General features: G+C 34.0%; 108 protein-coding genes and 1 tRNA gene (1 of these 109 cut by a window edge). 44 read left to right on the top strand and 65 right to left on the bottom strand.

Annotated elements, in window-relative coordinates:
• The 3 genes from NHF50_RS07380 to NHF50_RS07370 all read left to right on the top strand — a co-directional run.
• Positions 1-1,475, top strand: the 3' portion of a protein-coding gene (locus NHF50_RS07380; RefSeq protein WP_252775535.1) for a DEAD/DEAH box helicase family protein. 1,135 nt of this gene lie to the left of the window's left edge; the window shows 1,475 of its 2,610 coding nt (coding positions 1,136-2,610); the start codon falls outside the window, past its left edge; the stop codon is at positions 1,473-1,475.
• 69 nt (positions 1,476-1,544) lie between these two features.
• Positions 1,545-2,171, top strand: coding sequence for a hypothetical protein (locus NHF50_RS07375; protein ID WP_245896555.1), 627 nt, complete (start codon positions 1,545-1,547; stop codon positions 2,169-2,171).
• Between the two features lie 8 nt (positions 2,172-2,179).
• Entirely contained in the window at positions 2,180-4,039 is a 1,860-nt protein-coding gene (locus tag NHF50_RS07370; protein WP_252775534.1) for a DUF4836 family protein, read from the top strand.
• Positions 4,040-4,089: 50 nt separating this feature from the next.
• Here NHF50_RS07370 and hemF read toward each other — a convergent pair whose 3' ends face one another.
• From hemF to hemA, 8 genes are read right to left on the bottom strand one after another with little or no spacing between them, the layout of a single operon-like run.
• Positions 4,090-5,022, bottom strand: a complete 933-nt coding sequence (hemF, locus tag NHF50_RS07365) for an oxygen-dependent coproporphyrinogen oxidase (protein ID WP_252775533.1) — start codon at positions 5,020-5,022, stop codon at positions 4,090-4,092.
• Positions 5,023-5,057: 35 nt separating this feature from the next.
• The gene (locus NHF50_RS07360) at positions 5,058-5,417 is read right to left on the bottom strand and encodes a four helix bundle protein (protein WP_109569095.1); all 360 of its coding nucleotides are present in this window, start codon (positions 5,415-5,417) and stop codon (positions 5,058-5,060) included.
• 23 nt (positions 5,418-5,440) lie between these two features.
• Positions 5,441-6,466 carry a uroporphyrinogen decarboxylase gene (gene hemE, locus NHF50_RS07355; RefSeq protein WP_109569094.1) on the bottom strand — a complete coding sequence of 342 codons (1,026 nt, stop codon included), beginning with the start codon at positions 6,464-6,466 and terminating at the stop codon, positions 5,441-5,443.
• A 43-nt stretch (positions 6,467-6,509) separates the two neighbouring features.
• Entirely contained in the window at positions 6,510-7,169 is a 660-nt protein-coding gene (locus NHF50_RS07350) for a uroporphyrinogen-III synthase (protein WP_252775532.1), read from the bottom strand.
• A gap of 1 nt (position 7,170) precedes the next feature.
• Positions 7,171-7,878, bottom strand: coding sequence for a TrkA family potassium uptake protein (locus NHF50_RS07345; RefSeq protein ID WP_109569092.1), 708 nt, complete (start codon positions 7,876-7,878; stop codon positions 7,171-7,173).
• A 12-nt stretch (positions 7,879-7,890) separates the two neighbouring features.
• Positions 7,891-9,633, bottom strand: a complete 1,743-nt coding sequence (locus tag NHF50_RS07340; RefSeq protein ID WP_109569091.1) for a TrkH family potassium uptake protein — start codon at positions 9,631-9,633, stop codon at positions 7,891-7,893.
• Positions 9,634-9,644: 11 nt separating this feature from the next.
• Positions 9,645-10,568: a hydroxymethylbilane synthase gene (gene hemC, locus NHF50_RS07335; protein ID WP_252775531.1), complete on the bottom strand. Its 924-nt coding sequence runs from the start codon at positions 10,566-10,568 to the stop codon at positions 9,645-9,647.
• A 10-nt stretch (positions 10,569-10,578) separates the two neighbouring features.
• Positions 10,579-11,829 (bottom strand): glutamyl-tRNA reductase, encoded by a 1,251-nt coding sequence (gene hemA, locus NHF50_RS07330; protein WP_252775530.1) that lies wholly within the window; start codon positions 11,827-11,829, stop codon positions 10,579-10,581.
• Positions 11,830-12,059: 230 nt separating this feature from the next.
• Between hemA and NHF50_RS07325 the strand changes: the two genes are divergently transcribed.
• Positions 12,060-12,932 (top strand): helix-turn-helix transcriptional regulator, encoded by an 873-nt coding sequence (locus tag NHF50_RS07325; RefSeq protein WP_109569088.1) that lies wholly within the window; start codon positions 12,060-12,062, stop codon positions 12,930-12,932.
• Between the two features lie 50 nt (positions 12,933-12,982).
• Here NHF50_RS07325 and NHF50_RS07320 read toward each other — a convergent pair whose 3' ends face one another.
• From NHF50_RS07320 to NHF50_RS07310, 3 genes are read right to left on the bottom strand one after another with little or no spacing between them, the layout of a single operon-like run.
• Positions 12,983-13,807: a hypothetical protein gene (locus tag NHF50_RS07320; RefSeq protein ID WP_252775529.1), complete on the bottom strand. Its 825-nt coding sequence runs from the start codon at positions 13,805-13,807 to the stop codon at positions 12,983-12,985.
• Positions 13,808-13,818: 11 nt separating this feature from the next.
• Positions 13,819-14,607, bottom strand: a complete 789-nt coding sequence (locus tag NHF50_RS07315; RefSeq protein ID WP_109569086.1) for a hypothetical protein — start codon at positions 14,605-14,607, stop codon at positions 13,819-13,821.
• 21 nt (positions 14,608-14,628) lie between these two features.
• On the bottom strand, positions 14,629-15,360 hold the full coding sequence (locus tag NHF50_RS07310) for a hypothetical protein (protein WP_252775528.1): 732 nt from the start codon (positions 15,358-15,360) through the stop codon (positions 14,629-14,631).
• 244 nt (positions 15,361-15,604) lie between these two features.
• Between NHF50_RS07310 and hemH the strand changes: the two genes are divergently transcribed.
• The 5 genes from hemH to NHF50_RS07285 are packed head-to-tail and all read left to right on the top strand — an operon-like array spanning position 15,605 to position 20,794.
• On the top strand, positions 15,605-16,624 hold the full coding sequence (hemH, locus tag NHF50_RS07305; RefSeq protein ID WP_252775527.1) for a ferrochelatase: 1,020 nt from the start codon (positions 15,605-15,607) through the stop codon (positions 16,622-16,624).
• Positions 16,625-16,639: 15 nt separating this feature from the next.
• Positions 16,640-17,980 carry an MATE family efflux transporter gene (locus tag NHF50_RS07300; protein WP_109569083.1) on the top strand — a complete coding sequence of 447 codons (1,341 nt, stop codon included), beginning with the start codon at positions 16,640-16,642 and terminating at the stop codon, positions 17,978-17,980.
• A gap of 1 nt (position 17,981) precedes the next feature.
• Positions 17,982-18,542, top strand: coding sequence for a CopD family protein (locus NHF50_RS07295; RefSeq protein WP_109569082.1), 561 nt, complete (start codon positions 17,982-17,984; stop codon positions 18,540-18,542).
• Complete coding sequence (locus NHF50_RS07290) at positions 18,535-20,004, top strand: ATP-binding protein (protein ID WP_245896553.1); 1,470 nt, start codon at positions 18,535-18,537, stop codon at positions 20,002-20,004. Before NHF50_RS07295 ends, NHF50_RS07290 begins: the two co-directional genes overlap by 8 nt.
• A 13-nt stretch (positions 20,005-20,017) precedes the next feature.
• Entirely contained in the window at positions 20,018-20,794 is a 777-nt protein-coding gene (locus NHF50_RS07285) for an enoyl-CoA hydratase/isomerase family protein (protein WP_109569080.1), read from the top strand.
• Between the two features lie 71 nt (positions 20,795-20,865).
• On the opposite strand, the gene trpS is transcribed toward NHF50_RS07285, so the two are convergent.
• Positions 20,866-21,834, bottom strand: coding sequence for a tryptophan--tRNA ligase (gene trpS / locus NHF50_RS07280; protein ID WP_252775526.1), 969 nt, complete (start codon positions 21,832-21,834; stop codon positions 20,866-20,868).
• 192 nt (positions 21,835-22,026) lie between these two features.
• On the opposite strand from trpS, the gene NHF50_RS07275 reads away from it, so the two are divergent.
• Positions 22,027-22,761 carry a 1-acyl-sn-glycerol-3-phosphate acyltransferase gene (locus tag NHF50_RS07275; RefSeq protein WP_109569078.1) on the top strand — a complete coding sequence of 245 codons (735 nt, stop codon included), beginning with the start codon at positions 22,027-22,029 and terminating at the stop codon, positions 22,759-22,761.
• 96 nt (positions 22,762-22,857) lie between these two features.
• On the opposite strand, the gene NHF50_RS07270 is transcribed toward NHF50_RS07275, so the two are convergent.
• The 7 genes from NHF50_RS07270 to NHF50_RS07240 form a co-directional block, all read right to left on the bottom strand.
• Positions 22,858-24,774: an outer membrane protein transport protein gene (locus NHF50_RS07270; protein WP_252775525.1), complete on the bottom strand. Its 1,917-nt coding sequence runs from the start codon at positions 24,772-24,774 to the stop codon at positions 22,858-22,860.
• An 18-nt stretch (positions 24,775-24,792) separates the two neighbouring features.
• On the bottom strand, positions 24,793-25,335 hold the full coding sequence (locus NHF50_RS07265) for an RNA polymerase sigma factor (protein ID WP_109569076.1): 543 nt from the start codon (positions 25,333-25,335) through the stop codon (positions 24,793-24,795).
• 12 nt (positions 25,336-25,347) lie between these two features.
• Positions 25,348-25,758, bottom strand: coding sequence for a membrane lipoprotein lipid attachment site-containing protein (locus NHF50_RS07260; protein WP_252775524.1), 411 nt, complete (start codon positions 25,756-25,758; stop codon positions 25,348-25,350).
• A gap of 106 nt (positions 25,759-25,864) precedes the next feature.
• The gene (gene recA, locus NHF50_RS07255; protein WP_109569074.1) at positions 25,865-26,866 is read right to left on the bottom strand and encodes a recombinase RecA; all 1,002 of its coding nucleotides are present in this window, start codon (positions 26,864-26,866) and stop codon (positions 25,865-25,867) included.
• A 34-nt stretch (positions 26,867-26,900) separates the two neighbouring features.
• On the bottom strand, positions 26,901-28,175 hold the full coding sequence (locus NHF50_RS07250; protein ID WP_252775523.1) for a glycosyltransferase family 9 protein: 1,275 nt from the start codon (positions 28,173-28,175) through the stop codon (positions 26,901-26,903).
• 9 nt (positions 28,176-28,184) lie between these two features.
• Positions 28,185-28,952 carry a hypothetical protein gene (locus NHF50_RS07245; RefSeq protein WP_252775522.1) on the bottom strand — a complete coding sequence of 256 codons (768 nt, stop codon included), beginning with the start codon at positions 28,950-28,952 and terminating at the stop codon, positions 28,185-28,187.
• A 3-nt stretch (positions 28,953-28,955) separates the two neighbouring features.
• Positions 28,956-29,168: a hypothetical protein gene (locus NHF50_RS07240; protein ID WP_109569071.1), complete on the bottom strand. Its 213-nt coding sequence runs from the start codon at positions 29,166-29,168 to the stop codon at positions 28,956-28,958.
• A gap of 152 nt (positions 29,169-29,320) precedes the next feature.
• Between NHF50_RS07240 and NHF50_RS07235 the strand changes: the two genes are divergently transcribed.
• The 11 genes from NHF50_RS07235 to NHF50_RS07185 all read left to right on the top strand — a co-directional run bounded on the left by NHF50_RS07235 (position 29,321) and on the right by NHF50_RS07185 (position 40,113).
• The gene (locus NHF50_RS07235) at positions 29,321-30,688 is read left to right on the top strand and encodes a rhodanese-related sulfurtransferase (protein WP_109569070.1); all 1,368 of its coding nucleotides are present in this window, start codon (positions 29,321-29,323) and stop codon (positions 30,686-30,688) included.
• Entirely contained in the window at positions 30,688-31,929 is a 1,242-nt protein-coding gene (locus tag NHF50_RS07230) for a peptidase U32 family protein (RefSeq protein ID WP_252775521.1), read from the top strand. Before NHF50_RS07235 ends, NHF50_RS07230 begins: the two co-directional genes overlap by 1 nt.
• A complete protein-coding gene (locus NHF50_RS07225) occupies positions 31,929-32,159 on the top strand; it encodes a ferredoxin (RefSeq protein ID WP_109569069.1) in 231 nt (76 codons plus the stop codon). The genes NHF50_RS07230 and NHF50_RS07225 overlap by 1 nt, the downstream gene beginning before the upstream one ends.
• Positions 32,160-32,314: 155 nt before the next feature.
• On the top strand, positions 32,315-33,502 hold the full coding sequence (locus NHF50_RS07220; RefSeq protein ID WP_252775520.1) for a regulatory iron-sulfur-containing complex subunit RicT: 1,188 nt from the start codon (positions 32,315-32,317) through the stop codon (positions 33,500-33,502).
• Complete coding sequence (locus tag NHF50_RS07215; RefSeq protein ID WP_109569067.1) at positions 33,483-33,974, top strand: gliding motility lipoprotein GldH; 492 nt, start codon at positions 33,483-33,485, stop codon at positions 33,972-33,974. Before NHF50_RS07220 ends, NHF50_RS07215 begins: the two co-directional genes overlap by 20 nt.
• A 4-nt stretch (positions 33,975-33,978) precedes the next feature.
• Positions 33,979-36,255 (top strand): penicillin-binding protein 1A, encoded by a 2,277-nt coding sequence (locus NHF50_RS07210; protein ID WP_252775519.1) that lies wholly within the window; start codon positions 33,979-33,981, stop codon positions 36,253-36,255.
• A 38-nt stretch (positions 36,256-36,293) separates the two neighbouring features.
• Complete coding sequence (locus tag NHF50_RS07205) at positions 36,294-36,992, top strand: CoA transferase subunit A (protein WP_252775518.1); 699 nt, start codon at positions 36,294-36,296, stop codon at positions 36,990-36,992.
• A 33-nt stretch (positions 36,993-37,025) separates the two neighbouring features.
• Positions 37,026-37,379: a four helix bundle protein gene (locus tag NHF50_RS07200; protein ID WP_252775517.1), complete on the top strand. Its 354-nt coding sequence runs from the start codon at positions 37,026-37,028 to the stop codon at positions 37,377-37,379.
• Between the two features lie 37 nt (positions 37,380-37,416).
• Positions 37,417-38,076, top strand: coding sequence for a CoA transferase subunit B (locus tag NHF50_RS07195; protein WP_252775516.1), 660 nt, complete (start codon positions 37,417-37,419; stop codon positions 38,074-38,076).
• 135 nt (positions 38,077-38,211) lie between these two features.
• Positions 38,212-39,375, top strand: coding sequence for a class I SAM-dependent rRNA methyltransferase (locus tag NHF50_RS07190; RefSeq protein ID WP_109569064.1), 1,164 nt, complete (start codon positions 38,212-38,214; stop codon positions 39,373-39,375).
• 24 nt (positions 39,376-39,399) lie between these two features.
• Entirely contained in the window at positions 39,400-40,113 is a 714-nt protein-coding gene (locus NHF50_RS07185) for a hypothetical protein (protein WP_252775515.1), read from the top strand.
• 68 nt (positions 40,114-40,181) lie between these two features.
• Here NHF50_RS07185 and NHF50_RS07180 read toward each other — a convergent pair whose 3' ends face one another.
• The 7 genes from NHF50_RS07180 to NHF50_RS07150 all read right to left on the bottom strand — a co-directional run bounded on the left by NHF50_RS07180 (position 40,182) and on the right by NHF50_RS07150 (position 47,122).
• Complete coding sequence (locus NHF50_RS07180) at positions 40,182-41,786, bottom strand: fumarate hydratase (RefSeq protein ID WP_252775514.1); 1,605 nt, start codon at positions 41,784-41,786, stop codon at positions 40,182-40,184.
• 238 nt (positions 41,787-42,024) lie between these two features.
• On the bottom strand, positions 42,025-42,576 hold the full coding sequence (locus tag NHF50_RS07175; RefSeq protein WP_252775513.1) for a transposase: 552 nt from the start codon (positions 42,574-42,576) through the stop codon (positions 42,025-42,027).
• A 46-nt stretch (positions 42,577-42,622) separates the two neighbouring features.
• The gene (locus NHF50_RS07170; protein WP_252775512.1) at positions 42,623-44,062 is read right to left on the bottom strand and encodes a nucleoside recognition domain-containing protein; all 1,440 of its coding nucleotides are present in this window, start codon (positions 44,060-44,062) and stop codon (positions 42,623-42,625) included.
• Positions 44,063-44,129: 67 nt separating this feature from the next.
• A complete protein-coding gene (locus tag NHF50_RS07165) occupies positions 44,130-44,843 on the bottom strand; it encodes a 3'-5' exonuclease (protein ID WP_252775511.1) in 714 nt (237 codons plus the stop codon).
• A 25-nt stretch (positions 44,844-44,868) separates the two neighbouring features.
• On the bottom strand, positions 44,869-46,026 hold the full coding sequence (locus NHF50_RS07160; RefSeq protein ID WP_252775510.1) for a serine hydrolase: 1,158 nt from the start codon (positions 46,024-46,026) through the stop codon (positions 44,869-44,871).
• Positions 46,027-46,107: 81 nt separating this feature from the next.
• Positions 46,108-46,581 (bottom strand): methylated-DNA--[protein]-cysteine S-methyltransferase, encoded by a 474-nt coding sequence (locus tag NHF50_RS07155; protein ID WP_109569059.1) that lies wholly within the window; start codon positions 46,579-46,581, stop codon positions 46,108-46,110.
• A 64-nt stretch (positions 46,582-46,645) separates the two neighbouring features.
• A complete protein-coding gene (locus NHF50_RS07150) occupies positions 46,646-47,122 on the bottom strand; it encodes a DUF1573 domain-containing protein (protein WP_109569058.1) in 477 nt (158 codons plus the stop codon).
• Between the two features lie 113 nt (positions 47,123-47,235).
• Here NHF50_RS07150 and NHF50_RS07145 point away from each other — a divergent pair, with 113 nt between their 5' ends.
• Both NHF50_RS07145 and NHF50_RS07140 read left to right on the top strand, forming a co-directional pair.
• The gene (locus NHF50_RS07145) at positions 47,236-48,507 is read left to right on the top strand and encodes a sensor histidine kinase KdpD (RefSeq protein ID WP_252775509.1); all 1,272 of its coding nucleotides are present in this window, start codon (positions 47,236-47,238) and stop codon (positions 48,505-48,507) included.
• Complete coding sequence (locus tag NHF50_RS07140) at positions 48,500-49,189, top strand: response regulator transcription factor (RefSeq protein WP_252775508.1); 690 nt, start codon at positions 48,500-48,502, stop codon at positions 49,187-49,189. The genes NHF50_RS07145 and NHF50_RS07140 overlap by 8 nt, the downstream gene beginning before the upstream one ends.
• On the opposite strand, the gene NHF50_RS07135 is transcribed toward NHF50_RS07140, so the two are convergent.
• Positions 49,186-49,617 carry a c-type cytochrome gene (locus NHF50_RS07135; RefSeq protein ID WP_252775507.1) on the bottom strand — a complete coding sequence of 144 codons (432 nt, stop codon included), beginning with the start codon at positions 49,615-49,617 and terminating at the stop codon, positions 49,186-49,188. The two genes, NHF50_RS07140 and NHF50_RS07135, sit on opposite strands and share 4 nt — an antisense overlap.
• Positions 49,618-49,769: 152 nt before the next feature.
• Here NHF50_RS07135 and NHF50_RS07130 point away from each other — a divergent pair, with 152 nt between their 5' ends.
• Both NHF50_RS07130 and NHF50_RS07125 read left to right on the top strand, forming a co-directional pair.
• Positions 49,770-50,756, top strand: coding sequence for an SPOR domain-containing protein (locus tag NHF50_RS07130; RefSeq protein ID WP_252775506.1), 987 nt, complete (start codon positions 49,770-49,772; stop codon positions 50,754-50,756).
• Positions 50,757-50,857: 101 nt separating this feature from the next.
• Positions 50,858-51,367: an acyl-CoA thioesterase gene (locus tag NHF50_RS07125; RefSeq protein ID WP_109569053.1), complete on the top strand. Its 510-nt coding sequence runs from the start codon at positions 50,858-50,860 to the stop codon at positions 51,365-51,367.
• Positions 51,368-51,551: 184 nt separating this feature from the next.
• On the opposite strand, the gene NHF50_RS07120 is transcribed toward NHF50_RS07125, so the two are convergent.
• The 3 genes from NHF50_RS07120 to NHF50_RS07110 all read right to left on the bottom strand — a co-directional run bounded on the left by NHF50_RS07120 (position 51,552) and on the right by NHF50_RS07110 (position 52,791).
• Positions 51,552-51,704, bottom strand: coding sequence for a hypothetical protein (locus NHF50_RS07120; protein ID WP_252775505.1), 153 nt, complete (start codon positions 51,702-51,704; stop codon positions 51,552-51,554).
• Positions 51,705-51,818: 114 nt separating this feature from the next.
• The gene (locus NHF50_RS07115; RefSeq protein WP_252775504.1) at positions 51,819-52,454 is read right to left on the bottom strand and encodes a hypothetical protein; all 636 of its coding nucleotides are present in this window, start codon (positions 52,452-52,454) and stop codon (positions 51,819-51,821) included.
• Position 52,455: 1 nt separating this feature from the next.
• Positions 52,456-52,791, bottom strand: coding sequence for a PadR family transcriptional regulator (locus tag NHF50_RS07110; RefSeq protein ID WP_109569051.1), 336 nt, complete (start codon positions 52,789-52,791; stop codon positions 52,456-52,458).
• A gap of 186 nt (positions 52,792-52,977) precedes the next feature.
• Between NHF50_RS07110 and NHF50_RS07105 the strand changes: the two genes are divergently transcribed.
• Positions 52,978-54,030, top strand: a complete 1,053-nt coding sequence (locus NHF50_RS07105) for a ferredoxin--NADP reductase (RefSeq protein WP_252775503.1) — start codon at positions 52,978-52,980, stop codon at positions 54,028-54,030.
• Between the two features lie 29 nt (positions 54,031-54,059).
• Here the strand turns inward: NHF50_RS07105 and NHF50_RS07100 are convergent, their stop codons facing one another.
• From NHF50_RS07100 to NHF50_RS07090, 3 genes are all read right to left on the bottom strand, one after another.
• Positions 54,060-55,055: a glycosyltransferase family 9 protein gene (locus NHF50_RS07100; protein WP_252777314.1), complete on the bottom strand. Its 996-nt coding sequence runs from the start codon at positions 55,053-55,055 to the stop codon at positions 54,060-54,062.
• Positions 55,056-55,096: 41 nt separating this feature from the next.
• Positions 55,097-55,816, bottom strand: a complete 720-nt coding sequence (locus tag NHF50_RS07095; protein ID WP_252775502.1) for an NYN domain-containing protein — start codon at positions 55,814-55,816, stop codon at positions 55,097-55,099.
• Positions 55,817-55,965: 149 nt separating this feature from the next.
• The gene (locus NHF50_RS07090) at positions 55,966-56,571 is read right to left on the bottom strand and encodes a DUF4254 domain-containing protein (protein WP_109569048.1); all 606 of its coding nucleotides are present in this window, start codon (positions 56,569-56,571) and stop codon (positions 55,966-55,968) included.
• A 71-nt stretch (positions 56,572-56,642) separates the two neighbouring features.
• On the opposite strand from NHF50_RS07090, the gene upp reads away from it, so the two are divergent.
• On the top strand, positions 56,643-57,296 hold the full coding sequence (upp, locus tag NHF50_RS07085; protein ID WP_109569047.1) for a uracil phosphoribosyltransferase: 654 nt from the start codon (positions 56,643-56,645) through the stop codon (positions 57,294-57,296).
• Here upp and NHF50_RS07080 read toward each other — a convergent pair.
• On the bottom strand, positions 57,291-58,220 hold the full coding sequence (locus NHF50_RS07080; protein WP_109569046.1) for a hypothetical protein: 930 nt from the start codon (positions 58,218-58,220) through the stop codon (positions 57,291-57,293). The genes upp and NHF50_RS07080 overlap by 6 nt on opposite strands.
• 46 nt (positions 58,221-58,266) lie before the next feature.
• Here NHF50_RS07080 and NHF50_RS07075 point away from each other — a divergent pair, with 46 nt between their 5' ends.
• A complete protein-coding gene (locus NHF50_RS07075) occupies positions 58,267-58,497 on the top strand; it encodes a uracil phosphoribosyltransferase (RefSeq protein WP_109569045.1) in 231 nt (76 codons plus the stop codon).
• Between the two features lie 57 nt (positions 58,498-58,554).
• On the opposite strand, the gene purD is transcribed toward NHF50_RS07075, so the two are convergent.
• On the bottom strand, positions 58,555-59,826 hold the full coding sequence (gene purD / locus NHF50_RS07070) for a phosphoribosylamine--glycine ligase (RefSeq protein WP_252775501.1): 1,272 nt from the start codon (positions 59,824-59,826) through the stop codon (positions 58,555-58,557).
• Between the two features lie 133 nt (positions 59,827-59,959).
• On the opposite strand from purD, the gene NHF50_RS07065 reads away from it, so the two are divergent.
• A complete protein-coding gene (locus tag NHF50_RS07065) occupies positions 59,960-61,270 on the top strand; it encodes a phenylacetate--CoA ligase family protein (RefSeq protein WP_252775500.1) in 1,311 nt (436 codons plus the stop codon).
• Between the two features lie 5 nt (positions 61,271-61,275).
• On the opposite strand, the gene NHF50_RS07060 is transcribed toward NHF50_RS07065, so the two are convergent.
• The 12 genes from NHF50_RS07060 to NHF50_RS07005 form a co-directional block, all read right to left on the bottom strand.
• Positions 61,276-62,034: a glycosyltransferase family 2 protein gene (locus NHF50_RS07060; protein WP_252775499.1), complete on the bottom strand. Its 759-nt coding sequence runs from the start codon at positions 62,032-62,034 to the stop codon at positions 61,276-61,278.
• Positions 62,034-63,386, bottom strand: coding sequence for an undecaprenyl-phosphate glucose phosphotransferase (locus NHF50_RS07055; protein WP_252775498.1), 1,353 nt, complete (start codon positions 63,384-63,386; stop codon positions 62,034-62,036). Before NHF50_RS07055 ends, NHF50_RS07060 begins: the two co-directional genes overlap by 1 nt.
• Before the next feature lie 3 nt (positions 63,387-63,389).
• On the bottom strand, positions 63,390-64,373 hold the full coding sequence (locus NHF50_RS07050; protein ID WP_252775497.1) for a UDP-glucuronic acid decarboxylase family protein: 984 nt from the start codon (positions 64,371-64,373) through the stop codon (positions 63,390-63,392).
• A gap of 7 nt (positions 64,374-64,380) precedes the next feature.
• A complete protein-coding gene (locus NHF50_RS07045; protein WP_252775496.1) occupies positions 64,381-65,700 on the bottom strand; it encodes an O-antigen ligase family protein in 1,320 nt (439 codons plus the stop codon).
• Positions 65,633-66,748 (bottom strand): DUF1972 domain-containing protein, encoded by a 1,116-nt coding sequence (locus NHF50_RS07040; protein ID WP_252775495.1) that lies wholly within the window; start codon positions 66,746-66,748, stop codon positions 65,633-65,635. Before NHF50_RS07040 ends, NHF50_RS07045 begins: the two co-directional genes overlap by 68 nt.
• Positions 66,749-66,774: 26 nt before the next feature.
• Positions 66,775-67,890, bottom strand: a complete 1,116-nt coding sequence (locus NHF50_RS07035; protein WP_252775494.1) for a glycosyltransferase family 1 protein — start codon at positions 67,888-67,890, stop codon at positions 66,775-66,777.
• 271 nt (positions 67,891-68,161) lie between these two features.
• Positions 68,162-69,127: a hypothetical protein gene (locus NHF50_RS07030; protein WP_252775493.1), complete on the bottom strand. Its 966-nt coding sequence runs from the start codon at positions 69,125-69,127 to the stop codon at positions 68,162-68,164.
• On the bottom strand, positions 69,127-69,930 hold the full coding sequence (locus NHF50_RS07025; protein WP_252775492.1) for a glycosyltransferase family 2 protein: 804 nt from the start codon (positions 69,928-69,930) through the stop codon (positions 69,127-69,129). The genes NHF50_RS07030 and NHF50_RS07025 overlap by 1 nt, the downstream gene beginning before the upstream one ends.
• Before the next feature lies 1 nt (position 69,931).
• Positions 69,932-71,209, bottom strand: coding sequence for a flippase (locus tag NHF50_RS07020; RefSeq protein ID WP_252775491.1), 1,278 nt, complete (start codon positions 71,207-71,209; stop codon positions 69,932-69,934).
• The gene (locus tag NHF50_RS07015; protein ID WP_252775490.1) at positions 71,203-72,033 is read right to left on the bottom strand and encodes a hypothetical protein; all 831 of its coding nucleotides are present in this window, start codon (positions 72,031-72,033) and stop codon (positions 71,203-71,205) included. Before NHF50_RS07015 ends, NHF50_RS07020 begins: the two co-directional genes overlap by 7 nt.
• Before the next feature lie 22 nt (positions 72,034-72,055).
• Entirely contained in the window at positions 72,056-73,195 is a 1,140-nt protein-coding gene (locus tag NHF50_RS07010) for a glycosyltransferase family 4 protein (RefSeq protein ID WP_252775489.1), read from the bottom strand.
• 8 nt (positions 73,196-73,203) lie between these two features.
• A complete protein-coding gene (locus tag NHF50_RS07005) occupies positions 73,204-73,758 on the bottom strand; it encodes a hypothetical protein (protein ID WP_109569035.1) in 555 nt (184 codons plus the stop codon).
• Between the two features lie 119 nt (positions 73,759-73,877).
• Here NHF50_RS07005 and NHF50_RS07000 point away from each other — a divergent pair, with 119 nt between their 5' ends.
• The 3 genes from NHF50_RS07000 to NHF50_RS06990 are packed head-to-tail and all read left to right on the top strand — an operon-like array spanning position 73,878 to position 77,262.
• On the top strand, positions 73,878-75,374 hold the full coding sequence (locus tag NHF50_RS07000; protein WP_109569034.1) for a glucosyltransferase domain-containing protein: 1,497 nt from the start codon (positions 73,878-73,880) through the stop codon (positions 75,372-75,374).
• A 41-nt stretch (positions 75,375-75,415) separates the two neighbouring features.
• Positions 75,416-76,345, top strand: coding sequence for a glycosyltransferase family 2 protein (locus tag NHF50_RS06995; protein ID WP_109569033.1), 930 nt, complete (start codon positions 75,416-75,418; stop codon positions 76,343-76,345).
• Positions 76,342-77,262: an NAD-dependent epimerase/dehydratase family protein gene (locus NHF50_RS06990; RefSeq protein WP_109569032.1), complete on the top strand. Its 921-nt coding sequence runs from the start codon at positions 76,342-76,344 to the stop codon at positions 77,260-77,262. The genes NHF50_RS06995 and NHF50_RS06990 overlap by 4 nt, the downstream gene beginning before the upstream one ends.
• Positions 77,263-77,381: 119 nt before the next feature.
• Here the strand turns inward: NHF50_RS06990 and NHF50_RS06985 are convergent, their stop codons facing one another.
• A complete protein-coding gene (locus NHF50_RS06985) occupies positions 77,382-78,119 on the bottom strand; it encodes a head GIN domain-containing protein (RefSeq protein WP_252775488.1) in 738 nt (245 codons plus the stop codon).
• 147 nt (positions 78,120-78,266) lie between these two features.
• Between NHF50_RS06985 and gmd the strand changes: the two genes are divergently transcribed.
• Entirely contained in the window at positions 78,267-79,331 is a 1,065-nt protein-coding gene (gene gmd / locus NHF50_RS06980) for a GDP-mannose 4,6-dehydratase (protein ID WP_252775487.1), read from the top strand.
• Entirely contained in the window at positions 79,325-80,266 is a 942-nt protein-coding gene (locus NHF50_RS06975; RefSeq protein WP_252775486.1) for a GDP-L-fucose synthase, read from the top strand. Before gmd ends, NHF50_RS06975 begins: the two co-directional genes overlap by 7 nt.
• A gap of 2 nt (positions 80,267-80,268) precedes the next feature.
• Here NHF50_RS06975 and NHF50_RS06970 read toward each other — a convergent pair whose 3' ends face one another.
• The 10 genes from NHF50_RS06970 to NHF50_RS06925 all read right to left on the bottom strand — a co-directional run bounded on the left by NHF50_RS06970 (position 80,269) and on the right by NHF50_RS06925 (position 94,366).
• Complete coding sequence (locus NHF50_RS06970; protein ID WP_252775485.1) at positions 80,269-81,378, bottom strand: acyloxyacyl hydrolase; 1,110 nt, start codon at positions 81,376-81,378, stop codon at positions 80,269-80,271.
• Positions 81,375-82,295, bottom strand: a complete 921-nt coding sequence (gene rfbD / locus NHF50_RS06965) for a dTDP-4-dehydrorhamnose reductase (RefSeq protein WP_252775484.1) — start codon at positions 82,293-82,295, stop codon at positions 81,375-81,377. The genes NHF50_RS06970 and rfbD overlap by 4 nt, the downstream gene beginning before the upstream one ends.
• Positions 82,289-82,840 (bottom strand): dTDP-4-dehydrorhamnose 3,5-epimerase, encoded by a 552-nt coding sequence (gene rfbC, locus NHF50_RS06960; protein ID WP_109569026.1) that lies wholly within the window; start codon positions 82,838-82,840, stop codon positions 82,289-82,291. The genes rfbD and rfbC overlap by 7 nt, the downstream gene beginning before the upstream one ends.
• Before the next feature lie 69 nt (positions 82,841-82,909).
• Positions 82,910-83,767, bottom strand: coding sequence for a glucose-1-phosphate thymidylyltransferase RfbA (rfbA, locus tag NHF50_RS06955; protein WP_109569025.1), 858 nt, complete (start codon positions 83,765-83,767; stop codon positions 82,910-82,912).
• 43 nt (positions 83,768-83,810) lie between these two features.
• A complete protein-coding gene (gene rfbB, locus NHF50_RS06950; RefSeq protein WP_109569024.1) occupies positions 83,811-84,824 on the bottom strand; it encodes a dTDP-glucose 4,6-dehydratase in 1,014 nt (337 codons plus the stop codon).
• On the bottom strand, positions 84,825-85,796 hold the full coding sequence (locus NHF50_RS06945) for a hypothetical protein (protein ID WP_109569023.1): 972 nt from the start codon (positions 85,794-85,796) through the stop codon (positions 84,825-84,827).
• A 4-nt stretch (positions 85,797-85,800) separates the two neighbouring features.
• Positions 85,801-87,495, bottom strand: a complete 1,695-nt coding sequence (locus tag NHF50_RS06940; RefSeq protein ID WP_252775483.1) for a hypothetical protein — start codon at positions 87,493-87,495, stop codon at positions 85,801-85,803.
• A gap of 140 nt (positions 87,496-87,635) precedes the next feature.
• Positions 87,636-91,871 (bottom strand): choice-of-anchor J domain-containing protein, encoded by a 4,236-nt coding sequence (locus NHF50_RS06935; protein WP_252775482.1) that lies wholly within the window; start codon positions 91,869-91,871, stop codon positions 87,636-87,638.
• A gap of 137 nt (positions 91,872-92,008) precedes the next feature.
• Positions 92,009-93,496, bottom strand: coding sequence for a GH3 auxin-responsive promoter family protein (locus NHF50_RS06930; protein WP_109569020.1), 1,488 nt, complete (start codon positions 93,494-93,496; stop codon positions 92,009-92,011).
• Positions 93,497-93,499: 3 nt separating this feature from the next.
• Positions 93,500-94,366, bottom strand: coding sequence for a murein hydrolase activator EnvC (locus NHF50_RS06925; protein ID WP_109569019.1), 867 nt, complete (start codon positions 94,364-94,366; stop codon positions 93,500-93,502).
• A 130-nt stretch (positions 94,367-94,496) separates the two neighbouring features.
• Between NHF50_RS06925 and NHF50_RS06920 the strand changes: the two genes are divergently transcribed.
• Positions 94,497-94,700: a twin-arginine translocase TatA/TatE family subunit gene (locus NHF50_RS06920; protein WP_109569018.1), complete on the top strand. Its 204-nt coding sequence runs from the start codon at positions 94,497-94,499 to the stop codon at positions 94,698-94,700.
• 62 nt (positions 94,701-94,762) lie between these two features.
• Here NHF50_RS06920 and NHF50_RS06915 read toward each other — a convergent pair whose 3' ends face one another.
• The 3 genes from NHF50_RS06915 to rpiB all read right to left on the bottom strand — a co-directional run bounded on the left by NHF50_RS06915 (position 94,763) and on the right by rpiB (position 98,307).
• Positions 94,763-96,895: a Tex family protein gene (locus NHF50_RS06915; protein WP_252775481.1), complete on the bottom strand. Its 2,133-nt coding sequence runs from the start codon at positions 96,893-96,895 to the stop codon at positions 94,763-94,765.
• A 75-nt stretch (positions 96,896-96,970) separates the two neighbouring features.
• Positions 96,971-97,873: a cation diffusion facilitator family transporter gene (locus tag NHF50_RS06910; protein WP_109569016.1), complete on the bottom strand. Its 903-nt coding sequence runs from the start codon at positions 97,871-97,873 to the stop codon at positions 96,971-96,973.
• A 2-nt stretch (positions 97,874-97,875) separates the two neighbouring features.
• Positions 97,876-98,307: a ribose 5-phosphate isomerase B gene (gene rpiB / locus NHF50_RS06905; RefSeq protein ID WP_109569015.1), complete on the bottom strand. Its 432-nt coding sequence runs from the start codon at positions 98,305-98,307 to the stop codon at positions 97,876-97,878.
• Between the two features lie 84 nt (positions 98,308-98,391).
• Between rpiB and NHF50_RS06900 the strand changes: the two genes are divergently transcribed.
• The 4 genes from NHF50_RS06900 to NHF50_RS06885 all read left to right on the top strand — a co-directional run bounded on the left by NHF50_RS06900 (position 98,392) and on the right by NHF50_RS06885 (position 103,254).
• Positions 98,392-98,916, top strand: a complete 525-nt coding sequence (locus tag NHF50_RS06900) for a YdeI/OmpD-associated family protein (RefSeq protein WP_252775480.1) — start codon at positions 98,392-98,394, stop codon at positions 98,914-98,916.
• A gap of 625 nt (positions 98,917-99,541) precedes the next feature.
• Complete coding sequence (gene rnr / locus NHF50_RS06895) at positions 99,542-101,722, top strand: ribonuclease R (protein WP_109569012.1); 2,181 nt, start codon at positions 99,542-99,544, stop codon at positions 101,720-101,722.
• 42 nt (positions 101,723-101,764) lie between these two features.
• Positions 101,765-102,430 carry a head GIN domain-containing protein gene (locus NHF50_RS06890; protein ID WP_252775479.1) on the top strand — a complete coding sequence of 222 codons (666 nt, stop codon included), beginning with the start codon at positions 101,765-101,767 and terminating at the stop codon, positions 102,428-102,430.
• A 134-nt stretch (positions 102,431-102,564) separates the two neighbouring features.
• On the top strand, positions 102,565-103,254 hold the full coding sequence (locus NHF50_RS06885; protein ID WP_109569010.1) for a LysE family translocator: 690 nt from the start codon (positions 102,565-102,567) through the stop codon (positions 103,252-103,254).
• A gap of 137 nt (positions 103,255-103,391) precedes the next feature.
• Here NHF50_RS06885 and NHF50_RS06880 read toward each other — a convergent pair.
• Positions 103,392-103,462: transfer RNA gene (locus tag NHF50_RS06880), tRNA-Cys, on the bottom strand.
• Positions 103,463-103,881: 419 nt separating this feature from the next.
• On the opposite strand from NHF50_RS06880, the gene NHF50_RS06875 reads away from it, so the two are divergent.
• Positions 103,882-105,510: an LTA synthase family protein gene (locus tag NHF50_RS06875; RefSeq protein ID WP_252775478.1), complete on the top strand. Its 1,629-nt coding sequence runs from the start codon at positions 103,882-103,884 to the stop codon at positions 105,508-105,510.
• A gap of 78 nt (positions 105,511-105,588) precedes the next feature.
• Here the strand turns inward: NHF50_RS06875 and folB are convergent, their stop codons facing one another.
• Positions 105,589-105,948, bottom strand: coding sequence for a dihydroneopterin aldolase (gene folB, locus NHF50_RS06870; protein ID WP_109569008.1), 360 nt, complete (start codon positions 105,946-105,948; stop codon positions 105,589-105,591).
• 98 nt (positions 105,949-106,046) lie between these two features.
• Between folB and NHF50_RS06865 the strand changes: the two genes are divergently transcribed.
• Positions 106,047-107,726, top strand: a complete 1,680-nt coding sequence (locus NHF50_RS06865; protein WP_252775477.1) for a glutamine--tRNA ligase/YqeY domain fusion protein — start codon at positions 106,047-106,049, stop codon at positions 107,724-107,726.
• A 463-nt stretch (positions 107,727-108,189) separates the two neighbouring features.
• On the opposite strand, the gene NHF50_RS06860 is transcribed toward NHF50_RS06865, so the two are convergent.
• Complete coding sequence (locus tag NHF50_RS06860) at positions 108,190-109,119, bottom strand: SPFH domain-containing protein (RefSeq protein WP_109569006.1); 930 nt, start codon at positions 109,117-109,119, stop codon at positions 108,190-108,192.
• A 101-nt stretch (positions 109,120-109,220) separates the two neighbouring features.
• Here NHF50_RS06860 and NHF50_RS06855 point away from each other — a divergent pair, with 101 nt between their 5' ends.
• Positions 109,221-109,868 (top strand): hypothetical protein, encoded by a 648-nt coding sequence (locus NHF50_RS06855; protein ID WP_109569005.1) that lies wholly within the window; start codon positions 109,221-109,223, stop codon positions 109,866-109,868.
• A 36-nt stretch (positions 109,869-109,904) separates the two neighbouring features.
• On the opposite strand, the gene gltX is transcribed toward NHF50_RS06855, so the two are convergent.
• Complete coding sequence (gene gltX, locus NHF50_RS06850) at positions 109,905-111,410, bottom strand: glutamate--tRNA ligase (protein WP_252775476.1); 1,506 nt, start codon at positions 111,408-111,410, stop codon at positions 109,905-109,907.
• Positions 111,411-111,571: 161 nt separating this feature from the next.
• Here gltX and NHF50_RS06845 point away from each other — a divergent pair, with 161 nt between their 5' ends.
• Positions 111,572-114,907, top strand: a complete 3,336-nt coding sequence (locus NHF50_RS06845) for a hypothetical protein (protein WP_252775475.1) — start codon at positions 111,572-111,574, stop codon at positions 114,905-114,907.
• Positions 114,900-115,319, top strand: a complete 420-nt coding sequence (gene ybeY, locus NHF50_RS06840) for an rRNA maturation RNase YbeY (RefSeq protein WP_252775474.1) — start codon at positions 114,900-114,902, stop codon at positions 115,317-115,319. Before NHF50_RS06845 ends, ybeY begins: the two co-directional genes overlap by 8 nt.
• Positions 115,320-115,343 lie beyond the last annotated feature (24 nt).

The raw sequence follows: 115,343 nt of genomic DNA, 5'->3' as shown, positions 1-115,343 counted from the left end.
AATCTGATTTACGAGCTGTTGTATTAACGGATTATATCAAAAAAGAATTCCTTGATGTTCCTGAAGCTGAAATCCATAGCATTAACCGCTTAGGCGTTATTCCTATTTTTTATCGTTTAAAAGGTGAATTGCCCAAAAACAAAATTGCGGTACTTTCCGGAAGCATTGTTATCATTCATAAATCGTTACAAAATTCACTTAGCGAAAACATTAGTTTTTCTACTTTAAAAACGGATGAAGAGTACATTGTTCTCAATGCCGGAAATACCTCTGATAAGATTGTCCGAACAATTACGCAACTCTTCGAAGAAGGTAAGATTACCATACTGATCGGCACAAAATCACTTTTAGGAGAAGGTTGGGATGCCCCTTCTATAAATACTCTGATCTTAGCTTCCTTTGTGGGTTCTTTTGTTTCTTCCAATCAAATGAGAGGCAGGGCTATACGAACATCAAAAGACAATCCTGATAAAACCGGGAATATTTGGCATTTAGTATGTTTAGACCCTACTGATAGTAAAGGCGGAAAAGATATTGAAACCTTAAAACGTCGTTTTGATTCTTATGTAGGCATTTCAAACGATGAGAAAGTTTACATTGAAAGCGGAATAGATCGTTTAAACCTCCCTTTTGAATACAATGCTTTCAACCTAGAGGAATTTAATCGCAATACCTTATTACAATCCGGTCAGAGAGATCAAATGAAAGAGAGATGGAACAACGCTATTCGGCTAGGTTCTTCTTTATCGAGAGAAATAAAACAATATTATCCGGGAGATAAACCCTTTCAAAAGGAAAAAGAGCAAAAATTTAAAGATGTTGTCAAGTATTCGGTCGTAGAGCTAACAGTTTCTCTTTCTTTATTTTTGCCTCAATTCTTATTAAAGAACCTGAACATTTTACTCACCAAAGGTATTCTTACCTTTGTTTACTCTCTTTTAACAGCTCTTGGACTAACCTTTGGCATTAAATCGTATAAAGCCGTTAAAGCTTATATCCAATTTGGTTTTTTACACAAAGACATCCTGAAGATCAGTCAGGCTCTTTTAGCCTCCATGTGTGAAACTGGCTTTATCAATACTCCCGAAAAAACTATTGTTCTGAATTCGTCCGTTAATCCTAAAGGAGACGTTATTGTTTCTATTAAAGGGGTTTCTGATTTTGAAAGCGGTTTATTCATAAAAGCATTAGAGCAAATTTTAGAACCGATACAAAACCCGCGTTATTTAATTATAAAGACCAATTGGTTTCGAAAAAATTTTGAGATCGAGAATTATTATTCCGTACCGGACATTTTTGGCGACAAAAAGAAAAACTGTCAGCTTTTTGAAAAACACTGGCAAGAAAGAGTAGGTGAATCCCGATTTTATTTTACCCGTCACTTAAAAGGCAGACGATTATTACTCAAAGCCCGGATGTTTCATATTAGTAATACCTTTAAGGAGACCACCAAAAAAGCCGTGATCTGGAATTAGAAGCTTTATCTTTCCTTAAAAGTGTTAGAAATCTCTGAAAAATACTCTTATTTTTGCAGCATGAAAAAAATGATCACTCTTTGCTTGTGTTTGCTGTTAACGGGTTGTTTCCAAATCACGGAAAAGATCAAACACAATAGTGACCAAAGCGGTGAATATAGCTTAGTTGTTGATTTTTCTGATTCATGGTTGAGAACCAAATCGGCTATTTTTTTAAAAGAAGTGGATGGTGTAAGTATTCCCAGCGAAGAAGAGATCAAAGAAAAACTGACCCAATTCAGAGCAAAAGCTTCCAAAATAAAAGGAATCTCAAAAGTGACAACGTCTTATGACTTCAGCAATTACATTTTCAAGATCCGTTTTTCATACGCCTCTGTTGAATCGTTAAATGCTGTTTTAAATTCCATCAATCAAAATCATAAAGGATTCATTCATTTTAAAAATAAGCAAGGAATTTTTGAACGTATTGCTTCTTATCCTATTCCCGAAAACCTGATAGAAAAAGAAGATAAGAAAGAAGACCTGTTAAAAGCTAATATTGTAGCTGTTTATACATTCGATGAAAATGTTGCTTCTGTTCAAAATCCTGACTCTAAATTATCCAAAACCAAGAGAACTGTTTTTTTAAAACACAACATCTGGGATGTGTTAAAGAACAATGATCTAATGAACAATACTATTCGTTTTACACCTTAATTTTTTATATGAAAAAGTTATTTTATTTTTTAGTTGCCCTTCCTGTCGTCGCTTTTAGTCAGGTAAAAAAAGAAAACTACGATTATTTTGTACAATTCAACACGCCTCAATTGAACAAAAAAGTTGATCTTGATCAATTGTTCACTCACAAAGCTTTTAAAGAATTCAACAAAGAAAACGCTAATATTAAATTAAACGATTTTATTTCTTTTATAGATAAAGAAAGAGCGATCAGTATTCATGGTAATTTTACGGACAGTATTCCTTATTATCAGGTTACGATCCCTTTAGCTCAGGTTGAAAAGTTTGAACAGTTTTTGCAAAACAGAACACAAAAAAAAGGAGATTCTATCCAGAAACATGCAACTTATGCTATGGTTACATCTAGATCCGGTTTCACTATGGCTTGGGATTCAAAAAATCTGGTTGTTTTCGAGTTATTGAATATTCCGAATTATAACACTAATCCTTATTCATATCAGTATGATGATTATAATGACGATTACTATGAAGAGGAGGAAGAGGTTGTTGAAGTTGAGATAGAAGAATATGATGAGGATACACCCACAATCAGAGAAGGAGAAATATTACCGCCACCACCACCAACAGAAGAAGAGATTGGAAATTTAGCTGAAGTTGAGCCTTATGATGAAGACTGGGAATCGGAAGAAGTTGTTGTTGAAGATGATGAATATGATGATGATTTTTATCAAGATTACAGAAAAGAAAGAGAGCAAACTCAGGAAGAAAAAATAGCCAAACAAGAAGCCTTGGTTGCTCAAATGTTTGAGAAAAGCTTTGTTGCTCCTACTTCTGCTAAAGTCAATGCTAAAGCAGATATCTCTTCATGGATCGATTACCAATCGGTTTACAGTCAAGTGAGCAGTCTTTACTCCCTTTTCTCTACATTCACTCCTAAAGCTAATGTGCCTTCAGACTATGCTATTAAAGGAATGGGAGCCGATTTATACTTTGAAAACGGGAAAGCTAGAATGGAACAAACTGTTGAATACACAGAAGCTTTAGCTAAAATCATGTCAAAAATAGTGCGCAGAAAACCAAATAAAAAAGCTTTTAATCATTTTCCGAAAAACGAACCTTTAGCATATTTAAGCTACCATATCAATACTGCTGAGGCTTTGAAAAATTACCCAAAAATAGCAGAACAAATGTTATCAAGTTTACCAGTCGAAAAACAAGACGTTGATATCATGATGGACCTGATCACTACATTAATCGATGAGGAAGCAACGGCAACTTTATTTGACGGTGACTTTACTTTGTTTTTCCACGATATGGAACAATATGAATACAGCTACACCAGTATTGAATATGATGAGGATTACCAGGAAACAGAAGTAGAAAAAACAATCACTAAAAACAAACCTGTTTTTTCTATGATCATAACATCTTCTCATCCTACTATGAGCGAAAAACTTATCAATTTGGGGGTTCGCAAACACGCTTTAACTCCTGAAAACGGACACTATACTTTTACAGACGAAGAGTTAGGAGAAGTAGCCATACTCAGAGACGGTGCAGTGCTTGTTTTTACAAATGGACTTGAGTATCTAGGAGATAATGCTCCATCTGCTTTTGCTAAAAAGGTTAAAAAGAATGTATCTTCTAATTACTGTTTCGGAAATTTTGACATCAATCGTTTTGTAAAACGTTATTTAATGAATGAAGATTTCGGAAAAGACACTGCTACTATTTTAAAAATAAGTGATCAGGTTAAAAACTTTCAGGTTAGTGCTTCTAAAAAAATAAAGCACAACAAAATGAAATTGGAAGCTGAACTTAACTTTACTTCTCAAGATCAAAATATCATTATTCAGACTTTAGATTTAATAGACTATCTGAAATAAGAAAAAGAACTTTTAAAAACAAAAAGAGCAGTTTAAAAACTGCTCTTTTTTTATACCCAATCTATCGGACTGGCTAATACTTTTATTAACTTTTCTTCTTCGCTTCCGACCTCCGGATGATGGTTGTACACCCACTGAACATGTGGCGGTAAACTCATCAATATACTTTCAATCCTTCCGTTAGTTTTTAAACCGAATAGAGTTCCTTTGTCGTATACCAAGTTGAATTCTACATAGCGTCCGCGACGAATTTCCTGCCAGGTTTTGTTGGCTTCTGTATACGGCAACTCTTTTCTTCGTTCTACTATTGGCAGGTATGCGTCCAAGAAGCTATTTCCGACTTCGGTTACGAAATTGTACCAGTCTTCCATAGACATTTTTGTATCGGTTTGCTTCGCCAATTCGCTATTGCTCGTGTCTTTTAAATAGTCAAAGAATAATCCACCTATGCCGCGTGCTTCATTTCTATGCGCATTCCAGAAATATTCATCACACTTCTTTTTATACAAAGGGTAAAATTCAGGATTGTGTTTGTCACAGGCTGTTTTACACGTTTGATGAAAATGCTTCGCATCTTCTTCAAACAAATAATAAGGCGTTAAATCTTGTCCGCCACCGAACCATTGGTTGATGATCTCTCCTTCTTCATTGTACATCTCAAAGTAACGCCAATTCGCATGAACGGTTGGCACCATCGGGCTTTTAGGATGGATAACCAAACTCAATCCGCAAGCAAAAAAATCAGCTTCACCCACACCGAACATTTTTTGCATGGTATCGGGTAATTTTCCGTGAACGGCTGAGATGTTCACACCGCCTTTTTCAAAAACGTTTCCGTTTTCAATAACACGCGTTCTTCCGCCGCCGCCTTCCGGTCGTTCCCAAAGGTCTTCCTGAAATTTGGCTTTGCCATCACTATCTTCTAAACCTTTACAGATCTGATCTTGTAATTGTTGTATGTAGGCGTAAAATTGGTCTTTCATTTTTTAGTTTACAGTTTTAAGTTTACTGTTAACAGTCATAGTGTTGATGAAATTTTACTAATTAATGAAGCTAACATTCTTTTAATTTCATCTATATTTGAAAGTATTTTCTTTGAAATTTCAAGTTCTAAATAGTTCAATTCAGCAGAGAGAAATAGTAAATACTCTAATTCATGAGCTGAACCAGATGAAATATACAAAAATCGAATAAGCTCTTTTTGTGTTTCTCTCCCGCAACCCTCTGCAATATTAGTAGGTATGGAAACAACAGCACGATTGATTTGTGAAATCAGATTAAACTGTTCAGTTTTAGGAAAATTTGAAGTTATAGTGTAAACATCTAAAACCAATTGATGTGATTTTTGCCAAACAATATATTTCCTATAATCAATCATATCTGTAAACTTAAAACTGTTAACTATTTATTATACTCCTTCACCGCTTCAATAAATGCTTTCGCGTGATCCACAGGAATGTTTGGTAAAATACCATGACCTAAGTTTACGATGTAATTGTCTTTTCCGAATTCGTCAATCATTTCGTGAACCATTTTCTTGATCGTCGGAATTGGCGACAACAAACGACTTGGATCAAAATTACCTTGTAATGTAATGTTTCCACCTGTTAAATAACGGGCGTTTTTAGGCGAACACGTCCAGTCTACTCCTAAAGCAGATGCTTTTGATCTTGCCATTTCATTTAAGGCAAACCAACAACCTTTTCCGAAAACGATCACTTTGGTTTCCGAAGCTAAAGCTTCAACAATTTGGTTAATGTAATACCACGAAAATTCCTGATAATCAGTTGGCGACAACATTCCACCCCAAGAATCAAAGATCTGAACGGCATTAACCCCGTGTTTCACTTTTTCTTTTAAGTAAGCAATAGTGGTATCGGTAATTTTTTGCAATAATAGATGTGCTGCAACCGGCTCTGAAAAGCAAAATCCTTTTGCTTTATCATAACTTTTTGAGCCTTTTCCCTCAACTGCATAGCAAAAGATAGTCCATGGAGAACCTGCAAAACCGATCAATGGAACTTCGTTGTTCAACATTTCTTTTGTCATGTCAATAGCATCCATTACATAGCCCAAACTTTCATTGATATCCGGAATACGAACCTGTTCTACATCTTTCATCGAACGAATCGGATTCGGAATGATCGGTCCTATCCCGTCTTCTAATTCTACATCAATTCCCATAGCTTGCGGAACCACTAAAATATCAGAGAATAAAATAGCTGCATCGGGCTTTACAATACGAATTGGTTGCACCGTAATTTCTGACGCTAACTCAGGGGTTTTACAACGCGTAAAGAAATCATACTTTTCACGTAATGCTCTGAATTCGGGTAAATATCTTCCTGCCTGACGCATCATCCAAACCGGCGGGCGTTCTACGGATTCGTTATTTAAGGCTTTTAAGAATAAATCGTTTTTTATCATCTTTTAGGATATAAAGCTGTAGTGTATAGCATACAGCACGGTTTTAATTATAATATTTAATTACAGCCTCCATTACGTTTTCGACTGTAGGTTGATTAGCTATTTCAATATTTTGCGTTCGGTTTTCCAACGCTTTTGCTGTTGTTCTCCCGATACAGAAGCACATCTGGTCATCCAGTATATTTTCTTTTAAGAAGCTTTCAACTGCTGACGGACTGAAGAACAGAATAGCATCTGTTTTTATGTTTATTTTATAGGGTTTTAGTGCTGTTTCATAAACCTTAATTTCATTAAAGCTTATTCCGTTCTCCGTTAGTATTTCCGGTAATTCTTTTCGTCGTAAGGAACCACAAAAAAACGTAAAACTTTGATCGCTGTATTTTTTAAGAATTAACTTTCCGAGCTCTTTAGCATTTCCGGCTTGATCTGAAACTTTAAACCCTTTTTTCTTTAAAAATTTCTTTGTCTTCTTACCTACACACAAACATTCTTTCTCTAGTATAGCTGTACGTTCTTTTTTATTTTGCAATACGCTTTTTACGGCATTCTTACTGGTAAATAACATAATATTGTTACATGTTTCCAGTTGAAAACGAATGGGTTTTACTTTGATAAAATTCCTTTCAATAATCAGAAAACCTGAATTCTCAAGTACAATTTTATTCTTTTCAGAAAGTTTTTTTGTGGATAAAACGGTTTTCATTTTATTTTCTGATCTCGTGCTCTTCCTGTCCTAAACAATAATGTTCGATGTCTTTATTGTTTCCGTAAACTACCAGAATATCTCCGGGCTCTATTTTAGTGTCAGAATTAGGTCTGCCGATAGACTCTTTAATGATATTCTTTTTCCCGATTAAATTTCGTTTTTCTCTTTTACGTATAATGGTGATCAATGTCAAATGGTATTTGTCCACTGTATCCAGTTCTTCTACCGTTCTGTTGAAAAATTCCGGTTTTGCCAATACTTCTGAAATCGTAAAATTATCATCGAGCTGATAGTTTTCTAATGTTGACTTAAAATTGATCTGCTTTGTCAAGCGGTCGGCACTATCCTGTTCCGGATGAATGATATTCTGAATTCCCATTGCTTCCAAAACCGTATCGTGAATAGGCGATAATGCGCGGCTTATGATCTTTACATCGCTTAGCTTTTTAATGATTGCCGTTGTAATGATTGCTGCTCCTTCATTTTCTCCTATCGCAACGACAACTTTGTCCGAATCTTTCAAAGGAACTGCTTCGTAAGCCAATTCATTAGTAGAGTCCATACAAATAGCATGAGAAATTTTATCTTTAACAAGATTCACTTTTTCCATGTTTTTGTCAATCCCTATCACTTCATTTCCGGTTTCCGTCAAACTTAAAGACAAAGACATACCGAAATTTCCTAAACCAAAAACAATGATTTTCATATCTATTTCCTATTAGTTAATCAAAATATTTTCTTTCGGATACTGATAAAACTGATGGTTGATCTGACGTAAGATTCCTATCATTAAGTTCAGCATACCTATTCTACCTATAAACATGACCGCAATAATGACATATTTACTGGGTTCTGATAATGTAGGTGTAAAATTTAAACTCAATCCAACTGTGCTGTAAGCTGAGAAACATTCAAATGCTACTGTTAAAAGAGGTGTCCCTTGTGGCTCTAAAATCAGTAGTGCCATAATCGCTATTCCTATTACAATTAAGGAAATACATAAAATAGCAAATGCTCTGGAAGTGGATTCACTTGAAATCCTTCTACCGAAGATCTGAATGCGTTCTTTTCCTCTGGCTATGGCCAAAATATTTAAGGTAGCCAAGGCAAACGTACTGGTTTTTATACCCCCCCCGGTCGATGCCGGTGAGGCTCCGATCCACATCAGGAAGATCACAAACAACAAAGAAGGAACCGTCATCTGGCTAAAATCGATCACATTGAAACCTGCCGTTCTGGGTGTTACTGAGTTAAAAGCCGCTGTTGTTATTTTTCCGAAAAAGGTTCGGTGAGCTTCCATTGTATTGTTGTATTCAGAAAAGAATAAAAATATCCAACCGGAAACCAACAATACTGTTGTCGTATAAATTACAATTTTAGAATTCAGTGTAATGATCTTAACGTCTTTATGAACAATTTTTTTATCAAAAAATTCTGTGACGTAAGTTTTAATATATTGGTAAAAGTTGAATATGATATTGTGTCCTAATCCTCCGAAAACAATCAATATCATTATGATCCATTGGAAATAATAATTGAAACGGATGTGTTCGTCATAAAGTCCGGATGATAAAATGGAAAATCCGGCATTACAGAATGCTGAGACGGAATGGAATATAGAAAAATATAATTTATTCTCTATTGTTGCTGTTTTTAGTATGGATGTATAAATAAATATAGCTCCGATTATTTCAACTGATAAAGTAAAGATCACCACATTTAATGCCGCTCTGAATACATCTTTTAAACCCTCATGAGCAATAAAGTCACGTGTGTTCAAACCTTCTCTAAAAGAAGAACTACCTCTGAAGAAGAAAGCAAAGAATGAAGTGAATGTTAAGATTCCGATTCCTCCTAACTGAATAAGAACTAAAATGATAGACTGTCCTACAATAGTAAAATCATTAGCGGTATCTACTACAGCCAGACCCGTTACACAAACGGCACTGGTTGCTGTGAATAATGCATTGGTAAAAGTAATTCCGTTTGTTGTAGCACTGGGCAACATCATTAAAAAAGCTCCGCTTAATGCCAGAATCACAAAACTTCCTACAAATACAATCGCCGGGTTAAAATAAATATCGTAAATATGGCGCACAAAAACCATTAATCTTAGGAGGAAATAAAAGATCAGACCTCCTTCCAGGACCGGTTTTATTTTTTGTAAAACGTAATGGGTACTAAAATCGTTATTGACAACGGCTAAGACTCCGGAAATAATTAACAAAGAAGTTAAAAGTACAATATTCACTAAAGCTAATTTGATATTGCTTTTGTAATTATATTTGTAAAACTTAAAGACATTAAATCCCAGTAAACCGAAAGTCAGAATAATTAATCCTATGACATGGGGAGTGTTGAAGTTTTCTTCAAAGTCATAACCAAAATCAAACACTATGAAAAGGAGAACAATAAGATCAAAAAATCGATATATATAATTGAGTAAAGATTCTCTTTCCATTTTTTAGTGTTCTATTTTTGTTTGGTCTTTAATACTTCTCTTAATTGTTGCATTAACTGACCGCCTCCTTTGGTTAAAATTTCTTTTGCACAATTTTCGCCAAAAGTATTATAATTGTCAAAATTACAACTTTTTTCGATAAAATATTTTTCTTTACCATCCAATGAGAACAGAACACCTTCAAAAGAAATATGCTCATTTTCCACTTTAGCCAGAGCTCCTATCGGTGCGGTACAGCCTCCTTCTAAAGTTTTGAGAAATTGCCGCTCGATATACGTACAAATTTCAGTTTCCTTATCATTAAGTTTAGCTGTAGCTTCTATTACAAAGGGATCATTTTCTAATGCAACGACTAACATAGCTCCTTGTGCCGGTGCCGGAATCATCCAGTCCAAATCAATGACATTTTCCGGTTTTAAGTTAATACGTTCTAATCCGGCTGCTGCAAAAATAGCCCCATTCCATTCGTTGTCCTGTAATTTTTGCATGCGTGTATTGACATTCCCTCTCAAATCAACTACTGTATGTTCAGGATATCGATGCAACCATTGTGCTTTTCTCCTTAAACTCCCGGTTGCTATTGTGACATTATCACTTGATAAATCCAGATTGCCTTTATGAACCAATATATCAGAAACATTCGCTCTTTTTAAAACTGCTGTCTGTACAATTCCTTTCGGCAAGCTTGTCGGCACGTCTTTCATAGAGTGAACGGCAATATCAACCTGACCGGTTAGCATAGCAATATCCAGTGTTTTTGTGAAAATTCCGGTAATTCCTAATTCATAAAGTGGTTTGTCTAAAATAATATCTCCTTGTGACTTTACAGCTACAATCTCTGTTTTATACCCCAGATCGTTTAATTGTTTTTCTACTGTATGGGCTTGCCAAAGGGCTAATTCACTATCACGTGTTCCTATTCGAATTGTTTTCAAGGGAAGGGTTTTAATTGTTATTTAACCGAAAGACTTTCTCTATCCACTGAATGCTCTCATCAACCATTGTGTCTTCATCCTTAAGATGATTGGCAAAATGTGTGGTTATCTTTTGAATAATACGATTACTGATAATTTCTGCTTGTTCTTCGTTGAAGTTTTCGAACTTTTTTCTTTGGTAATTCAGTTCAGCCTTTTTGATATCGGCTAATTTTTCTTTCAATGAATGAATGGTTGGGGCAAATTTTCTGGCTTTGGTCCATCCTGCAAATTCATCGGCAACTTCTGTAATGATCTTTTCTGCTGCCGGAATATGCTGTTTTCGCTTTTCTAAGGTTTCATCTGTAATTTGAGAAAGGTGATCCATGTGTATCAAAGTCACTCCATCAATGTTTCGAACATCTTCATTTACATTTTTAGGAATAGACAGATCTAAAATCAGTAAAGGTTTCTTTAAATTCAGAATAGCAGCATCAACCGTAGGGTTTTGTGCCCCTGTTGCTACGACCAATACATCCGCATTCTGAATTTCAACCTGTAAGTCAGCATAATCTTTTACAATCAAATTGAACTTCCCGGCAATCTTTTCTGCTTTTTCTTTGGTTCGGTTGATTAAAACAATATGATCATTTTTGGTGTGCTTTACCAGATTCTCACATGTATTTCGTCCGATCTTACCGGTTCCGAAAAGTAAAATTTTCTTGTTTCCGATATCCGGAATATTGTTCATGATGTATTGTACGGCTGCAAATGAAACGGATGTGGCTCCGGAGCTGATCTCAGTTTCGTTTTTCACTCTTTTACTCGCCTGAATAACTGCATTGGTCAATCGTTCCAGATAAGCATTTGCCAAACTTTCCTTTTTACTGTCTACAAACCCTTGTTTGATCTGTGAAATGATCTCAAAATCACCTAAAATCTGACTATCTAAACCCGTTCCTACTCTAAAAATATGATCAATAGCCTCTCTATTTTTATACACATAAGCCACTCGCTGAAAGTCTTCAACAGATCCCTGGCTATTATCACAAAGTAGTTTTATTAATTGAAACGGATGTTGAGCGAAACCATAAATCTCTGTACGGTTACAAGTAGATATAGTTACTAAACTATCTATATGTTCAGTTTTTGCCTGCTGTAATAAATCATTTTTAGCTTTTTCGTCTAAGCTAAATTTCCCTCTCATTTCAGCATCTGCTTTTTTATAGCTTAGTCCTACAACATAAAAGCTCAAGGGCTTATTTGTATTACTGTTGTTCATAATTTTACTCTATACCTTAAAGTATAGCAAATGTATAACTATGATTTTTATAAAAATAACGCTAAAAGTACTTTTTGTTTCGTTATTGGTTTTTTTCGTAATAAAATAGTTTGCTAACAAACTTTATCTTAAATTTGTAGTAAAACCAATACTTTTGAAATTATTTATATAGAACGATTCTAAATAAACACCAAAAGAAACGACTTGTAAAGCTATTAAAAAATATCGCTATGAGTTCATTTGAAGAAATAAAAATAGAACCGGATTTAACCATGTTGCGTTTTCAGAATGATTCTGATTTTAAAGAACATTTTGAAAAACAGGTAAAAATAGGCTTCATACAATTTCACTTTAATGTGAAAGGCAAAGGGAAATTCATATTCAACCAAGGCACTTATGCCTTAGAACTAAAAGAGGAATCTTCGTTATTACTCTATAATCCGCAAAAAGAGCTTCCTCTGCACTTAGAACTTGCCCCGAAATCATGGGTCGTATCTGTTTTAATATCAATAAAACGTTTCCATACATTATTCTCTAACGATGCCGAAAAAATACCTTTTTTAAGTCCGGATAACTTAGAAAAAAAATACTATGGAGAGGAAGACATTAGCCCTTCAATGGCTATTGTTTTAAACCAGATCTTTAATTACAATCAAAACTCGTCCCTGAAAAACCTATATTTAAAAGGAAAATGTTATGAGTTGATGAGTTTGTATTTTAATAAAAATGAAGATCCATCGGCTGAAAATTGTCCGTTTCTCATTGATGAAGAAAATGTATTAAAAATTAAAAAAGCTAAAGAAATAGTCATCAATCGCTTAGCAGAGCCTCCCGGATTACAGGAACTGGCAGATGAAGTAGGATTATCTCTAAAAAAACTAAAAGTAGGCTTTAAACAAATTTACGGCGATAGCGTTTTCAATTTTTTATTTGATTATAAAATGGAAGTGGCTCGTAAGATGCTTGATTCCGGATCTTATAATGTTAACGAAGTGGGACTAAAAGTGGGCTATAGTACTTCCAGTCATTTTATTACAGCATTTAAGAAAAAGTTCGGGATAACCCCAAAAAAATATCTATTGAATCTAAATGTCAATTCATAAAAAAGAGCGCTTATAGCGCTCTTTTTTATTTTATATCTTCATCCTTTATTTTAGTTAAAGTAATAAGCAATAATCTGCAATTCATCAGCCCCTACTCCTACATACATCTTCACGGCTCCGGTTCCTGAAGTATCACGAACCGCTAACTGCGCCACAAACATAGGTGTATAGGTTCCCGGTCCCAAAATCACATAATCGGAAGCCGTATTTCTGAAATTTTTCCATTCTCCTTCTTTTAGGTAATTATTATTGTAAAACTGCCCGTTAATTGCAATAACACCAGCTTGTTCACTACAGGTTGACGTAATACAAAGAGGTATTCCGTTAATTGGGTTTCCATAATAATCAGTTATGACTGTTGGCCCTAAATAGTTACCTTGCCTGAAATATATTCCTGTTTGAATAATCCTTGCTCTATAGTCATCCAGTCTGGATCTGTCCGTAGCATTTTTTCCGATATTCCAACTCACAGAATAATTAACCTCAACAATTGCCGGCTGGGTCAATATAAAGGAAGTAGCTGTACCACCTATGGGTATACCAACTTCACTAAATCCTGATCCTTCTCCTGTTTGATTAATTAAAGAGGTTGGATTCTGAACATCTTCTAAATAATTTTCAGAATCAAAAATAACGTCAACATTGTCCTGTAATGTTCCAAGCACCAAGTCTCCATTTGCATCAGCATAAACTTTGGTCGTCAATCCGGTTCCTAAATTATTCGGATTGTAAAACTGCCCAAGACCTTCTATTCTAATATTAGAATCGGTTCCCGCGATATGCAATTCTTCCTCCGGTGTATAGGTTTTAATTCCCACTTGCGAATTAGCAGCAAAAGCACTTAAAGCAATATATATATATGTAATTTTTTTCATGATTGTAAAATTTAATTGTACACTCTAACTTTTAAATAATCACTCGCCCCGCCAAAACCTACATAAGTTTCAACATTCGGGTTATCCAGTACTACACCGAAAAAATATAATGAATGTGTTCCGGGTGGTAATGAAGCAAAACCTTGACTATTCATATAAGAATACCCCAATGCTCCTCCGGCATCACTCCCGTATGATTGTCCGTTAAAACCATATTTAACAGCATATTCTGCAGGTGATAAACCATCATTATTAATATCTATACAAAAAAATGTCTGAATAACTCTTGTTTTTAGGTCACTTATACTTTCCGGTGGATTTGTTGTTAAATCAAGAGAAGACATCAGAAACGTCAGTCCGTATTTAACCTCTATAGTACAATTCTGAGGAGCTGTAAAAGGAACACTATAAATAAATTGCTCTGCATAAGTAACTCCAGCCGGATTACTAACCACTCTCCCTAATTTATCATAAGGAGGAGCTAACATCAAAAGGTTATCCGGAACAAAATTAGGCACATCAATTAAAAAGTTTATCGGAAGCCCCATTCCGAGATTATAACTTGGCGGAGTCAAAGTTAAATTACCTCTATAATCCACATATACCGGAGCTAAGTCTACTCCATTATTCAGTGGATTATTTGCTGTACTAAAACTTTCCACTCTTATAGTATTAGGACCTGCAATATGCAACGTTTCCTCCGGAGTTTCAGTTCCTATACCTACATCTTGGGCATTCACTACACAATAGTTTAACAGTATGACTAACAGTAGTATTTTTTTAAAATAATTATGTTTCATAGTAAGTAGTTTATGAGGGGGTTAATGTAATCTGAACAATAATGAATCATTTCCTCTGGCAAATTTCACGCAGGTTTCCTTTCCTGTAAAAGATGTACTGGCTGTGATTCCGGATGAAACTTCACCAAAAAAGCGAATCGTATAACTACCAGCTGCCGGCAGAGTTATGTAGGTTGTAGAAGTATTATACATCAATCCGGTTTTACTATCACGCGATCCTCCGGTATAACATTTTGAAGCGTGTCCAAACTGTCTAGACAAACCATCAAGCATAAAATACGTATTGACTCTTCTTGCGGCCATATCTGTTAAAACATCTTCCGCTAAGTTTTGAAAAACCTCAAAACTAATACTGTACTTTACTTCCAATAAAGCTAAACTATTTGTATTGATCGTAAAGCTAAAGAGTTCTGCCACTTCAACGCCGTCTTCGTCTCCGCTGGGTAAATAAACTACAGATTCCGGCAAGGTAGCTGGATTTAAAGCATCAGAACCTTCACTATTATAAAGAGACCTGAACTCAAGAGTTAAGCTTCCTTGATCATCAACAAATAATGGGTATGTGTTTGTACTACCTCCGTTAAACTCATTATTGGTCTCATTTAATCCTTCAACCCGGATAGTACCTGTAGGAGATCCCAGATGCAACGCTTGTTCCGGTACCGTTTCGTTAATGCCTACACCACTCACTTGTGCATGTGCACAGGCAAGACCAGCGAGGCAAATCACTGATAGTAAGTAATTTTTCTTCATAAGAATGATTTTATGTATAGATTTGATTTTCAGCATTGAAGATATCAATTTTTTCTGAAACTGCTTAAACTTATTTTAACAATTTCCTAAAAAAATGTTGTAATTATGTTAATTGTTACGAAAATGTGTTAAATAAAAAATTGCGTTATATTAAAAACATTTTTTGATTTTTTTACAAAGCATTATTTTTTAAATCTGAAAAAATTCCATTCAAAAAAATTTAGCCTTACATTTGAAGAAAAAAATGAAAAAAGGAGTTTTATTAATTAATTTAGGATCTCCGGATAGTACATCTGTAAAAGACGTAAAAAAATATCTGGACGAATTTTTAATGGATGAAAGAGTCATTGATGTCCCTTATTTATTAAGAGCTTTTTTAGTCAAAGGAATTATATTAAACACCAGACCTAAAAAATCTGCTGAGGCATACAAAAAAATATGGTGGCCGGAAGGCTCACCGTTAATCGTTCTTTCAGAAAGATTACAAAATAAAGTTCAACAAAATGTGAGTGTTCCCGTTGAACTCGCCATGCGGTACGGAAGTCCGAGTATTGAAAAGGGACTTCAGGAATTAAACAATAAAGGAGTTGAAGAAGTATTGCTTATTCCTCTGTATCCGCAGTTTGCTATGGCAACTACTGAAACAATATTAGTTTTGGCTGAAAAAATCCGGAAAAAGAATTTTCCGAATATGGAATTTACCGTTTTACCTGCTTTTTACAACCAAAAGGACTATATAAGAGATTTATCTAACGCTATAAAAAGGTCTCTTGAAAGTTTTGATTCTGATTATTTATTGTTTTCCTATCACGGTGTACCGGAACGTCATATCAAAAAATCAGATGTTACCCAATCGCATTGTAAGATAGACGGAACTTGTTGCAACACTCCATCAAAAGCTCATGACTTTTGTTATCGTCATCAGTGTTATGAAACGACGAAGCAGGTTGCAGAATTCCTGGGCTTAGCCGAAGGTACATATAGCACTTCTTTCCAATCCCGTTTAGGAAAAGATCCTTGGCTACAACCTTATACAGATGCCACAATTGACGGACTGGCACAAAAAGGGATCAAAAATCTGGCTGTAGTTACTCCTGCGTTTATTTCAGATTGTTTGGAAACCTTAGAAGAAATAGGAATGGAAGCCGCTCATAGCTTTAAAGAAAACGGAGGCGAAAACTTTTTAGCTATTCCGTGTCTTAATGACAATGACGACTGGGTGAAAACCTTGAGTCGATGGATCGATCAATGGGCTTTAGCATAAATCAACTATTATTAAATGGCAATAACTTCTGACGAATTAGGTACATTAGATATTAAAAAACTTTTATTGAAGCAATCTATTCCGGCATCAATAGGGATTTTATTCATGTCATTGAATATCTTAATTGATACCATTTTTGTAGGACAATGGATAGGTTCATTAGCAATTGCAGCGGTTTCCGTTGTATTACCTTTTACCTTTTTGATCTCATCTTTAGGGATGGCTATCGGTGTAGGCGGAAGTTCTATTATTTCAAGAGCTTTAGGTGCTAAAGAACCGGAAAAAGCAAGAAACACCTTTGGCAACCAGCTAACCATGACTCTTGTTTTAGCTGTCGTTTCTGTAACGATCGGTTACTTATTTTCAGATAAGGTCCTTGTTCTGTTTGGTGCAAACGGGGCAATTCTTAAGCCTGCCCGGGAATTTTATTTTCCCGTTTTGTTCGGAGTTCCCTTTTTAGCGCTTTGCATGACAGGAAACACTGTGATCCGTGCTGAAGGAAAACCAAAATTTGCCATGTATGCCATGTTAATACCTGCTTTTGGAAATCTAATTCTTGACATTCTTTTTATTAAGGTTTTGAATTATGGTATTTTCGGTGCAGCCTTGGCTACTTCAATTTCTTATTTTTTATGTTTCATATTCATCTTATGGTTTTTCATTGCCAAATCAGAAATCAGAATTTCAACTTCGCATCTTATACTTAAAGGAAAAATAGTTCAGGAAATTTCATCATTAGGTTTCGTTACTTTTGCACGTCAAGGGGTTGTAAGTCTTCTGGCTATTATTGTTAACACTACTTTATTTGTGCACTCAGGAGAAGCAGGCGTTACTATTTATGGTATTATCAACCGAATGCTTATGTTTGCTTTATTTCCTATTTTAGGCATTACACAAGGCTTCTTGCCTGTTGCGGGTTATAATTTTGGCGCTCAACAATTTGCCAGAGTTAAACAATCCATTTATTATTCTGTAATTTCCGCTTCAGTTTTAGCCAGCATCATTTTCTTAGGGATTTTTGTTTTTTCTGAATCTATCATTCGGATATTTACGACTGATGAAACCATTATACACAGTTCTTCTGATGCTTTGCGATGGGTTTTTGCTGTTACCCCTATTATTGCTATCCAATTGATCGGCGCTGCATACTTTCAGGCTATCGGTAAAGCGATCCCCGCTTTATTATTGACATTGACCAAGCAAGGTTTCTTCTTAATACCGTTAGTTTTAATTTTACCGAAATATTTCGATACTTTTGGGGTATGGCTTGCTTTTCCGATATCTGATTTTCTGGCTACAATAGTCACCGGATATTTTTTGAGAAAAGAAATTATAGCTACACTTAACAAATCGTAAAATGGAATACAATTATATAAAAGCGCTACATCTTATTTTTGTCGTAACCTGGTTTGCCGGACTCTTCTATATTGTTAGGCTGTTTGTATATCATGCAGAAGCAAAAGATAAATCTCAACCGGAACAAGATATTTTAATGAAGCAATACCAATTAATGGAATACCGTTTGTGGTATATCATTACATGGCCCAGTGCTGTTCTGGCAAGTATTTTTGCTTTTTGGATGTTATTTTTTACAGAAGCGGGAAAAATCTGGTTACAAATGCCGTGGATGCATGTTAAACTCTTTTTTGTTTTTTTACTGTATCTATACCATTTGAAATGCCATCAAATCTTTTTGCAATTGCAAAAAAATGAGATAAAGCATTCTTCTTCATTCTTCAGACTATGGAATGAGGGAGCAACGATCATCTTATTTGCTGTTGTTTTTTTAGTGATTTTAAAAAGTGCCATTAACTGGATTTTTGGTGTTATCGGGATTATTTTATTTTCCGTTTTATTAATGATAGGATTTAAACTCTATAAAAAGATAAGAGAGCGTAACGAAAAAAACAATGACTGATTGGTTTAGCATAAAAAGGTTATCATTGCGTACGAGAATTTTTTTCTCCATGATCTTGTTGACTTTGATTGCTTCTGTTTTAATTGCCGGAGTTTCTATCTATCAATTTCGCAAAGAAGCCAAAGTTTACCATCAAGATCGGTTAGAGCGCAAAGAGAACTCTATTTTAGAACATATCAATTATGTTCTGCAAACCACAACTTACCCGCTGACGACTGAAAATATCCCCTATATTTTTAAAGAAAAGATCTTTGAGCTATCTGATATCCACAGTATGGAAATCAACTTTTATGATTTGGAAGGAAATCTTTTGGTTTCTTCGAAAGCCGTTTTTAAACTGGATAGTGTTCAACCTAAGATCAATAAAGCCACACTACAAATCTTACGAAATTCTTTAGAAAAACGCTATATTGAATTTACTACTCGCGACGGACAACAATTTCGATCGTCCTACTCTTATATCAAAGATACCAAATTTAAACCTCTGGCTATTTTAAACCTTCCTTATGAAGAGGATACTACTTTTTATGATAATGAGATCAAGAACTTTCTGATCCGGTTTGGCCAGGTTTATATCTTAATGTTTTTGATTGCTATCATTTTATCTTATTTCTTATCGAGTTATATCACCCAATCCTTAAAGATCATCAGTGATAAAATAAGAGAAACTAATTTTAATCAGTTGAATCAAAAGATTGAGCTGGAAGCCGGAAGCAAAGAGATCAATCTACTGATACAGTCCTACAACAACATGGTAGATCAATTGGAGGCCAGCGCTACAAAATTGGCTCAAAGCCAAAGAGAACAAGCCTGGCGTGAAATGGCAAAACAAGTTGCCCACGAGATTAAAAATCCGTTGACTCCAATGCGTTTAACAGTTCAGAGCTTTCAGCGTAAGTTTAATGAAAACGATCCTGACATTAAGCAAAAATTAGATGATTTTACTAAAACACTCATTCAGCAAATAGATACCATGAGTTCAGTAGCCAGTGCTTTTTCTAATTTTGCTTCTATGCCGGCGCAGCAAAATGAAACATTAGATATCGTTAAGGTAATCAAACTGACTCTGGAGATCTTCAATGAAGACTATATTGAATTTCAATCCTCAACAGAGAAGATCGTTACTAAATTAGACAGAACCCAACTTATCCGCATCATCACTAATTTAGTTAAAAACGGTATTCAGGCTATACCGGAAGAACAGGAAAATAAAAAAGTACTGATTGCCGTAACACAGGAGAGCGACTCTGTTTTGATTAAAGTACAGGACAACGGAAAGGGAATACCGGAAGAAAACAAGCCTTATGTTTTTGAACCTAAATTCACTACTAAATCAAGCGGAATGGGTTTAGGATTGGCTATCATTAAAAACATTATTGAAAATTATAACGGAACTATTACCTTTGAAAGTGAAGAAAACAAAGGAACAATATTTTATGTTCATTTACCTATAACTGAATAAATTTTAAAAACAAATGGAAAATATTTTAATTGACATTCAAGACCATGTCGCTGTTGTTACGATCAACCGCCCAACAAAACTTAATGCTCTTAATAAAAGTACTATTGAAGAATTACACCAAGCCTTTGCAAAACTTTCTACTGATGAAACTGTTAAATCCGTTATTGTAACCGGAAGTGGTGAAAAAGCTTTTGTGGCAGGAGCTGATATTTCGGAATTTGCTAATTTTAGTGTAGAAGAAGGCGGAAAACTTGCCGCCAAAGGTCAGGAATTACTTTTTGACTATGTACAAAATCTTAACAAACCGGTAATTGCTGCTGTCAATGGTTTTGCTTTAGGAGGTGGATTAGAGTTAGCCATGGCTTGTCATTTCCGTATCGCATCAGATAACGCAAAAATGGGCTTACCCGAAGTAACTTTAGGTGTTATCCCGGGTTATGGAGGAACGCAACGCCTGGCACAATTAGTTGGTAAAGGAAGAGCAATGGAAATGATCATGACAGCCGGAATGATCGATGCTAATACGGCGCTAAATTACGGACTCGTAAATCATGTAGTTACACAAGCCGAATTATTGGATTTTGCCAAAGGAATTGCTCAAAAGATAAATAAAAATTCAGGAGTGGCTATTGCTAAAGCTATTGAAGCTATAAACGCCAACTATCAGGATGGTGTAAACGGTTTTGAAATAGAAATCAACAACTTCGGAGCTTGTTTCGGTACTGAAGATTTTAAAGAAGGTACAACCGCTTTCTTAGAAAAACGCAAAGCTAATTTTCCGGGAAAATAAAAAAACAAAAAACTGTCATTTTCAATGTAGAGAATGACAGTTTTTTTATTGCTATATTATCGGTTAAAAATTTAGTATCCTAATTTTTCTCTAACACGTTTTAACACATTACCACCAATTGCGCTTGCTTTTTCAGCACCGGCCAATAACAATTTGTCAACCTCCTCTAGGTTGTTCATATAGTAATGGTACTTTTCTCTTTGTGTTGCAAATTTTTCAACGACCAATTCAAACAAAGCCTGTTTTGCATGTCCGTAACCATAACCACCGGCTAAATAGTTTTTACGCATTTCCGCTGTTTGTTCAGGAGTGGCTAATAACTTGTAAATAGCAAAGCAGTTACACGTATCCGGATTTTTAGGTTCTTCTAAAGGCGTACTATCTGTTTGAATACCCATAATCTGTTTGCGCAACTTTTTATCCTCTTCAAAAATATTGATAAAGTTATTGCGTGATTTACTCATTTTCTCTCCGTCAGTTCCCGGAATGATCATAATAGTTTCATCGATCTTTGCTTCCGGAAGCACAAACGTTTCTCCCATTTGATGATTGAATCGGGAAGCAACATCTCGGGTAATCTCTAAATGTTGTAATTGATCTTTCCCTACCGGAACAAATTCAGCATCATACAATAAAATGTCGGCTGCCATTAGCATCGGATAGGTAAACAATCCGGCATTTACATCGTCTAAACGGTCTGCTTTATCTTTAAAAGAATGTGCCAACGTTAAACGTTGGTACGGAAAAAAACAACTCAAATACCACGAAAGTTCTGTAACCTGCGGAACATCACTTTGACGATAGAATACTACTTTTTCAGTATCTAATCCGCATGCCAGCCATGTAGCCGCAACACTATAGGTATTAGCGCGTAATAACTCGCCATCTTTAATTTGTGTAATAGAATGCAAGTCTGCAATAAATAGGAACGATTCGTTCTCCGGCTTTTGGGTCATTTCAATGGCCGGAAGAATAGCTCCTAACAAATTTCCTAAGTGTGGCGTTCCTGTACTTTGAACTCCGGTAAGTATTTTTGCCATTTTATATAATTTTTTGCAAAATTAGGACATTTCAATGTAAGGAGAAAAGAAAACCGCCATACTTATGCTTTTATTCATAAAGAAACCGGGAACTTCTCGGTTTAATGTCAAATATTCTTATTTTTGACATCAGAAGTTTTGCCTACATAGAGGTAAAGTAATTAAATAAAAAACACCTACAGACAATTCTCAATGAAAATTCTACAATATATCTTTTGGTTTTTCTGGCGTATTTGGTTTTACATTCTGGTAATGATCCCGATTCTTGTTCTTTCACCGGTTTTATTAGTATTAGTAAGCTCAGAAAGTACTTATAAACTTTTTTTCAGAGTGGCTCGCTTTTGGGCCAAATTTGTCCTTTGGGGTATGGGGTTTTATCATAAAATCAAATGGGAAGCTCCTCTTGAAAAAGAAAAAAGTTATATGTTAGTTGCCAATCATACCTCAATGACCGATATTATGTTAATGCTGATCGTTGTTAAAAACAATCCTTTTGTATTTGTCGGCAAGAAAGAACTTTCTAAGTTTCCTATTTTCGGTTTTTTCTATAAAAGGGTTTGTATCATGGTCGACAGAAGTAGTAGCAAAAGCCGATATCAAGTTTTTGAGAGAGCACAGAAAAGATTACATCAAGGGTTAAGCATTTGTATTTTTCCGGAAGGCGGTGTACCGGACGATGAAAGTATTATTTTAGACGAGTTTAAAGACGGTGCTTTTCGTTTAGCCATTGAACACCAAATTCCTGTTGTTCCCATGAGTTTTATTGACAATAAAAGGCGATTTCCATTTCGTTTCTTTAGCGGAAAACCGGGGAGAATGCGTGTTACCGTTCACAAACCTATTGAAACTACAGGTATGACACTTGACCATAAATCCCATTTGAAGAAAGAAGTACGGGAAATTGTTTTAAAAGATTTAAAACATTAAAAAAAGTCCCGTATTCTGCGGGACTTTTTCAGTTCTATACTTTCACAAGCTACAGAACACTTAACTAAAAATTTAAGCCTAACCAACTAAAGTTTATTAAAAATGGTAGCTTATACCGGTATATAAACCTATGGCATACGGTTTAAAATTTCCGGCGTTTTCACTAAACGTATTGATCTGGTATTTAAACATTGGTTGTAAATTCGCTTGAAATGATTTAAAAAACACATATTTAAAACCCAAACCGACATTACTACTAAAATGTATATTGTTCAAATTATTGGCTTTACCAAAATCCATTTCCATTCCTTCGGAAAGTAATTTCACTTCGTTTTGTTGTAAAAATAAGGTACTCATACCACCTATAACTTCTATTCCGAATTTTTTATCTAAAAGCTTATACGTCAACTCAAACGGAACCTCAATATAGCCGATCTGTTGATTCAGGCTTCCTATTTCATCTTGTGTGAAATTCTCAACATCACCATAAACATTTGCGCTTTTATTATAAAGTACTACACTTTGAGCCGCTTGGGTTCTATCTACATGCAATGTACTTTCTGCTAACTGTTGTGTTCCGATACTTCGCTTCAATACAGAAGAATGATACACATTCTGCGTATCATAACTAAGTGCCAAATTGTTTATTCCGGCTCGAAGTGCTAATTTTGGCGTAACCTGATATTGTACTCCAACTCCGTAACTCAACGATGTTTGATAGCTTTTTGTATTAGATGCAAATTGCTCGTCCAAAGGAGATCCTTCTGTTAGAGAATTAAAATAAACGGGTGCCGCACTAGTACTGACAGCCCATTTATTTCTTTTCTCTTCTTTTTCTTTTTCATCAGCATTCTTTCCCTCTTCTTTTTCTTTGAGCAATTTTTCAAGCGCATTTTCTTCTTTTAATACTTCTGCAACTTGAGAACTATCTTGAACAATCTGTTTCTCTAAATCAGCCAGAACCTTATTATTAAATAAGGAACTGTCTATCACCTTGACGTTGTTGTCAAACTCTGCTATTCCATCAATTTCATTTTTGTTAAAATCAATTACACCTTCTGTAAGTTCCTTACCGGTATTGATCTGATTTAACAATTCCTCTACATTAGTTTTTTCTTTTCCGTTATTGTTATTCTGAACAATTGTATTATTTACTCCTTGTCCGTTTACAAGTCCGTCATTGTCTTCTTCAATAGCAATTTTTCCCTTTTGGTAATTCGTTTTATTGGTCTTTGCATCAGCAATATTTTGCTCTGCTTGCTGCTGTTTCAATTCATTTATCAGGTCATTTTGATAATCTCCTTCTTCTTGTAAAATCAAACCTTCCTGTTGTTTGTTTTTATGATCAGATATTCCTGAATTATTATTGGTCAAAGGTTCGGTTTCAACCCACTTTAAACTATTTCTATCCGAATTGTTTTGACCTGCTTTTTCGTTTTCTTCTCGGTTGTTATTAACTAAAGCTTCCCCTTTCTTTAAAATTGACGGCTTTACCAATTGGTTCTTTTCTGAACGATTTCCTCTTTCAGTCCGTTTATTTTGTTGTTTTTCTAAATCAACAAATTGATCTTCCCGGTAAGAAGATGATTCCCCTGCTTCATTTAAGGTTCTGCCATTATCAACACCCGTAACGATCTCCCCGGGTTGCACAAAAACCCCATTTGGATTATTCTGGTCGAAACCTGATTTTTCATTATCTTGTTGTTCTGTTTTTTCTGTATTCGATTTTCCGTTTACTAACCCCGGCACTTCATTTGTTAGTCCTCCGTCAGGTTTACTTCTATCTATAATACCCGGGAAAAAGGAATCTTTAGCAAAATAGAACAAGAAAAAGCCTAAAACTAAAGAAGCCGCTATTCCGGAAGCTTTAAACCAAAACGGAAGAACACGTCTTTTTTTCTTCTTTTCATTTAGTCTTTCTTCAATATTGCTCCAAGCGTCCTGAGGCGGTTGTACCTCAAAATCTTTGAATTTTTCCTGAAACAATCTTTCTATGTTTTTATTTTCTTTCATTACACTATTTGTAAAACATCACTTTACATTGGGCCAGATAGACTGATTATGTTTTTCAATACGTTCTTTTAATATTGCTTTGGCTCTTGCCAGATTAGATTTTGACGTCCCTATATTAATGTCCAGCATTTCGGCAATTTCTTTATGGGAATATCCGTCGATAACATACAAGTTAAAAACCAGTCGATAACGATCCGGTAATGCCTGAATGATCTGAGTCAGAAATTCTAATGAAATGTTCTCATCTTCTACTTCTACTTCTTCCTGTTCCGGAAGATTCTCACTTATAATCTCAAAAACTCCTTTTGTCCTATACTGCTGTAATACATAATTAATAACTACCCGCTTAGCCCAACCTTCGAAAGAACCTTTAAACTGATACTGATTTATTTTTTCAAAGAGCAATAAAAAACCTTCTTGTAAATTATCCTGAGCTTCCTCATAACTTCTTGAATACTTAAGACAGACTGCAAATATCTTAGGACTTAAAAGTCTGTATATTTGCTCCTGAGCTTTAGTATTTCCTTTCTTACAATCATGTATAAGTTGCTCTACTATCAAAATTCATTTTAGTTAATTCACAACCGGTACTTCTACTTCATAAAAAATATTTTCCAAATTTTCATCAACACCTTGCCAAAATTTAAACACATAAGAACCATTGTTCGTTACATAAAAGTCTAATGTCGCCGATTTCAGTTCATCTGTAACTGTTTGACATGTTTCTGAATCCAAAACGACACTTTGGATAGCAATTGTTCTTTCATTCAAATTCTTCTCATAATAAAAACCTCCGAAAGAATGGCAAGTAGAGGGCTTATAATACCATACCTTAATCTGATAGGTCTCACCCATTACAAATTCAGTAGGCAGCTCAACTTCTTCTATTGGCAACAGTTCATAATGAAAGTTCGGTTCATCATTGTTAACACTACAAGCCGAAACTATAAACAACAAACTTAATAACAGAACTATTTTTTTCATCATTCTTATTTTTTATATGGGGGCATTTATTTATATGATACACTTTTAATCAAAAGGTTGCGTTGAATTTAAAAAAAAATCCCGAAATATTTCGGGATTCTCTTTTTTAGTGTTGATTTTTAATAGTCTCTTTGATTTTTTCTTCCAGTTCTTCCATCAGTTCCGGATTGTCTTTTATAAGTGTCTTAACGGCATCTCTACCTTGTCCTAACTTTGTTTCTCCGTAACTGAACCACGAACCGCTTTTCTTTACAATTTCAAAGTCTACTGCCAGATCTAAAATTTCACCGACCTTAGAAACTCCTTCTCCATACATAATATCAAACTCAGCTGTTCTGAAAGGCGGTGCCACTTTATTCTTTACAATTTTCACTTTGGCACGATTTCCTATCACATTTTCTCCATCTTTGATTTGAGATGATTTACGAATATCCACACGAACCGAAGCATAGAATTTCAAGGCATTACCTCCTGTTGTTGTTTCCGGGTTTCCGAACATTACCCCGATTTTATCACGCAACTGGTTAATAAAGAAAACCGTGCAATTTGTTTTATGAATAGTACCGGTTAATTTACGCAACGCTTGTGACATTAAACGGGCATGTAATCCCATTTTACTGTCTCCCATATCTCCTTCAATTTCACTTTTTGGTGTTAAAGCAGCAACCGAGTCTATTACTACAATATCAACTGCTCCTGAACGAATCAAACTTTCTGCAATTTCCAATGCTTGTTCTCCGTTATCAGGTTGTGAAATAATTAAATTATCGATATCTACACCTAATTTTTCTGCATAGAAACGATCAAATGCATGTTCGGCATCTATAAAAGCGGCAATTCCTCCTGCTTTTTGAGCCTCTGCAATGGCATGTAATGTTAACGTTGTTTTACCAGACGATTCAGGTCCGTAGATCTCAATTATTCTTCCTCTCGGATATCCATTTACTCCTAAAGCTAGGTCAAGTCCTAACGATCCTGAAGATATTGATTCTACTTCTTCAACAGCAGAATCTCCCATTTTCATTACGGTTCCTTTACCATAAGCTTTATCTAGCTTATCTAACGTTAATTGAAGGGCTTTTAATTTGGCTTCTTTATCTGAACTCATACATCAATTTATTTTGTGTAAAAATACAATTTTTTTATTCTCGTAAAATCTTGGGTATTAAAAATAAAAGTTCATTTTCATAAAAAAAATGAAAAATATCATTATGTTCTAACTCTTCCATAGTATGGATCGGTTTTTTTAGCAACTCTGAAACATACTTTCTTATCTCTTCATTTTGGAATTCAAGTAAAACTTCATTTTCCCTCCATTTAACAAGACAATCTTTTTCGGTTAAATCATATACTGAAACAGGGTTTAAAAAAACATCAAAGTCTTCAGTATCATAAGTTTTCTGCAATAACTTAAACAATGCTTCCATAACTTTTACAGCAGAAATTGACGACAAACAAACTCTATCTTTACAGTTAATGATAACATCATAATTACACTTCAACGTACAATTTCCGGGTTTTCCCCATACAATTTCATTCTGCTCAGAAAAACTCCCCCAAGAACCCGGACCTGTCGGCCCGTAAATACCAACCGTTGGCACATTAAAAGCTCCTGCTACATGGGTAATACCTGCATCGTTTCCAATATGAAAGATTGCTGCTGCCATGGCTTCGCCAACTTCATGTAAATCTCCCGTAACCAAATCAATATGAGAATATTCTTTTGACAAAAATTGCTGCGGATTGGGGTCGTCTTTTCCTAAAATAATTTTACATCTTAGTTTTGGAAAAACTCTGTAAATCTCTTCTATAAGCTCTGCATAGTTTTCCGTAGGCCAAATTTTTAATAGAAATCCGGCTCCGGGATGTAGTGTGTAGTGAAGATTATCAAAATCCGTTTCACGATCAAAATACGGAAATCCTGTATACTTATTTGATAACTCTTTATGAAAACGACAAACCGCATCTATATAATGTTGAATTGAATGCTGTTTTACTTTTTTACTGGTAACATACTCTATTTGATCTACACTCCTATCAAAAATAGGATAGTTACCGAATTCAATTACCGTATCAAATTCAGCATGGTCTATTTGAGTAGCATCTACAACTTGAATTCCTTTCAAGTATTTTTGAAAGAAGCTTACCAAACGCGGACTCAATGCGTAGGTTACCGACTCAGAAACTTTCTTCAGTTTATAAACAGCAGGAAGTGTAAAAAAGATATCCCCTAAACCGGCATAACTTTTCAACAACAAAACCTTTCCTAACGATTTGGAAACAACATTTTGTTTTGAAATAGCTTTAATTTTATCCCAAAACTCCGGAATAGCAGACTGCATTTCTTCTTTTGCACGCTCTTTATCATCTGGATAAAAGTCAAAAGACCATGTTCCTACTCTATCATTGGTTATCAATTCACAACCTTATAGAAATGCTTCCGCAGCCAATCTTCCCGATGGTTCCGGCCAAACCGGTTTAATAACTATCTCTTTAGTTTTACCTAAAACTTTTAAAACTTCCGCATTATCAATCGGCTTTCTGAATTCTATATTTTCAGGAATATCTCTTCTAAGTTTATTACTTCCATAGACTACAAAACTCTTATTAGGATGTTCCAATGCGTAATCCACAAAAGCATCGCCACCTTTTAAGTAACTTAACTCACTAAAAAAAGGAATTGCATCTGTTTTCTCATCTGAAATAGAAATATTTTCCACATCCACTGTAGGTGGCATAACCAAATAATTATGGGAAACAGCTTCGCCATAGAATGCAACGTGAGCCTCAAAGTGTTTTGGCGATTGAAAAATATTAAGTTGAGAATTAGCAAAAAGGGTACGATACAAATGAAATTTATCGGTATCACAACAATTTCTGATATTTCTGTCTAACGTGCATAGAATATTCCTTCGAACACAGAAATTATAGTCAAACTCTATCTTACAAAACGGAATTTCGGAATCTAAAACAAAATTTAAAATATCACGTTCAAACTTACATCTTGATGTATTGCAAATGATAAGTAGATCTTGCGATAAAATATGTGTTTGGACTTCTTCAAGATTATCAAGTAAATCGACTTCAACAAGAAAGCCCAACTCATTTCCTTTTGAAACCAGTTGGGCAATCGTTAACTCTGCCCCTCTTTTTAAAGTAAGGGCTGTATCATGTAAAAAAAGAATTTTTTTCAAATCTTAACCCCCGTAATAACCATCGTCATAATAGCCATCATCGTAGTAACCATCATCATAATACCCGTCATCGTAATATCCGTCGTCATAATAACCATTACTAAAGTTATCACCGTCATCCGAGGAACAAGAAGCTATTAAATTACCTGTAATTACAATAGCTGAAGTAGCCAAAAGTACCTTTCCTGAATTTTTTAAGAAGTTACGTCTATTCATAGCCTTAAAATTTACATCGCAATATAAACTATTTTTCTGAAAAATTCTCTAAAAAAAGATTTACAGTTATTTTTAATCGATTATTGTTACCTTTGCCCCGAATTCTTCCATTTAGAATTCAAAAATTATATTTCTCACTTAAATGTTATAGCATGCAACTGTACAACACTTTAAGCGCAGAAGAACGTGCCCGTTTAATTGACGAAGCGGGAAAAGAAAGAATCACACTTTCGTTCTATGCGTATGCCAAAATTGAAAACCCGCAACAATTTCGCGACGATTTATTTTTAGCCTGGAATCCACTGGAAGCTCTAGGTCGTATTTATGTTGCTCATGAAGGAATTAATGCCCAAATGAGTGTTCCAGCCGATCAATTTCAAGCTTTCAAAACCACTTTAGACGAATATGATTTCATGCACGGCATTCGTTTAAATGTCGCTCGCGAACAAGACGATCATTCTTTTTTAAAGTTAACCATAAAAGTGCGTCACAAAATTGTTGCCGATGGATTAGACGATGCTACTTTTGATGTAACCAATAAAGGAATTCACTTAAAAGCGAATGAATTCAACCAATTATTAGACGACCCTAATACAATTGTAGTCGATTTTCGCAACCATTACGAAAGTGAAGTAGGACACTTTAAAGGCGCCATCACACCCGATGTAGATACATTCCGTGAAAGTTTGCCTATTATTAACGACCAACTAAAAGACTACAAAGAATCTAAAAACTTATTGATGTATTGCACCGGAGGAATTCGTTGCGAAAAAGCTTCGGCATACTTCAAACATCAAGGCTTTAAAAACGTATACCAATTAGAAGGTGGCGTTATTGAATATGCACGTCAGGTAAAAACTGAAAATTTAGAAAGCAAGTTCATTGGTAAAAATTTCGTTTTTGACAATCGTTTAGGCGAAAGAATTACCGATGATATCATTTCGCAATGTCACCAATGCGGAAAACCTTGTGATACCCATACCAATTGTGCAAATGACGGCTGTCACTTACTATTCATTCAATGTGACGAATGTGCTGCCAAAATGGATCATTGTTGTTCTACCGAATGTCAGGACATCATTCATTTGCCTTTAGTGGAACAAATTAACTTACGAAAAGGACAAAGCAACAGCAATAAAATTTTCAAAAAAGGAAAATCCGATGCTTTAAAATTCAAACATTCAGGGACATTGTCTGATGTTTCTTTGGCTAAAGCAAAACCAGAAAGCGATTTACCTATTCGTCAAAAAATTGCCACTAAAAAAGTTTTGGTAGGTAATGGCGAACATTATTATTCTAAATCGCAAGTCGCTTTGTTCAAGCTTACGAATAAAGAAATCAATACAGGCGATTTACTTTTAATTTCCGGTCCGACAACCGGTGAAGTTGAATTTACTTTGAAAAAAATGTTGGTTAACGGAGTTGAAAATACATTGGCAACAGCTGGCGATAAAATTACTATCGAATTGCCTTTTAAAATTAGAAAATCAGACAAACTATTTAAAATCACTAAGAAATAATGACTTCTACAGGAAAAATAGAATTAATGGCGCCTGCTGGTAATTTTGAATCCTTACAGGCAGCTTTAGACAACGGATGTGATTCGGTTTATTTTGGTGTAGAGCAGTTGAACATGCGTGCTCGTGCTTCCATCAATTTCGTCTTAGACGATTTACCGGAAATAGCACGTCGTTGCCAAGAAAAAAACGTTAGAACCTATCTCACTTTAAATACAATTGTTTACGATCACGATTTGTCGATTGTAAAAACACTTTTAAACAAAGCAAAAGAGGCCAACATTACAGCCGTTATTGCGTCTGATCAAGCGGTAATTATGACCGCTAGAAGCATTGGAATGGAAGTTCATATTTCTACTCAAGTAAATGTGACCAACATTGAAACAGTGAAGTTTTATGCCATGTTTGCCGATACTATTGTGCTTTCCCGCGAATTAAGTTTACGCCAAGTAAAGAAAATTACGGAACAAATAGAGAAAGAGCAAGTAAAAGGACCAAGCGGCAATTTAGTTGAAATTGAAATTTTCGGTCACGGTGCATTGTGTATGGCAGTTTCCGGAAAATGCTATTTGAGCCTGCATTCTCACAATTCTTCTGCAAACCGCGGGGCATGCAAACAAAATTGTCGTAAAAAATACACGGTTATCGACCAAGAAACTGGTTTTGAAATTGAAATCGATAACGAATACATGATGTCTCCAAAAGATTTATGTACGATTGATTTCTTAGACCAAGTAATCGACTCAGGTATCAAAGTACTAAAAATTGAAGGTCGCGGTCGTGCTCCGGAATATGTGGCTACAGTTATCAAAACCTATAGAGAAGCTATTGATTCGTATTATGACGGAACATTTTCTCAGGAAAAAGTGGCAGAATGGATGGAAGCTCTAAATACCGTTTACAACAGAGGTTTTTGGAGCGGTTATTATTTAGGTCAAAAATTAGGTGAATGGAGTAAAGAATCCGGAAGCAGTGCTACACAAAAGAAAGTATATATCGGTAAAGGGATGCACTATTTCCCTAAAGCCAGCATTGCTGAATTCAAAATTGAAGCCTACGATCTTAAAAAAGGAGATAAAGTTTTAATTACCGGTCCTACAACAGGCGTTCAGGAATTAGTTATTGAGAAGATGATGGTAAACGATGAGAATTCTGAAAAAGCCACTAAAGGAGATAGCTTAACGTTAAAACTCCCATTCAGAATCCGATTGTCTGACAAGTTGTATAAAATCGTAGAAGCATAATGGTCATTGTTACATTACAACGAGACAAATGTATTGGTTGCAATTATTGTGTTGAATTTGCGCCCAAGCAATTCCAGATGTCTAAAAAAGACGGAAAAACCGTTCTGATAAAATCAGTAAACAATAAAGGTTTTCACACGCTAAAATCGCACGATCATACCATAACAGAAGCCTGTGAACAAGCCGAAAAAGCTTGTCCGGTTCACATTATTTCGGTAAAAGAAACATAAAACCCCCATTGATAATACTTTTTTAAAGCCTGTTCTCGTTATATACGAAAGCAGGTTTTTCTTTTTTAAACCATTCATAAATTTGTATTATCTTTACACACAAAACACACTTTTGACAAGTAGTTCCATTTAAGGAACGATCAATATATAAAACTATGGCATGTAATAATTGTTCCACAGGAACTAAAGATGGTGTTCCTAAAGGATGTAATAATAACGGTTCATGCGGCACCGGAAGCTGCAACAAATTAACGGTATTCGACTGGTTATCTAACATGGGTTTACCTCAGGGACAAGAACCATTTGATGTAGTGGAAGTACGCTTTAAAAACGGAAGAAAAGATTTTTTCAGAAATCCTGAAAAATTATCGCTTTCCATGGGCGACATTGTAGCTACTGAAGCATCTCCCGGACATGATGTCGGCATTGTATCTCTTGCAGGTGAACTGGTAAAAGTTCAGATGAACAAAAAGAATACCGCTCTGAACGCAGAACTACCTAAGATCTATAGAAAAGCATCTCAAAAAGATATCGATATCTGGAGTGAAGCCAGAAACCGTGAAGAACCGGTGCGAATGCGTGCCCGTGAGTTAGCTATTGCCCTGAACTTGGAAATGAAGATTTCTGATGTGGAATTTCAGGGTGACGGTTCAAAAGCTACGTTCTACTATACAGCAAATGACCGTGTAGATTTTCGTCAGCTTATTAAAGATTTTGCAAGAGAGTTCAGTATTCGTATTGAAATGAAGCAAGTTGGGTTCCGTCAGGAAGCTTCTCGCTTAGGAGGTATCGGTTCTTGTGGTAGAGAACTTTGCTGTTCAACCTGGTTAACCGACTTCAGAAGTGTTAACACTTCTGCTGCTCGTTACCAACAATTGTCACTAAACCCTCAAAAGCTAGCCGGTCAATGCGGTAAGTTAAAATGCTGTCTGAATTATGAATTAGACACTTATTTAGATGCCCTTAAGAGTTTCCCGGATCTGGATACTAAACTATTTACGGAAAAAGGAAATGCTAATTGTCAGAAAGTTGACATTTTTAAAGAATTAATGTGGTTCTGTTATGAAAACAATCCTGCCCATTGGCACGTTCTAACTGTTGAGCAAGTAAAAGAGATCTTAGCTGTCAATGCTAAAAATCAGAAAGTTGCTGCTTTAGAAGATTTTGTAGTGGAAGACACCAAAACCATTGAAAAGAATTTCCAAAATGTTGTAGGACAAGATTCTCTTAATCGTTTTGACAAACCTAAGAAAAGACCTAACAAAAACAAAAAAAGAAGAAATAATAACAAACAACAACAGCAAAAACCTGCAAATAAAAAAAATGCGCCTAAGAAAAACTAAATACATCCTTTTATTAGGTTTTGTATCTTTTTTCTTGTCTTGTGACAAAAAAAGGGTGTTTGACCAATACGCTAAATTAAACGGCACTTGGAATCACAAGGATACCATCTCTTTTACATTTGAACAAAAAGACACGGTATCTCCCTATAATTTGTTTTTAAACATAAGGGACAATGCTGATTACCCGTTTAATAATTTATTCGTTATTGTTACCATGGAAAATCCGGATAACGAAATAAAAACAGATACTCTGGAATATGCTATGGCAAATCCGGACGGTTCTCTTTTAGGAGAAGGTTTTACTGATATCAAAGAAAACAAACTCTGGTATCAGGAAAATTTTGTATTTAAAAAAGCCGGAAACTACAAAGTTTCCGTCACTCATGCCCTTAGGGAAACCGGAAGCATTACCGGATTAGAAAATTTACCTGGCATCACAGATGTAGGATTCAGAATTGAAAAAACCAACTAAAAATATGGCAACAAAAAAGACAAATACAAATGAGTTTTCCGTTTACATAAAATGGTTCTGGAAAATTTTTATCCTGGGAATTGCTTTTGTTGTACTTCTATTCCTTTTTGCCTCATGGGGGCTTTTAGGAGAAATGCCTAGTTTTGAAAAACTTGAAAATCCAGATTCAAACATTGCAACAGAGATTATCTCTTCAGACGGAGAAGTAATCGGAAAATACTATGCCCAAAATCGTGTCCCTATAACATTTAATGATTTACCACCGCATTTAGTGAATGCTTTAATTGCAACAGAAGACGAACGTTTTTATGAACACTCCGGTATTGATGCTCGAGGTACACTTCGTGCAATTGTTAAACTCGGTCAAGACGGTGGAGCCAGTACTATCACCCAACAATTAGCAAAAAATCTTTTTCATGGGAGTGATGGCGCAAAAAATATTATACTTAGAATTATCCAAAAAATAAAAGAGTGGGTTATAGCTGTTCGTTTGGAACGTCAATACACCAAACAAGAAATCATTGCTATGTACTTAAATCAAGTAGATTTTGTTAGCAATGCCATTGGTATAAATTCTGCCGCAAAAACTTATTTTAACAAAGACCCAAAAGATCTAAGTATTGAAGAAAGCGCCGTAATTGTAGGGATGTTAACCAACCCTTCTCGCTTTAATCCTAACAAGTTTCAGGAAAGATCAACTAAAAGAAGAAATGTTGTTTTAGGTCAATTAGTTAGAAATAACTTTCTAACCGAAAAACAATTTGACTCAATTAAAAATATACCTATTGCATTAGATTATAAACCAGATAGTCATAACACTGGTTACGCTACTTATTTCAGAGAATATTTGCGTGACTATATGAAAAAATGGATAAAAGACCACCCAAAAGAAGATGGTACGGAATACGACCTTTACAGAGATGGCTTAAAAATCTATGTAACATTAGATTCTAAAATGCAAAAATATGCTGAAGAAGCTGTTGCAGAACATTTACCAAACCTTCAGGCGGAGTTTTTTAAATTAGCCAAAAACAATAAAAATGCACCTTTCTTAAACATTTCAAAAGAAGAAACAGAAAGAATTATGATGCGCGCAATGAAATCATCCGAAAGATGGCGTATTATGAAAGAAGAAGGAAAATCAGAAGACCAGATTTTAAAATCTTTTGACATCAAAGCAAAAATGAAAATCTTCTCTTGGAAAGGGGAAAAAGATACGATCATGACACCAAGAGATTCCATCCGTTATTATAAACATTTCCTTCAAACAGGAATGATGGCAATGGAACCTCAAACCGGATACATCAAAGCTTGGGTTGGCGGTATCAATTACAAATATTTTCAATACGACCATGTGGGGCAAGGAGCCCGTCAGGTAGGTTCTACCTTTAAGCCCTTTGTTTATGCCACAGCGATAGAACAATTAGGAATGTCTCCTTGTGATTCTATAATTGACGGACAATTTACCATGCATAAAGGCAGATGGGGAATTGAAAAAGATTGGTCTCCATCTAATTCTGATGGTAAATACAAAGGAATGATCACCTTAAAACAAGCCTTAGCTAATTCCATCAATACTGTTTCTGCTAAACTAATCGACAGAGTGGGACCACAAGCCGTAGCCGATATGGCTCATGATCTGGGAGTTACCTCTGATATTCCCGCCCAACCTGCTATCGCTTTGGGAGCGCCGGAAATAACCGTTAGAGAAATGGTAGGAGCTTTCAGTACGTATGCCAATCAAGGTGTTTATATAAAACCTACCTTCATTACAAGAATAGAAGACAAAAACGGTATTGTATTAGATCAGGTCATTCCGGAAAGCAAAGATGTCATGAACAAAGATGTGGCCTATGCTATCATCAAATTACTTGAAGGAGTAACAGAAGACGGTACCGGAAGAAGACTTCGTTGGGGCGGAGCCGGATTTAGAAATTATGATTATAAATTCAATAATCCTATCGCCGGAAAAACAGGTACTTCTCAAAATAATTCCGACGGTTGGTTTATGGGCGTTGTTCCCAATTTAGCTGCCGGTGTTTGGGTTGGAAATGAAGACCGGGCTGCCCATTTCAGTAGAACGTATTATGGTCAGGGAGCTACTATGGCATTACCTATCTGGGGATTATTCATGAAGAAATGTTATGAGGACAAAGACTTAAATATCTCTAAAGAGGATTTTGAACGACCAAAAGATTTATCTATAAAAGTAGATTGTTGGAAAAAAGAAGTTGACTCTACAGCTATTGATGAACCTGATATGGGGGAATTTAATTTCTGAAAAAGGAACCAAACTAAACCAAAAATAAATAAAACAACATGATTACTCGAAAAGTGAACAACGTTCAGGAAGCTTTACAAGGTCTTGAAAGCGGCATGACCATCATGCTTGGCGGTTTCGGACTTAGCGGTATTCCTGAAAACAGTATTGCCGAACTCGTGAAAATAGGTGTAACCAACCTTACTTGTATTTCCAACAATGCAGGGGTTGACGATTTCGGTTTGGGTTTGTTGTTGCAAAAACGACAAATCAAAAAAATGATTTCTTCTTATGTGGGTGAAAATGCCGAATTTGAACGTCAAATGCTATCCGGAGAATTAGAAGTAGAACTTACTCCACAAGGAACATTAGCCGAAAAATGTCGTGCCGCTCAAATGGGAATTCCCGCTTTCTTTACACCTGCCGGTTACGGAACAGAAGTTGCCGAAGGAAAAGAAACTCGTGAATTCAATGGAAAAATGTACATCATGGAACATGCTTTTCAAGCCGATTTTGCCATCGTTAAAGCCTGGAAAGGTGACGAAGCCGGAAATTTAATTTTTAAAGGGACAGCTCGTAATTTTAATGCGCCTATGGCCGGTGCCGGAAAAATCACCATTGCCGAAGTAGAAGAATTAGTTCCGGCAGGAACTTTGGACCCTAATCAAATTCACATCCCGGGAATTATGGTCAATCGTATTTTCCAAGGCGAGAAATTTGAAAAACGCATTGAACAACGTACAACCCGTAAACGTTAATTTTTAAAGATTTATTGATTTGAAAATTTGAAAATGAGAAACGATAAAGAAAATCTAATTGTAAAATTGACTTTTGAATTCGCTTTAGATATTATCGCTTACTCAGAATCTATAAGAAACAATAATCGTTTTGAAATGGCTTCTCAAATTTTCAGATGTGGAACTTCAATTGGAGCAAATATCAAAGAAGCTCAGAATGCTGAAAGCAAAGCTGATTTCATTCATAAATTTAAAATATCAGCAAAAGAAGCAGATGAATTGCAATATTGGTTAGAACTTTGTTTACATTCAGATTTTTATCCAAATCCAAGTGAAGAATTATTAAAAAAATTACAATCAATTCATTTGATTATTTCTAAAATTATTTCATCCTCTAAAAAGAAATGATTTTCAAATTGTCAAATTACCAAATCATCAAATTAAAATGGCTTTAGATAAAAATCAAATTGCAAAACGAATTGCTAAAGAAGTAAAAGACGGTTACTACGTAAATCTAGGAATTGGAATTCCAACTTTGGTAGCCAACTTTGTTCGTGAAGATATTGCCGTAGAATTTCAGTCGGAAAATGGTGTTTTAGGCATGGGACCTTTTCCTTATGAAGGCGAAGAAGATGCTGACATCATCAATGCCGGAAAACAAACCATTACTACATTACCGGGAGCTAGTTTCTTTGATTCTGCTTTCAGTTTCGGAATGATTCGTTCTCAAAAAGTAGATTTAACTATTTTAGGGGCTATGGAAGTAGCCGAAAACGGAGATATTGCCAACTGGAAAATTCCGGGTAAAATGGTAAAAGGAATGGGGGGCGCTATGGATTTAGTCGCTTCTGCCGAAAATATCATCGTTGCCATGATGCACGTGAATAAAGCCGGTGAATCGAAATTATTAAAACGTTGCTCTTTACCATTAACAGGTGTGGGTTGCGTGAAAAAAATCGTAACCGAATTAGCCGTTGTTGAAGTAACGCCACAAGGATTCAAACTTTTAGAAAGAGCTCCGGGTGTTTCTGTAGAAGAAATTCAAAAAGCAACTGAAGGAACACTAATCGTAGAAGGTGAAATTCCTGAAATGGTTTTAGACTAAAAAACATTATGTCATTTCGATGAACGTAGTGAAGAGAAATCACATTATGTTTGAAAGGACAAGAAAATAAAACAGCCTACAAGTAATTTAAACCTTGTAGGTTTTTTTCAATTATCAAATTGACATATTTAAACAATGAATCCAAAAGTAATTTTAAAATCAGGCAAAGAAAAATCAATATTAAGAAGACATCCTTGGGTATTTAGTGGTGCTGTTTATGGCGTTACCGAAGAACTAACTGACGGTCAATTAGTAGATGTTGTAGATAGTAACCAAAAACATTTAGGAACTGGTTTCTACAGCGACAGAGGAAGTATCGTTGTTCGATTATTGACTTTTGGAAACGAAAAATATACCGAAAACTTTTGGGCAGAAAAACTACAATCGGCTTGGGAATTACGAACTCGCTTGTTGGATTTGGAAGTAACCAATGCTTTTCGTGTTATTCACGGTGAAGGCGATGGCATTCCCGGATTAATTATTGATTTTTACAATAATTGTTGGGTTATTCAAGCGCATTCTTCCGGGATTTTTCAGGAAATGGAAAAAATAGCAGCCGCTATTCAAGCTAATTTTTCAGATAATTGCGAAACCATTTATTGCAAAAGCTCGGGAACTTTACCGAATACCGGAACAGATTATTTCTTATTCGGAGCCCAAGAAAGCACTGTAGCCAAAGAAAACAACATTCAATTTCACGTGAATTGGGTAGAAGGTCAAAAAACAGGTTTCTTCTTGGATCAGCGTGATAACCGAAAACTATTAAGCGAATTTTCGAAAGGCAAAAAAGTATTGAACACCTTTTGTTATACCGGAGGTTTTTCTATTTACGCCATGAGTGCCGGAGCTGAATTGGTAACTTCAGTAGATATTTCACAAAAAGCAGTTGATTTAGCCGCTCAAAATATGGAATTGAACTTTCCGGGAGCCAATCATAAAGCGGTTGCTGATGATGTATTCAATTTCATGAAAGAAAACCACCAGATTTATGATGTCATTGTGTTAGATCCGCCGGCTTTCGCCAAAAGTATTAAAAGCAAACATACTGCAACACAAGCTTACAAACGCTTAAACATTGCCGGATTAAAAGCATTAGCGCCCAAAGGAATCTTATTTACATTTTCGTGTTCGCAAGTCATTGACGATGTATTGTTCTACAACACCATTGCAGCTGCAGCCATTGAAACCGGAAGAACCATTCGGGTATTACACAAATTGTCACAAGGACCGGATCACCCAACGAATATCTATCATCCGGAAGGACATTATTTGAAAGGATTGGTTTTGTATGTGGAATAGTTTATATTCAATCTATTCATTAAAATGAGATATATATTATTACTTACTACAATAATTATTTTTTGGGGATGTAAAAATCCTAAAAAATTAATTTTGGAAGCTGAAATTAATGGATTTCACAATAATGAAACGATTCGTTTGTATAGTGATAGTACTTATATTTTTAAAATAAAATATGAATTTGACTCAATCAATAATAAAATATTAGAAGGAAATTACAAATTAGTAGATGATAAACTATTTTGCTTTGGAGATTTTGATTTTAATGGAACAATAAAAAATAATTTTATAGAGTCCAATAAGGAATTTATGAAATATGAAATCATAAACTCACAGATTAGTTTAAAACCAAAAATTGATTTCAAAAAGTTCCCTACCTATACAGTATTTACCTTTAATAAAACAAAAGGAGCTTATCCTTTTGAAGAAAATTCTATCCCTTATGATTTAACCGAAAATGATTTACTTAAAATTGATTCAATATTCCCTCACTGTATGAATGAAACAAAATATTTTGATGGAATGAAGCACACTAATAACTATTCCAAACAATGTATTGCAACACTTAACGAAAAAGGAGAAGTTCAAGTTTGGGTAAACTGCGCATGTTCAGGAATTGCAAAAAACCTTTTTAAATATTACATATCAAACACTAATGATGGAGGTCATTGCTACTTTAAATTAAAAGTTAATTTAAATACCCTCGAGTGCTTTGATGTCTTTGTAAATGGATATTAAAAAACCTGCTAGCTTTCACTAACAGGTTTTCTTTTATTCTTGTTTCTTTCTTCTTTCTTCTGAAAAAATTATTTCAAATCAGCAAAGAAGTCATTTCCTTTATCGTCTGTAATAATGAATGCAGGGAAATCTTTTACTGTAATTTTACGAACTGCTTCCATTCCTAATTCCGGGAAATCAACCACCTCAACATTCAAGATGTTTTCTTTAGCTAAAATAGCTGCTGGTCCACCTATTGAACCCAAATAAAATCCGCCATATTTTGTACACGCATCCGAAACTTGTTTCGAACGGTTTCCTTTGGCTAACATCACCATACTTCCACCGTGTTTTTGGAACTCCTCTACATACACATCCATACGTCCGGCAGTTGTGGGTCCAAAACTTCCCGATGGCATTCCTTCCGGAGTTTTAGCAGGGCCGGCATAATAAACCGGATGGTTTTTGAAATACTCTGGCATAGGTTGACCCGCATCCAGCATTTCTTTAATCTTAGCATGCGCAATATCACGAGCAACAATTACCGTTCCATTTAATTTCAAACGTGTTTTAACCGGATATTTAGTCAACTCGGCTAAAATATCTTGCATTGGTCTATCCAAATCAATTTTTACAGGTTCTTCCAAATGTGGCGCAACTTCCGGCATAAATTGTCTTGGATTGGTTTCCAATTGCTCTAAGAAAATACCATCTTTATTAATTTTTGCTTTGATATTTCTATCGGCAGAACACGAAACGCCCAACCCAACCGGACAAGAAGCAGCGTGACGCGGCAAACGAATGACACGAACGTCATGCACAAAATATTTACCACCAAACTGCGCACCAATTCCGCTTTCGTGACAAATTTGTTTTACTTTTTCTTCCCATTCTAAATCACGGAAAGCTTGACCTCCCATGTTTCCGGAAGTTGGTAAATTATCATAATATCCGGCAGATGCTTTCTTAACCGCAGCTAAAGTCGCCTCAGCAGAAGTTCCTCCAATAACCAAAGCCAAGTGGTACGGCGGACAAGCCGATGTTCCTAAATCTTTGATTTTAGTTTTTACAAATTCTGTTAAGGTTTTCTCGTTCAACAACGATTTGGTTTGTTGGTACAAAAATGTTTTATTGGCAGAACCTCCGCCTTTTGCCAAAAACAAAAATTCGTACGAAGCTCCTTTTTTAGTATAAATATCAATTTGAGCCGGTAAGTTTGAACCTGAGTTTTTCTCTTCAAACATACTGATAGGCACAATTTGAGAATAGCGTAAATTTTTCTTTTGGTACGTATTAAAAATACCTTTCGACAACCATTCGGCATCATCCGTTCCGGTGTACACACTTTCTCCTTTTTTACCCACAACAATTGCTGTTCCGGTATCTTGACATGACGGCAACTGACCTTCAACCGCAACCGAAGCGTTTTCTAATAAATTGTACGCCACAAAACGATCGTTATCCGTTGCTTCCGGATCGTCTAAAATGTTTTGTAAACTTTTCAAGTGTTTGGTACGAAGCATAAACGAAACATCAGTCATTGCTTCTTCTGCTAAAAGCTCTAATCCTTTGGGGTCAACCACTAAAATTTCGCGATCACCTAATTTTTCAACAGTAACGTAATCTGAAGTAATTTTTTTGTATTGCGTATCGTCCTTTTCAATAGGAAACGGCTCTTGATATATAAAATCCATTGTGTTTGTGTTTTGTTGCGTAAAGTTAAGGATTCTATATTTTTGAGAAAAAGTTTTGTGTGGTTATTTGGTATATGTTTTTTAGAAGCACATATTGGGTTTACCAATCGACAATCATCCCGCTTTCGCCTGCACACGGTGCTTGGCTCTATCGGGGCTATGAAAAACGATATGAATTCTAACCAAAAGTTCTATTTGGTTTCATACCTGCAAGGTCGGGACAGACCTTGTTGGTATGTTATTCTAACAAGAATTTATTTTCTAATACTTTTTGTTTTGCATCGTGACAAAAAATATAATTTTCAACATCGATAAAGAACGTTAAAACCTCATCTTTAGCAACCAGCGTTTCTTCATGCGCTAAAACTGATTGATACGATGAAAAAGGAAATCTTTTAAAATCTATGTTCAAATGACTTGTTGGATTTAAATGAACATAAACAATTACATTTTTCAAGTATTCTTCCGAATTGAGCTTTATCCTTTTAAAATGTTTTTCAAACAAACTTCCCGTTCTGTTTTGTTGCTTGTTAAAGGCTTTCGCATAAGCATTAAAAAGATTAGAAAAAGCTTGAGTCACTATTTTTTCATCTTCAACAACCTGAATCACAAAGTGGAAATGATTATCCATCAAGCAATAAGCGTAAATGGCAGCTTTATCTTTTAAATGTTTAGCCATTAGCTTTAAGAAATAAGACTTGTTTTCGTTAGAAACAAAAATAGCAGTACTATTAATTCCTCTGTTGTAGATATGATAAAACTTCTCTTTTTGTAATGTTTCTAATTTCATCTTCTCAAGTTACATACCTACAAGGTTCAGGAAACCTTGCAGGAAATCAAAAAAACCAACTTGCCACAAAAATGGCTGTCAACACACAAATCAAATCAACCAGTAACATCATCCAAAGCGTGTAACGCGTATCCTTGATATTCACTGAGCCAAAATAAACCGCAATGACATAAAACGTGGTTTCGGCACTACATTGAAAAATACAACTCAAACGACCCGCAAAAGAATCGGGACCATAAACACGCATAGCATCAATCATAAATCCGCGCGAACCACTCGATGCAAACGGACGCAACATGGCAACCGGTAACGAATCGATAATTTCTTTATGAACACCTAAATGCGAGAAAACAAAAGCAATTCCGTAACTTATCAATTCAAATAAACCGCTATTTCTAAACAAAGAAATCGCTACTAACATTCCCATCACATAAGGAAAAATCATAGCGCCTGTTTTTAAACCATTGTTAGCACCTACCACAAAAGTGTCGAACAAATTAGTATTCTTTTCAATAAACTTCTTTTCGTTTACAAATGAAAAAACCAAGGTAAAACCAATAATTACCAACAATAAAACACCAGATAAATTGGCCGTAAAATAATTTTTACCAATTAAATCTAATGTGTTTACATAAAACAACAATCCAACAATTGCCCCAATCAAAGCCATTAAACCGGCAATCAGAGAAGCGCTTTTGAAATTAATACGTTGTCTTATTCCAACCAAAATAAAAGCCGCAATCGTCCCCACGAAAGACGTAATGATACAAGGCAACATTACATCGGCCGGATTAGCAGCATTTTCAGCAGCGCGATAGCCAATAATGGATGTCGGAATTAATGTTAACCCGGCTGCGTGCAAACACATAAACATAATTTGTGCATCACTGGCTTTGTCTTTATCGGGATTTATCTCTTGTAGTTTTTCCATGGCTTTTAAACCAAATGGTGTGGCCGCAGAATCAAGTCCTAAAAAGTTAGCTGCAAAATTCAACGTCATGTATGAAATGGACTCATGATTTTTAGGAATCGAAGGGAAAATTTTGGCAAATGCCGGACTCAAATAGCCAGCTAATTTTTCGGAAGCTCCTGAAATAATTAGTAATTCCATGATGCCGCAAAAAAAGGCTAAATAAGCAATTAACGGAATAATCAGATCCAACAAACTACTTTTGGCCATGGGTAACAAACCATCTGCCTGTTGTTTACCACTGTAGATTTTTACAGTTTGTTTGTTGTAAACATAAGTAGTGTCTGCATCTGTGGTAACTTTATTTAAAACAAACTCTTTGCTTTTTGATACTTGTAAACTGTCTTGTACAAATTTCGGAACTTCGTTTAGATATTTTTCACCAATTAAAAGGGCTTCGCCTTGTTTTCCGTTCAATACATAATCAATGGAATAATATTGATTGGTAAATAATCCTGCAATAATAAATGTAATGGAACAAACGAATATAACGAGCCAAAATCTGCTTAAAACCATAAATTGAATTTTTGTAAAAGTATGAATTCAATAGCAATGTCAAAAATCAATTCCAATAACAATTTTATTATACATGCGTAATTTCCTCTTCAATCAATAAATCTTCTCTACGAAAACGAAGAAAGACCTGAGCTACGGCAATCACGTCTTTTTCACAATAGGTTATAATACGATCAATATCTTTTTCTATATAGTATACCCGAGCTACTTCACTACCATCGATATCGTCTTTGGGTGACGGAACACCTAAAACTTTGGTCAGTAATTTCAGTGATGTAAAATGTTTAAAATCACCAAATTTCCACAATTCCAGTGTGTCTAAATGTAGAACTTCCCATGGTTTTTTTCCGAATAAATTTAATTTATCCGGCAAAGCAATTCCGTGAATGATCATTCGCCTTGCAATGAAAGGAATATCAAATTCCTTAACATTATGTCCGCACATAACATGAGCAGCCGAGCCAAAATGATTGTTCAGCAAGTTAGCAAAATCCTGTAAAATCTTAGGTTCTTCTCCCCAGAAACTAGTTACTCTAAAATTACGAATATCTCCTTTGTTTGTAAAGTACCCCACAGAGATACAGATGATCTTTCCGAATTCAGCCCAGATTCCCGCACGTTCATAAAAATCTTCTGCTGTAACCTCATCACGACGTTGGTATTGTGTTTTTTGTTCCCACAATTTTTGCGTTTCTTCATCCATTCCCATGTAGGAATCATATTGAGGAACAGTCTCAATATCGAGAAACAAAATATTATTAAGTTGAATTTTTTCGAGCATAATTTTTATAGTTGTGAAAGTTCAATTATTTCCGTTGTGCTAACATTTCATAAGCTTCATCTACATACACATACAGATCATCACTATGCGGATCTGTTTCTGTTTGCACTCCTTTTATATGCCCTAAACGCACAATAATTAAGTCGTCTTCCGGTATTACAATAACAAATTGCCCTAAATGACCGCGCATATAATACAGTTTTTTACCATTGATCGTATGCATCCACCAGCCATAACCATATTGCGGACTTTCCGGGAAACGAGGTGTTATACATTTTTGTACAAAAGCCGAATCCAGTAATTGCTGTCCGTTCCATTTTCCGTCTTGTTTCATCAACTTTCCGAAGCGAGCAAAATCACGGGCATTACTGGCAAAACAACAATATGCTTTTTCGATTCCGTCTCCTTCATGATCCAATTGCCAAAGTGCATCGTTCTCTGCTCCTAACGGTTGCCAAAACTCTTTAGACACATAATCTGAAAGGTATTCTCCGGTGGCTTTTTCAACACACATGGCCAGCAATTCCGTCGCTCCGCTTAAATATTTGAATGATTGACCCGGTTTCTCACTAACTTCTAATCCTAAAATAACATTCTTTAATTCATCGTCAAAATAAGCACGGGTTACAATAGAAAACGGACTGTAATAATGTTCGTCCCAACTTAACCCGGAAGCCATTGATGATAAATCTCCTACCGTTACATCTTTAGCATATTCGCCCTTTAACTCAGGAAAAAAGTCAACTACTTTTTGATCCAAACCAGTAATCTTTCCTTCCATTATGGCTTTTCCTAAAGCTAATGTTACAATACTTTTAGCCATTGAAAATGAATTGGATTTTGAATCCTTTCCATAACCGTCATAATAACTTTCATGCCAGATACTATCGTTTTTAATGATCATATAGGCAACCGTTTGTAATTCTTTATGCGTGTTTTCTAAAATTTTTGTTGCCGGAACGGAATTGTAATCTTTAGCAATTGCCCAAGGCTGCGCTGCTCCTTTTTTAACTTCCCGATTCGGAAAATAATGGTAATCATCTAAAAAGGCTGTATCGTGTCCGTTAAAATAAACTGTTCGAACCGCTCGTAACAAGTAATCAACATTAAAGATATACATTAACAGTACCAGAAATAGTATCGGGATAATAGCCCACTTGGTAAGTTTATTGAGAAATTTCATGTTTTAAAAAAGTTTAAAAGACCACTAATACACGAATGTACTAATTTTTTGATTTATTTTAAACAGATTAAAACAAAGAATTCAGAAGAGTGTTTGTTGTTTTTCTTCCTGTTCATGTTCTAACAACCATTGTTTACGCCAAAGTCCGCCGGCATAACCGGTAAGTGAACCGTTTGAACCGATTATCCTGTGACAAGGAATTACAATCCATAGTGGGTTTTTTCCGTTTGCTGCAGCCACGGCTCTGATTGCTTTTACATCTCCCAAACGTTTTGATAGTTCTAAATAAGAAAGTGTCTTTCCAAAGGGAACTTTTAACAACTCTGTCCATACCTTTTGTTGAAATTCAGTTCCTTGCGGATTAAGTTTAAAGGTAAAATCTTTCCGAATACCTTTAAAATACTGTTCCATTTCTACAACTGCTTTTTCTAAGATTTGAGGAATATGTCCAGTAGGAGCTACATCATCATGCCCAATTGAAATTTCCGTGATGCCATGTTCATCTCCAATTATTTTAGTTATCCCTAAAGGTGTATAAAAATAAGCTGTCTCCATAAAATAAAAAAACCACCTTAAATATAAGGTGGTTCACTGTAAAGATATAAAAAAGTTGTTTTTATTACTTTAATAAGATTGATTTTTCTTCTGTTTCAGGTTTTTGAACTGTTCCTTTTATGATTAACACTTTAGGAGCAGCACCTTCTTCATTAGTTGTAACAGTAACTGTTTTGTGGAAATTTCCTGGGTGAGCTGCATTATAAGTAGCTGTAACAGAACCTTTTTCTCCTGGTTTAACCGGAGTTTTAGTGTAGTTAGTTGCAGTACAACCACAAGATGGTTTTACATTCGTTACTAAAATCGTTTGTTTCGAAGTATTCGTAAATGTAAACTCATAAGAAACCGGTTTCCCTTTTTCAATTTCACCAAAATCATGAGTATCGTTATCCCATTTCAAGTCAGACTGTTTTGTTGCTTTAGCTGCTGCTGCCATAGCAGGCTTTTGTTGAACTGTCATTTTTTTTGCTGTAGCCGGTGTTTGAGCAAATGATAATGCTGAAACAAATAAAGCCACTAAAGATAATTTTAAAGCTTTCATATTTACAATTTTTAGTTATTATTAATTTTGTTTCACAAATTTAAAAAAACAAATGGTAGTTTTGTTGTTAACCAAACCGTAATGATTGTTAACGACTTGTTAACAGGGTAAAAATGAAAGTAAATAAACTAAATATCGTAATCTTCATAGGGCTACTGGCTATTATAGGGGTTATTATAATGCAACTCTTTTTGTTAAGTCAGGCTTACAACTTTGAAAGAAAGGAACTCGATCAAAGAATTCATTTTGCTTTACAGGATGTAGTTCAGAAGATCTATAATGACAATCAATCGAACCTCCCTATTACCAATCAGATCAAAAAAGTATCTGACAACTATTATATTGTTAATGTTGATGATGTTTTTGAAAACAACATTCTGGAACATTATCTGAGAACGGAATTCAATAAAGTAAAGCTCGATCAGGATTTTGAATATGCCATTTACAACTGTGCAACGGATGATATGGTATATGGGAATTATATTTCTGCCAACGGTAAGCCGCAAAAAAAATGTGAAAATTGCTTCACAAAAAAGAATGAGCTCATTTATTATTTTGCTATCCGCTTTCCGAAACTAAAGCAGACCTACGCGAATGATCTAAAACAATACTGGATATTTACTTTTGTTCTGATCGTTGTTTTAGTTATCTATGTTTATTCCGTTATATTGCTACTAAAGCAAAAACATTACACAGCTTTACAAAATGACTTTATCAACAACATGACGCACGAGTTCAAAACACCGTTGTCTTCCATTCTTATTGCTTCAAACTACGCGAATTCACAAAAAGAAATTTCAAGCAACAAAAAATTAAGCCGTTATATTCAAATCATTATTGATCAAAGCAATAAATTAAACCAACATATTGAACAAATCTTATCTTTAGCTAAAGCCGACAGCAATCAAATCCAATTACAAAAGAGTTGGGTAGATCTGGAAAAAACCTTAGATCTCATTAAAGAAAACATCAGCTTAAAACATCATAAAGAAGTTTCCTTTGTGTTTAAAGACACCATAAACATCGAAATATTTGCTGATGCTTTTCACTTTTACAATTTACTTTTTAATTTAGCTGATAATGCTGTTAAATATGGAAATGATACACCAGAAATTTCAATTGCAGCACAAAGTGAATCCAAATATTTAAAATTAATTATTTGTGACAACGGACCGGGGATTCCTAAAGAAGATCTGCCTTTTATTTTTGATAAATTTTATCGCGTAAATCGCAAAGACAATGAAGAAGTAGAAGGTTTCGGGATAGGTCTGGCTTATGTAAAAAAGATTTGTGAATTACACCATTGGCATATTACGGCCAAAAATTCAGAATCCGGATTGTGCATTGAAATAAAAATACCTCTTAAAAATATCAGCAATGGATAAAAAGAAAATCTTGTATGTAGAAGACGATGAAACACTGGCTTTTTTAACAGCTGATAATCTGGAACAACACTTTGATGTTGTTCATTGTAATACCGGAAAAAAAGCATTTGATCTTTTTTGTCGGGAAGATTTTGATTTATGTGTTTGTGATATTATGCTTCCTGAAATGGATGGTTTTGAACTGGCTACTGAAATACGAAAACGCAATGCCGATATTCCGATCATATTTTTATCGGCAAAGACTATGAAGGAAGATCGTATTAAAGGGCTAAGGCTAGGTGCTGATGATTATTTAGTGAAACCCTATTCTATTGAAGAGCTGATTTTAAAAATTGAAATTTTCTTAAACCGTAGTCAAAAATACAACGATAAGGCACCTAAGGCTTACACTTTCGGGCATTTCACTTTTGAGCCGGAAAATTATTTGTTGTCACTGTCCGATAAAGAAATTACCTTAACGGAAAGAGAAGCCGCTTTGCTGAAATTCTTTTTAGACAACCCGAATACCGTTCTGAAGCGTGAAAAGATATTAACCTCTTTATGGGGAACAGATGATTATTTTTCGGGCAGAAGTTTAGATGTTTTTATTTCCAGATTACGAAAGATCTTTAAAGAAGAAACCCACGTTAGGATTGAAAATATTCCACGCGTGGGCTTTAAAATGGTTATAGATGATTATTAAAAACTTTTAATATAGGCTTCTAAAGACTGTAACTCCTCATCGGTCATTTGTTTCGTAATAGCAAAATTAGCTTTCATCACTTCAAATTGCGTCGGATCGACCAACGGATCTGCTTCTCCTTTTAAGAAAGTAACAATACTGGCGTCTTTAGCTTTGTAGGTCGCTGATATATCCTTTAAACTTGGTCCGATAACCTTTGTTGAAGGCTGATGGCACGAAACGCAAGTTCCTTTTCCTTCAAAAATTTCTTTTCCCTGATCTGCTAACGTATTGGATTCCGTGACTGGTTCTGATACCGTTTCAGTTGTTGTTTCGGTAGCAACAGGCTCTTCCGTTGCTTTGCCAAATGGCTCTGCTTCTTTTTTATCGCCACAACTAACCAGTGCAAGAACAGCTAAAGCAGCGAAACTTAATTTAACTTTTTTCATTTTGTTTTGTATTTGCAAACTAACACTCAAAAGTAATATGATTTAGTAAAATAAAAGGTGACTTTTGTCACACAATCTGCATTTTTTAGGATTGTTAATAAAATTTGTTGATAAAATTTTGAAGAGCGTATTGTTTCCTTAATTTTGTATTTATGATGATTGAAAAACATATATCTGATTTACTGTATCGCTATCAATGCGTTACGATACCCGGGTTCGGTGCATTTGTTACAGAAATTGTATCGGCTCAGGTTAACGGTAGTGCTGCTACTTTTCTTCCGCCCAGAAAAATAATCTCTTTTAATCCGAATATTAAAAACAATGATGGCTTATTGGCCAATCATATTGCACAACGGGAAAAAATCACGTTTGAAAAAGCTGTTGCGTTATTAACTCAAAAAGCGAATTCTTGGATTGCTGAATTACAGCAACGCAATAGTGTTTCTTTTCCTAATATCGGAAATATTAGTGTAAACGGTGAAGAATTGAATTGGATTTTTACTCCTATTGATTCTGTGAATTACTTAACTTCTTCTTTTGGATTAACCAGTTTTATTTCTCCTGAAATTAAGCGCGAAGTTCTTAAATCCATCGAAGAACAGCCTATTTTTGAAAAAATAGAGACAAGTACCACACTAGTTAAGGAAGAGGAAGAAGATACAAAAGTAATACCTTTTGAACCGGTCGCAACTAAAAGAAATTTCGGTTTCGCCAGATATGCTGTTGCATCAATAGCCTTACTTGCTGCTATGGGAACATACGGCTATAAAATGTATTATGACCAACAAATAGCAACTAAAACTCTGATCGTTCAAAAACAAGTTCAGGAAGAAGTTCAAAAAAAGATTCAGGAAGCCACTTTTGTTATTGATGTACCCGAACTATCCGTTTCGTTACCGGTAGCTGAAGAAAAAATGCCTTACCATTTAATTGCGGGAGCGTTCAGAAGTGAAGAAAATGCAGACAAAGCTGTAAGGCTATTACAAGAACAAGGTTTCCAGCCTAATAAATTAAATCGCAATAAATATGATTTAATTCCTGTTACCTACGGTAGCTATAAAACTTTAGAAGAAGCCGAAGCAGAAAAAGTTAAACTTCAAAAAGAAGTCAATGCAGAGGCTTGGTTATTTATTGAATAATATTCTATCCCAATATTTTTACAGAAAGACAAGGTTATTGACCTTGTCTTTTTTATTTCCTCATAAAGTCGCTACCATTTTTTATCTTTGTCAAAAAAACTATGAAACCTAAACACCCTTCGGATTCCGTTACTATTCTAACAGATCTGGTGCTGCCGGGAGAAACTAATCCGTTTAACAATATGTTTGGCGGAGAACTCTTAGCCCGTATGGACAGAGCAGCCAGTATCACTGCCAGCCGTCATTCCGGCAGAGAATGTGTTACGGCATCTGTAAATCATGTCGCATTTAACTCCCCTATTCCGTCCGGAAGTATTGTTTCTGTAGAGGCTAAAGTGTCACGCGCATTTAATACATCATTGGAAATCTTTATTGACGTTTGGTGTGAAGACCGCAAATCAGGCAGCAGAATAAAAGCTAATGAAGCTATTTATACTTTTGTTGCTCTTGATGATGATGGAAATCCTGTTTCTATTCCGGCAATAGAGCCTGAAACGGAATTAGAGAAACAACGCTTTGAAGCTGCTTTGAGACGAAAACAACTTAGTTTAATTTTATCCGGTAAAATGAAGCCTCAGGATGCAACTGAATTAAAAGCTTTGTTTGCTTAATTCCATAACATTACAGAGGAGCAAAACATAAATTTTCAGGTTCTAAATCATCTATCTTTAAAAAGAAAGGCATCACCAATAGCCATGTAAAAAAACAATCAAAATTGGTGCTGTGCTAAAAAGGAAAAACTTCCAGAACCTGGAAACTCGATAAACTTTCATAATATCTAAATTGAAACGTTAATTATAAAGAATGTTCCGGATAAGTTTCTTTTAAATAGATTTCTGCTTTTGACGGAATTTCAAATAAAATGATATATTCTAAAAGATAAAACAATACAATAAAAACACTGAAAAAAAGAGTCTTTAGTATTCCAATTTCTGATTTTCTTTCCATTGTGCTTCTATGTATTTGCCAAATGATCTACTAATTCCGTTTGCAAATCATACCTTTCTACATGATACTGATATGTAAATTGATACAAGCGATCAATCTGTTCCGATGTTAGTTTCATAGTTCTACGTATTGTTTATATTCTCTCTCCAGGGTTAAGCTTGTTTGGTATACAACCCATGAATATACAATGATTAAAGCAAAAAACACCATTCGGATATATTCAGAATCAATGTGTTTATCTACCCTAAAAACATAATTCAACAAATAGGTTGACAGTCCATAAAACCCAATCATTTTATCGACAACAGCTATTCTTTTAAATCTGTATTTCCCGGAAAAGTTTTTATAGAGATAAACCAAAGCCAATCGTATAATGAAAACCATATAGACAACACTAAATACGTCAAAACTTAAATCACTGTCCCACAAAAAATTTATCCCGAACAATAAAGCCAAAGAACCAAATGCTACCAAAATTGTTGAGGGTAAATAAAATCTATTTAGCAAAATTCTCTTTGCCTTATTCCCTGCTCTTTTTGTTGCTTCCGAATTTATTTTTTTAAACAATTTCCCTTTTTTAAAGATAAAATTTTCGAAAGCCTCTTCAAAATCAACATGTTCTGCTTTCATTTTTTCTTCCACAGCAGTTGCCACATGATCGACCATCTCCATACGAATATCGTAATAAACAACACCGTTATTTTGTAAATAGTTGTCTACAAGCACAATGTTTTCTTTCGTTAACTTCATCTCAATAACTCAATTTAGGGTTCACAATAGTTTGCATATTCTTAATAAACTCTTCCAGTTCAGCCAGACGATTTACTGTTTCTTCCGAACCTTTTTCTGTGAGCTTGTAATATTTCCGCAGTCGGTTGTCTACCTTTTCTACCTCAACATCCAACAGACCTTCTGCCTCCAGTTTGTGCAACGCCGGATACAATGCACCTTCTGTGATATGGAGTTCTCCTTTTGTAATTTCCTTTACTCGCTGCGTAATCTCATAGCCATACATTCTGCCGTTCTCTTCAAGCAACTTCATAATGATGGTATTCAAACTCCCTTTGTACAATTGCGAATTTTTCATTTGTATTCTTTTTTAGGCATCCCGTTTGTCTATTATATTTACGGAAAATGCTACTTTCATCTCTAATGCAAAACAAATATATACATAAAAAACTTATGTATAATGATCTTAGGTATAGTTTTCTGATTTTTATCATATAATAAAAAAATAGTTTCCTTAATTTTGCCATTCAAAAATTATATTTTAATGTCGTCATTTTATAAACTCAGCATAAAAGAAGTAAAAAGAGAAACCCCTCAAGCTGTTTCTATTTCCTTTAATATTCCTGCCGAATTAAAAGAACACTACACTTTTGTAGCCGGACAATATGTAACTGTAAAATTAACGTTAGACGGACAAGAGATCCGTCGTGCTTATTCTATTTGTTCTTCACCAAAAAGCGGTGAATTACGAATTGCAGTAAAAGCCATTCCTAACGGACTGTTCTCTACTTTTGCCAATGAAAAACTGGTTGCAGGAAATGTTTTAGAAGTAAGCCAACCTGAAGGTAAATTTACCTTTGAACCGAATGTTGATAAGCAACGTAATTTAGCTGCATTTGCTGCAGGAAGTGGTATTACGCCTATTTTATCTATCATTAAATCCGTTTTAGAAGAAGAACCACGCAGTTCATTTGTTTTACTTTACGGAAACAAAACCCCTGAAGAAACTATTTTTCACGAGGAAATTTCTCAATTACAAGAACAATATTTAAGCCGTTTCTTTGTACATTATGTATACAGTCAGGCTAATATTCCGGGCGAACACTTTGGTCGCATCGACAAGCCCAATATCAACTTCATCATTCGCAACAAACACAGCGAAAAAACATTTGATAAATTCTTCCTTTGCGGACCGGAAGAGATGATTAAAACAGCTAACGAAGTTTTAAAAGAAAATCATATTCCTGAAAAAAGTATCAAATACGAATTATTCACTACTTCCGATAGCGGAAATGAAAAAGTAGAAAACTTAGAAGGTAAAACTAAGATTACTGTTTTACTGGATTATGAGGAAACTACTTTTGAAATGGATAAAAGTCAAACGCTTTTAGATGCTGCCGTTAAAAAAGGATTAGATGCTCCTTATTCTTGCCGCGGTGGTGTTTGTAGCAGTTGTATTGCCCGTATTAAAAAAGGAACTGCCGAAATGAAGAAAAATGAAATCTTAACGGATAAAGAAGTAGCACAAGGATTAACATTAACCTGTCAGGCACACCCTACATCAAGCGAGATAGAAGTGGATTATGATGATGTATAAAAGTAAAAGACATAAAAATAAAAAAGGAGCTATTTAAGCTCCTTTTTTATTTTTTCTACTACAGTATCCGGTTGAATGCTTCTCATAGCATCTTCATAGCCTTCCACTTTTTTATTTCCGTAAACTGATGTTGGCAACAACGGATATTGTGTTCTATCGGCCGTAAGACAAAAATCATCCGGTTGGTTAAAAGGCTTAAATCCGGCATATGGATGTGTAGCACCCCAAAGTGTAATCACTTTTACACCAAACATGGCTGCAATATGAGCATTTCCGCTATCCATAGATAGCATCACATCCATATTAGAAATCAGATCAAGTTCTTGTTTAAATTTCAATTTTCCGGCAACTACTACCCCATTTTTATGTTGGTTTTGTAATTGATTCAATTTTTGTATCTCAGCTTCGCCGCCTCCAAAAAAGAATATAGTATTTTTCTGATCCTTTGCTAAAGCATCCACCACTTGTTGCATCAGATCCTGCGGATATACTTTGGTTTCATATTGCGCAAAAGGTGCAATTCCTATCCAATTTTGTTTTTTTTCTCCTGTAATTGCAAGAATTTCTGTTGAAAGTTTCGCTTTATCCGGAAATATCGGATGCTCTAAAGAAATAGAAAAACCTAATCTTTCAAAGGTATCAACATGTCTTTCAACCATCGATTGTATCGGAGCAAAAACCTTATTCTCAACACGTGTCAGGGCCTTTTTATCGGCTCTGCCTTTATCGGTTGCAGCGACTTTCTTTCCGCTTAGTGCAAATAAAGTCCGTACCACTTTTGAACGTAATACATTGTGCAGATCTGCAACGGCATCAATATGATATTGCTTTACATCGAAAAACAAACGCAATAACCCTACAAAACCTTTATGCCGTCCTTTTACATCAACACCGAAAAAAGTGACATTCGAAATTCCGTCAAAAAAAGGCGCAAAAAAAGGTCGGGAAACCACTGTGATTTTCACTTCGGGATATTGCAAAGAAAAAGCTCTCAACACGGGAACCGTCATTGCGACATCACCCATAGCTGAGAGCCTGATAACTAAAATGTGTTTGGGATAATTTTTCACAAAATTTCTGGATTTATTAATCCATTATCCTTTTTTTGCATATTCTTAATAGTCATTAATCCATCTATATGCTCATGAAGAGAGGGATCAATATTATTCATCATTGGATCTAAAATAAAATCAACTCCTTCTTTTCTTGCAAATTTTGCCACAGGAACAAAATCACTATCTCCAGCAATCAAAATTATTTGTTGAACTTGTTCTTTAAATGATAAGGTGGCTATATCTAAACCTACTTTCATATCAACTCCTTTTTGATTTAAAGGAAATTCAACATCATCAAACTTTAAATCCGAAACTTTTATTTTACCTTCTAATAAAGCTTTTGTATGTTTTGATTTTATTTGCCATTCTCTTGAACTATTTTTTAAAAACCCTAAACGAAGTGCAATTTTTCTTTGTTTTTTCAATTCAGTAAAAAGAGCATGTCTAAACTTATAAAGATCCGTGTTTTTAAAACTTATTGATCTTCCAGAAACTGGATTTTTCGAATCTCCGTCAAAAGGTTCTGCGTCGTAATAAAATATTCTGTACAATTCGGTTGGAGGGAGATTATAACGTGATCTGTAATTATTAATCTTTTGAATATGTTTGAAACAATACAAAACAATATTTCTAGCCATTATCTCAGGCGTATCAGTAGTTTCAAATCCTTTGATATATTTATATCTTCGAATAAAAAAACCTCCATCTATTAAAATTGCTGTTTTCATCATAAAAAGCAGATAAAAAAAAAGTCCAAAGTCAGTATTTGCCGCTATAGTACTTTAGATTTAAAAAAATCTAAAGCTGACAAATCCGCTCATTGGACGTTATATTGTTATACAAATGTATAACTTTTTTATCAATAGGACAAATTTTAACTCTATTTCTTATTTTGATACAACACCGGATTCAATTCCTCGTCGTTATACATTTTCATTTGTTTGTACACCTTCATGTATTTGTCTCCGTTCTCAATATCTGTCAACAATTCGTTAATAGAAGTGTACATATCACTTTTTTGCTCCAAAAGAACATTCAATTTTTCCTGGCATTTTGCACGGTGCTCTGCTGTAGCTTCTTCACGATTAGCTTCTTCGCTCATGTGGTAAATCTTTAAAGCCAAAATAGACAAACGGTCAATGGCCCAAGCCGGACTTTCCGTATTGATTTTAGCATTCGGTTTTACCTGAACATCCTTGTATTTTTGAAGAAAGTAGCTGTCAATAAATTCTACCATATCCGTACGAACCTGGTTTGAAGCATCTATCTTGCGTTTTAGGTCTAATGCTGCCACCGGATCAATTTGCGGATCACGAATAATGTCTTCATAATGCCACTGTACTGTATCTACCCAATTTTTAGCATATAATAAATATTCTATAGTGCCTTTTTCATACGGATTCTTAACCGGTTGGTACACATCGTCAATTATATGATAGTCTTTAATAGATTGTTCAAAAATGGGAAAAGCAAATTCTGCAAACATGATTTTAAATTTTATTTACAAATATAGTTTTTATACTTTTATCCTTGAAAACATTTCATAACTTTTGACTTATGCACATTCATTATATCTCAGAACAAAACAGTATTTTAAATCATTTTTTAACGCAATTGCGCGATGTTTCCATTCAGAAAGACAGCATGCGGTTCCGTAAAAACATTGAACGCATTGGCGAAATTATGGCTTACGAATTGAGTAAAACATTAGATTATAAAAATATTGATGTTCAAACTCCGTTAGGCGTGAAACACACCACAACTATTGCTGAGCCAGTGGTTTTGTGTTCCATTTTAAGAGCCGGATTAGCACTGCATCAAGGTTTTATGAACTTCTTTGACGATGCTGAAAACGGTTTTGTTTCTGCCTATCGTCATCATTATGACAATGATGATAAGTTTGAAATTTTAGTAGAATACCAAGCAGCTCCGTCTTTTGAAGGTAAAAACCTGATCCTGATAGATCCTATGCTGGCCACCGGACAATCCTTAGTGGCTGTTTTAAATCAACTGCATCTGGAACAAAAACCAAAAGAGATCCATATCGCTGTAGTCATTGCTGCTCCGGAAGGAATTCAGTTTTTAAAGGAAAACCTACCCGAAAATTGTCATTTATGGGTAGCGGCACTTGACGATCATTTAAATGCTAAAAAATATATTGTTCCGGGATTAGGCGATGCCGGAGATTTAGCTTACGGCAGTAAGCTATAAAGAGACCACAAAAAATACAATTCCTAAAAGGAGCAACACATCAAAAACGACTTCTTTTAGGATATTGTTCTTTATTCCTTCAAAAAAATTACTTCCCATAATAGAAAGCGGTGCCAGACTAAAGAGCAAACAACTGTTATTCTTATCTGCCGAAAACACATAGATAGCAACACCTAACAGAAATGAAAAAATAAGTTTTTTAAACGATGTTTTCATATTCAATGGTTTTCCCTGTAACGTAAAGATCATGTTGAAAAAAAACAAAAGTGCTATTGATGAAAACAATGCCAGTGCAATATTCTGATAAACACTTTCAAAATAGGTAAAATCGAAGCTAAAGAACGATTGGTTCAATAAATGAGGTAGTAATTGGTTACCCATCATTAAGTTTACCATAGAGAACAGGATCCCTACTGTAAAACAAGCTATAAAAGGGATGATCCAATTGCGATAATCTCCTGACGCATGCAAAATAATTGCAATAAATACCAATGCAATATAAAGTATACTCCAAAAATGGAACAAGGTTGCCAAAAAGATCCAAAATGAAGCATCAAAAATTTTCTCTTTTGTGGCAATTAATGATTTTAAAGATATTAAGCGTCTGAGTGCCAGCAATAAAAATAAATTCGAAATCAGGATCTCTCCGTTTTGAAAAGTCTTCGGAAAAAATAAGAGAAAGATCAGAAATAGTGCAATGGCATAGTTGTTCCCTTTCGTTAAACTGTTCTTTACCGAAATGAAATCAACTAAACCGATACTGAAAACAATAACCGAAAAATACAATGTAAAATACCCTACTGAAATTAGGCCTTCTGTAAAAAGATCGTTGCTAAAAAAGTATAAAAAAGAACATACAAGCAGGACAACCCCTAATAATAAATAATTTAATGGTCTTGTTTTGCTAAAAATACTTGTAATCATCAGGATATTTTATATTTTTGTGGTGTAAATATAATACATTATAAAGATGAAATCGTTTTTTGAGGCTATACAATCATTGTTTGTTGACTTTTTACTAAAACCTTATGATGCATTAAGAGCACTAGAATTAGAAAACTGGTGGACTGCTAATACAATTAATTGGATCTTTATGATTATTTGTTGTGTAGCATTCGTTTACTGGATGAAACAATTAAGTATTTTTAAAGCAAACAGTGAAGATGAGCAAGATACAACAGCTCACTCTTTCTTGAAATAATAAAAAAAGTCCCGAATAAAAATTTCGGGACTTTTTTTATTGTCTTTGGTTTTACTCTTATAAATCAAAACCAATGTCTTTTCTAAAATACATTTTATCAAAAGCTATTGCATCTATGCTGCGGTAAGATTGTGCTATAGCTTCTTCATAGGTTTGCCCATAAGAAGTAATGGCTAAAACACGACCTCCGTTTGTAACAACTTCACCCTCTTTTAAAGTTGTTCCGGCATGAAACACAATTGAGTTGGCTACCTTTTCAATGCCTGTAATTGTTTTTCCTTTTTCATAGTCTTCCGGATAACCTCCTGACACCATCATTATTGTTGTTGCTGCTCTTTCATCAATTTCTAATGAAATTTTATCTAATTCCTGTCTGGAAATTGCTTCAAAGATCTCAACCAGATCACTTTTCAAACGAGGCATTACTACTTCCGTTTCCGGGTCACCCATTCGAACATTATATTCAATTACAAAAGGATCATCACCAACTTTAATTAAACCTATAAAAACAAAGCCTTTATAATCCATGTTGTCTTTCTGCAAACCGGCAACTGTTGGTTTTACAATTCTATCCTCAATTTTAGCTAAAAATTCAGGCGTTGCAAACGGAACCGGAGAAACAGCTCCCATACCTCCCGTATTCAATCCGGTATCGCCTTCCCCTATTCGTTTGTAATCCTTTGCTGTTGGTAAAATCTTATACGATTGTCCATCTGTTAAGACAAAGCAGCTCAATTCGATCCCACTTAAAAATTCTTCGATAACTACTTTAGCACTGGCAGAGCCAAATTTAGCATCGACCAACATGTTCTTTAATTCTTCCTTAGCTTCAGCTAAATCATTTAGAATCAAAACTCCTTTTCCGGCAGCCAGACCATCTGCTTTTAACACATAAGGGGCATTCAATGTTTCTAAAAATACATAACCTTTTTCAACGGTTTCTGCTGTAAAGCTTTCATAACGAGCCGTCGGGATATTGTGTCTTACTAAAAACTCTTTAGCAAACTCCTTACTTCCTTCTAATTGTGCAGCGTATTTTGACGGGCCGATCACCGGAACAGAAACCAGATCTGCATCATTTTTAAAAAAATCATATACTCCGTTAACTAGCGGATCCTCCGGTCCTACTACTACCATTTCTATTTTTTCTGCTAAAACCAGTTGTTTTACTGCTTCAAAATCATTTGGATTAATAGCTATATTTTTAGCAATCAGGGCTGTTCCGGCATTTCCGGGAGCAACAAAAAGTTGGCTACATTTATTGCTCTGTAACATTTTCCAAGCCAATGCGTGCTCGCGACCGCCCGAACCTAAAAGAAGAATATTCATCGTGTTGTGTTGTTTTTTAATCTGAATCGTTCAGATAGTGTTGTTAATTCTCTGCAAAAATACATTTTCTAAAGAAGAAAGAGAAAAGAAATTTTTTACCATAATTTTTATACTTTTGGGTAAACCCAAAGCAATGCTGAAACTATTTGATCTAAGCTTAAAATTAAACGGCTTTCCTATTGCCAAAGCACAAGAAGAATTTGCTTCATTTACAGCAGTTTCAGCAGATGATTACCCAGAATTTATTGAAAAACGAAAACAAGCTATTGTCGATTTTCATTTGAAGCACAATACTTTTTACCGCAATTTAGCAGGCAACGAAACCTTTACTTCCTGGAATCATTTACCCGTTTTAGCTAAAAAACATCTTCAAAAGCCTTTAGTTGAAAGACTTTCTGAGGGGTATACCGAAAAGACCGTTTTTGTGAATAAAACTTCCGGTTCAAGTGGCGACCCATTTGTTTTTGCCAAGGATAAACATGCTCATGCTTTAACCTGGGCTTCCAATATGTATCGCTTTGGTTGGTTTGGCATTGATTTTAATTCGTCATATCAAGCACGGTTCTATGGTATTCCTTTAGATAAAACAGGTTATTACAAAGAACGATTTAAAGATTTTTTAAGTCACCGTTACCGATTTCCTATTTTTGATTTATCAGACAAGGTTTTGGAAGGTGTTTTAGAACATTTTAAAACTAAAAAATTTGACTACATCAACGGTTACACCAGTTCGATTGTATTGTTTGCCAAATTTTTACAACAGCGCAACATCATTTTAACCGAAGTTTGTCCGACTTTAAAAGTCTGCATGGTGACTTCGGAAATGTTATTTGAAGAAGACAAAAAGTTGTTAGAAACGTATTTAGGAGTTCCTATTGTAAACGAATATGGCGCTTCGGAATTGGATTTGATTGCTTTTCAAAATCCGCAAGGCGAATGGCAAGTAAACAGTGAAACCTTATTCGTGGAAATTTTAGACGAAAACAATCAACCTGTTCCATACGGCACGGAAGGAAAAGTAGTGATTACCTCTTTAGACAATAAAGCCCATCCTTTCATTCGTTATGAAATAGGCGATATGGGGATTCTGGATGAAAAAAGCACTGCTAAAAAACCTATTTTAAAAAAACTAATCGGTAGAACCAGTGACATTGCTTTGTTGCCAAGTGGCAAAAAATCGCCCGGACTAACCTTTTACTATGTAACCAAAAGCATCATTGAAGACGACGGGAATGTAAAAGAATTTATTGTCCGCCAGAAGACCTTAGATTCCTTTGAGATTGATTATGTAAGCGAAAACGAATTGACTTTGAATCAAATTACAGAAATTGAAAAAGCTATTGCCAAGTATTTAGAACCCGGATTGCATTTTACCTACAACAGAAAAGAGGTTTTAAAACGAACAGCCAGAGGAAAGCTAAAACAATTTCAAACGGAACTATAACCAGATTACTTTGTGAAACGGGGCTTGACCAACAATTGGTGAATCAAAAACAAACCTGTATTGAAAGCTGCTTTCAACGGATTATTGCCATGAAAATCTTTATAAATGGTATAATTGTACTTAATCAATTTTACTTTGGATGACGAAACAGAATCTTTTCGCACACGATAATAAGCTAAACTTTCCGGAACCGGTTTTACCTTACCAATTTTTTTAACCAATATAAGCCATAAGATCCAATCCTGGCGTTTTTTGATGCTTGCTATCGGAATTTTACCGAAAAAATCAACAGAATAGATACCTGTTAAGTTACCAATCCAGTTGCAATAAAATAATTTAGAATAGGTAACCTCTAAAGGTGCTGTAATTTCTTTTTGCAGGCTATTTCCTTCTTCATCTATCTGTTCATAGAAAGAAAATGTCATCGGAAGATGTTCTTCCTCCATAAATTGAAGTTGTTTCTCCAGTTTTTCCGGTTTCCATAAATCATCTGCATCTAAAAAAGCGATATAATTTCCCTGAGCTTGTTGAATAGCAAAGTTACGAGCTACACCCGGTCCTGAATTTTCAGCCAATTGGAAAACTTTTATACGCGTATCCTGCTTAGCAAAAGACCGGAGGACGGAAACCGTATGATCCGTTGAAACATCGTCTACCAGAATTAATTCCCAATGAGTATGTGTTTGTTTTAAAACCGACTGAATGGTTTCTGCAACAAATTTTTCTGCATTAAATGTGGGTGTTATAACAGAGACTAATTTCATTAGTATGCTTTTTCTTCTCCTCTCACAGCATTTGCGATGGTCATTATAATGATCTTAATATCCAACAAAATAGACCAGTTCTCTAAATAAAAGATATCGTATTTTACCCTGTTGATAATATCCTTTTCATTTTCTACTTCTCCCCGATAACCATTCGTCTGGGCTAAACCTGTAATTCCCGGTTTAATGAAATGACGAACCATAAACTTATCTACTCGTTTAGCATACATTTCAGTGTGGCTTACCATGTGAGGCCTCGGACCGACAACTGACATATCTCCTAACAACACATTAAAGAACTGGGGCAACTCGTCAATACTGGTCTTTCTCATAAAAGCACCTATTCTGGTAATTCTGGGGTCGTTCTTTTGTACCTGTTCCAAATCAGCGATCGGGTTCAAACGCATGGAACGAAATTTATAACAATAGAACTCTTCATAATTTAAACCATTTCTTTTTTGTTTAAAAAACACCGGTCCTTTTGACTCCAATTTAATCCAAATAGCCAAAACAGGTGTCAACCAGGATAGAACTCCGATAATGACAAACAATGAAAAAACAATGTCAAATGTTCTTTTAATTATTTGACTGGTTCTTTTGTCCAAAGGTATATTTCGCAATGAAACTATAGGTATATACCCATAATAGTCTAAAATCAAATTACGGGATAAGACATTTTTACTGTCGGGTAAAAGTTTTAACTTTTTAAGATTATTATCTGTAAAATTAACGAAACGGTTTAGTTCATTGTTGGTCAAACTATTCAGGGAACAATAGATTTCATCGATTTTATTTTCTGTTACATATTCGAAACATGATTTAAAATTGTTCTTCTTTAGCTCTTTAGTATCAAAAACATGTATGAGCTTATATCCGTAATCGGGATTGTCGTTAAAAAAATGGATCAGCTGATCTACTTGTTTACCGTTTCCTACAATAATGACTCTTCTGAAATTCCCTCCGAAAGTAACCCTGAAACGCCTTAAAAAGTAATACACTGAAAACTTTTCTACTGTAACCAAAACTAATGATAACGAAATAAATTTTATCATTTGAGAAGGTTCGGAAAACTTGTAAAAGTATCCTAAGTAGGCAAAATTGAATATGAGGAATAAAACATATTGTTTTACGATCTTACCTAAGATCTGGAACTCAGTTGTGAATCGAAAAACTTCATAAAAAGCTACATTCCAGGCAATCAGTATCCAGGCAATTGATATGAACAGGTGATAGCTAAAGATATTTAGCGGTTCAGGTAAAAAATAATAGCTCAGGAAGTTGATTATCAATAAATCAATTCCATAAGAAAATGGCCTTATATAGCCTGAATATCTACCTGTTCTTGATGACAATTTTTAATGAATAAAATTGGTAAAATCTTTATGCTCTTCTTTGGCTAATTCCTCAGGAGAAAGTGCTTTAAAATACTCATACGTAACTTTCATTCCTTCTGCTCTTCCTATTTTAGGTTCCCAGCCTAACAATTCTTTTGCTTTAGTAATATCGGGCTGGCGTTGTAACGGATCATTAGCCGGTAATGGTTTGTAAATTATTTTTTGGGTTGTTCCTGTTAATTTAATAATTTCTTCGGCAAAATCCTTGATAGTGATCTCATCTGGATTTCCGATATTAACCGGTAAATGATAATCAGAATGCAACAGACGAAAAATTCCTTCTACTTGGTCGTCTACATAACAGAACGAACGCGTTTGCCCCCCGTCTCCGAAAACAGTTAGGTCTTCTCCTCTCAAGGCCTGGCCTATAAATGCCGGAATTACTCGTCCGTCGTTCAATCGCATTCTCGGACCGTAGGTATTAAAAATACGTACAATTCTGGTCTCTAGTCCGTGAAATGTATGATAGGCCATTGTAATGGCTTCCTGATAACGTTTGGCTTCATCATATACCCCGCGAGGTCCTATCGTATTAACATTTCCGTAGTATTCCTCAGTTTGCGGATGTACCAACGGATCTCCGTATACTTCAGACGTTGAAGCAATTAAAATCCGTGCTTTTTTTACACGAGCCAATCCTAATAAATTGTGTGTTCCCATGGCACCTACCTTTAAGGTCTGGATGGGGATTTTTAAATAATCTATAGGACTCGCCGGAGAAGCAAAATGTAAAATATAATCCAGTTTTCCCGGAACATGTACAAACTTAGTGATATCGTGATGATAGAACTCAAAGTTCTTTTCTTTGAACAGGTGTTCAATATTTTTTAGATCCCCTGTAATCAGATTATCCATCCCTATAACATAATATCCTTCTGCCATAAAACGATCACACAAATGAGAACCTAGGAATCCTGCTGCTCCTGTAATTAATATTCTTTTCATTTCTTTATTAATTTCTACTATTTGAAACGGCGAAAAAAGAATAGAAAGCGGTAAAAAAAACTACTCCTCTCTGCCTCCATAAAAATGATTCTGTCAAAAATAAGCTTATCATCAGAATTGTAAAAGCAATATGCATAAAATCTTTAACCTGTAAAGCTTTGTAAAGTAATACGCCCAACATAACTATTAAAAGAATAAATCCTATTACTCCTAACTCGGCAAAATTCTGTATGTACTGATTATGAAAATTGAGCGTTCCATAACCTGGGTAAAGATCATACTGCTTTTCTTTATCCAATAATTTTTTCAGAGAAGCATTTAATCCGAACCCTTTCCAGAAAATAGGTTCTTCCTGTAAAAACTCAAAAAACATTCTGGCCTGATATACTCTGAAAGCAGCTCCCGGGAAAAAATCTCCATGAGAAAATTTTTCATTGTTCCATGCTTCATAAATGCTCACAACATGAACTTGCTCTGTATGAATGGTAGTCATGTCGTTACGCACTCCTCTTTCTGTATTTGATTGAATTTCAACTAAAAAACGTTCTTTAATTCTACTAAAAGTAAGAATAAACCCAATTGCAAACACCATTATAGCTATATTGCGCAAACGGACTCTGTGAACTGTTTTAGAATAAAAAGAAGTATAAAAAAACGTCAGTAAGAGAAAAACAACAATAATATTCTTTGACGATAACAGTAAAATAAAGAGAAAAAGAAAAAGTACTATAGAATAGTCTGCTTTAGATTTTACTTCTTTAGTAAGGAAGTAAAAAAATGCCACTGCTACATAAACGGAAACATGAATAGCATTTAATAATTTAGGGACTAACCCATAGTCATCATGATATTCGCCATGGTAAAAAAAAGCATTGCTATCACCTGTTATCGCATATCGTATCAGTGCCCGCATCATAAATACTAAAGTGAAGGTAACAATAGAAAAACTATAGTATTTAAGTATTTTCTCTTTGGTTTTTTGATTAAAAACCGGAATAAAGGAAAAAAGAAAAGGGATCAAAAGCAATGTGATCTCTTTAGGAATCGCTTTAAGTGTTCTTTCTTTATCAATGGCCCAGAAATATGACAAAGCCATCCAAATGAACAAAAGAATAGGTATTGCCAGAAAAAAGGATCTTTTAAACGTTACTTTTTTTCTATTCAGAAGAAGAAACAGAAACAAAATCCCTAAAGTAATATTATTTATTCCCAGCGGAAGAACAATAGTTGCCAATAAAAGCAAAAAAGGAATAAAGAAATTATTTTCCTTTTGTGTTTCTATCAAATCTTGCCATACATTCTTCAAAAAACTGTAAATATTGGTCATTTATAGTGTTCCAATTAAAATTTTTTCTGATTCTTTCAAAGTTGTTCTGAACTTGTTGCAAGTTATCACTTTTTTTGACTGTATTTAAGATATTTTTAACTTCTTCCGAATTTGTAAAGTAAAAGGCATTTTCCTGTAAAACTCCTCTGTTAAATTCATTATTATGAGCCGCTATTAAAGCCTGTGAAGCCATAGCCTCAAGTAAAGAAGGATTCGTACCTCCTACTGTATGACCGTGAAAATATAAATTAGAGAAATAACGAAGATTGTTTAATATCTTAATATCGTATATCGCCCCGACAAACCTTATCTTTTCAACCGATCTGAATTTATTCTTCAAATAGGTTCCGAATTTTGTATCGTGATTTCCGAAGACCAAGATAGGAGTTGTTACCTCGCTTGCCATTACTCCGTCTAAAACCATTTCAATGTTATTTTCCGGCTCAAATCGTGCCATAATCATATTATATTTATATGGCTCAACCTTAAACAAGCTTAGCACTTCCTGATTCGGGTCATTAAAGTTATAAGCTCCATAAGCAATATAATGACTTTTGAGATTATATTTTTGTTTGAGGTAACTTTGAATTCCGAGCGAATCTGCAATTAGTGCGTCGCTTTTTTGTGCAGCCTGCTTTTCTGCCCAAAGCAATAGCTTCTGAATCGGTTTAGAGTATTTGGTTCGTTTCCATTCTAAACCATCCATATTAGTCACTACAATTGCTCTTTTTGGATGTAAACCAAACCAAACAGAACTACTGGTATACCCTAACTGAAGAATGATATCAAAATCTCTTTTCCGGGAATCCAGAATACAATTCAGATCATAAATATATTGTCCGGCTGTACCTATAACATATTCGGGATCATAGCAGTGAATTATTGAAACCCCTTTAAAAGATGTTTTTTTATAGGGGTGCTTGTGCGAGTTGTATACATAAACTTCATGATCCTGACTTGCTGCATAGGTTGCAAAATATTCTGCAAATTGTTCAAAACCACCGTAATAATTGGGTATTCCTCTGGTACCGAGTATTCCTATTTTCATCTCTTATCTAATGAAAAACAAAAATACTAATTTGGATTCTTAAACCTAATGGCTTCTAAATATTTATTTGCACTGGTTTCCCAATTATACTTGGTTTTCATTTCTTTTATTAACGGCAATATCCCTTTATTGTGCAATGCAAAATCTATTTTTCCTGCCAGATCATTTGAATCTTCCGGATTAAACTGATACTCTTTTAGAAAGGAAAAATCTTTCATTGCTGTAGTATTTGAACAAACAGTAGGAATATTTGCTGCTAATGTTTCCAGAGGCGGAATCCCAAAACCTTCTGCCAAGGAAGGGTATACAGACAGTTCAGCCCCTCTTATCAGATCTAATAATTCTGTATTATTTACATGGTTAAAAAAATATATTTTTTCTTTAACCTCTTTTGTCTGGTTTGATAAAAAAACCTCTAACTCTTTATAATCTAAATCTTTTTTCCCCACAAAGACTAAATCATAATCTTTATAATATGCCTTTTCAACAAAGGTTTTTAAAAGTAATAAATGGTTCTTTCTGGGTTCTATTCTGCTAACGAGTAGAAAATATTTTTGTAAATTATATTTTTTATTAAGATTAGTCTGTATCTCCTCTTTATTATATTTCTGATAATATACTTCATTAACAGCATTAGGTGTAACAAATACAGGCTTATTCAATTTAAAATTTGAGATAATCCTCTCCTTTGAATAATTAGAAACTGTCAGGACCACATCTGATAGTTTTGATGAAGCTTTAAATAAAAATTTATTCTTTAAAATATATTTCCGATTAAAGAATACAGGATAATCCAAGAACAACACGTCATGAATTGTATTAATATATTTACAGAATTTGAATGGTGGAACAATATATTGGAAATGAGCAAAATCAATTTTATGTAAAGTTATTATTCTGGGAAAATCGATTAATAACCTCAGCCATTTATTCCTATAGTTCAGTTTGATATATTTTATATTCTCTTTCTCTCCGAATGTTTCTTTTAGTTTATTAATATTTCTTGCCGCAAAATAAAAAACAATAGCTTCCTGCTCGACCAACTTTTTATATAAGCCTTCAATATAGGTAGTTATGCCTTGATAATCTTCATCAAACTTGTGACAATCAACCATTATTCTCAATCTACGCTCGTTGTTCATCGGGACAATTCTTTTTTCTTTTCATAATTAAAAAACAACAAGGCTCCTAAAATCAGTATTAAAACATCTCTTTTATTGAAAATACCGGTAATGGTCAGTGAAGAGAACAAATAGAACAAGCCTATTGCTGAAATCAGATGTGAGGAATAATCTTTTTGATAGTAATTCGTTTTATAAAGTCCTATGAGGAAAAATAAATAAGCGATGATCCCTATTAAGCCTGTTTTATAGAAAACAAATACATAACCATTATGAATCTCTGAGATAAATTTTAGTCCTTTTTTGTACCTCCTAAAGGGGAGTGAAACCTTAAATTAATTTGTGAACCATACCCTGTACCTAAAAAATAACTTGACGGATTGTCATCCATCAATGCAATTGCTCTTGATGCTTCATAAGCTCTCCAGTGATCCCATAAATCCTTGTGGTTTTCCCGATCTATTTTAGTAATAAATATTTCGCCCGGTGCAATTTTTAATTTATACAAAAAGCCATCAATACCCGTTGCATTTCTGTTAATTTTCACAGAAAATAAATATCCATACAGTATAAGTATACCCAATACTAATGAGGCCATTATTTTTAATGTTCTCGCTGTAATTATGGTATAACCTTTAACGGCCAAAACCATCATTATACCTACAACAAACATCGTTCTGGATAAATAAAAAAAACATGATATTAATAGCAAAATTAAGATCTGTCTCTTTCTTTTCTTACTGAATAAAGGAAGTTGAGAAAAAGCATCTGAAAACCATAAAAGCAATAATGCAAAAAGCTCAAGAAAATTATCTTTTCCGAATTCACGAATTTGGGAGACACTTCCGGACAAAACATTTGTAAAGAAAAGCAAAAGCACAAAATGCATACTAGCAGATATGAGTCCACTCAGAATAATTGCTTTTAAAAAAATTTGAAAATTATTAATTTTTTTGAAGAACATATAACCCAGCGTTATCCCAACAACCGGCTTAATGAAGTAAGAAATATCTTTAATAATATTCCCAGTTTGATAGTTATAAAAAAACATCACAAAGAAAGGAATACTAAAAAGTATAAATAGCGGTATAATCCTTTTTAAGAACCGGATTGATATGCTCGCATCATCTGAAAAAATAAAAAAAGCCAGGATTATCAACTGTAACAGCATATTCACTTTAAAAGAAGGAATATACAATTGTGCTAGTAAAATAATAGAAAATAGTGCGGAATATAAGGTAGCAACTTTAATTTTCATCAAAACAGGCCTTTAATCATTTTTACTGATTGGTTTATTTTTAAAACACCTAAGCAAAGATACTTATAAAAACCTTTAAAATGCTTTTTTATATAGAGCCTGTAACCTTTAATCAACATGGGATTTTTCTTTTTGTTAAATCCGACATAATGAATATATTTTTGTTTTGAATAAAAAACTCTTTTATATCCTAAATCAGCGATTCGTTTACAAAAATCCACATCTTCTACATACAGAAAGTAATCTTCGTCAAAGCCTTTAATTTCATCATAAATCCTTTTAGACATTAAGATAAAGGATCCTGTAAGCCAGTCAACTTCATAAATTTCTTTTGAAAAATCACCTGAAATAAAATCGTCATCAAATTGAAATGCCCTCTTCATCCAAAAAAGATTGGTAAGATTCGGGAATTGTCCGACCGCTTGTAAATATTCCTTATTACCATTCAACATGTTAATTCCTAATGCTCCTACTGTTTTATGAGTTTTTACATAATCTAATGCCGGTTTTAAATTGTCCTGTAGAACAGTATCTATATTTAAAAGTAGTACGTACTCCCCTTTTGCTTGTTGAACGGCAAGATTATTTCCTTTTCCGAATCCGTTATTGGATCTCGATTCTATTAAACAAATCGTCGGATAATTTTCTTTTATAAATGTACAACTCTCATCTTGTGAATTATTATCGATCAAAATAATTTCATAGTCAATTTCTAATAAATGTTGCTGAATACTTTTTAAACAAGCATCCAGATATTGTATTCCATTATAATTAACCAGAATAACCGATAATTCTACACTCATATTACATAAAGGTAAAAAAGCCTAATTTCTTTTTTATCACAATAACAAAGATACCATTTACAATAACATTTACTAATAAACTTGAAAAGGCAGCCCCTTCATATCCATATAAAGGAATTAAAAGAAAATTTAAAACCACATTTACCAAAAACCCTATAAACATAATATTTCTAACGGTAATTTCATTATCCGTCATGTTTAAAATTTGGTCTACATTTCCCGTCATAGCATTAAACAAGGCGCCTAATGTTATCAAAGCAAGAGCTAATTTTCCTTGTACAAACTCCTCTCCAAAAAAATTCAGAAAAAAAGAACCGAGAAAAATTAAAAGTAATGCTATAGGCATAGTTAACACTATGGTTAATTGGGTCGCTTTATTGATTGTTCTTTTCAATCCAATAATATCTTTTAAATGATATTTTTCTGAAACATCCGACAAAATAATAACTCCAACTGTATTTACAACAAAAAGGGTTAAGTACCCTAATTTAAAGGCCGCATTATAAATTCCGATATTTTCTTCTGTTTCAAATTTTCCTAACATCAGCACATCTGTCCAATTCAAAAGAACCAGAAAAAAACCACTGATCATCATCGGAACCGATTTTCTGAGGATCTCAAAGCTTTTCAGATCAACCTTTTTGTAGCTTCCGTTTTTGAAAATAATTGATACCCCTATTAACACGGTAAGCAGAACTGACAAAGCATAGGCCAAAATTGTTGTAAAACTTTCTAACCCCATAGCTTTAAACGCTATAATAAAAAGTAAAAAAAACAAATTGGGAAAGATAAAATACAATAATCCGTAAACTAAAAATTTCTTTACAGATAAAAAGTAGTTGACGTTAATTTCGTGGAAAACAAAAAAAATTAAAGAGGCGAAAACAACTTTTAAAAAATTTGTTAAGTCTGGTTTATCATAAAAAAATGCAATCTCTTTTGAAAAAAGAAAAAGTAATACAAGAGGGATGACGGCTATAAAAAAGGAAATCTTATACGATTTTATCAGTAACCCTTTGTTTTGTTCTTCAGAATTAAACCCTCCGGTAAAAGCAATAAAAGCAGCAGGAATACCTAACGAAAAAAACATTACTATTAGCTGTAAAATAGTTAGTGCCAGAGCAAATAACCCATAAGACGAACTACCAAAAAGATTTGTAATAACTAAAGTCACTGAAAAATTCAAAACCATTCCCAATAACTTAAAAATAAAGGTACTACCTCCTTTTCTGAAAAGGATCTTTTTTAAAAGCTCTGCTATTTTATCGCTTTCTACCATTTTTTTAATTTTTCCCGGTAATCTTTCACAACCTTTTCCCAGTCAACAACATAAGACATTGTTTCTCTGTGCATGTGACAAGATAAAGAAGGCAAAGGCGACAATCCTAGCAATTTTGAATAGAAAAATTTGTTGCCTAATAATTTTCGACTCAAAAATCTGTCATTTGCTCTATTTGCTGACCTTTCAAAAACCTTTCTATGTTTTTTAAAGGTATTCGTCTTGACTAAAAAAGTAAAGGTTATATCTCTTATCTGCCTCCAATGCAAGGTCTTCGTTTTAAAAATAAAACTTTTCTCCATATAAAAAGGAGCATATCTATCGGGATAATCGCAAGGGAAAACTAAAAATTCAGGTTTTTTAAAGTAACGTTTCATACGAAACAACAACAGCTCTCTCTTACGCAATAATTGTTTAACTTTTATATCTCCGGGATAAATTGTACGATATTCCTCTATTAAAGTAACTATTTCTGAAAAACAATCAGAAGTGTGTAAATAATCATCTTCGCAGAAATACACAAACTCATCATCAGGTAGTGATGCTGCTAATCTGAAGCATTCTCGCAAGGAATTATCGTTACCGTATTTACCATGGATCATTTCAACTTTAAAAGCTTCAAAGAAACGGATCATTTCTTCTGAAAGGTCATCTGCAACAATAAATATACTGTGTTCAATAGCTTTTAAAGAGTCTACTAAACTCAAAAAACAAATCTTTATTAACTCTTTTTTATCTAAGTCAAATGGTCTGGGAGAACCATGAACCGCATTAACTTTATCGCATGTTCTAAATATAATATTTAGTTTAGTAGAATTCTTCATTCAGAGAATAGCTAATTTTTATTTACAGCAAATTTAATAAATCATTTGCCCAAACGTTCCAATTTAATTTCTCAATATACAATTTTCTTGAAGAATTACTCAATTCATTATAAAGCTCAGGTTGTTCAATGTACTTTTGAAGCAATTCAAAATACACTTCAGCAGTAGCCTCAGGGTTTACACAAAATCCATTTACTCCGTTTGCTATAGCATTACTTATCCCTCCTGTATTTCTTGAAATACTCGGAACGCCATAAGCACTGGCCTCACAAAAAACAATGCCGAAACATTCTGCTTTACTGGGTAAAAATAAAAAATGGCTATTTTTAAAAATGGCAGCCAATTCTTTTAAATCAGACTCTTTGTTTTTGTTTAAAAAAGGAATGACTTTCATTTTATCGTGCTTAACAGGCGGAATACATCCGCAAACCGTCAGGTGAATATCATATTCTGCCTCAAGTAACCTTAAAAAAGTGTCATATACCAAATCTCCTCCTTTTCGATACCAATCGACTCCTAAGAACAAAATATTAACCGTTTCGTATTTTGAAATCTGTTTAGGTTCAAAATGAACATACCTTTCGTCAATATTTGCTCCGAAAGGAAGAACCGCTATTTTTGCTTTTGAATTATAATGATTGACTACATAGTTTTTTGCCCAGTTGGAAGGATACGTAATATAAGCTGCTTTTTCAATAGCTTTTTGTTCAATTATATTAGATTCCTTTACTGAAAACTCAAACAAGTTAGAATAGGTGTCATAATATTCATTCATCTGACCAAAGGAGGAATCTGAACAATAAATAATGGGAATATCTGTATTTAAAAAAGCAATTTCTGTGGAAGCTGCCGGCGCAAAAATATAGTCGTAATGTTTTCCTCTAAGCTTTAATTGAATATATTTTGAATGTATATAACTCAAAAGGATTGAATTCTTATAGTTATAACCTTTTCTAAAAATAAGCTTGGTCAATCTGTTAGTAACAGCCATTGCTTTAATGAAAAAAAGTGGAATTGGTCCGATACAATCCACTTTTTCCACATTATTTTTTAAATTTTGATACATCTGGTAGTAGATTCCAGACCACGATTTTTTATCCAACGGGTCAGAAGCTGTAACAAATGCAATTTTTATTTTTTTAGTCATAGAAATTACTTCCATTCAAACTGTTACTGCACAAGAATTTTCTCAAGTTCAGGTGCAAAAGGTGGCTGTGCATATAAAACAGGATCATAATTTTCCCCTTTCCCGGTTGGTGTAAGGGTCGCTGAATTAAAATCCATTTTTAAATGTTCTGTTGGCGAAAAATAAAGAAAAAAATCGCTTCCGATAATTTCGAATTTTTTACCAAAATACTCGTAAGTAAATCTTGAAAATTTCATTATTCCTTGATCAGGATTTTGTCCCGGATCAATTCGTAAATAAGTCATAACAACTTCTTCAGGAATATTAAAAGTGATTTTTTGAGGTTCTTCACTTCCTTTTATCTCAGCCTTAACAGATTGTTCTTCTGTACAATTTGGAGACCCGTCTTCAGTATAATAAATCTGAAAAACATCATCTTTAGGAACTATTGCCTCTATTACTATTTTTACTTCGCTATCTTTCTGTACTTCTTTTTGAGGTACACTATTATTGTTTTCTTCTTTATTTTCTTTATCAATTTTACAGCTTAAAACTATAAAAGAAGTCAAAACTAAAAAAGTAAATATTTTCGTTTTCATCATTATTTTTTTATAGCAAATATATTTCTTTTTTACTATTATTTATAAATTTTTTATTCTATTAAAATCAATTACAAATAATATCTTTTTTACTATTTTTGCTCGATATAAGAAAAACTATGTCTTTAAAAATCAAAAAAAAAAACATTAGTCTATTTGTTTTCAGTCTTCTATATGCAGTTCTCTGCTACGGCTTTGCATTAACAAATTTTACTTTAACAATTGACAATGAGCAAGTTTTTCCTAAAGATCATTCCTTGGGAATGGGAAGATGGGGAACAAACTTAATAAGATGTAGAATTTTTGATGGAATTACTCCCTATTATACATTATTGCTTAGTCTGTTTTTTTTAGCATTTACAGCTGTTGCACTCTCACGCCTTTTCAATTTTAAAAATATATACAGCTATTTATTTTGTGCTTTATTTTTATCATTTCCACAAATGGCTTATCAAATGGTTTTTACAATGCAAGCAGATGCTGTTGCGATAGGTTTTTTTGCTTCATCCCTTTCAATCATTTTGTTTCTATGGGCTTTGGATCATTTAAAAATTGAATCCATAAAATCTTATCTGGCTTTACTTCTTTCTGCAATTTTAATTGTTTTTGTAATTGCTATTTATCAAGCTTTAGTGTTTTTACCTGTTGTAATCTTTACTATTTCTCTTTTTCAAAATACTTTCAAAGAAGATTATTCTTTTAAGAAAGATCTTGTAAGGGTTGGTTTTTTTACGATCTTAATGTTTATATCCGGTATTTTATATTATATTTCTGTAAAACTATTTTGTCCTCCGATGGGCGATATCGGTCATCTTGATAGCTATACATCATCTAATCAAAGCAGTTTTTATAATAGATTTATTGACTTCTATAATTTACTTGTTGATAATTTCAGAGGAGACTTTTATTATGGGGACAAACCTTTTCTCTTTGCATCGCTCATTAGTTTAGTTCTTATTGGGGTTTATATTTATCAAAAAAAGCATTTCTTTATTCGATTTACCTTAATCTTAGCTTCTTTTGTTTTAACTTTCTTTATTTCCTTTTTTATTACAAATGGCGCTCATCCACCAAGATTATATGTGGCAACAAATATTATTTTTGCATTTATAATAATCCATTTCTTTTCAAGTTTTAAATACAAGACTGTAGGCATACTTTTTGCAAGTATTATTTCACTTGCTAATATTTATTTGATCACACTTTTATTCTTATCTAGTTATAAAATTTGTCAACACGACCAGCAAATAGCCAGAAAAATAGATGCTTTTATATATACAAAATACCCTACTTTTAACTACAATACCGATTATGTATATTTTTATGGAAGTTTACCGGCTTCTGAGCATAATCGATTTGTATTACCTAAATCCGAGATTTTCGGAGGTTCATTTTTTAGTTGGGACGGAGGAAGCAATAACAGAATAATTAATTTTATTAAATTTTATGATATTGCATATTATCGTGAAATCGATAACAAAGAAACCTTTTTAAAAATTGCAGATTCAATTGAGTCAATTCCTATTTGGCCTAATCCTGAGTCTATTAAAAAAATAGATAATGTAGTAATCGTTAGGCTTGGAAAAGAAAAAGGATCAAAATTATCAGTAGAATAAGTATATTTATTGGATTACTAAAAACAATAAACTCTCAAAAAATGAAAGGTAAAAAGATATCTATTATTGTACCGGTATATAACTCTGAAAAATTTCTTGATTTACTTGTTGAAGCTGTTGATATTGAAAAAAACAAAAATAACTGGGATTTAGAATTAATTTTAATTGATGATGGTAGTAAAGATCACAGTTTTAAAAAAATATTTGAATTAGCCAAAATTTTCAAATACATCAAAGGAATAAAATTATCCCGAAATTTCGGACATCAAATAGCTGTAAAAACCGGTCTTACTTACTGTTCTGGTGATTACATAGCAATAATTGATGATGATTTGCAAGATCCCCCTAACTTACTTCCTAGCTTTTTCACTTATTTAGATAATGGATATGATGTTGCCTACGGAGTACGAAAGAAAAGAAAAGAATCTTTTATCAAAAAACTTAGTTACGCTTCTTTTTATAAGATCTTAAAAAAAATCAGTAACACTGATATACAATTAGACAGTGGCGACTTTTGTGTGATGAAAAAAAGGGTCGTAGAGAATATGCTAAAACTACAAGAAAAGAACCCTTTTTTAAGGGGTATAAGAGCTTGGATAGGTTTTAATCAGATTGGTGTAGAATATGAAAGACAAGCAAGAGTTGCTGGTGAATCAGGATATACACTTAAAAAATTATTCAAAATAGCTAAAGACGGTATTTTTTCATTTTCTAATGTTCCCATTCGACTAATAACCATTTTAGGCTCGTTAGGTTTAGTTTTTGCTTTCTTTTTCTCTTGTTATATACTTTTTCAATACTTTGTCAATTTAATTCCTGTAAAAGGGTATACTTCTTTAATTATAATTATCTCTTTTTTCAGTTCTCTGATATTAGTCTGTTTAGGGATCATAGGAGAATATATTGTAAGAATCTATGATGAAGTCAGAAACAGACCTTTTACAGTAATTGATGAAACAATAAATGTATGAAGATGAATGTCGGGATTATAGGATGTAATGGTTTTATTGGCAAGCATTTGTCTTTAGCAATATCCAAAATTGATAATATAAATCTAAAACTATTCGGGCGATCTTCTGAGAATAAAACCGGATTGGATTTACCTTATGAAAACATTGATTTTTCAGACAAGGAAAATTTAAAACAAAAAATTGAAAATCTTGATATTATTTATTACTTGGCTTCGACAACTATTCCGGCAACTAGTTGGGATAAACCTATTTTCGAAATAGAATCTAACCTTATTCCTTTTCTTAATTTAGTAGATCTTGCCAGTAAGATAGGTGTTAAAAAAGTTGTTTTTACATCAAGCGCAGGTACAATATATGGTAGTTCAAATGATAAGCTAAAAGAAATTGATGATAAACACCCTTTTTCTCCTTATGGCATTACTAAACTTAGTATGGAGCTTTATCTTAACTATTATAAAGTTAAAAATGATCTAAATTATGATGTTTTCAGAATTTCAAATATTTATGGTGAAGATCAAGATACAAGCAAAGGATTAGGTATTATTAATACATTTTTGGAAAATATAATTAATCATAAAGACATTAATATCTACGGAAAAGGTGATATCGTAAGAAACTATATTTATATCAAAGATGTTGTTGATTTCCTACTTACTTCATTAGACATAAAAAATGATACCTCAAATATTTACAATCTCGCTTCAGATGATAACCTAAGCATTAATAACTTATTAACTGTCATAGATTCTATAGTTGATGAAGATTATAACTTAACCTACCTTCACCACAGGAATAGTGATAATCCTAATATCTATATTGATAACTCTAAAATTAAGAACTCGTTTCCTGAAAAAAAATTCACTCCGATTCATAAAGGCATAAAATCCTGTTATGAATATCTAAAAAAATCTAATTAATTCTATAGCGTTTATTTTATACATTTTATTAAAAAATCAGTTTGATATAGAAACTTGGTAAGTAAATTTATTTTCAACAATATATCTATATTTATAATATAGCTACTTGTCCATAAAACCTAATAAATCAAATGTCCCGTATATAGTTCTTCCACTTCAATTTCCGGCGGTGTGTGTTTTAAGATCACATTACCGGTTGATACAATTTGTCCTTCTATCCTCTGTATCGGTTTTACGATCATATCATTGGAGCCTCTTTGATAAAATTTAATGGTTTGGACTTCAAAATTCTCTCCGTTAAACCTACCGTCACCAAAATAAAAGTTCAATAAAAGTTCTCCGGCTGTTCCGTTAATATAAAAATTAGTAACCGTGTTACTTTCTATTACAAATTGTCCGGTTGATGCTATATTAATATAATAATCTCCTGTTCCCGAACCGTCGCCATCTTCTCCTATAGAAAATAACCGGAATAAACCATAATGTAAAACGCCTTCACTTCTGATATCCTGTTCGGTCTTGCTATGTATTTCTTCTAAATTCGGAGCTGTAACATATACTTTTGTCAGACCATAATCACGAGCCAAATTACAAGAAGAATTGTCTTTTACCACTAATAGATCTCCTTGTAAACTTACCTCAATATCATCCATAATATTTTCGCTGGTCTCAATCTTAACTTCATATTCAGGCCCTTCTTTAATTACTAAACCAACACCGGAATAGACTTTTACTTTCGTAAAGTTATCATACGGAAAAGTTTGAGTTACTGTGTTACCGTTTCCCTTAAAACAATCTTCAGAAATACCGCAACTCACTGTTATTGTTAATAGTACTAAAAATAATATTTTCTTCATCTTTTATTTTTTCCTGCCTCTACTTTCTCAATAGTTGATTTTAGACATTCTCTTCTGTAAGAAACCAAAGATACTTACAAATCACAAAAGATAACAAAATTTTTAGTTATTCCTTTTAAAAGCTATCTTTGTACATATTGTTTCAAAATGAAAAGAGCTCTAATTACAGGTATCAACGGTCAGGACGGTTCCTATCTGGCTGAATTTTTACTAGAAAAAGGTTATGATGTTCACGGAATTATAAGAAGAAGTTCCACCTTTAATACAGAAAGAATAGAACATCTTTACATCGAAAGTTTACTTCAGGATCTACATAAAGAAAAAAAGATAAAATTGCATTATGGTGATATGACGGATTCGACAAACCTGATCCGTTTGGTTCAACAGATCCAACCTGATGAAATTTATAATCTGGCAGCACAGTCACATGTAAAAGTTTCATTTGACATGCCTGAATACACTGCCGAAACAGATGCTGTAGGAACCTTACGATTGTTAGAAGCTATCAGGATTTGCGGTTTAACAGATAAGACCAGGATCTATCAGGCCTCTACTTCTGAACTATATGGAAAAGTACAGGAGATCCCGCAATCGGAAACAACTCCTTTTTACCCTCGTTCTCCTTATGGTGTGGCAAAACTATATGCTTTCTGGATCACTAAAAATTACAGAGAGTCTTACGGAATGTACGCTGTAAACGGTATTCTTTTTAACCACGAATCTGAACGAAGAGGAGAAACTTTCGTAACTCGAAAAATAACATTATCTGCTTCCAGAATAAAGCACGGAATACAGGAAAAACTATATTTAGGAAATTTAGATGCCAAAAGAGACTGGGGATATGCTAAAGATTATGTAGAATGTATGTGGCTAATGCTGCAACAAGACCAACCGGAAGATTTTGTGATCGCAACAGGGGTACAATATTCTGTACGTTACTTTTGCGAACTGGCTTTTAAAGAAGCCGGAATTACTATTGAATGGCAAGGGAAAGGTGAAAATGAGGTGGGAATCTGCAAAGCAACCGGAAAAGTCTTAATAGAAGTGGATCCGAACTATTACCGCCCTGCTGAAGTTGAAACCTTATTGGGTAATCCGCATAAAGCAAAAACACTATTAGGTTGGAATCCGAGTAAAACTTCTATTGAGGAGTTAGTGAAAATCATGATGAAACATGACTTAGAGTATGTAAAATTGCCTCGTGTATGCTAAAAGATTCTAAAATATTTGTTGCCGGTTCTAACGGTATGGTAGGTTCAGCCATTGTCAGAAATCTGGTTAAAAACGGTTTTAAAAATATTATCATCAGATCGTCTAAAGAACTTGATCTGCGCAATCAGCAAGCTGTTTTATCCTTTTTTGAAATTGAAAAACCGGAATATGTTTTTCTGGCTGCCGCTAAAGTAGGCGGTATACATGCTAATAATACTTATCCTGCAGCTTTTATCTATGACAACATGATGATCCAAAATAATGTGATCCATGCTGCTCATTTAACTCATGTTACTAAACTGCTTTTTTTAGGAAGTTCTTGTATTTACCCAAAATTTGCACCTCAGCCTATTAAGGAAGAATATCTTTTAACCGGAGCATTAGAGCCTACTAATGAAGCGTATGCCATTGCAAAGATTTCCGGTTTGAAAATGTGTGAATTCTATAAAAAACAATACGGCTGTAATTTTATTTCGGCTATGCCAACAAACCTTTACGGTATAAATGACAATTTCAACCTGCAAAACTCACATGTTTTACCGGCATTGCTGAGAAAATTCATTGAGGCCAAACAAAATAACCAACATGAAGTTGTTGTTTGGGGTTCCGGAACTCCGATGCGTGAATTCTTGTTTGTAGATGATTTGGCTGAAGCCTGTGTATTCTTAATGCAGAGCTACAATGAGACCGAGACGGTAAATGTAGGAACCGGTGAAGATGTTACCATTAAAGAATTAGCAGAAACCATTAAAGATATTGTAGGATTTGAAGGCGAATTGGTTTTTGATTCTTCAAAACCTGACGGTACACCAAGAAAACTTTTAGATGTTTCTAAAATAAACCATTTGGGGTGGAAACATAAAACTTCTTTGAAAGAAGGCATTGAGAAAACCTTACAGTGGGTAGAAGAGCAACATTTCGAAATGTTCCGCTAAAATCACAATCGGATTCCGATAGTTGCTTCAATTGCTTCTGCTCTTCCTCCGTGTGTTTTTAATCCGACTCCGGTAAAACAATTTTTGTATACATAATATTTTAATCCGACCCTTTGGTAGATGTCTATTTCGTAATCAAAGGGTTTGTAGACGTAATAACCAAATTGCGTTTCAACCGATACTTTGTTGATAAACAATTCATGTCCTACAAATAAACCGATTCGCTTGTAATCGGTATCCGGATCGGCATAATCTTTATGATCTTGCGGAAAGGCAATGGAAACAAACTTAATATAATCTCTTAAATATCTGGAAAAGAATATATCCGTTCCTAATTGTAAGGCGCTTTTTCTTCCTATTCTCTTATCGGCATATAGCCCGATGTGATAAAACTGGCGTTGTCCTAAACGCGGAACAGGACCTTCTGAACGTCCGGTTCTAAAAGCAATATTGTATTTAATTCGTTCTCTGAAAGAAGAATTAGGCGGCAAACTGTCTTTTATAAAAGGCTTTTCTTCATCAAAGTTATAGTTCAGACCCACATTAAGAGCAAAGGTGTTAATTCCGCTATTAGGTGCTTTAAAACGACCGTTAGAAAAGTGTGTAAGCATCAATCCGACTTGGATTCCGACTTTATCGAACAAATTTTGTTTCTGATATTGCAGTAAAAAATAGTTGTTGTCTAATATTTTTGTCCCGAAAGCATTATTCTTATTATTGGTCTCCTTATCATAAGGATTTGAGGTCATTCCTATTCCTTGGGAAATACGTAACATTAAATGCCTTTTTAAAAAGTAAAAATTATAATGCACCCCAATGGCATGATTAACGCCTAAACTTTTATTCTTAAAATCAATATACTGATAAGAGAGCCCGTAGTCAGGATAATTATAAACTTGCTGCCATTCCTTTTTTCCGTGTGTCTTCCAGTTGAACCCGACAAAGACTCCGTCAGGATGCCCGGAAATGAGATGTCCGACATAATCGGCATGTTTGATAATATTTCCCCTGAAAATCTGTGCATCAATGTATGTCGCATTTTTTTCTTTTTCCTGAGAAAAAGAAAAAGCAACGGTTAATAAAAGCAAGTAAAGGGGACTGATTTTTCTCATGAATAATTTTGCAGACAATTTGTTAAGCTTTCTTTCCAGTCTTTAATGGTGATACCGAACGTAGTCTTTATTTTAGATTTATCAAGTACACTATAAGCCGGACGTTTTGCCGGAGTAGGATAGGCTGCTGTAGGAATCGGTTTTAAATCGATTGTACTATTTTTTTGCCGGAAAATTTCTTTAGCAAATTCGTACCAAGAACATTGCCCTTCGTTGCTAAAATTATAGATTCCATATATATCGGGTATTGAGTTTCGGGTAATAGGTGAAAGGATAATTTCAATCAATACTTTTGCTAAATCCACTGCATACGTCGGTGTTCCGATTTGGTCATTTACAACAGAAAGTGAATCTCTTTCAGAAGCCAATCGCAACATAGTCTTCATAAAATTATTCCCGAATTCAGAATACACCCAAGATGTTCTTACGATTATATGTTTTTTCCAGGTTGCCTGAATTGCCTGTTCGCCCTGTAATTTTGTTAAGCCATACATTCCGCTTGGAAAAGGTACATCGCTTTCCTGAAGTCCTAACTTACTTTTTAAAGGTAAACGCAATTCTCTATCATAGAAAGCCGTTCCATCAGCATAATAGGCATCAAAAACAAAATCGGTAGAAACATGGATTAATACGGTATTATGCTCTTTACAAGCATCGGCTAAATTCTGAGCTCCGTTCGCATTACTATCAAAAGCTTTTTCTGGTTCGCTTTCTGCTTTGTCAACTGCTGTATAAGCTGCTGTATTGATACAAAAATCAGGTTTTTTTTCTGCAAAAACGGTTTTACAGTTTTCCGGATCGGTTATGTCTAATTCTGACGAATTACAAAACACAAAATCGATTGAAGGGTATTTCCCTGCAACCGATCGTATAGCTTGTCCTAATTGTCCGTTAGCTCCCGTTACTAAAACTACCATACTTTTTTTGCATTTTCGAGTTTCGGTAATACTTTGTCTTTTTCGGAAATAATCAGTTCTTCTTCCGAAAAATTCCAATTAACATTGATCGTTGGATCGTTAAAAATAACTCCGCCTTCACTTTCTTTGTTGTAAAAATTATCACATTTGTAAAAGAAAGTAGCGGTTTCGCTTAGGACTAAAAATCCATGAGCAAATCCTCTCGGAACAAAAAATTGTCTTTGGTTTTCTCCGGAAAGTAATACCGATTCATATTGTCCGTAAGTAGGGGAATCCGGTCTGATATCTACTGCGACATCTAGTACTTCTCCTTGTAAAACACGAACTAATTTAGCCTGAGCATGCTCTCCGGTTTGGTAATGAAGGCCTCGTAAAACGCCTTTGGACGAAAAAGACTGATTGTCTTGTACAAAATTTACATGTTGCCCTACTCCTTCCTGAAAAGTCTTTTCGTTAAAACTTTCCATAAAATAGCCTCTCTCGTCTTTAATTATTTTAGGTTCAAGGATAAAACATCCTTTTAGTTTGGTTTCAATAAATTTCATTCTCAATTTTAATAATGTCTTCATATTTCAAACTGAATTCTCTTTGTTTGAAATATGAAGCTTTAAAATTTATAATAAGCTCATCAAATGTTTTCCGTAACCGCTTTTTAACAACGGTTCTGCTAATTTCTTTAATTGTTCTGCATCAATATAGCCCATAGTATATGCTGCTTCTTCAATGGCACCTATCTTTAACCCCTGACGTTCTTCAATAACTTGTACAAATTGACCTGCCTGCATTAATGATTTGAATGTTCCGGTATCGAGCCAAGCTGTTCCTCTGTCTAAAATAGATACCTGTAGTTTTCTTTTTTCTAAATATGCTTTATTGACATCAGTAATTTCTAATTCACCACGAGGGCTGGGCTTTATATTGGCTGCTATCTCTAATACTTCATTGTCATAAAAATAGATTCCCGGAACAGCATAATTAGACTTAGGCTGCTCAGGTTTTTCTTCAATTGAAAGTACTTTTCCTTTTTTATCAAATTCAACTACTCCGTATCGTTCCGGATCATGAACGTGGTAAGCATAAACTATTCCTCCTTCAGGATCATTATTAGCTTGTAACAGTTCAGCTAAGCCGGTTCCGTAAAAAATATTATCACCTAATATCAATGCCACTTTATCATCTCCTACAAATTCTTTACCTATGATAAATGCTTCGGCTAAACCATTAGGTTGATCCTGTACAGCATATTCAAAACGACAGCCTAAATGACTACCGTCTCCCAATAGCTTTTGAAACAAGGGTAAATCGTGCGGTGTTGAAATAATTAATATCTCACGAATTCCTGCCCACATCAACGTTGATAATGGGTAATAAATCATTGGTTTATCGTAGATAGGCATCAATTGTTTACTCACTGCTAACGTTAACGGGTGTAAACGTGTTCCTGATCCTCCTGCTAATATTATTCCTTTCATTTTTATGTTTTACAGTTGGAAAAAATATAGCCAACTAAAATTTTTAATTTAAAAACTTATTCAAATACCACGCTACGGTTTTAACAATACCGCTCTCAAAATTCTCATCTGCTTTCCACCCTAATTCATTTTCTATTTTGGTAGCATCTATGGCATAGCGCATATCGTGTCCAGGACGATCTGTTACAAAAGTAATTTGCTCTTTGTAACTTCCTTCTTCCTTGGGTTTTTTCTCATCTAAAATAGAACACACCTTATCCACAATATACAGGTTATTTCTTTCGTTTCTCCCTCCTATATTGTAGGTTTCTCCGGATTGTCCTTTTTTAAAAGCCAATTCAATTCCTTTACAATGGTCTAATACATATAACCAATCGCGTACGTTTTTACCATCACCATAGATCGGAATGTTCTCTCCTTGTAAAGCTTTACGAATAATTGTCGGAATCAATTTTTCATCATGCTGCTTCGGTCCGTAATTATTAGAACAGTTTGTTGTTACCACATTCATCCCGTAGGTATGGAAATAACTACGAACTATCATATCTGAACCGGCTTTAGATGCCGAATACGGACTGTTAGGCGCGTACGCTGTAGTTTCATGAAACAGACCGGTTTCTCCTAGAGTTCCGTAAACCTCATCTGTTGAAACGTGATGAAAACGGGCTTCTTTAAATTCAGCTTTGTATTGATTGGGCTTTTCCATCCAAAGACTTCTGGCAGAATCTAACAAATTGAAAGTTCCTAAAACATTGGTCTTAATAAAGGCTTCCGGTCCGGAAATGGAATTGTCGACATGACTTTCAGCAGCAAAATGGATCACATCGTGGAATTGATATTTTTGGAACAACTGCTGAATAAATTCTCTATCACAAATATCTCCTTTTACAAAGGTGTATCTCGGATGGTCTTCTACTTCTTTAACATTTTCTAAATTTCCGGCATACGTTAAGGCATCAAGGTTTACTAAATGGTACTCTTCGTTATTTTCTATAAAGTAAGGAACAAAGTTAGAACCGATAAATCCGGCTCCTCCTGTTACAAGTATTGTTTTCATCTAATTCAAATTTCTTTTTGCAAGCTGGTATTTGTAAAAACTCTTCAAAACTGCCAAAATCAGAAAAACAAAAATAAATAAAACCGGTAACAACAGTTTCATTTTCCCGTTTAATCCTCTTGTATCTTTACTATTTAAAGCAGTACTGATCTCTTTTATTATTTTATCATTATTTAATATATTCATTTTGATCGTTCCCTGCTCAGCAATCAAATTATTCTTTGTTCCGATAATTTCACCCAACTGGTTGTTATCGCTATAATAAACTAATTTGTCGCTCTTAGAACCACCTGAAACAGTATTGGAAAATTCATTTATTAAATTGTCGATCTGCTTAATAATGCTGTCATTAGCAGCAAGTTTTTCTTTTTGATTTTCAATATATTGCTCTTTAATAGCCTCAAAATACGTTGAACTGTTAAGATAATTCATCAATGGTTTAACTATTTCATCTTCATTTGTATTCTCTCCTGTTGAGAAAGTTATCAGATGAAACGGAAAGTTCTTACTGGTCACTTGGTCAACCGTAATTTCTTTGATATCGCCGTCCTCAGCCATTAACTTGATCAGATCGAAATTTTGTGGTTTTCCGTCAACGAACTTATAAATATCATTTATCGGTTCGATCTCAATTCCATAGAAATTTTTCAGATTTTTGAACCCTAAATCATTAAAAAAAACAGTGTCGTTTTCTTTATTCTTAGAGTCCAGTAATGCTACTTTAGCATACAAATAATCAACACTTCCGTAATTTGGTGAAACAATTATTTCATGTATATATGATTTATTCGTCTTATCCATAAAATAACCTGCAATTACTCCTGTAACCAATAAAACACCTAAATAGATACTATTTCTTTTCAAAAAAAGTATACCGTCAAATAGTTTATCAACTAACAATTGGAATATACCTCCAATTTTTTGGAAAGCCTGCCCTAAATCAATTTCTTGGTCTTGAGAATTTGTACTCATCTTTTTAGTTACTATTAAAAATTTGCTCTAATATTTTGATTGTAATTAAATATGTTGGCTTAACTCCTGTAGTTCCCAATCCTCCGGATGCAAGAGTACTTCCTGTTTCCAAAGGATTATCGGAAGCATAATAAGCATAGCGCACTTTTACATTAGGATTGATACTTTTTCTGATCTTTGAGGCCGATTGAATTGCTTTTTGATAATAGGCTCCTTCCATTTCTAATCCTATTGCCTGCCAAGTGGATTCATGGAAGAATTTCAATAAATCTTTATTTTGAAGAGATGTTCCTAAAACAGTAATCATAGTTCCGGTAAAAACTGGGGTGCCGTTTCCGTCAAACATTTCTGCCGTCAATTCATTTTCAAAAGGATAATTATCAGCCGTACCTTCATTAACATGAGCACAAGGGATCATGATGTCTCCTTTTCCTCCTTGTAAAATTCCGGCCTTACCCATAATTGAAACAGATTCTACTCCTAAGAAAATCTTATTTTTCTTATCTGCTTTGTATGGTTTTAATAATTCGTCAATCGTTTCAAAAGCCTGCTCTCCGAAAGCATAATCCATGACAATCAGAACTGGTTCTTTTCCTTTCTCTAATTTAGCTGTCGGAAAAATAGTTTTCTTGAAATCAATCTTTGCCGTATCAAAAACCTGCACATCAATATTCGTTCCTGAAGTATCCGGAAGAAAGGTCATTCCTTGTTTTAATGCATATTCTTCCACTTTACTTCTCAGATCGTCACTTCCCGACTTACTAAGATCTTCAAATATTTGAAAATCAGTAGATTCTTTGTATTTTTTACCTAAAACCGGTTCTGCAAATACTGAATTCATTACACTGTGCATATTTGCACTAATGATATGGATCGGTCTTTCGATTAATTCATTATCCGTCAAAACCTTTTTTATAGCATTAGCCCAGATCTCACCATAAATATGATGTCCTAAACGCTCTCTTAATATAGGGCTAAACGTAATGGTACGTTTATTATTATCAACCACTTCTTCAATGGCTAATTTTCCTAACCAATAAATAACGTGCAAAAATCGATCCGGTTGTTCTGCAATAGCAAACTTGTCATAAATATCCTGAACTTCGGCAAAAGTTCTTCCCAGAACATTTGCAGCATGAGAAACTGCTACTTCTTTTGCTTCCAGTGACAATTCCATATTTTGCTTCACAACCTGTTCCAGTTTTTCCCAATCGCGGGATACTTTTCCTTCGTCATCAATTAAAACACGATCTTTAATTTTATGAGACTCTATGAAAATAAATGTCAAATGGGTCAGAATATCATAAATATCCGAACGTCCTCTGGTTATTTCAACATTCATTTGTTCTTCGTCGATACGATAACAGTTACGTCTTCTCTTAGGAGGAACAATTGCTCTGAAATGTGAATGTGAATACCCTTCATCTGAAGTTAAGTTAATATAACGGCATTGTTCAATTCCTATCGGAAGGCGTTCAATAACATAAAGTAAGCCGTTTAATTCCACTTTTTCTTCTGCAATGGAACCATAGATCTCAGGTCGTAATTGCAATAAAGCTTCTCTTAAAGTATCTCCTGAAACACCCATTGGTTTATAAAATCCTCTGTTAAATAAATGTCTCATGGTAATGTACAGTCTCTCAATAGCTGCTGAGGACTCTTGCGCTCTTGAGCGCGAAATGTTTTTAATGTCTTTCATTAATTTATTTTTTCTTTCTAACCTACAAATGTAGTGTTTTTTTATTTTCTTTTGTTAGGCTTAGTTTAACTTAAGGTATAAAAAAAGAGAGCATTTCATAAAAACACTCTCTTTTTTAATCTCTAAAAATTTCGCACAAATCAATACATGATTTTCTTTGTGATCTCTTTTCCGTTTTCTAAAGTAATCTGAACAATTAAAAGAGTGTTATTCTTCATTACAGTTGTCAACTCAATAGCTGTTGAGGAAGCATTAGTAACTTGTGCTAAGCTTCTTCCTAAAACATCAAAGACATCAACCGTTGAAATCATTTCTTTACTCGAATGGATTGTTAATCCGCTATCAGTATTTACCCAAACATTAGATGCTGTCAATTCATCTTTCTCATTCGAAAGATAGGTTGTGTATCGCAATGTAAATCTGTTATCCGTAACTCCAGTAGTTGTAGTGAAACTGTAAGGTGCATTTTTCAGATCGTGAATAATTCCGAAAGCGGCATCTTCTAAATAAATACTTTGGTTAACATCTGCAAATAGCCCTTCTACTGCACCGATCGCTATTGTATAATTGCCATCCTGAGGAACTCTTAATCCTAAAGGCACTACATCTGTAGTTAAGAAAGGAAGTCCTTTTCCTTGGATAACCATTTTTTGATCGTTTATTAATGAATAAAAATTGTATTCTTTTTTATTATCCGTCGGAGCATCATACAATCTGTCTATTCCGTTTTGAGCTCCGTTAACATATCCTATCAATGTTCGGGTCACCTCTCCGGAATTAGTGGAAACCAGATCTAGCCAAATACTATTCCCTGAACCGTTAACTGCTGTTGGCTGTGCATTTCTAAAGAATTGATCGTTCAAATACGTTTTGTTTCTCATTCCGTTAGTGAACGTTACGTTCTCAGTTGTTGATATGCTTGAGTCACTCATTTTCACAAAGAAACTTTGTCCTGAAGCAATATTTCCGTTGAAAGTTGCCGGTCCGGATGATGCTCCTAAAGCATTATAGGTAATATAGTCATTTACAGAATAATTATACGCATAAGAACCATAGAACGGATTTGCTATTGAACTGTTAGGATTTGTTCCATGTGTCCAGATGTTAATGAATCCATCAATATTTGTATTTGCTGTTAAAAAATCGATAGCACTAATTGCACTTGGGTAAGGGTTTCCGATTAAATTCCAGTTATCGTCTGCATTTGTAGCTAAAGTACCTGACGCTCCGGTGTTATAATCTGCTCCTGTATAAGTACCTCTCTCGATCGGGATTGCTATAGTTCCGTTATTAGGTACTCCCACAAAATTAGCGGTAAAAGTTTGCAGAGTAGTATCAAAATTATCTGGACCTCTTACAATATATCCTTTTCCGAGAGTCATAGTTTCATTTCCATTTGTCCAAGATCCGTAACCGTTTACATGTGTAGCAACCGTAGGAATCCATTTCCAGATACTATTACCCGGTGTATTAACAGAAATAGCTCCTGTACTGAAATCAGCTACCGGTGTTGACCAATACACATAATCTAATTTTCGAATGGAAACATCTCTTTTTACCGTTATTATTCCTGAATTAGCAACGTCTTGTTTCTGAATTAAACTGGCATTATTTTCAATGGTCAGTGACGATGAAGAATCAACAGTTACTTTGCCTGTTACAATCAGAGAGTTACCTGTATTAAACACGACATCAGCTCCGCCTATAACCGTAACTGTACATGCTTCGATATCTGAAGATGAGGAATAATTACCACTAAAGGTTACTGCAGTCAATTTTGTAGGCACTCCGTTAGACCAAGCTGTTCCGTCCCAGGTTGTCATTAAATCACCACATACTGTTCCTGTTGCAGGACCTACAGCATAACCTCCTCTTAATTTAGAAGAAAAAGCTGCACTAAAAACGACATTTGTTCCAAATGAGCCAATCGTTACCGGTATCTCTTCAATAGTATAGTTTTCAAAATTAGTACCATTTACTACACTAATCGGATTATCAACAACTTTAATAATTTTCAATTCTGAACGTAGTTTACCTGTTGCTGTTTCCCAAGCCGCAACTTCAGCTTCTGTAAAATAGAAACTAACGGTATAATTAGAAAGTGACGTATCGTTTGCAACATCAATAAAATATGTTTTTGACAGAATATAATTTTGTGTGGCTGTATCAACAAATGGCACTGTTGGTGCTCCTACAGAGGTTTGACTTTGGTCAACCTCAACAGAAACACATCCATAGTCAAAAACAATCCCATTGTCTATTTCCGTCATTATTTTATTTGTTGCTGTGTCAGAAGCATATACCTGACCGGAAGTAGGAATAGTTGCTTCATAACGCGTTGCATTATTCACTTCCGTTTGAACTTCCGTTTGGATCTCCGTTTCTAATAACAAAGTATCTAATAATAAAAGTCCGACCGTTGTATTATTGTTAGTATGTCTGAAAACTAAATATCCTGTTTGTCCGGCTAAAGCCGTCATATCAATACTGTGTAAAGTAGAAGCACCATTAGCAACTGTTGTCGCTCCTAACAATTGTGTTCCGGCAAGGATTGTTGGTTCGCTACTAGCATCCGTAGTAAAATATACGGTATAATTACCGGCATTAGCACCATATGCAGCCATAATAAAGGACAATGTTGCCGAATTTACACCCGATGGTATACTGATCTGCGGACTGATGAAATAATTATTCGGAGAGGCATTTCCTGTTCCTCCCAAATAGCTCAATCGTTTTTCTGAAAAAGCACAACGTCCGGTTATTGTATTAGGAGCGGTACCCATTCCGTCTGCTCCGTTCACTATTCCCCAGTTGTTTCCGTCTCCATCCTGATCTATTACTGTCCAACCAGTCACATCTTCAAAATCTTCTTCTAAAATAGTTATTGTCTGTAAAGGATTTGGTGCAAAATCGTCGTTATACAAAGTAATATTCATTGTTGACGAACCTGAATTTACCAAAGCATCTCCTCCGTTTGCATTAACACTCAGCTCTACTTGAATAGTCTCGTCTACCTCCACTAAACCATCATTATAAACTCTAAGGGTTAAAAACTGATCAGCTGTTGTTCCGGCAGGGAAAGTAACAGAAGTATTTAGTATTGAATAATCTAAATTCTGAGTAGCAGTTCCGCCAGTAACTGTAAAAGTAACATCGGCATTTGCAGTAGCAGCCTTAGCAATAGTTACCGGAAAATCATAATCAGAATAATTACAATTTGTTCCTTCGTTAATAGAACCGGTCGGTTCCCCAAACTTAATATACGGAGCCGGAGCCTGACAAGCTGTTGAAGCTACTAAAGTAGCTCTTCTGGTAGCAACTGAAAGAACGGTTACCATCCTGTCTTTCTGATCTTGAGTAAAAATGTTCATACAAGTATCGTCTGTATAATCCATGTAGTTCTCAATCATATCATTTCCGGCATTTGTAGGACATGAATCGGTACCTGCCGGACAACCAAAATTTGCTGCTCCTGCTACCGGAGTATCAGCACAAAAATCATCTACCGTACAATTACCATCTCCCCATATATGGCGTAAGCCTAACCAATGGCCTACCTCATGCGTTGTCGTTCTTCCTTTATCGTATGGCGCAGCATAAACTCCAGCCGGATAAATATCTGATGAACCGAACGCATTATATCCCATTATTACACCATCAGTTGTTGCTGCACCTCCATTAGCTGCCAGTCCGGTTAATCCTGAATTACTAGGGAACTGTGCATATCCTAAAACACCGTTCAAATCTCCGGTAAATCGGGCTGTCCACATATTCAGATAATTATCCGGATCCCAAATAGTATTTGGCTTAAGGGTTCCTTCAACACCTGCCTGATCCCAAGCTGCAGTTCCTAAATCAACTCTGTCAATTCCGTCAGTAGGATTTCCGTTAGGGTCTGTCTGAGCCATACAAAATTCGATCTCAACATCTACCCCTGCTCCATAGCCCGGAGTTCCAAGCATTTTTCTGTAATCTTCATTCAATACCTGAATTTGAGACAGTACTTGTTCGTCGGTAATATTTTCACCTGTTCCGTAAGCATCACCGTTATGAATAACATGGACAACTACAGGAATACTATACACTGCCTGTATATTTCTACCCGCAGCTCTATCAGCTTTTATCTGTGCGATTTTAGGTTCCAGCCAAGATTCAAACTCCTGAGTTGTTGATCTGTTATGAAATTTATTTCGTAAGTAAATTTCGTATTCATCCGTATGGCAACGAATGTGCCCACTTGGTGTTAAATTTTGACCAAATGTAACGGGACGATTATTAATTGCTTTTGTTGTGTCGGTTAAACTTAATGGTCTCTGGTTTTGCCCTGTTAAAAAAGAAAAAAATAACAGGCCAGATACAATCAAAAATCTTTTCATAATTATTCGGAGCTTTAAAAAATCGTCCCAAATTATGATGTTTTAAGTTAAAAATCCAAATATTTTTTAAAAAAATGTTATTTTTTAGTTAATTCTTAAGAAAAAACAGCGATAATTAACATGTAAAAAAGAAAATATCAACTTTTATTCAGTTGATCGGCAATTTTACGGTCGTTGCTCAATCTTGGTAATTTATTCTGGCCTCCTAATTTTCCGATTGATTTCATATACTCCTGAAATCCATTATTTTGTACTTTAGTAATAACCAAAGGCTGTAAAACATTTCCCGAAATTAAATCATCATAATAAACATTCTGTTTGCACATCGCTTTATCGATCTTTAAAGAAAATGCCTCTAAATCTGTAGGTTCATTTTCAAATTCTATAAACCATTCATGATAAGGCAACCCTTCTTTCGGGTTTATTTGAGGTGCAACAGTAAATTCATTGATACGAATATCGGTTCCTTGCATTGCCTCTTGTAATGCTGCTTCTACTTCTTTGCCAATAACATGTTCGCCAAAAGCTGATATATAATGTTTTATTCTTCCGGAAACAATTACACGGTAAGGCTTCATACTTGTGAACTGAACCGTATCGCCTATATTGTAGGCCCAAAGTCCGGCATTACTTGATAAGATCATTGCATAATTAACTCCTAATTCTACTTCGCCTATGGTATATCTTTTAGGGTTTTCATTGAAAAAATCATCTGCTTTTACGAATTCATAGAAAATTCCTGAATTCAACAACAACAACATTCCTTTCTCTTTTTGGGAATCCTGATAAGCAAAAAAACCTTCTGACGCCGGAAACAATTCAATGGAATCTACTTTTCTTCCTATCAGATTTTCAAATTTTGCTCTGTACGGTTCATAATTCACTCCGCCATAGATGAACAAGTCGAAATTTTTAAAGATCTCTCCAACCGGTTTATGCGCTTTTTCTTTTAATCTTTCAAAATACATCTGTACCCATGAAGGTATTCCTGATATTACCGTCATATTCTCATTGATCGTTTCTTCAACTATAGCATCTACTTTAGTTTCCCAATCTTCAATACAATTAGTTTCCCAACTAGGCATGCGATTTTTTTGCAAATACTGAGGGACGTAATGTGCTACTATTCCGGAAAGTCTGCCTAATTTGATTCCGTTTTTCTCATCTAAAATCGGGCTTCCTTGTAAAAAGATCATTTTGCCATCTACAAAATCTGCTTTACCGGTTTCGTGGATATAGCTCAAAATAGCATTTCGAGCAGCTTCAATATGATAAGGCATTGATGCAGCAGTAAGCGGAATATATTTAGCGCCGGAGGTCGTTCCGGAAGTCTTAGCAAAATAAATGGGTTTTCCGGGCCAAAGTATGTTTTCTTTTCCTTTTACAACCTCATCAACATAAGAACGTAATTGTTCGTAATCGCGAATCGGAACTTTTTTTTGAAAATCCTCATACGATTTAATATCGGCAAACTGGTGGTCTTTCCCGAATCGGGTTTCCTTTGCCTGACGGATTAAATCTTCAAAAACTTTTTTTTGGGTTTCTATTGGATTATCAGCCCATTTTTGGGTTGTATTGTGAATGTATTGCGCAAAAAGTTTCGCGGCAAATGACTTTAGAGACATAACTTATTCAAAATTGATAAATTGCGTTGGATCGATAGGGAAACCATCTTTCCAAAGTTCAAAATGTAATGTAATTCCGGAATTAGGATTTGTTGTTCCTGCCAAAGCAATTACTTCACCCGAACGGATAGTGTCTCCTTGTTTCTTAGTAATTGAAGCCAAGTTTTTATAAACCGATAGAATCCCATCCTGATGACGCATGATAATCACGTATCCGTTAGATGGCGTCCAGTCTGCAAAAACAATAGTTCCGGTTGCTACTGCTTTGATCGGTGTATTGTTCATTAAGGTCAGCGTAACTGCAAGGTGTTTATTAGCGGCATTGTATTTTTCAATTATCTTACCTTGTGCCGGCGGAAATAACACAAAACTTACTTTTGGTTTTGCCGATTCGAATACGTTGAATTTATCTTCCTGCATTACCTGATCGTGCAATTCCTGTTCTGCTTTAGTTGCATTAAGCTTAGATTCGTCTACCACTTGTTTTTCGGCAGCAATCAGTGAATCTTTATTGAACTTTGTATATTCAACTTCCCCAGTCAAAACCTTTTTAATTGAGCTAATGTAGGCTTGATTTTCTTTTACATAAGTTTCTAACGAATCTGATTTTATAGCCAGATTTGTAGCTTCTTTTTTCAGTTTGGTTGAAGCATATCCCGGAATATATTCCCGAAGCGGTGTAAAAGCAATGATATATGTCGTAATTCCTATCAAAAAGATGGCTCCTAATGTTGCCACAACAAACACATTCATTAAGTTAAGTTTTAATGAAAAAGTTTCTTCAAAAGTATCTTCATTAAGGACGATCAGTCTTCTTTTATTGAAGAGTTTTTGTATCAATAACTTTCTTTTGTGCTTTTTCTTGGACATTTCATAGTATTTAGGCTTTACAAATATAATAAATCCCAAAAGAGGTGTTTTGTCAGGAGTAATAATAATTCGTTAAAAAATATGTATTTGTCAATTTCTTATTATCTTTGTCTTATAAATTTATGTAAACATGAATGCATTAGCTATATTTTTAGGTCAAATTGGTCCAGGTTCTTGGGTAATTATCGGGATAGCTATCTTATTACTTTTTGGTGGTAAAAAAATTCCGGAATTAATGAAAGGTTTAGGTGGCGGTGTTAAAGAATTTAAAAACGCTATGAAAGATGAGGAAGAGCCAAAAAGCTCTAAAAAAGAAGACGATACTAAAGAATAAACTTTCTCGTTTTATACAACAATAAAAAAACCTAATTACAGCTGTAATTAGGTTTTTTGTTTTTATATAATCATACTTAATTGTATGCGCTTTCTGGCTTCATCAACCTCAATGACTTTTACTTGTACATGTTGATGTAGTTTCACGACTTCATTTACATCAGAAACGAAACCTTCTTTTAATTGTGATATGTGAACCAATCCGCTTTCTTTGATCCCTATGTCTACAAAGCAACCAAATGCCGTAATATTATTCACAATTCCGGGAACTATCATTCCGGGTTTTACATTTGCTATTGAACGTACGCTTGGATCAAATTCAAAAACTTTAGCTGCTTTTCTCGGGTCTAATCCCGGTTTTTCTAATTCTTTAACAATATCCTGAACTCCTAAGATACCAACGTCTTCCGTTATATATTTTTCGGCTTGAATTTTACTGATTTGTTCTTTGTTACCAATGAGTTCCGAAACCTGAATCCCCAGATCTTTTGCCATTTTTTCGACCATTTTGTACGATTCAGGATGTACGGCAGAATTATCCAACGGATTCTTTCCATCCTTGATACGAATAAAGGCTGCAGCTTGTTGAAAGGCTTTATCACCTAAACGCGGTACTTTTTTCAATTGGCTTCTGTCTTGAAACGGACCGTTCTCAGAACGGAAAGCCACAATATTTTCAGCCATTTTTTCACCAATTCCTGAAACATAACTTAACAATGATTTACTGGCTGTGTTGACATTGATTCCAACGGAATTTACACATCGGATTACAGTAGAATCCAGTTCTTCTTTCAGCTTGGTTTGGTCTACGTCGTGTTGGTATTGCCCTACTCCGATGGATTTCGGATCAATTTTTACCAATTCTGCCAATGGGTCACTCAATCTTCTACCGATTGAAACAGCTCCGCGAACGGTAACATCGTAACTTGAAAATTCTTCTCGCGCAATTTTACTCGCTGAATAAACAGATGCACCGGCTTCGGAAACTACAAAAACCTGAACCGGCTTATCAAAAGCAATTTTTTTAATGAAGAATTCCGTTTCCCTACTCGCTGTTCCGTTACCTATGGAAATCGCTTCAATATTATACGCATTTACCATAGAACGGATTTTTTTCATTGCCATTCCTGTTTCGTTTTGTGGCGCATGCGGATAAATATTTTCGTTGTGTAACAGATCTCCTTTTTCATCTAAACACACTACTTTACAACCTGTTTTATACCCCGGATCAATAGCTAAAATTCGTTTTTCGCCCAATGGCGGTGCTAATAACAACTGTCGTAAATTTTCAGAGAAAACGTCTATAGCTTTGCTATCTGCTTTTTCTTTAGCTTCTTGTAAGACTTCATTTGAAATTGCTGGTTCCAGCAAACGCTTATAACTGTCGTCAATAGCTTTTTCAATATGGAAAGCGCTTTCTCCTTCATTTTTAATGATTGTTTTATCAATAAAACGCAGGGTTTCGTCTTTATCTTCATCAGAAAGTGAAATTTTAAACTTTACAAAACCTTCAGCTTCAGCCCGCAACATGGCTAACAAACGATGTGACGGGGCTTTCATCAGGTTTTCGCTCCATTCAAAATACTGTGAAAATTTTTGTGCATTGTCTTCCTCTTTTTTTGCTTTAACCACTTTGGTTTCTACCACAGCTTTTCGTTGAAAAGTACGACGCAGATTTTTACGAATAAAGATATTTTCATTGATCCATTCGGCAATAATATCACGAGCTCCTTGCAAGGCTTCGTCTTCATTCGCTACTTTATCGTTAATATATTTGGAAGCCAAAAACTCTAAATCATCACTTTTTTGACTCATGATGATCTTTGCCAGAGGTTCTAATCCGTTTTCACGGGCAGTATCAGCTTTCGTTTTGCGTTTCTTTTTATATGGCAGATACAGATCTTCCAATTCCTGTAAATTGAAACTGGTTTCAATTTTTGTCTGTAATTCAGAAGTTAACGCATTTTGTTCTTCTATCGATTTTAAAATCGATTCTTTTCGTTTTATAATTTCATCGAACTGTTTGTTCAATTTCGAAATGGTTTCTATTTGAACCTCATCTAAATTTCCGGTTTTGTCTTTTCTATAACGTGAAATGAATGGTATGGTACAATCTTCTGAAAGTAATTGCAATGTATTTTCAATTCCTTTTACAGGGAACTGAGTTGCATTTTGAATAAATTGTGTGTTCGTCATTTATTTATAAGCATTTATAAAAATAAAAATTGCGCCAGTTAACTGACGCAATTTAGCTAAATTCAGCAAACTGAATTAATCTTGTACAATATAATCTTTTGGATCTACTTTTTTAAATTCGGGTTGGATATTCACGTGATTGATATTGAATTTTTCTAATAAAATTTGTTCTATCTGATTTAAAATTTGATTGAATTCACTCATTTTAATATCTTCTTCACAATCTAAATGTGCCTCTAAATGTAATTCGTCTTCATTTAAGTTCCACAAATGAATGTGGTGCATTTTTTTAACGCCTTTTATTTGATGAACTTCTTTGATAATATCTTTAATATCAATTGATTCCGGGGTAAAAAGCATCAGCATTTTAGTAGCTTTTAACAGTAAATCATAACCAACTATGATAAGATAAATTGCAATCAATAAAGTTAAAACACTGTCTACCCAATAAATTTTATAAAACATCATCAACAATCCGCCCACTAGAACGGCAACTGAAGCCAGCATATCTGTTAACAAATGTAAATAAGCTGATTTCATATTCAGGTTATGATGCGCATCTTTTTGCAGTAATAAAACAGATAATCCGTTTACAACTATTCCTAACAATGCTAACCAAATTACTAAGGTAGGATGAATTTGATGAGGATTAAAAAAACGGTTTATTGCTTCATATATAAGGTATAAAGCCACTATAACTAAAGTAGCGGCATTAGTAAAAGCCGCAATTAATTCGGCTCTTTTGTAACCAAATGTATGATCGAATGAAGCTTTTTTATGCGCTAATTTGTGCGCCACATAACTAAAAACCAATGACAAAACATCTGAAAAATTATGTAGTGCATCTGAAATCAAAGCCAAACTTCCTGAGATCAATCCACCGATCACCTGAGCCAAGGTTATGACTACATTGAGTATAATGGACAATAACAGGTTTTTACCTTTTACTTCGTGTTTATGACTGTGGCTGTGTCCCAAAATTATTTACAGGCAATTTTTTGAACCCTTCTATCGTGTCGGCCTCCTTCAAATTCAGTCGTTAAAAAAGTATGCACCATTTCAACAGCTTGTTCAATAGCTGTAAATCGAGCCGGAATACTAATCACATTTGCATCATTGTGTTGGCGCGCCAGCGCCGAAATTTCTTTGGTCCAACACAGTGCCGCACGAACACCTTGATGTTTGTTCACCGTCATCGCTATTCCATTTCCGGAACCGCAAATTACAATGCCAAAATCAGCTTTTTTAGATTCAACATCATAAGCCACCGGATGACCGAAATCCGGATAATCCACACTTTCAAAAGTATCAGTACCGTGATTGATAACGGTATGCTCATTAAGTTCTAAATATTTAATGATTGCTTTTTTGTATTCCGGACCTGCATGGTCGTTTCCTATTGAAATGATCATAATAATACTATTGTGTTGTTTATAACTACAAAAATAGATATTATCGTCGTATCTTGCTTTACTTATAGAATAATTTTAGTAAAAATGACGTTTAAAGGTGTTATTGATTCATTTGATGAAAATAGTTTAGGGCATGGTCCTTATATAAAAATTCCTGATACTATATTTGAAGCCATGTTGAAACTTTCACCTGACAAAAGAATAAAATGTACCTTAAATTATTTAGTTACTGTAAGCAGAGCCATGTCTCCCAAAGGTGATTTTCATTATATCTTATTGAACAAAGAAGTATTAAAGCTGGCTAATGTTACCATTAGTGATACTGTAAATGTTGAACTTCAACCGGATCAATCAAAATACGGTATTGAAATTACTGAAGAAATGGAAGAAGTTTTATTTTCAGATCCTGAAGGAAGTACGCTTTTTCATCAACTTACTCCCGGAAAACAACGAACCTTAATTACTATTGTTAATAAAATAAAGAGTTCTCAATTGCGCATTGAACGTAGTTTTGTGATTTTGGAACACTTAAAAAAATTAAAAGGTCAGATTGATTTTAAAATACTCCAACAAGATTTTAAAGATTACCGTAACAAAATGCGTTTTTGATAACTATTTCTTTAAATACCAATCAATTATATACTAATTCACATCAAAAAATAGAAGATGTTAATTAAGGTTTACAATTCATTGATTTTTAGTTAATTATAAATTAACATTAATTGTTAATAACTAAATACAGAAAAAGAGAAGTTTTTTTAGAATGATTCAAAAAATTTTGTAATCAAAAATTGCATCGAATAAATCAAGAGAAGTTTTCGCTTTTTTCAAAAAAGTTATCAGGTTATTTTTTACAGTTTTCAACAGATATGAATAGCTAAAGTTTTTTACAAATTCAATATAAAATAGGAAATCAACAGTTGTTAATAACTGAAAAATAAAACACTTCTTCAAATTAAAAATCAAGCTTTTATTAAAAAAAACTATTGTTAATAGCTTTGTATAAAATTGTAAAACTTAAAAAGTACTATTCTTTTCAAAAAGTTATTCCACATATTAACATGCTATAATCATAACCAAAATTTTAAATTTTTAAAAAATCTTTTTTTGTTGTTTTTAATAATTGTTGAAAACTTCAAAATTTTAAAACTGTTACTTTTTTATTAAAACTAAGAATGGACTATTAAATAGTGCTAACTAATTTGTACCTTTCACTAAAATTTGAAATGATATAATGAGTAAGAAATCTAGAAAACTAGGAAAAAAAGCCAAAGACTTTACGGCTTCCATTTTTAAAATACTTGCAAAAGAACCTTCTAAATCCTTTAACTATAAGCAAATTTCTGCAAAGCTTGAACTGACTGATACTAAGAGTAGAAATGAGATCATCAGGGATTTAAAACTTTTAAAATCCCAGGATAAGATTCACGAAGTAGAACCGGGTAAATACCAAATGGTTTCTAAAGCAGAATATTATGAAGGTTATGTTGATATGACTTCTCGTAAAACCGGTTATTTTGTTTGTGATGAATTAGAAAACGATGTTTTTATACCGTTCATTAATTTGAATCACGCTTTAGACGGCGATAAAGTAAAAGCTTATATTTATAACAGAAGAAGTTCTCGAAGGCCAGAAGCAGAAGTTTTAGAAATTTTAGAACGCGATAAAGAAGAATTCGTAGGTGTAATTGATATTCAAAAGAATTTTGCTTTTGTTACCACTTCACATCCGAAGATGTATACTGATATTTTTATTCCGAAAAATAAAATCGGAAAAGCAGAGCATGGTGATGTAGTATTGGTTAAAATGGAAGATTGGCCTAAAAAAGCTGATTCTCCCTTCGGAACAGTTTTAAAAGTACTTGGAAAACCTGGTGAACATGATACAGAGATCCATGCAATTTTAGCAGAATATGGTTTACCGTATGAATTTCCTGTTGAAGTAGAAACTTTTGCAAAAAAATTAGATACTTCGATTACAGAAGATGAAATTGCAAAACGTCGCGATATGCGTGATGTTTTAACATTTACTATAGACCCGAAAGATGCAAAGGATTTTGATGATGCCTTGTCTTTTCAGGTTTTAGAGAACGGAAATTATGAAATTGGTATTCATATAGCCGATGTTTCGCATTATGTACAAGAAGGAACTGTTTTAGATGATGAAGCTTACAACAGAGCTACTTCTGTTTATTTAGTAGATCGTGTAGTTCCTATGTTGCCGGAAGTGTTGAGTAATTTTGCCTGTTCACTTCGTCCGCATGAAGAAAAATACACTTTTTCGGCTGTTTTTCAATTAAATACTAAAGCAGAAGTTGTCGATTCATGGTTCGGTAGAACCGTTATTTATTCTGATCAGCGTTTTGCTTATGAAGAAGCGCAAAACATTATTGAAACAAAATCGGATATAATTCCGGCTGAAATTTCTTTGACCGGAGATGAATATAAAGTAGATAAAAGTATTGTTGAAGCTACTTTAAAGCTTGACGAATTAGCTAAAATTTTACGCAGAAAACGTTTGGCACACGGAGCTATTTCATTTGATAAAGTTGAAGTTAAATTCAATTTGAATGAAAATGCAGAGCCAACAGGTGTTTACTTTAAAATAGCTAAAGATGCTAATCATTTAATTGAAGAATTTATGTTATTGGCTAACCGTAAAGTAGCTGAGTTCATAGGTAAACAAAAGAAAACTTTTGTGTATCGTGTTCATGATGAACCGAATGAAGATAAGTTGATGAACTTACAAATGGTGATCAAAAAATTCGGGTATTCTTTGAATTTTAAATCAAAAGATACAATTTCAAAATCTTTGAATACTTTGTTAGAAGATGTTCAGGGTAAGAAAGAGCAAAATATGGTAGATACTTTAGCGATCCGAAGTATGAGTAAAGCAGCTTATTCTACAGACAACATAGGTCATTACGGTTTAGCATTTGATTTCTACAGTCATTTTACATCGCCTATTCGTCGTTATCCTGATGTTATGGCACATCGTTTGCTACAGTATTATTTAGACGGAGGTAAAAGTGTTGACGAAGAAGCGTATGAAAATAAATGTCGCCATTGTTCGGAAATGGAAAATTTAGCTGCAAATGCCGAACGAGATTCTGTGAAGTATATGCAGGTTAAATTTATGCAGGATCATAAAGATGAAGAATTTTTGGGTGTTATTTCCGGAGTGACCGAATGGGGAATTTATGTTGAAATCGTTGAAAATAAATGTGAAGGAATGTGTCGTATTCGTGAAATCAAAGATGATTATTATGTTTTTGATGAAAAGCAATATGCTTTAGTAGGCGAAGTTTCTAAGAACATTTTACAATTAGGAGATGAAGTTTACGTTAAAGTTAAAAATGCTGATCTGGTTAAAAAGCAACTAGATTTTTGGTATATCCGTAAGAAAGAAGATTAATATAAGTTTGGGATATATTTTAAACTTTAAAAATCAATAAAAATGAAAAAATTATTTTTTACAACCTTATTAGTAAGTTCATTAGCTTTTTCTCAAGTAGAGAAAAAACTGGGAGATTTTGATAAAGTTACTTCTTTTGATCAGATTGATGTTCAATTGGTTAAAGGAAATGAAAATAAAATAATAATTAAAGGAGACAGAGCTAATGAAGTAGAAGTTGTTAATAAAAACGGCGAATTAAAAATAAGGATGCCTCTTACTAAATTATTACAGGGCGATAACATTTCTGTTACTTTATATTATACACATTTAGAAGCAGTTGAAGCAAACGAAGGTTCCAGAATTGCATCTAATGATGTGTTTAAAGCGATTAATTTTGAAATTATTTTAAAAGAAGGTTCAGAAATTTCTTTACAATTAGAAGTGGAACGCTTATCAGCCCGAACAGCAAACGGGAGTATATTAGAACTCAAAGGTACGGTTGAATATGCTGATGTATTAGTAAATTCAGGAGCCAAATATGAAGCTGAAGATCTGATTACTAAACAAACCGTTATTACGGCTAATGCCGGTGGAGAAGCCGAAATTTATGCCACTGATTTTGTAGATGCTAAAGTAAGAGCCGGAGGCGATATTTTAATTTATGGTAAACCGAAACAGATCAATCAGAAAACAATTGCCGGAGGTTCAATTGAACAAGCCGAATAAATAGATAGTTTTTTATAATTAACAATTCAGACAAAGCTTTTTTAAAACTTTCTCAGTTTTAGTAACAAATAGATAGTTTTTCGTAATTTCGTATTATAATAATTACTAATAGCTAGTAACTAATTACTGAAATAGTGCATTATCAAGATATTATAACGGCAATCCCTTGGGGATTGCTTTTAGCATTTTCTATTGGTCCCGGATTTTTTGTGCTTTTAGAAACCAGTATAACAAAAGGTTTTAGAGCAGCTTTAACTTTTGACCTCGGGATTGTATTTGCTGATTTCATCTTTATTTTAATAGCATATTTAAGTACTAATCAACTTTTAGAACAATTAAAAGATAATCCTACTTTGTTTATTGTCGGAGGTATAATCATGTTTGTTTACGGATTAGTGTCTTTTATTTTGTTAAAACGAAATTTTAAAAAGCAAACTGAAATTGAAAAAGACGATGATAATATTCGTAAGAACAATTATTTCGGTTTATTCTTCAAAGGTTTTTTATTGAATTTTATCAATATCGGAGTATTAGGGTTCTGGATGATGATCATTATCACTTATGGTCCCCAAATGAATATGGAAACGGAACGAATTTCTATATTTTTTGCTGCTATTTTAGGTTTCTACTTATTATTTGATATTGCTAAAATTTTGTTAGCCAAACAATTAAAAAACAAATTAACAGCTCAGAACATTTACAAAATAAAACGGGTTATCAGTATGATATTATTGATCTTCGGTTTATTTTTTATACTACAAGGATTCTTTCCGAAAATGAAAGATGACATCACTAAGAAAATTGAAACAGTTGAACGTGAGTGATTTTAAGACATAAAAAGAGCTACTTTTTTAAGTAGCTCTTTCATTTTAGAGGCATCGTCCGGAATATCTTTAATTAATTTTTTCTAAAAATTAGACATAAAAAAAGAGCTACTTAAAAAAGTAACTCTTTATTTCTGAGGCATCGCCCGGATTCGAACCGGGGTAGACGGTTTTGCAGACCGGTGCCTAGCCGCTCGGCCACGACGCCTTTTTATAGGAACGCAAATTTACACATATTTTAATGTAACACAAGAATTTTTTAGTAAATTTTAATTTTAATACACTTTCAAAGCTTATTTTTTACTGTACTTTTGACCGATTTTCATTAAAATTTTATTCATGAAAAAATTACAGCATTTAAAACCTTTATTTAATTTTTTTATAATTGGTTTAATAATCAATAGTTTAAGCAGAATAATCCTTTTTTATATTTTTAAAGAGAGAGTAGTTGAAACTGAAAATTATAGTCAATTATTTTTAATTGGTTTACGTTTTGACGTTATTCTATTGAGTTATTTATCTTTCTTACCTTTTGTTTTAATTACTTTTTTGCCGGATAATTGGTTACAAAAAATAAAAAATTTCTTCACCGTTTATTTTTTATTTTTCCTTTTTATAATGCTTTTAATGGAACTTTCCACTCCGGATTTTGTACACCAATACGATACCCGGCCTAATAGATTATTTTTGGATTATTTAATTTATCCTAAAGAGGTCTTGGGAACTCTTGTAAAAAGTTATTTAGGCTCATTAATAGGTACATTCGTTGTTTTAACGCTTGCTTTGGTTTATGTAATTAAAAAGGGAAAGAAATATTTCTTTCCGGTGTATAACTTTTCCTATTTGTATAAACTGATTACTTTTCTTCCGGTAGGTTTTTTATTGTTTTGGGGTGCTCGTTCCAGTTTGACTTCAAAACGTCCTATAAACGCCAGTAATGCTATTTTTTCATCCGATCAGATGACAAATGCCTTAGCATTGAATTCAACTTATACCGTTGGATTTGCTGCTTATTCTTTAAAGAATGAAGGAAATGTAAAAAAATACGGAAAAATGGATGAAAAAGAGGCATATAATCGTGTGAAAAAGTATATGGATGTAACTGATTTTCTTCCATCCGAGGTTCCTTTTTTACATGAAGTCAAACCGGATTCTGTTCAGCCGAAATATAATGTGGTTATCTTTTTACAGGAAAGTTTAGGAGCAGAATATGTGGGTTGTTTAGGAGGTTTGCCTTTAACACCTGAATTGGATAAACTATCAAAAGAAGGTTTATTGTTTACTAATTTGTATTGTACCGGAACTCGTAGTGTAAGAGGTATAGAACAGGTAACTTCCGGATTTATTCCGAATCCTTCAGAAAGTGTAGTAAAATTAAGTGGTGCTCAACAAGGTTTCTTTACGTTAGCGGAAGCTTTTGGTAATCAAGGTTATGATACCAGTTTTATTTATGGCGGTATGGCTAATTTTGATAATATGGCTTCATTTTTTAACGGTAACGGATTTAAAAATATTATTGATGAAACCGACTTTGATTCAGATGGTAACAACTATGCTCTAAAAGGAACTTGGGGATATAGTGATGAAGATTTAGTTACTAAAGCTAATAATTACTTCAAATCACAAGGTAATACACCTTTCTTTTCTTTGATGTTTTCTACTTCTAATCACGAACCTTTTGAATTTCCAGACGGTAGAATTGATTTGTATGAACAGCCTAAGAATACGGTTCATAATGCTATGAAATATGCTGACTTTGCTATCGGTAAATTCTTTGAATTAGCTAAAAAAGAAGATTATTTTAAGAATACCATTTTTATTGTTATAGCTGATCACAATACGAGAACTTACGGTAAAAACCTGGTTCCGGTGAATAAGTTCCACATTCCCGCTTTGATTATAGGTCCAAAAGTAAAAGCAGGAGTATATGATAAATTAGCCAGTCAAATGGATATAGCTCCTACCCTTTTAGAATTATCAGGTATTACAACGTATTCGCCGATGGTAGGAAGAAATTTAATGAAAAAAGAAGAGGTTGAAGGAAGAGCTATAATGTTGTTCCATGAAACGTATTCATTCAGAATAGGTAACGAAATTGTAGTTTTTAATCCGAATGCAGAGCCTTTACAATTTCAGTTGAAGAATGATACTACTATGATTCCTATGCCTTTAAATAAAGAATTGGCAGCGGATGGCTTAGCTCATATAGTAACTTCAAGTTATTTGTATAAAGAAAGAAAATATAAAAGTAAATAATCCAAAGAAGCTCTTTCAAAGAATATTTTTTGTAGATCTGAATTTGTTTCAGATTTTGAATTTGAAAGAGCTTCTTTTTTAATTTCTGAATTCTTCCATTTCTATAGTAACACTTTCTACATCACCACCTATCGGAGGATTTAATTTAGAAACACCCACTTTGATGCGCGAGACTTGTGGTAATTCTTTAAAAATTCTTACAATGATACGATGAGCTACATGTTCTAATAGTTTAGCTTTTTCAGCCATTTCTTCAGTAACTATCTTATTCAGATGTACATAATCAACAGTATCGTGAAGATCATCAGTTTCAGCAGATTTTCTCAGATCAGTTTTAATTTCCAGATCTACTCTATAATCGCTTCCTATTTTTCCTTCTTCAATTAAACAACCGTGATAAGCAAAAACTCTTATATTATTTAATCTTATGGTTCCCATTAATACTTAGTTTCAAGTTATACGCTCAAAGTTAAGATGTATTTTATATTTAAACAATTAAACATTTTCTATCTTTGCAAAAACATTGAAAAAATAATATGTCAACTGAAGAAAAATCATTGAATTTCATTGAACAAATCATTGAAGAAGATTTAAAAAACGGTTTGTCAAAAGATAAATTACGTTTCCGATTTCCACCGGAACCGAACGGCTATTTACATGTGGGTCATGCCAGTGCTATCTGTTTGAATTTCGGTTTAGGTATTGATTACAAGGCTCCGGTTAATTTACGTTTTGACGATACGAATCCTTCCAAAGAAGAACAGGAATATGTAGATGCTATTAAAAGAGATATAGAATGGCTTGGTTTTCAATGGGATAAAGAGTGTTATGCTTCTGATTATTTTCAGCAATTGTACGATTGGGCGGTTGAATTGATCAAAAAAGGTAAAGCGTATGTTGACGATCAGACTTCTGAAGAAATGGCGCAACAAAAGGGTACGCCAACGAAACCGGGAACTAATAGCCCGAATAGAGATCGTTCAGTAGAAGAAAATTTAGATTTACTGGAACGCATGAAAAACGGTGAATTTCCTAATGGAAGTTATGTTTTACGTGCCAAAATTGATATGGCATCGCCTAATATGTTAATGCGTGACCCGATCATGTACCGAATCATGCATGCAGCTCATCACAGAACTGGTAATTCATGGTGTATTTACCCAATGTATGACTGGGCACATGGTGAAAGTGATTATATAGAACAAGTATCACATTCTTTGTGTACACTTGAGTTTTTGCCACATAGAGAATTGTATGACTGGTTTTTAACTAACATTTACGATGAGTCAAAAGTAAGACCAAAACAACGTGAATTTGCACGTAGAAATTTGTCGCACACAGTGGTGTCTAAAAGAAAACTATTGCAATTAGTAAATGAAGGATATGTTACCGGTTGGGACGATCCGCGTATGAGTACTATTTCCGGTATGAGAAGACGAGGTTATACACCGGCATCCATCCGTAATTTTGCAAAAACTATCGGTATTGCTAAGCGTACAAATTTGATAGATGTTTCTTTACTTGAGTTTTGTGTTCGTGAAGATCTGAATAAAATAGCTCCTCGTGTTATGGCTGTTTTAGATCCGGTTAAATTGGTAATTACTAATTATCCGGAAGGAAAAGAAGAATGGCTTGATGCGGAAAATAATCCTGAGGAAGAAAACATGACCTATAGAAAAGTACCTTTTTCAAGAGAATTATATATTGAAAGGGAAGACTTTTTAGAAGAGGCTAGTAAAAAATTTTTCCGTTTATCAATCGGAAAAGAAGTACGTCTAAAAAATGCATATATTATTAAAGGTGAATCAGTTGTAAAAGATGAAAATGGTAATATTACCGAAATTCATTGTACCTATGATGAAGATTCTCGTTCGGGTAGCGGTACTGAAGCTAGTAAGCGTAAAGTAAAAGGAACTATTCACTGGGTTTCAATTTCTCATGCTAAAGCAGCAGAAGTTAGGGTATATGATCGTTTGTTTACACATGAAAATCCTGATGGAAATAAAGAAGTTGATTTTAAAGAATATATTAATCCGGTATCATTGAAAGTTATCACAGGTTATGTAGAACCTAGTTTAGTTACGGCTAAAGATCTGGATCATTTTCAGTTTCAGCGTTTAGGTTATTTTTGTGTGGATAGAGACTCAACACCGGAAAAATTAGTTTTTAATAAAACGGTTGGTTTACGAGACACTTGGGCAAAAATAAGCGAATAGTAATTCGTTTTTCAGTTTCCATAGATTTGTCATTTCGACTAAAAGGAGAAATCACATACAATATTTTAAACCTTCAAGAATAAACTTGAAGGTTTTTTATTTTTGATAGTTCGGGCTTTTAATTATTATTAAAAATTATTATATTATCTTTTTTTATTATTTTATCTAATAATAAATAAAAACTATTTAAAAATATTTTTTTATAATTTATATCTTTTAAAAACGACTTTTATATTTTAAATTTAAGACATTTTAAAAAAAGAGTAATATGATTTTATAGTAGAACTAAAGTAAGTTGATTTAAAGGCTTAATTTTTAATTTTAGTTTTGTAAAAGAAATTATATAGATGAAAACTATAATTTATATCAATTAATATATATTTTTATTATAAACAAAAAAACCATCAGTTGAAACTGATGGTTTTTTGTTAGTTAAACAGAATTTTTTTATTTCAGTATATAATTAAGCTTCTTGGTCATCTTCTGAGCTTTTCTTTTTAGCTGCTTTTTTCATGGCTTCGCCAACTTGATTACTTGCTGTGAAACTAGCTACCATATTATTTAACATGTCACTTCCCGCTTGTGGAGAATTAGGTAACAGGATCAGGTTACTATTTGTATCACTACCGATTGATTGTAAAGTATCATAATGTTGCGTTACCACAATTAATGCAGATGCTTCCTGAGAATTGATGCCTACTTTATTCAACACATCTACTGATTCTACTAAACCACGTGCAATTTCTCTACGTTGATCTGCAATACCCTGACCTTGTAATCTTTTACTTTCCGCTTCTGCTTTAGCTTTGGCTACAATTCTGATACGTGATGCTTCCGCTTCATATTCAGCAGCAGTTTTTTCACGATCAGCGGCATTAATACGGTTCATTGCATTTTTAACCTGAATATCCGGATCAATATCAGTAATTAAAGTATTGATAATGTCATACCCATAAGTTGACATGGCTTCGTTTAATTCTCTTTTTACAGCAATTGCAATATCATCTTTTCTTTCGAAAACATCGTCTAATTTTAGTTTCGGAACTTCAGCACGAACTACGTCAAAAACATAAGATGTAATCTGATCGTGAGGATATTCTAATTTATAAAACGCTTCGTATACTTTGTCTTGCAATACTTTAAACTGAACGGAAACTTTAAGTTTTACGAATACGTTGTCTTTAGTTTTAGTTTCAATAATAACGTCTAACTGTTGAATTCTTAAGTTAACTCTTCCGGCTACTCTGTCAATTATAGGAATTTTTAATTGTAAACCAGAATTACGTATACTATTAAACTTCCCGAAACGTTCTATAATTACAGAAGTTTGTTGTTTAACGGTAAAAAATAAGGAAATAATAAAAATAACGATTACTCCGAGAACAATGTACATATTTTAATTTTTAATTGGTTACGGTTATTATACGCTTTTTTAGAAAAAAAGTTACAGTATTTAATATTAAACCCTAATTTTGACACAAAACCCTAATTTATATGAAGAAAATAATTGTTCTATTAACCGTTTTAATTTCCATCAGTTCTATAGCACAATATGGATATCGTGATAATAATAGAATCGGAATATCAGGAGGTATTACTCAGCTAAGTTTATTTTCAAATCAATTTAATGCCAGCCCGCAAGCAGGTTGGATTGCCGGTTTATCACTTAGAGGAAATTACTATAACAACTGGCAGGCAGTTTTTGGTATGCATTTTACGGATAGTAATTTTTCTTTACAATCCGTTACAAATGAAGATATTAATTTTAAATTAAGTGCTGTTCAGATATATTTAGTAGCTAGTTATATGGTTGTTGAAAACCATTTAACACTAGAAATTGGTCCGGTTTTACAAGTTAACAGTAAATTAAAGATCGATGGGAAAGATGAATATAAATTTTTGAAAGACAGTCCGTTATTGACAGCTAACGATATAGTGGATATTACAAAAATAAACGGAAATCTGTATGCAGGTGTTACAGCCGGATTGAAAAGAGTTCGTTTACATTTTAGTTATCAGTATGGTTTAAATAACATCATGAATAACTTAAATAAAAAGGATGAATTAGTCCTTTTAAATGGTAATAAAAAATTTAAAGGAAATATCGGATTAATAAGTGGAATGATTACTTTTTATTTATAATAGAAACCCCTCAACAATGTTGAGGGGTTTCTTTTTTTATACTGTAGTAATTGCTTTTTCAATACGTTTGATGGTCTCTTCTTTACCAAGCATTTCAATGATATCAAACAAATGGGGACCTTTTAACTCGCCTACGAGGCTTAAACGTAGTGGTTGCATTACTTTTCCCATCCCTATTTCATTTGTTGTCATCCATTCTTTCAAATTGTTTTCAATAGTTTGAGACGTAAAATCTGAATAAGAAGCTAATTGTTCAATTACTTGTTTTAGTAATTCCTTTGTTGCTTCATTCCATTTTTTTGTTACTTTTTCATCGTATGATGTTGGAGCTACAAAGAAATAATCGGATAAATCCCAAAGATCCGTAATAAAATTAGCCCTGTCTTTTACCTGAGCAACAACTTTAGTTAAATACTCTAAAGTTGTCGCAATTCCTTTTTCTTTAACAATCGGAGCAAAAAGGACAGCCAATTCTTCATCAGTTTTTTTGATCAGGTATTGATGGTTGAACCATTTATTTTTTTCCGGATCAAATTTTGCGCCCGATTTATTTACTCTGGCTAAATCAAAAGAAGCAATCAATTCGTCTAAACTAAACAATTCTTTCTCCGTTCCGTCGTTCCAACCTAATAGTGCTAAGAAGTTGACTACAGCTTCCGGAAAATAGCCTTGTTCACGATACCCCATTGATGTAGATTCCTCTGTTTTCCATTCTAAAGGAAATACAGGGAATCCCATTTTATCACCATCACGTTTAGATAATTTTCCGTTTCCGACTGGTTTTAGTATCAATGGTAAATGTGCAAATTCAGGTGCTTCCCAACTAAAAGCTTTGTATAATAAATAGTGTAACGGTAAGCTTGGCAACCATTCTTCTCCACGAATTACATGAGAGGTTTCCATTAAATGGTCGTCAACAATATTAGCTAAATGATAGGTTGGCATACCATCACTTTTGTACAATACTTTATCATCTAATAAATTGGTATCAAACTTAACCGTTCCACGAATGATGTCATTCAATTCTAAAACTTCATTGGTCGGCGTTTTGAAACGGACTACAAAAGCATCACCATTAGTAATACGCTCTGAAACTTTTTCATGAGATAATGCTAATGAGTTATCTAATTGTTCTCTGACGGTATGATTATAGATAAATGTTTTACCTTCAGCTTCTGCTTGCTTTCTTAATTCATCTAATTTTTCAGCAGAATCAAAAGCATAATATGCCCAACCATTTGTAATTAATTGTTCTGCATATTCTTTATACATGGCCTTGCGTTCACTTTGTCTGTACGGACCGAATTTTTCATTTTTTCCAACGGTTTCATCAGGAGCAATTCCTAACCATTCCAATGCTTCAAAAATATAAGCTTCAGCACCCGGAACAAATCGAGTTTGATCAGTATCTTCAATTCTTAAATAAAACGTTCCGCCATTTTTTTTGGCAAATAAATAATTAAATAAAGCTGTACGAACTCCTCCGATATGTAAAGGACCTGTAGGACTTGGAGCAAAACGAACTCTAACTGGTTTTGACATAGTTTAGTATTTGATTCTTTTTTTGATTCAATTTCGCTGCAAAGATACGATACACAGTTAAAATTTAGGCTCTTATGATTAGTTTCTCTATAAATTTTAGCTATTGCCCTATGTAAAAATAAATTGTACTTTTATTGGTTAAATGCAAATGCAAAAGAACCTTGGAAACAAAATCAATCATTTACAGTAAATTAGAGGCTTTCATTAAGAAGTATTATACGAATGAGATCATAAAAGGAACTTTACTTTTTGTGGCTTTAGGACTTTTATACTTTTTATTTACGTTGCTCGTGGAACATTTTTTATGGCTTTCTACTTCTGGGCGTACTATTTTATTTTGGCTTTTTATTGTTGTCGAAGTTTTTTTGTTGGCCAAGTTTATTATTTTGCCGTTCTTCAAACTCTTTAAATTGCAAAAGGGAATTGATTACGCGGAAGCTTCAAAAATCATTGGAAATCATTTTTCTGATGTAGGCGATAAACTGTTGAATTTTTTACAACTTTCAGATGCTGCTCAGCGATCAGAATTGTTATTGGCTTCGATCGATCAAAAGGCTAATGCTTTACAGCCTATTCCTTTTTCCAATGCTGTTGATCTTTCTAAAAACAGGAAGTATTTGCCTTATGCTCTGATACCGATCATTGTATTGCTTCTGTTTTTTATTACCGGTAATTCTTCGGTAATTGAAAATAGTTTATCACGTGTAGTGCATTATGAAACGGCTTACACTCCCCCTGCTCCATTTCATTTTGATATTTTGAATAAAAATTTAGTTGTTAAACAACACGATAATTTTACTTTAATTGTCATTGCACAAGGGAAAGTTATTCCTGAGAATGTTAAGATAAGGATTGGTAATGAGAACTATTTTATGGAAACAGTTTCTCCGGGTAAATTTCAATATAATTTAGATAATGTTTTGCATAATGTAGAATTCCAATTGATTTCCAATGAAGTGGTTTCTGAGCAATATGTTTTACAAGTTGTAGATGTTCCAACTATTTCAAATTTTAGTATGAAACTGATCTTTCCTAGTTATCTTGATAGAGCAAGTGAAACAGTTACTGGAACAGGAAATATTATTGTTCCGGAAGGAACAAAGATTAATTGGGATATTTCGGCACAGGCTACTACCGAGATTGATTTTGTTGATAATGGTAAGACCTTTGCTTTTCAGTTAAACGAGAAGGTATTTTCGTATTCCAAAGTAATCAAAAACCCTTTAGAATACCAAATAGTAACATCTAATGCACAGTTAAAAGCTTATGAAAAATTAGTGTATTCTATTGATGTGGTAAAAGATCAGCATCCGGTTATCAATGCTAATTTTGCTCCTGATAGTTTAAAAGTTAATTCTCAAATGATCATTGGCCAAGTTTCTGATGATTATGGTTTATCGAAATTACAAGTAGTTTTTTATGATAAGGATGATAAAGAAAAACTAAGAAAAGCTATTCTCCCATTGCAAAAAGGTTTATATGATCGCTTTGTTTACACTTTTCCGTCAGGTTTAAAATTAGAACCAGGGATTTCTTATGAATATTATTTCGAAGTATTTGATAATGATATAGTTAATGGTAATAAAAGTGCTAAAACTAATATTTTTAAACATTATGAGTTAACTTCCAATGAAAAAGATGATATTTTACTGAAAAATCAACAGGAGAATATTAATGCATTAGAAAAATCTTTACAGGATCAAGAGAAACAATTAGAAAAGATGAACGATTTAGAACGTCTGAATAAGGAAAAATCATCTTTAAATTTTCCAGATCAAAAGAAAATAAAAGACTTCATTTTTAAGCAACAAAGACAGGAAGAAATGATGAAAGAATTCTCAAAAAAATTAGAGGAAAATATTAAGGATTTTAAGAAAGAAGATTCACCCGAAAACAAAGAATTAGAACGGCGTTTAGATGAGTTTCAAAAAGAATCTGAAAAGAATGAGAAGCTTCTGGAAGAGTTAGAGAAACTAACAGAGAAATTACAGAAAGAAGATTTATTTAAAAAAGCAGATCAATTAAAGCAAAATGCAAAGAATCAGCAAATGAGTTTAGAGCAACTTGTAGAATTAACTAAGCGATATTATGCTGAAGAAAAGGCTAAACAAATTGCAGAAAAATTAGATCAGCTGGGAGATAAGCAAGAAGAACTTGCAAAAGAGAATCAAGAGAAAAACACCAAAGAAGAACAAGATAAAATCAATCAGGAGTTCGATCAAATTAAGGAAGAATTAAATCAGTTAGAAAAGGAAAATAATGAATTGGAGTCTCCTTTAGATATACCTGATACTGATAGTGAAGAAAAGGATATTGATAACGATTTGGATAAGGCGTCTGACCAACTTCAAAAAAAGAATACTCAAAAAGCGCAGTCCAGTCAGAAATCAGCAGGGCAAAAAATGAAGGAAATGAGTAGTCAAATGATGAATTCTTTAGATGCTGGAAATTCAATGCAGATGCAGGAAGATATAAGAGCATTACGTCAGATCTTGGATAATTTATTAGCTTTTTCTTTTAACCAGGAGGATTTGCTAGAAACCACTGATCATGCACAATCATCATCTTTACAATTCAATAAAATTTTAAAGGAGCAGCAAAATTTAAAGATACAGTTCAAGCACATTGATGATAGTATTTTTGCTGTAGCCAAAAGAAATCCTATGATCTCAGAAGTTGTTTTGAATGAGGTAGGAAATGTTCATTATAATTTAGATCACGCCCTTTCTACCCTATCTGAAAATAATTTTTACAAAGGAAAAGGACACCAGCAATATACTTTGACTGCTGCTAACACACTTGCTGATCTATTGAGTAATATTCAAAGTAATATGATGATGCAAATGCAGATGCAAATGTCCGGTCAGGGTCAGGGTAAACCGCAACCTGGTAAAGGTTCCGGTGGAGGTATGCAACTTCCGGATATTATCAAACAGCAACAAGAGTTGGGTGGTAAAATGGAAGAAGGAATGGGTAAAGGAAAAGAGAAAGGAAGTGAAAAAGGAAAAGAGAGCGGTAATGAAGGTGGCAGTGAAAGGGGTCAGGGAAATAGTGGTCAACAGAATGGTGACAACGGGACAAGCGAAGGAAAAGCCGGTGAAATTTTAGAGATATTAAAACAACAACAACAATTGCGTAATGCTTTGCAACAGGCTTTAGAAAAAGAGGGGAATACAGTGATAGGTCAGTCTGCATTAGATAAGATGAAAGATATTGAAAAGCAGTTGTTGAATAAAGGTTTTAAAAATGAAACGTTACAAAAGATGTTGAATCTGAATCATGAATTATTAAAATTAGAAAAAGCTATTCAGCAACAAGGAGAGGATAATAAGAGAAAATCTAACACCAATAAGGAGGTTTACAATGGCACGTCTAAAGCTTTGCCCGACACCGTGAAAGATTATTTGAATAGTATTGAAATTTTAAACAGACAAACACTACCTTTGCACCCGAATTATAATAAAAAGGTTCAAAATTATTTTAACCAACATGATTAGTTTTAACTACGAAATTGATTTTGCTTTAGAAAATGAAGATTTATATTCAGAGTGGATTGAGTCTGTTGTTGAATCTGAAGGAAAAACTCTTGGCGAAATCAATTATATATTTTGTAATGATGAGTATTTGCATCAGATCAATATGCAATATTTAAACCACGATACATTAACTGATATTATTAGTTTCGATTATACAGAAGGGGATATTATTAGTGGTGATATCTTTCTTTCTATTGAGCGTGTAAAAGATAATGCCAAGGATTTCAAGGTTCCCTTTTCTGAAGAGCTAAAAAGAGTAATGGCTCATGGTGTTTTACATTATTGTGGTTATAAAGATAAGTCTGAAGCTGATGAGCAACTAATGAGAGCTAAAGAAGAAGAAAAAATAAAAATGTTCCACGTGAAACATTAAGTCGCTTCTTTATTCTTTTTTTTT

This window comes from Flavobacterium sp. NRK F10 (assembly GCF_024054235.1).
Lineage (GTDB): Bacteria > Bacteroidota > Bacteroidia > Flavobacteriales > Flavobacteriaceae > Flavobacterium > Flavobacterium sediminis.
Note: the sequence above shows the minus strand (reverse complement) of the source record. Positions and strands in the feature narration are given on the sequence as shown.

Coding starts and splice junctions, on each gene's coding strand:
- NHF50_RS07375 (WP_245896555.1), top strand. CDS start 1,545: ATGATCACTCTTTGCTTGTGTTTGCTGTTAACGGGTTGTTTCCAAATC.
- NHF50_RS07370 (WP_252775534.1), top strand. CDS start 2,180: ATGAAAAAGTTATTTTATTTTTTAGTTGCCCTTCCTGTCGTCGCTTTT.
- hemF (WP_252775533.1), bottom strand. CDS start 5,022: ATGAAAGACCAATTTTACGCCTACATACAACAATTACAAGATCAGATC.
- NHF50_RS07360 (WP_109569095.1), bottom strand. CDS start 5,417: ATGATTGATTATAGGAAATATATTGTTTGGCAAAAATCACATCAATTG.
- hemE (WP_109569094.1), bottom strand. CDS start 6,466: ATGATAAAAAACGATTTATTCTTAAAAGCCTTAAATAACGAATCCGTA.
- NHF50_RS07350 (WP_252775532.1), bottom strand. CDS start 7,169: ATGAAAACCGTTTTATCCACAAAAAAACTTTCTGAAAAGAATAAAATT.
- NHF50_RS07345 (WP_109569092.1), bottom strand. CDS start 7,878: ATGAAAATCATTGTTTTTGGTTTAGGAAATTTCGGTATGTCTTTGTCT.
- NHF50_RS07340 (WP_109569091.1), bottom strand. CDS start 9,633: ATGGAAAGAGAATCTTTACTCAATTATATATATCGATTTTTTGATCTT.
- hemA (WP_252775530.1), bottom strand. CDS start 11,829: ATGAACAACAGTAATACAAATAAGCCCTTGAGCTTTTATGTTGTAGGA.
- NHF50_RS07325 (WP_109569088.1), top strand. CDS start 12,060: ATGAGTTCATTTGAAGAAATAAAAATAGAACCGGATTTAACCATGTTG.
- NHF50_RS07320 (WP_252775529.1), bottom strand. CDS start 13,807: ATGAAAAAAATTACATATATATATATTGCTTTAAGTGCTTTTGCTGCT.
- NHF50_RS07315 (WP_109569086.1), bottom strand. CDS start 14,607: ATGAAACATAATTATTTTAAAAAAATACTACTGTTAGTCATACTGTTA.
- NHF50_RS07310 (WP_252775528.1), bottom strand. CDS start 15,360: ATGAAGAAAAATTACTTACTATCAGTGATTTGCCTCGCTGGTCTTGCC.
- hemH (WP_252775527.1), top strand. CDS start 15,605: ATGAAAAAAGGAGTTTTATTAATTAATTTAGGATCTCCGGATAGTACA.
- NHF50_RS07300 (WP_109569083.1), top strand. CDS start 16,640: ATGGCAATAACTTCTGACGAATTAGGTACATTAGATATTAAAAAACTT.
- NHF50_RS07295 (WP_109569082.1), top strand. CDS start 17,982: ATGGAATACAATTATATAAAAGCGCTACATCTTATTTTTGTCGTAACC.
- NHF50_RS07290 (WP_245896553.1), top strand. CDS start 18,535: ATGACTGATTGGTTTAGCATAAAAAGGTTATCATTGCGTACGAGAATT.
- NHF50_RS07285 (WP_109569080.1), top strand. CDS start 20,018: ATGGAAAATATTTTAATTGACATTCAAGACCATGTCGCTGTTGTTACG.
- trpS (WP_252775526.1), bottom strand. CDS start 21,834: ATGGCAAAAATACTTACCGGAGTTCAAAGTACAGGAACGCCACACTTA.
- NHF50_RS07275 (WP_109569078.1), top strand. CDS start 22,027: ATGAAAATTCTACAATATATCTTTTGGTTTTTCTGGCGTATTTGGTTT.
- NHF50_RS07270 (WP_252775525.1), bottom strand. CDS start 24,774: ATGAAAGAAAATAAAAACATAGAAAGATTGTTTCAGGAAAAATTCAAA.
- NHF50_RS07260 (WP_252775524.1), bottom strand. CDS start 25,758: ATGAAAAAAATAGTTCTGTTATTAAGTTTGTTGTTTATAGTTTCGGCT.
- recA (WP_109569074.1), bottom strand. CDS start 26,866: ATGAGTTCAGATAAAGAAGCCAAATTAAAAGCCCTTCAATTAACGTTA.
- NHF50_RS07240 (WP_109569071.1), bottom strand. CDS start 29,168: ATGAATAGACGTAACTTCTTAAAAAATTCAGGAAAGGTACTTTTGGCT.
- NHF50_RS07235 (WP_109569070.1), top strand. CDS start 29,321: ATGCAACTGTACAACACTTTAAGCGCAGAAGAACGTGCCCGTTTAATT.
- NHF50_RS07230 (WP_252775521.1), top strand. CDS start 30,688: ATGACTTCTACAGGAAAAATAGAATTAATGGCGCCTGCTGGTAATTTT.
- NHF50_RS07225 (WP_109569069.1), top strand. CDS start 31,929: ATGGTCATTGTTACATTACAACGAGACAAATGTATTGGTTGCAATTAT.
- NHF50_RS07220 (WP_252775520.1), top strand. CDS start 32,315: ATGGCATGTAATAATTGTTCCACAGGAACTAAAGATGGTGTTCCTAAA.
- NHF50_RS07215 (WP_109569067.1), top strand. CDS start 33,483: ATGCGCCTAAGAAAAACTAAATACATCCTTTTATTAGGTTTTGTATCT.
- NHF50_RS07210 (WP_252775519.1), top strand. CDS start 33,979: ATGGCAACAAAAAAGACAAATACAAATGAGTTTTCCGTTTACATAAAA.
- NHF50_RS07205 (WP_252775518.1), top strand. CDS start 36,294: ATGATTACTCGAAAAGTGAACAACGTTCAGGAAGCTTTACAAGGTCTT.
- NHF50_RS07200 (WP_252775517.1), top strand. CDS start 37,026: ATGAGAAACGATAAAGAAAATCTAATTGTAAAATTGACTTTTGAATTC.
- NHF50_RS07195 (WP_252775516.1), top strand. CDS start 37,417: ATGGCTTTAGATAAAAATCAAATTGCAAAACGAATTGCTAAAGAAGTA.
- NHF50_RS07190 (WP_109569064.1), top strand. CDS start 38,212: ATGAATCCAAAAGTAATTTTAAAATCAGGCAAAGAAAAATCAATATTA.
- NHF50_RS07185 (WP_252775515.1), top strand. CDS start 39,400: ATGAGATATATATTATTACTTACTACAATAATTATTTTTTGGGGATGT.
- NHF50_RS07180 (WP_252775514.1), bottom strand. CDS start 41,786: ATGGATTTTATATATCAAGAGCCGTTTCCTATTGAAAAGGACGATACG.
- NHF50_RS07175 (WP_252775513.1), bottom strand. CDS start 42,576: ATGAAATTAGAAACATTACAAAAAGAGAAGTTTTATCATATCTACAAC.
- NHF50_RS07170 (WP_252775512.1), bottom strand. CDS start 44,062: ATGGTTTTAAGCAGATTTTGGCTCGTTATATTCGTTTGTTCCATTACA.
- NHF50_RS07165 (WP_252775511.1), bottom strand. CDS start 44,843: ATGCTCGAAAAAATTCAACTTAATAATATTTTGTTTCTCGATATTGAG.
- NHF50_RS07160 (WP_252775510.1), bottom strand. CDS start 46,026: ATGAAATTTCTCAATAAACTTACCAAGTGGGCTATTATCCCGATACTA.
- NHF50_RS07155 (WP_109569059.1), bottom strand. CDS start 46,581: ATGGAGACAGCTTATTTTTATACACCTTTAGGGATAACTAAAATAATT.
- NHF50_RS07150 (WP_109569058.1), bottom strand. CDS start 47,122: ATGAAAGCTTTAAAATTATCTTTAGTGGCTTTATTTGTTTCAGCATTA.
- NHF50_RS07145 (WP_252775509.1), top strand. CDS start 47,236: ATGAAAGTAAATAAACTAAATATCGTAATCTTCATAGGGCTACTGGCT.
- NHF50_RS07140 (WP_252775508.1), top strand. CDS start 48,500: ATGGATAAAAAGAAAATCTTGTATGTAGAAGACGATGAAACACTGGCT.
- NHF50_RS07135 (WP_252775507.1), bottom strand. CDS start 49,617: ATGAAAAAAGTTAAATTAAGTTTCGCTGCTTTAGCTGTTCTTGCACTG.
- NHF50_RS07130 (WP_252775506.1), top strand. CDS start 49,770: ATGATGATTGAAAAACATATATCTGATTTACTGTATCGCTATCAATGC.
- NHF50_RS07125 (WP_109569053.1), top strand. CDS start 50,858: ATGAAACCTAAACACCCTTCGGATTCCGTTACTATTCTAACAGATCTG.
- NHF50_RS07120 (WP_252775505.1), bottom strand. CDS start 51,704: ATGGAAAGAAAATCAGAAATTGGAATACTAAAGACTCTTTTTTTCAGT.
- NHF50_RS07115 (WP_252775504.1), bottom strand. CDS start 52,454: ATGAAGTTAACGAAAGAAAACATTGTGCTTGTAGACAACTATTTACAA.
- NHF50_RS07110 (WP_109569051.1), bottom strand. CDS start 52,791: ATGAAAAATTCGCAATTGTACAAAGGGAGTTTGAATACCATCATTATG.
- NHF50_RS07105 (WP_252775503.1), top strand. CDS start 52,978: ATGTCGTCATTTTATAAACTCAGCATAAAAGAAGTAAAAAGAGAAACC.
- NHF50_RS07100 (WP_252777314.1), bottom strand. CDS start 55,055: ATGGGTGATGTCGCAATGACGGTTCCCGTGTTGAGAGCTTTTTCTTTG.
- NHF50_RS07095 (WP_252775502.1), bottom strand. CDS start 55,816: ATGATGAAAACAGCAATTTTAATAGATGGAGGTTTTTTTATTCGAAGA.
- NHF50_RS07090 (WP_109569048.1), bottom strand. CDS start 56,571: ATGTTTGCAGAATTTGCTTTTCCCATTTTTGAACAATCTATTAAAGAC.
- upp (WP_109569047.1), top strand. CDS start 56,643: ATGCACATTCATTATATCTCAGAACAAAACAGTATTTTAAATCATTTT.
- NHF50_RS07080 (WP_109569046.1), bottom strand. CDS start 58,220: ATGATTACAAGTATTTTTAGCAAAACAAGACCATTAAATTATTTATTA.
- NHF50_RS07075 (WP_109569045.1), top strand. CDS start 58,267: ATGAAATCGTTTTTTGAGGCTATACAATCATTGTTTGTTGACTTTTTA.
- purD (WP_252775501.1), bottom strand. CDS start 59,826: ATGAATATTCTTCTTTTAGGTTCGGGCGGTCGCGAGCACGCATTGGCT.
- NHF50_RS07065 (WP_252775500.1), top strand. CDS start 59,960: ATGCTGAAACTATTTGATCTAAGCTTAAAATTAAACGGCTTTCCTATT.
- NHF50_RS07060 (WP_252775499.1), bottom strand. CDS start 62,034: ATGAAATTAGTCTCTGTTATAACACCCACATTTAATGCAGAAAAATTT.
- NHF50_RS07050 (WP_252775497.1), bottom strand. CDS start 64,373: ATGAAAAGAATATTAATTACAGGAGCAGCAGGATTCCTAGGTTCTCAT.
- NHF50_RS07045 (WP_252775496.1), bottom strand. CDS start 65,700: ATGACCAATATTTACAGTTTTTTGAAGAATGTATGGCAAGATTTGATA.
- NHF50_RS07040 (WP_252775495.1), bottom strand. CDS start 66,748: ATGAAAATAGGAATACTCGGTACCAGAGGAATACCCAATTATTACGGT.
- NHF50_RS07035 (WP_252775494.1), bottom strand. CDS start 67,890: ATGAACAACGAGCGTAGATTGAGAATAATGGTTGATTGTCACAAGTTT.
- NHF50_RS07030 (WP_252775493.1), bottom strand. CDS start 69,127: ATGAAAATTAAAGTTGCTACCTTATATTCCGCACTATTTTCTATTATT.
- NHF50_RS07025 (WP_252775492.1), bottom strand. CDS start 69,930: ATGAGTGTAGAATTATCGGTTATTCTGGTTAATTATAATGGAATACAA.
- NHF50_RS07020 (WP_252775491.1), bottom strand. CDS start 71,209: ATGGTAGAAAGCGATAAAATAGCAGAGCTTTTAAAAAAGATCCTTTTC.
- NHF50_RS07015 (WP_252775490.1), bottom strand. CDS start 72,033: ATGAAGAATTCTACTAAACTAAATATTATATTTAGAACATGCGATAAA.
- NHF50_RS07010 (WP_252775489.1), bottom strand. CDS start 73,195: ATGGAAGTAATTTCTATGACTAAAAAAATAAAAATTGCATTTGTTACA.
- NHF50_RS07005 (WP_109569035.1), bottom strand. CDS start 73,758: ATGAAAACGAAAATATTTACTTTTTTAGTTTTGACTTCTTTTATAGTT.
- NHF50_RS07000 (WP_109569034.1), top strand. CDS start 73,878: ATGTCTTTAAAAATCAAAAAAAAAAACATTAGTCTATTTGTTTTCAGT.
- NHF50_RS06995 (WP_109569033.1), top strand. CDS start 75,416: ATGAAAGGTAAAAAGATATCTATTATTGTACCGGTATATAACTCTGAA.
- NHF50_RS06990 (WP_109569032.1), top strand. CDS start 76,342: ATGAAGATGAATGTCGGGATTATAGGATGTAATGGTTTTATTGGCAAG.
- NHF50_RS06985 (WP_252775488.1), bottom strand. CDS start 78,119: ATGAAGAAAATATTATTTTTAGTACTATTAACAATAACAGTGAGTTGC.
- gmd (WP_252775487.1), top strand. CDS start 78,267: ATGAAAAGAGCTCTAATTACAGGTATCAACGGTCAGGACGGTTCCTAT.
- NHF50_RS06975 (WP_252775486.1), top strand. CDS start 79,325: ATGCTAAAAGATTCTAAAATATTTGTTGCCGGTTCTAACGGTATGGTA.
- NHF50_RS06970 (WP_252775485.1), bottom strand. CDS start 81,378: ATGAGAAAAATCAGTCCCCTTTACTTGCTTTTATTAACCGTTGCTTTT.
- rfbD (WP_252775484.1), bottom strand. CDS start 82,295: ATGGTAGTTTTAGTAACGGGAGCTAACGGACAATTAGGACAAGCTATA.
- rfbC (WP_109569026.1), bottom strand. CDS start 82,840: ATGAAATTTATTGAAACCAAACTAAAAGGATGTTTTATCCTTGAACCT.
- rfbA (WP_109569025.1), bottom strand. CDS start 83,767: ATGAAAGGAATAATATTAGCAGGAGGATCAGGAACACGTTTACACCCG.
- rfbB (WP_109569024.1), bottom strand. CDS start 84,824: ATGAAAACAATACTTGTAACAGGAGGAGCCGGATTTATCGGTTCTAAC.
- NHF50_RS06945 (WP_109569023.1), bottom strand. CDS start 85,796: ATGAGTACAAATTCTCAAGACCAAGAAATTGATTTAGGGCAGGCTTTC.
- NHF50_RS06940 (WP_252775483.1), bottom strand. CDS start 87,495: ATGAAAGACATTAAAAACATTTCGCGCTCAAGAGCGCAAGAGTCCTCA.
- NHF50_RS06935 (WP_252775482.1), bottom strand. CDS start 91,871: ATGAAAAGATTTTTGATTGTATCTGGCCTGTTATTTTTTTCTTTTTTA.
- NHF50_RS06930 (WP_109569020.1), bottom strand. CDS start 93,496: ATGTCTCTAAAGTCATTTGCCGCGAAACTTTTTGCGCAATACATTCAC.
- NHF50_RS06925 (WP_109569019.1), bottom strand. CDS start 94,366: ATGTCCAAGAAAAAGCACAAAAGAAAGTTATTGATACAAAAACTCTTC.
- NHF50_RS06920 (WP_109569018.1), top strand. CDS start 94,497: ATGAATGCATTAGCTATATTTTTAGGTCAAATTGGTCCAGGTTCTTGG.
- NHF50_RS06915 (WP_252775481.1), bottom strand. CDS start 96,895: ATGACGAACACACAATTTATTCAAAATGCAACTCAGTTCCCTGTAAAA.
- rpiB (WP_109569015.1), bottom strand. CDS start 98,307: ATGATCATTTCAATAGGAAACGACCATGCAGGTCCGGAATACAAAAAA.
- NHF50_RS06900 (WP_252775480.1), top strand. CDS start 98,392: ATGACGTTTAAAGGTGTTATTGATTCATTTGATGAAAATAGTTTAGGG.
- rnr (WP_109569012.1), top strand. CDS start 99,542: ATGAGTAAGAAATCTAGAAAACTAGGAAAAAAAGCCAAAGACTTTACG.
- NHF50_RS06890 (WP_252775479.1), top strand. CDS start 101,765: ATGAAAAAATTATTTTTTACAACCTTATTAGTAAGTTCATTAGCTTTT.
- NHF50_RS06875 (WP_252775478.1), top strand. CDS start 103,882: ATGGAACTTTCCACTCCGGATTTTGTACACCAATACGATACCCGGCCT.
- folB (WP_109569008.1), bottom strand. CDS start 105,948: ATGGGAACCATAAGATTAAATAATATAAGAGTTTTTGCTTATCACGGT.
- NHF50_RS06865 (WP_252775477.1), top strand. CDS start 106,047: ATGTCAACTGAAGAAAAATCATTGAATTTCATTGAACAAATCATTGAA.
- NHF50_RS06860 (WP_109569006.1), bottom strand. CDS start 109,119: ATGTACATTGTTCTCGGAGTAATCGTTATTTTTATTATTTCCTTATTT.
- NHF50_RS06855 (WP_109569005.1), top strand. CDS start 109,221: ATGAAGAAAATAATTGTTCTATTAACCGTTTTAATTTCCATCAGTTCT.
- gltX (WP_252775476.1), bottom strand. CDS start 111,410: ATGTCAAAACCAGTTAGAGTTCGTTTTGCTCCAAGTCCTACAGGTCCT.
- ybeY (WP_252775474.1), top strand. CDS start 114,900: ATGATTAGTTTTAACTACGAAATTGATTTTGCTTTAGAAAATGAAGAT.